Raw genomic sequence first — 105,688 nt, forward strand, 5'->3', positions numbered from 1 at the left:
TCCGCTCCTGGCGCAAGGTCTTCTTTGAAACAGTTGTGCCGGACCAGCCGGGTGAACTGGTCAAATTGCTCACGCTCATCTCTGACTCCAATGCCAATGTTCTTTCCATTACGCATGAACGGAGCCAGCACGGTATCAGTATGGGCTGCACAGCGGTATCCTTTGAACTGGAAACAGCCAATGAAAAACATGTGGAACGCTTGATGGATGTATTTAAAGATAATCACTATCATGTTACCTTAAAATAGTAATAGGAGGAAATAATTGTGGATAACGACAAGATGAAACGCGGTCTGAAACCCAGACACGTCGAAATGATTGCCTTAGGCGGAACAATCGGTGTAGGATTGTTCATGGGCTCCGCCAGTACTATTCAAATGGCAGGCCCTTCCGTACTGCTTTGTTATGCCTTAGCCGGTTTAGTAATGTTCTTTATTATGCGCATTATGGGTGAAATGCTCTATCTCGAACCGGTAACGGGTTCCTTCGCCACCTACGGGCATAAATATATCTGTCCTTTTGCCGGATACCTGACAGCTTGGTGCTACTGGTTCCTTTGGGTATCGGTCGGTTTGTCAGAAGTAACGGCCGTCGGTATTTATATTAAATACTGGTTTCCCCTGATACCGCAATGGATATCCGCTATGGGCGGCATGATTATCGTCGCGGTAGCCAACATGGCCGCCGTCAAATATTACGGTGAATTTGAATTCTGGTTTGCGATTATCAAAGTTACGACTATCGTAGCAATGCTGTTCGTCGGTGCCATGGTCATCGTATTTGGTTTCGGTAACGGCGGCGTCCCCCTCGGGTTTTCCAACCTGTGGTCACACGGCGGCTTCTTCCCCCATGGGCTGAGCGGTATGCTGGGTGCTATGTGCGTAGTCGCTGCCGCCTTCCAAGGTGTTGAACTCGTAGGGATTACAGCCGGTGAGGCACAGAATCCCAAGGAGACGTTACGCAAAGCAACGAAAAATATTGTTTGGCGTATCCTGATTTTCTACATCGGCGCTATCTTTATCGTCATTACATTATATCCCTGGGATGAATTGGGCATGCTAGGAAGCCCCTTTGTTACGACCTTCGCCAAGGTAGGTATCACGTCTGCAGCAGGCATTATCAACTTCGTCGTACTGACGGCCGCATTATCCGGCTGCAACAGCGGCATCTACAGCTCCGGGCGTATGCTGTACACTTTAGCTGAAAACGGCCAGGCTCCTAAATTCTTTGGCAAGCTCTCAAAACACGGCGTACCGCAAAACGGTATTATGACCACGATCGCCTGCCTGCTCATCGGCGTTATTCTCAACTACCTGATCCCCGACTCCAAGCTGTTTCTGTATATTTACAGTGCCAGCGTATTCCCTGGTATGGTCGCCTGGTTTGTCCTTGCCTATTCGCAAAAGAATTTCCGCAAACACTGGGGTGAAAAGGCGATGGCAGAACATCCTTTCAAATCTCCCTTGTTCCCATATGCCAATTGGTTCTGTATCGTATTCCTTGTGCTAGTCACAGTCGGCATGTGGGTAAATCCAGACACAAAGATGTCGCTGTTTGCCGGCTGGCTCTTCATTGCCATTATTAGCATCGCTTACTTTATTGCAGGATTCCATAAAAAGACATATAATGAAGATGGTCATTTGATTGAAGAAATCGAAAAATAAACGTATAAAAAAGGAGATATGTCCCATGTCAGTAACAGTCATTGCAACAGAAAAAGCTCCCGGGGCCGTAGGCCCATATTCACAGGCAATTAAAGCCGGTGATTTCCTCTTCGCTTCCGGCCAGATTCCTATCAATCCAGAAAAAGGCAAGATCACCAGCGGTGATGTATCCGGTCAGGCAGAACAATGCATGAAAAATGTCGGAGCTATTTTAGAAGCTGCCGGCGTTTCCTATGATGATGTCGTAAAAACAACTGTCTATCTTACCAATATCAACTTTTTCGGCGCAGTCAACGAAGTATACGCTAAGTATTTTCAGAAAAACCTTCCGGCTCGTTCCTGCGTGGAAATCAGCCAGCTTCCTAAGGGCGCATTTGTAGAAGTAGAAGTCGTCGCATACTGCGGCAAATAAGTTTCTTCGGATAATCAATACCTAGAAAGACAAACAACCACTCCTGAAATTCAGGAGTGGTTGTTCTATATATTCTAAAAGCAAACATATTCTTTACCGGATCGCTGCCGCATGACTGTTAATTTTAATAAATACGTTGCGGTAGACATCCGCCGCATTGATAAATAATAATGCGCTGGTTACAAAAAACACATTGCGTATTCCCCAATGCGCGGCAATCTGACCACCCATGATCGAACCGATAAACACACCCAAAAACTGAGCGGATTGATTGAGACTGAAAATACGCCCGGCAGCTTCCGCCGGTGTATTTTGCTTGAGCATCGTATTGATAGATGGCAGCATCGCCCCTGTGGCAATCCCAACACCAAAGCGCAAGGCCATGAGCTGCCACACATTTTTAACAAAACTTTGTGGGATAAATAGCACGGCACCTATAAGCAGCGCCGCAAAAATAACCTTATGGGCCCCGATCCGATCAGACAGCTTCCCCAGCCAGGGCGCACAAAGCAGTGCAGAAATACCTGACGAAGCAAATACCAATCCAGAAAGCAGTGCCAGATGGCCGGTCTGAGGAGCCAGTAATTTTACATACAAGGTAATAATCGGTTCAATAGAGAACAAGGCCAGCTGCACAAAAAAAGTTGTAAGAAACATGGAATAAAACAAAGCGTGATCCGGCAGGGCATGCCAAATTTCAGAAAAAGCTTTGACGCAATGCTCCCTGGGTGAAAAATCTTCCCGGACAAACAGCAGGGACAGAAAAAACGCCGTCAAAAGAAGAGCTGCCATCACAATAAAGCTGCTGCGGATACTGATCATTTCCACCAGATAACCACCCAGCAGCGGCCCCAGCAGCGTACCGCTCACAGAGCCTGTCGAAAGAGTGCCCAAGGCCTAGCCGGCCTTTTCCCGTGGTGTCTGCGTCGCAATCAAAGTAATCGCTCCGGAGTTGAATCCTGATATAGCGCCCATAATCATGCGTACAGCAACTAACTGCGGCACAGAGGTAACAAATGCTGTCAGCAGTAAAATAACAGCCATCCCAAAGCTGGCTCGAAGCAGCATAGGCTTTCGACCGTACTGATCTGCCAATTTCCCCCAAACCGGAGACGCGACGACCTTCAATACTGTCGCCGCTCCATACGCATAACCGGACCACACGGCAATATCACCCATATTGACCATGCCCAGCTCCCGAACATACAGCGGCAGGATCGGGGCCACCTGACTTAATGCCGCCGACGTAGCAAAACTTCCAAGCCAGCAGATCCATAAATTTCGTTTCCATATATCCATATTATTCTTCATATTTTTTCTGTATCTCCCATGCTTCTACCCCGCTGATATAGGTTTTAATCAATTGCTGATAGCTTTCTGAAGTATCCGTCGGATTCTGAAACCAGCCGGAGGCCTCCAGTGAAACAAATCCGTGCATCATGCTGCGCAGTCCCCGGACCGCATGGGTAAGCTCTATATCATGCAAGTCATATTGTGATAAAACTTTCCGAATAACCTGCATAAATAAATGAATCGCAAATTTTAATTTTTCATCTTTTTTATATTTCCAGGACTCCGTCATAATAACCTGATATTGACCGGAATGCTCGTGGGCAAACTTCCGATATGCATATGCTACCGAAAAAACAGCGTTCTCTCTGGACTGCCCGACAGCCGCCTCCGTCAAGACGGTTCGCAGCTGTCCACAGGCATAAATAACCATACTGCATTTTACATCCTCCAATCCCTCTATATGATTGTACAGTGATTGTTTTTTAATGCCCAGCCGCTCGGCAATACGGCTCAAATTGACTTGATCCAGTCCCTGTTCATCAGCCAGCCGAACTGCCGTTTCTGTAATTTCTGCCACTGTAATTTGTCTGCGCATAATATATCTTTTTTCCCTTCTATCGAAACAATATGTCGTATAAAACTGATCAGATTCGTTTTACACGACATATTATATATGATCTATGAATATATGTATAGATATAATTTGTTGACTGCCATAGTTTCTTCTGCGGGAAACAGCATTCCAAAACTATTTATGATATGATTATGTTTATATAATTAATTATTTTAATTATTATATAAATTTATTTTTCTTGCAATTGTCAAATACATAGAAAAAGTCTATACTTACTATATCAATTATTTCCTGCAGGATGTATTTGAAACAATAACATACTTTCAGATAATGGTGTCTATGGTAATGTGTTCCATGGGCACTTTTTATGTTGCAGAAAGGGATGATCCAATGGAACGATTGAAAACAGCAGTTCCTAAAATGTCTCTCCTCTCACTGATACTGCTGACCCCTTGCATATCCTTTGCAGCGGATGCCACCGAAGGACGCTATTCCTCAGTAGATACGATTTGGGTTTTGATCGGTGCTTTTTTGGTATTTTTCATGCAGCCTGGTTTTGCCATGGTGGAAACAGGACTTACTCGTGCCAAAAATGCCGGCAACATCGTCATGAAAAATTTTATGGATTTTGCTCTGGGCACTATCTTTTTTTGGATTGTCGGCTTTGGCCTGATGTTCGGGGAAGATATACACGGCATCATCGGACTTCCTGATCTGTTCGTCCAAAATTTCCAGGTTGCTGACGAAGCCGGCTACACTCCCATGTCCTACCTTATTTTTCAAACTGTATTCTGTGCAACATCGGCAACTATTGTATCCGGCGCTATGGCTGAACGAACTAAATTTTCTGCCTATTGCATTTATAGTATCGCAATCAGCCTGTTTATTTATCCTATTTCCGGACATTGGGCCTGGGGCGGCGGCTGGCTTTCCACGTTGGGATTCCATGATTTTGCCGGCTCTACTGTCGTTCACATGGTAGGCGGTATCTGCGCCTTTGCCGGTGCCAAAATGCTGGGACCCCGTATCGGAAAATACAACGCCGACGGTTCTGTCAACGCCATTCCCGGTCACAGTCTGACCCTTGCCGCTCTCGGTATGTTTATTCTTTGGTTTGGCTGGTTTGGCTTCAACGGCGCGTCTACGGTATCCGCTAACGGTGACGAATCACTGCTCTCGGCCTCCATGATTTATGTGACCACCAACATGGCTGCCGCCGTCGGCGCCACTACCGTCATGTGCCTTACGTGGGTTCGTTACGGTAAGCCTGACGTCTCCATGACCCTGAACGGCGCCCTTGCCGGTCTCGTCGCCATTACTGCCGGCTGCGACGCCGTAAGTGTTCCCGGAGCCTTTGCCATTGGACTGATTGCCGGTATCACTATCGTCTTTGCCGTTGAGTTTATCGACCAAACGCTCAAGGTTGATGATCCCGTAGGCGCCATTGCTGCTCACGGAGTCTGCGGCGCCCTCGGCACCATACTTACTGGCTTCTTCTCCGTCAAGGACGGCCTTTTATATACAGGCAATCCTGCATTTCTTCTCACACAGATTATGGGTGTCGCTGCTGTTGCCATATACGTAGCGATCGTCATTACAATTGTATTCAAAATCATCAAGGCAACTGTAGGTCTTCGTGTTGCGCAGGAGGAAGAAGAACACGGCCTTGATTTTGAAGAACATGGCCTGACCTCTGCCTATGCGGACTTCATGATGATGCCGGAAACGATGCCGGGTACGGACGCACAGCAGACGGAAATCTCTCCGAAACCATCAGCACCGATTCCCGCAACCGCTCCCGATGGCAGACCCATTACCTGCATCACTATTGTCACCGGCAGCAAACGCTTTGATGCGCTCAAAATCGCCCTCGACGCCATCGGTATCACCGGCATGACCGTGACTCGCGTGCTGGGTTACGGGCTCCAGAAAGGGGCTCCTGAAATGTACCGCGGCTCCGTCGTCACATCCAAGCTGCTGCCTCAGATCCGCATTGATATCGTTGTCTCCAAAATCGCACCGAGAACGATTATCGAAGTTGCCAAGAAAGTTCTCTACTCCGGTCATTACGGTGACGGCAAGATATTTATCTCACCCATTTCTAACGTCGTAAAAATCCGTACAGGAGAAGAAGGATACGAAGCGCTGCAGGATATTCCCATTTAACTGCACACCCTGTATAGAAAAACCCATCTTACAGTCCGGGCTTCCCGGACCGTGAGGTGTTTTTTTTGCAATGTAAAATATTAGTAAAATCGCAGCAATTTATTTGACATATTCTCTCCACATACTGTATAGTTGTTATATTGATATCTTATTTGAGAAAGGATGTATTATATACACATGGATAACGCCGACAGTGATCATGCCGACGCTACATACCCCAATCAAGCAGCACCTAACTTCAGACCGGACCGATTGATATGCAGGCATAAGCTGTCCCCTTTGTAAAGGGGGTATTAGGTTATGTCTTTTTGTATTGTTTCGCACCCGTATCATTACGGAAAGAAAGGATAGGCACTCATGAATACACAACAACGTTGGCATGCCCAACCAATTGAAACCATTTATAACGAACTACGCACCCATGCTGGCGGGCTGGATACTGCCGATGCGGCAGAACGTCTTCAAAAAAACGGGCCCAATGCCCTTCGCGCCAAGCCGCCAAAATCATTTTTTCACATGCTGAAGGAACAAATTATGGACCCCATGGTATTGATTCTCATCGGCGCCTCTGTGTTTTCTGCGGTACTGCAGGAATGGACAGAAGCCACCGTTATCTTTTCCATTGTCATCCTCAATGCCATTATCGGTATTGGTCAGGAAAAAAAAGCACAGTCCTCTCTGGAAGCCTTGCGTAATATGAGCGCCCCTACAGCCCGTGTACTGCGCAACGGTACGGAAAGCATTATAGCGGCTGTCGATTTAGTTCCCGGCGACATCGTACTGCTCAGTGACGGCGATATGGTCCCTGCCGATATACGGCTCATCGATTCGGCCAATCTGAAGGTCCAGGAAGCCTCCCTGACAGGTGAATCCGTACCGTCGGAAAAAGAAGCCGGTGCACAGCTTCCCAAAGACTGTGTGCTAGGCGATCGCCGCAACATGACGTATACGACAGCCATCGTCACCTATGGCAGGGGCAAGGGTATTGTCGTCGCCACGGGCATGGACACAGAAGTCGGAAAAATAGCGGGCATGCTTGACGAACAGGACGATTTGGACACGCCCATGAAAAAGAAACTGAATGCCGTAGGCAAAGGCCTGACTATCACGGGCCTCACGGTCTGTGTTCTCATCATCCTGATCGGCGTACTGTACGGACGGCCGCTGGTCCCGCAGCTGCTCACCGCCATTGCCTTGGCTATCTCCGTCATTCCGGAAGGCCTGCCGGCCACAGCTACCATCGTCATGGCGCTGGGCGTACAGCGCATGGTCAAAAAGAATGCGCTCATCCGCAAGCTTCCGGCTGTAGAAACGCTGGGCAGCGCCACCGTCATCTGCAGTGACAAAACAGGAACGCTGACGCTGAATAAAATGACCGTCACACAGCTTGCCGTCTATGAAGACATCGCTTCCGGAATACCGGCGCCGGTCGCAAAAGCAGCTGCCGCCCCGTCATCTTGCTATCAAGAACTGGCCTACGCCGCAGCCCTTTGCAACGATGCCAGCTTTGACCCGGACCGCAAGGGGGACATCATCGGCGACCCCACGGAAGGAGCTCTGCTTTACATGGCGCAGGCCTTCGGTATGGATCATGAGGCATTGGAAACGGCCCATCCCCGCGTATTTGAACAGCCTTTTGATTCGGACCGGAAACGCATGACCACGGTACATCAAATGGCAGACGGGAGGCTGACAGCCTATACTAAAGGCGCTGCCGACGAACTGCTGCCGCTCTGTACCCACATCCTGACCGCCGAAGGGATTCGCCCTATGACGGCCGCCGACAAGGAAAAAATCACTGCCGTCTGCACGCTCATGCTGGAAAAAGCTCTCCGTGTACTTGGCTTTGCCGAACGCACTATTACGGCAGTACCACAGCGAGACGATGAAAATCTGGAATATGACCTGACCTTTATCGGCGTCACCGGCATGATTGATCCGCCCCGCAGAGAAGTCGCCGAATCCGTGCGCACCTGCCGCGAGGCCGGCATTCGCACGATCATGATTACGGGCGATCACAAGGCGACCGCGCTGGCCATTGCCCGCGAACTCGGCATCTATCAAGCTGGCTGTACGGTACTGTCCGGCGATGAACTGAATGCCATGGATGATGCGGCACTGGACAACGCCGTAAAAACAGCGGCAGTCTTCGCCCGCGTATCCCCGTATGACAAGCTGCGGATTATCCAATCTCTAAAACGTACCGGCGAAGTGGCTGCTATGACCGGTGACGGCGTCAATGACGCTCCAGCCCTGAAAGCTGCCGATATCGGCGTCGCTATGGGAATTACCGGTACGGACGTAGCCAAGGACGCCGCCGATATGATTTTGATGGACGACAGCTTTACGACCATCGCCTATGCAATCAAAGAAGGGCGGCGGGTATATCGCAATATTCAAAAAGTTATCCAATTTCTGCTGACCGGCAACATTGCAGAAATGCTGACCCTCTTTGTGGCAACGATCCTCAACTGGAACGCTCCCCTTATTGCCGTACACATCCTGTGGATCAATCTGGCAACAGCGACCCTGCCAGCGTTGGCCCTCGGCGTCGATCCGGCAAGCAAAAATATTATGAAACACAAACCCGTTACTTCCGGCACGCTATTTGAAAAGGATTTGATCCGCCGTGTCGTGACGCAAGGTCTCTTCACCGCACTTCTGACGCTGGCCGCCTACTGGATCGGCGCCAGCCAATCCAGTCATGAAACGGGACAGACCATGGCTTTCTGCGTATTGGCCTTTTCTCAAATGCTGCGAGCCTTCAATCAGCGCTCAAATACCGAACCGATCTGGGTGCGGGCTGAGGGTGCCAATCCCTGGCTGATCGTCTCCTTTATCGTCTCCGCCCTCCTCATGGCCGGTATCTTCTCTATCCCCGTCCTGCGGCAGGCTTTCCAGATTGCACCCGTATCCGGCATGCAATGGGCTATCGTCGTAGGCCTGGCGATTCTCTCCATTGTACAGATGGAAATTGTAAAATGGATCAAAAATACACATAGCAATGGGGATACCATATGAAAACACATCGCATCCAAACAACGGTAAAAGGCTTTATTGTCGGCGGCACTATGCTGGTGCCCGGCGTGAGCGGCGGCTCTATGGCCATGATTCTCGGTATATACGACAGATTGATTGCCGCTGTCAGCGCCGCTGCCTCCGGCAAAAAGGACTCCCTGCTGTTTTTGCTGCTTTTCTCAGCAGGCGGCGGCCTGGGGATACTGCTCTTTTCCAAGCCGCTCCTGCACCTCATAGAAACCTATCCCGTCCCCACACTGTATTTTTTTCTGGGCGCCGTTGGCGGCAGCATTCCCATGACGCTGAAACAAGCGGAAGTAAAAAAATTCTCCTGGAAAGTCCTGCTCTATATCTTTCTAGGCATAGCTGCCGTATCGCTGTTTTCCCTGTTGCCGTCAGATCTCTTTCAGCCCATCCCGGCAAGTGGCGCAGGATACCTTTTCCTATTGCTGCTGACCGGCTTTGTTGCGGCCATTGCGCTGGTATTGCCAGGGATCAGCGTATCCTATCTGCTCCTTCTGATGGGGCTGTACGACAAAACACTGCTGGCTGTCAGTCAATTTCATCTGTCCTTTCTTCTGCCCCTTGCCGCCGGAGTACTCCTGGGCGTCATATCAACAACCAAAACACTGGAAAAGGCAATGAAATCGTACCCCCATGCGACCTACCTTGTGATACTGGGCTTTGTCCTGGGCTCTATGGCAGAACTCTTCCCAGGACTTCCCACCCATCCGGCCGACCTGCTTTGGGCCCTGGGTATGTCGGCTGCCGGTTTTACCAGTATCCACTTTCTGGCCCGCCGGGAAGGAATCTAACCGCGATCTGCTTTTTTGCTTTTGACTGAGAGAAACCGTACATTCCAGCCATTTTTCCGCTCATAACTACCCCCTGCCGGGTAATATGTAAAATGTATATAGTCCGTTTCAACATAATAAAACGACATGACACAGCGAAAGAAATCTCACTGTGTCATGTCGTTTTGACTTTCTGTGCCTAATATGTCTTTTGAGAAAATGATTCGGCCCTTGCAGAAATGAAGGAAATGCAGGACCTGTATGATACGGCAGACATGCTGCATATAAACAGCAGGCTGCCCGGTATCAGCACTGGTCGGGCTGTGCAGAATACCCATGCATGCGGACTGCGTTGTACCAGTTCCTGTTTGCGGGCGCCATGAATGGACGCCCCTACGAAGGACCGGGACAGGGTATGGGCCGGTTGTCGTGCTTGCCCAGCCGCATACTGCCGTGTCCATTGCCGATTCGCAGAGAAATCCCGTTTATGGAACCCCCGCAGGGACTCGATTCAGCGAGCCCGGCACTGCCACATAGGGGCAATCCCGCGATTTGTTAGGCTAAAATTTATACGTCATCTGGACTCTCGTATAATCTCCCAGGGTGAAGTTTTCCGGCGTATAGAGTGTATCCCGCATCTGCGTACTCTTGGCACCGAAGGTATAGCTGGCTTCCAGGAGCAGGTTTCGTGCCGGGACGTAACCGATGCCGGTCGTGAAGGAGCGGCTACCATCTAAATATCTATCAGGCAGGTCGGCTCCGGTGCCACCTACGAAGGAATCGTGGTCAAAGGCCTTGTAATCCAGGTAGGCGTGCCAGCTGCCGGGCGTCCATATCAACGATGCCGATGTCGAGGCGGGCCACCCAGAAATCCGGCGTGTGGCCGCCCGCTAGTGTAATCACCATAGATATCCCGGCCGCCGTGGAAGAATTTCCCCATGTCAGAGCGGTTCTGGCCGTAGTCGAAGGCCAGCATGGATCGCTTGCCCAGACGGATCTGCGTACCGATGCCGAGGACGTCGGCAATCTGCATATCGTGAAGGCCGTGGGCGTCTTGGGCCCCTTCGCCAAAGGAATTGAGCTTCCACGCTTCGACACCGACGGTGTCTCTAAGCTGGCGGCGCACCTTGATGTAGGCGGCCCGGTCCATGGCAAGGATGACGTCTTGCTTGAGGAGCTAGCCTTGCTGGGCAAGCGGCAGGGGAATGGGCGCATTGCCTACAGGATGAAAACTTCCCAGACCATTCGCCATCCAAACATAGAGAAACTTACTTGTTCCATTATAGAGTTCTCCATCACCACCTCGAAGTTCGTTACCATTATAATACGATTCTATGCCCACAAAAGAACAAAATATTTGATTGACAGCCTGTTCTCGAGTAATCTCTCTGCCCTCATGATCCAGGTAGATGCATTCGGTTCCTCCATTATATTTCAGCGCCGACGCATCCAGAATATCTCCCATCATGACTTTAATATTCTGAGAGTTCAACAACCCTTCTACAGCACCATATTTGGCATTATCAATTCCTTGCCAAGGACTATTTGGTATACTCGTGTCATTTTTATTCTTTCCCAAATCCGATAAAAAATGATTATTGCCTCCCCATGGATTCGGATTGCCCTCGGCGGTCCGTAAATCAAGATCACCTCCATCAGTACGAATGATTATATCTGCATTTGAGAAATTACTATAAAATATCTTTGGCTTCTGTAACAACGTATCTAGCTTGGTACCCATAGCGTCGACGGTTCCGGTCACGCCTACTTCGTTGAAAATCACGTCCTCCACGGATTTTCCCTGTTTGCGCGCAATATCTTCTTTGGTAATGACGGTGACACTTTGCGAATTGTACTTCGCTTCCTCCTTATCCGCCTCCACGACGACATCCCGTGTCGTTACCGAATTATTGCCCCCCCCCCACTGGACTTTCTGCCGCCATGACGGGAGCCGTCAGCCACAGTGCGACAGCCCAGGACAGGCCAGCATACCAGGCACGGCGAGGCATTCTTGCTGCTGTATAGTTCATAAGGCTTCTCCATTTCCACATAGTATCTATTTTCGATACCAGTAATCATTTTCTGTTTGCCATTATATCAAATACAGCCCAATCCTTCTACTCCATTCGGACATAAAAATGATCCGTTTGGACATTTTTTCAAAATAGCACAGGAAACATATACTATTCATACTGCATATTGCATATTTTGAGAAAATAATTTTTTTTGATTTCTTATTATTTTCTGTATTTTGAACTATAGCAGCTAACGGAAACGTGGACCCTTATTCCACCCCCATACAGACTACACGTCAAAAAAAAGATGCCCTCTTCCCTCTGCGTATGCCGGCACAGGAAGCAAACATCTTTTTTCATTAGTACTATATCTATTTGATAAAAACAACAGCCCCTCAGCTACTTCCTGTCGAAAAGGCTTTACGCCCCCTACTATTCAGGTACCTATCGTGTCTGCTATCGCCTGCATATCATTGATGAGTTTGCACGTATGATATCCGTCTGCCACAGCATGACTGACAGATATGGCGACAGGAATGATCGTTTTTATAGATTCTGGCACGTATTTTCCAAATTTGATGAGAGGGAACAAAAAATTATTTTCCGTATAAGTATCCTGCGCAAAGGAGGTAAAATTCAACCATGGCAGCGCCGATACCGGGCAGAAATTGGGTGGCTGATCCGGTCTTGCCTTGATCACGCCGGACACATCCTTATACCGCTGCATATCGGCCGTCACCGTATGATAAAACGTATACACATCAGCATCGTAGTCACTCCATATGTCCGTAAAGGTCTTGCTCCTGTCATGAAACAGGGTATAGCAGGGAACAACTTCCTCCCAGTACCCCAAATTGCCCTGCCCATCAAAACTAAACCGGAATTCCTTATTTTGATTGACCGCGGCCATGATCACATACAGCATAAGCGGGAAAAATTTCATTCCCCGATCCTGCTGATATTCCCGCAGCGCCGTAATATCCACATTGGCCGTAATCGTATAACGGCACTTAATTTGCTTGTAATAATATTCAAAATAGGGATTTCTTTCCCATGTGTCTTTATCAATCACGTGAAATACTGAATTCATCCGCATCACCGCTCCTGAAACAGGTCTGCCATGCTCTCTTTTTTACGCTGTCGCTTACTGCGATATAGAAATTATAGCATTTTTTGATAAGCAGGTAAAATAGAGAAAACAAAAAAAAAGCAGCCTGGCGGCATTTGTCCTGTTTTTTCAGGAAAACGATCCTGTGGCTGCTTGTACACACTGCATATATTTATTTGATTCCCAAAAGCGTCATCATCAACCATGGCGACGCATAATATACCATATACTGGACACCGGTATGAACACCAAAGTAGCGATTCAAAATTCCTCCGAAGATGGCAATAGTAACAGCAATAGCAATACCGACTACACCCGCTTCAAAAAAGGAAATAACTACAATCAATCCTGAAAACATACTGATAATAGCTTCCTGACTAACATTGCGCAATACCCACGCACTGGCGGTACGCGCATAGTTCATAGAAAACGGATAGGCTACAAAGAAGGCCACAATCAGGCCAATGTATCCGTATAATAAAAATTCCGGAGCCGACATAAAGGTGTGCAGATTATGAACTGGCTGAGCAGTAAATACAGGTGGCGCATTAAATAGCGGTGCCGCAGGTCCCAGACCTACCGGACTTAATGGAATTCCAAAAGCCAGCAAAGGAATAATAGTTTCTGCAATATAGGTAGCCTCAGTCGTGCCGTTCATAACCGCTAGTGTTGATGTCATCCGCTGATATAAGCTTTTTATACGTGACCCGACAAATTCACCCATCATGACCGTCATACCGACAGGACTGAAGGTAAAGGTCAGTGCGGACACACAAGCAGTCAAAGCGTTGTATATAATCTGATGCTTTGAAAGAATCTTAAAGGGATTGGGGAAATATCCTTTCCACATTTTTAATTCTGGAGCCAGCCAGAATTCCCTTGCACTTTCTCGTTTTAAAATATGCCGGGAACCAGGGGATAAAACAGTCATCAAATCGGCAAACATGGGACCTATAGCAATCCCCAGAAACATACTAATAAATACGCCGTGGCCAATACCAGCAATCGCCATTTTATTCAGGCCCTGCACAAAAAAAGCAAAAGGAAGAAGGGCAAACAGACTTGCCCATTTCCCACCAGAAGTATAAGCAATAATCACTGCCGCTACGGTAAAAACGACGGGCGCCCAGGCCTTGACTATATCCGCAAAGGGAGCTAGCAGGGATGCAAAACCCACACTGATTGGCAGTGCCAGAAAAGCCGCTATAATACCGCCGGAGATCATTTTGCGAAGCGCCATATGAGGTACGCCCAGCTGCCGGAGTACTGCTGCATCTTCTAACATGGGCACCGCCATCGTATCTCCCGGAACACCCATCAGTGCCGTTGGAATCGCGTGAATCATATGTTTAGAAATAGCCGCTGCCATAAACCAGGAAAAAACAGCAACCGGCGGAACTCCCAGCAAAATGATCAATAATGTAAGCGGCGCAATCGTTGAGGTCTCATCGGTACCTGAAATAAGTCCAACTCCGGAAAAAACAATACCGCCGGCCAGTGCCATGCATACAGCCCAAATCAAATCGTGAATCAGCATGCCATCCATTATGTTTCACCTCTTTTTTCAGCATTTTCTCCCTTCCCTTCCGGCACAGCCGGTCCGGCAAAGAGTTCGTACAGTTTCAGTTCCTTCATTTCCTGCAATACTTTGGCATCTACATATTGCAGTTCTTCTCTTTCTTTTACCAAATCAATTTTCAATTCCTGCAGCACACGATCTCGGTCTTCTTCAGAAAATTCGGCCTCATTTAAGGTTCTTTTTGGCTTAAACAGATTTGCGGAAATAACTGCCGAAAGGACGCAGCCGCCAATGCCAAAGAGTAATGAATATGCTGATACCAGCTTTTCTTCCAAATTAGGCGCCTGCATAGCGATGACTGTGCTGGCTCCTAAATAGCAACTTATGCTGATAACGATACCAATGATGACTCCGATACCTAAGTGATGAAGATCTACGGTATCGCCCCAAATATCTGCCAATGGTGCTTGTCTCATAAGGAATTCCTCCTATTTTATGTTGGCAATCAATTCTTTAGCATAATCGACGGAAATATTTTTTTCCGCTACCATTTGCGCAACAATTTTTTCTAACACTTCCCCGGTTGCACCGGCAACGGTAGCAATGTTACGAGCATGCAGCTTCATATGTCCCTTCTGAATTCCGTCAGTAGCCAAGGCACGCATCGCTGCAAAGTTTTGTGCCAGCCCTACCGCGGCAATGACTTGTGCCAATTCAGCCGCAGTCTGAACACCCAGAATTTTTACGCCGACTTTAGCGGCTGGAAGAATTTTAGTACCGCCGCCTACTAAACCGCATAAAGCCGGTATTTCAATCGATCCGGTTAAATCACCATTAGCATTTTTTTCCCAACGCGTCATAGAAGTATATTTTCCTTTATAGGAACAATACGCATGGCACGCTGCTTCAATTCCTCTCCAATCATTTCCTGTCGCAACAATAAGCGGATCGATACCATTCATGATTCCCTTATTGCTCGTCGCCGCCCGGAACGGATCTGCTTCTGCAAAAGCGTACGCAGCAATTACGCCATCTACAACATCTTCTCCGCCAATCGCTTCTTTGGTAAATACAGCGGTTGCCCGTGCCAGCCGATATGCTGCCAAATTGGATAAAATCCGAAGCTTTACAGTCCCGCCAGTAATTTTTTCAATGAAAGGGGCGACAGCTTCTGCCATAGTATTTACCGCGTTGGCTCCCATAGCATCTCCCGTATCGACCATCAAATGAGTAACAACCATAGGCCCGATTAGTGAATCTATAATGCGGACTTCAATATCCTTGGCTCCTCCTGTTATGTTTACCAGGATAGGATCTTTTTCATTAGCAATACCAAGAATTTCATTTTTATGGTGAAGAATGGTCTGCTGCGCAAAATACGGATTCGGAATATGAATCGCCTGAATCTGAGCAATCATAATATTGCCGGTATAACTGGTCGTAAAGCCACCGCCGGAACGCGCCATTTTAGCGGCATTAGAAGCAGCTGCCACAATAGAGGCTTCTTCCACTACCATGGGAATCAGCATTTCTTTTCCGTTGATCACAAAGTTCATAGCAATTCCCATCGGTAACTGATAGGTCCCGATAACATTTTCAATCACCTTATCGGCAACTGCATTGTTAAGCGCACCCGGCTTAGTCACAAGTGCTAATTCTTCCGATGTCAAATTGGCAAACTCGGCGACTTCAGCAGCCCGTTGTTCTAAAGAAAGTTTATGAAATCCTGAATAACTATTTGTTTTCATAATAGGCAGACTCCTTTACTCATTACATACGCTAATATAATTTATTCATCTTCCACTTCAATATACATGCGAAGCAAGGCTGCTTCCATACATTTTCCTAACGTATCCAAGCGCAGCGACCGGGTAGCACCGCCATCCAGGGCGTGATGCATAACAAAATTGAAGCCATCTAGCTGCGGCAAATCATATCGTACTACATCACCAAATACCAGGCCTTCAAAGTGGCGGCGTACGGCATCTGCCGTCAGTTGTTTTTCCATCGCTTTATAGTATTGGGGCTTACGAGCATATATGCATATATTAGATGTATCACTTTTGTCACCGCAACGCCCGTGCGCAATATCTTTCAACTGAATTTTCATTATCTTAGACCTCCTCAACAGTTGCTTCAAGTGTAATCGCATCCCGCGGAATCAATGTCGGCCATAGCGCAAACACTTCACTCGGCCGTGTTCTGCCGCCGAAGAAGCAGCCCTGAGCCGGCCCGTTCAGATTGCTGACTGCAGCAATTTCCGGGGTCAGTTTGAGTCCTTCTTCTTTTGTTTCTGTCATTATAGCATATCGCAGAACGACTTCATTCAAATCCGCTTGCAGTTCCGGAGCCAGTGGGCCGTGCAGAGCGTTGACGCCTAAATAACTGACGTGTGTACGGATTGCCTGCAAGCCCTTCATTGCCATTCTTTTATCCAAGATATCAGCAGCCATTTTGGCTTTATCGAGAGCCCGGGGCCAGCTGTAGGGCAAATAGGCCACATTACGGTATCCTTCCAGATATCCTACGCACAGTTTCAGCGTATCCGGAGCCGGATGCCCCGTGACACCGCGGACAGCTACATGATCTCGTTCGACTTGTTCTACCGTGATCTTGCTGAAATCAGCAACAACATCAGGAGTTATGTACTGGGCTGGATCATGTATTTCATAGATCAGCTGTTCCTTAACCGACTGCGGCGTGACTAAGCCGCCTGTATTTTTTGTTTTTGTCAGGATGAGACTTCCCTTTTCGCTGATTTCGGCAATGGGATATCCCAACAGCTCCGGACGGGGAACATGTTCCCAATCATAATCGTAGTTGCCGCCAGTCGCCTGCGCACCGCATTCGCAAAGATGACCGGCCAGAATCCCTGTAGCTTTGGCATCCCAATCATCCAATTTCCAGCCGAATTCATGAATCAGAGGCGCTTCAAACATGGCCGTATCGGTAGACCGCCCAAGTATAATAATGTCAGCACCTTCCTGAAGGCACTGCACAATAGGCTCTACGCCGTAATATACGTTGGCATTTACCATGCTGGGAAGAATCCGGTCAATATCTTCTCCCGTATCCATATGTTTCATCGTAATTCCCTGAGCGCGAAGCTGCGGAATGATTTCGCGCACATCATCACCGATAACATAGCCGACTTTCAAATGATAGCCGCTTTCCCGTATTACTTCTTTGACCTTTTCAACGCAAGATTTTACATTCATACCTCCGGCATTGGTAATGACTTTTGTCTTTTTTTCTACGATGTACGGAAGCATTCCCTTGAGAGCCGTAATGAAATCCCGCGCATAGCCAGCTTCCGGTTTCCGTTCCTGCTGACGTCTCATAATAGACAAGGTCAGTTCTGCCAGGTAATCACAACAAATGTAATCGACCCGGTCCTGCTTAGCCATGGCAATCGGAGCGTCGCTTAAATCACCCCAAAATCCCTGGCCGCCGCCGATTCTGATTGTTTTCATATCCACATAACCTCTTTCCTGAAATAATAATACGAATACATCATTTTCTTAATGTCCAACACTCATATATATGAAATATGCGTGCCAAAATTATAATCTAATTTATTTTTTACATTGTCATCTTCGGTAAAAGGCATCCGCTAAGGTATTGTGCCTTATTACATTTTTTTTCAAATAAAAAACGCCCTCTTGGATGTATACACTACAACATGTATACTCCTAAAAGGGTGTTTACTCTTTATATATGTATCGTTTACTTTTTAGACATCATTTTGTCGAGATCATATTTCTTCCATTTTTTATAAAATGTCCTGCGGCTGATTCCCAAGAGTTTCATCGCTTTGGTTTTATTGCCGCCAGTTTCCTCCAGCACAGCCTCTATCCGATTTTTTTCCATTTCCGCTATGTCTGTCTTCAGGTCATGCTTTCTTTCAGCGGGCGGCGGCAGCTCTGCTGCTGCAGGCAGAGATTCTGTCCGTGGAGCAGGACTTGTAAGCTGCAGTTCTTCCGGCAAGTGTTCGGCATAAATCGTTCCGGCATTGCACACAATCACCGCATATTCGATACAGCTTTCCAGCTGACGCACATTTCCCTTCCATGGATATGATAAAAAACAGTCCATGACTGATTGAGAAAACACCAGCTGCTTATGATATTTATCAGTAAATTTTTTCAAAAAGTGACGGGCAAGCAGAATGATATCATGACCTCTATCCCGCAGCGGCGGAATAACAATGGTAAAGGTATTGAGCCGAAAATACAAATCCTCCCGGAACGTACCGGCCCGGACCATTTGCTTTAGGTCACGGTTCGTTGCCGCAACCACGCGAACATCGACTTTTTGAATCGTATCGGAACCAATTTTTTGTATCTCTCCGGATTGGAGCGCCCGCAGCAGTTTAGCCTGCATAAACAGCGGCATTTCACCAATTTCATCAAGAAATACGGTTCCTCCGTCAGCCAGCTCAAATTTACCGGCCCGGCCTTTTTTTGCCGCACCCGTAAAAGATCCGGACGTATAGCCGAATAATTCACTTTCCATCAGCGTTTCAGGAATTGCCGAGCAATTAATATTGACAAAAGGCCTGCATCGTTTGCCGCTGATACGCAGGATGGCCTCCACCAGTACTTCCTTGCCGGCACCACTTTCTCCTTCAATAAGTACGGTCGCGTCGGTAGGCGCTACCAGTTCCGCCAGCCGCAGACAGCGAATAAATTTGGGGTCTTGTCCGATAATATGGGAAAACTTCGAAGGACGCCCCGTATTACCGTAAGCCGCCGCTTTGAAAATGGAATGACTCAGGCGCTGGGCCCGCTCAAATTCCTGATGACTGCGCGACAGTTCCGTTATATCTTCAAATACAGAAACTGCCCCGATCAGTTTTTGATGTTTAATAATGGGCGTAATATTGACCATTATTTTCTTACCCCGCGTTTTTACTTCGACAGGGCGATGAAGCCGCGGAAGCCTGTCCCGCAAGGCGTCTAAAATCATGGCACCTGGTTCAATCACACTGATTTGTTTATGCATGACCTGTTCCCGCGATACTTTCAAAATATGCAGATAGGCCTCATTTACATAGGTAATCCGCGAATCACAATCAACAATGACGATGCCGTTGCTTACCGCATCCATTGCCTCCAGCATCATCATTGCTGGTACCGTATTTAGTACCGTATCTTCTGCCATGACTGTTTCACCTGTTCTTTCCCGAGTATCATCAGGCTTCTTGAATCGTGCCCTGCTCGATTTCAAAAAGATGGATCGTATCTGTTTCACCCGACAGCAAGCCGCGCACTTCTGCTGCAATGGCCCGCGTTTCCTGAGAACAGGTAAAGAGAAATATTTGTTCCTTTTTCCCTAAATCTGCCAGAAAGTGCAGTGCCTCTTTTTGCCGCTGTTCATCAAAACGTACAAGAATATCATCCAATATCAGCGGCAGTGGTTCGATCTGACGGGAAAACGCCATAGCCAGACTAATGCGGATTGCCAGATAAATCTGATCCCCCAAACCACTGCTCCACTGTTTTTCCGGTATGCGGCGCTGCGCTCCGTCTACAGCATACAGCTGCCGGCCGTCAAAGCTCGCCTGCAGTGTATAGCGTCCTTGCGTCATGAGATGCAGGTACTCGCCGGCCTGCCGGATAACCAGCGGCTGCCGGACCTGTTCATAGTATTTCTGTGCTTCTCCCAGCATATGCTGTGCATACAGGTAGGTAAGCCAATCATTGACACGGGAATCCAATTCGGCCTTGCGATTTTGTTTTTCCTGAAGCAGCTTGCCATAGACATCACTTTTGGCCATTTGACTGAGCCGTTCGACAATACTGCCCCGTTTTTCTGCTACTTCCGCCAGTTTTTTTTCTGCTTCAGCAATTTTCTTTTCGTAATGCGCTTGTTCATCCTGCCAGTTTTTAAGGGTATGTACTTTTAATTCATGCCGCAGTTCAGTCAAATTTTTAGGAGTTTTAGCAATCAGACGTACATGTGCCTCTGATTGATCGTATACTTCTTTATATTGTTGAAATTGACGGAATTTGAGTACTTTACTACGAAATTCCCCTGCTGTCTGCGCACCGGTCAGAGTCAGCAGCGCGTCCTGCTGACGGCGGCGGATATCTTGATCCTTTTTGAGCTGTACGATTTGCTCGCCGCGCTCCTGCTGCTGCCTATCCTGCTCCTTGGCGACTTCCGCCTGAACACGGATTTCCTGCCATTTCCGGTACATCGCATCTACGGATTGCGGCGTAACTGCTTGTTTGATGCCGACTTCACGAAAGATTTGTTCGGCCGTGTCATGCCACTGACTGATCCGGGTCTGCAATTCTACCTTCCGGGTATTCCATTCCGCGGCCGCCGCGGCAACGGTTTTCCATTTGTCCCATACCTCTTTGGCCTGCTGCAGTGCATCGATAGAAAGCCGGGTAAACCCCGTCTCGGTACGCCAGTTTTCCCACGCAGCCTGGCACGCAGTCAATTTACGTTCCCAGGTCTGACCGTCACGCTGCCATTTTTCATAAATCGCATCATACATAACTTTTTGTTCTTTTTCCCAGGCATTTTTTGTTTCTTCCGTCTGCCAGTCTAAATAGTGCTGACGGACTTCATCAAGTTTTTTCGACCAGACTCCGTTACTGTCTTCTTCAGAAAGAGGAATGCCGGCATCCTTCGCCATCCCGGCTATATCCTCTTGAATATCCGTCATTTCACTTTCCAGTTCTTCAATCTTACGGGGAATTCTGTCAGAACCGGCACTCTGCCGGATAAAGGCAGCAATAGCTAATACCGCACAAGCAAAGGCTCCGCCACCGCCCGGAACTGCATCGAAGTTATACATAACTACCAGACCCAGAAGCACTGCCGCCGCAATCAAAAAGAGTACTCCAAGAATTGTGAAGCCATGAGATGTACCAGCCGGCTCATTTTTCAGCCAATCCAACTGTTCCTGCACTTTTTTTCGTTCCATCAGCGCTTCCTGAATATCAGAAACGGCTCTGCCGACAATCTGCCATTCTTCTTTAGTCCGTTCCGGCTCTGTTGCCGCCTCATCGGACGCCGCTGCCACGTTTTTCGGCTGAGCCGCCTGCCATTTTTCTTTTTCCTGCCGATACCGGTTTAAATCGGCTGCTGCTGTCAGGCCGCGGCTCCAGTCTGCCCTTTCCGGCATCGTACCATCCGTCCACGCGGAAAGAGTATGGGCATATTGATTTTGTTCAAGCTGCCAGTCAATTTCCATATCCTTATGTGCCGCAATTTCCTGCTGCCCCTGCTGCCATTCTGCAGCATGCCGGCAGAGGTCATCGATTTGACTGCCACAGATCAGCCAGCGATTCCATTCCACCTGAAAAGCCGGCCCCTTGCGAGAGGTTTCCTCCAATGTTTTTATTTGCCCGTCAATATCCTTCATTTTATTTTCAAGATCGGTCCATTTCTGTACGCCATCTTCAGGAAACTGCGATACGTCAGCCAGCTCCTGCATATGCCGCAATGCGTCTTGTCCTCGTTTGTATACATCCCATGCTGCAATAGGCATAGATATTTTTTCGAGCTCCTGCTTCGTTTCTTCAATATTCAGGCGAATGCGGTTTTCCGTTTCATGAGTGGCCCGTTCCTGTGCCTGCAGGTCTGCGAATTCATCTTCATCATAGGCCAGACTGCGGATCCGCTGATCAAACTCACGCTGCTCGTTCAGCAAGGCGTTGATCGTTTTTTTACCCTGGGAAGACGCTACTAGAAGATCACTCATAAGCCGCGTCAGATCTCTCCGGGTAACACCCATGCGCACACCGCCTTCAATACTGAAAAAATGGCTGCGTACTTCTTCATTGGAGAGAATTTTAAAGCCTTGCAGATCCTCCAGACCCATGGCAAAAATTTTGTCATAGGTCTGCCGGTCCAAGCCATGCCACCAAAGATCTGCCGGTTCTTCATGCAGCGTAATGTCACCGTCCGTCATGTATGATTCTTTTTCATTACGGTAAATCCGGTATTCATGGCCGTTGTCACGGCGTATATCCATATGCCCGAAAAAGCCTTTCCAGTCACCTCGGAGATAGCCGAAAAACATAGACCGGACGTACTTCATCAATGTCGTTTTGCCGCTTTCATTTTGGCCATGCATAATAATGAGCCCTTTTTCCGGCGGATTCCAAGCAACGTTGTGATATATTCCGAAATCATCTAAATTCATTTGTATAATCTTCATCGATTTATCCTCTTTTATCGTCCAGCAGCTTTTGCATGCCCAGCCATTTCGCCTTTTCGAAGGCTTCAAGAAGGCGGGCATCGGAAACAGCCTGTCCATAAGCTCCGAGACGTTCAAATTCCGGACGCTGCATCAGAATATCTCGCAAGGCCTTTATTTTTTCTTCAGGTGCCAGCGTATCTAATTGATCGGACATATTCAAGTAATCACCAACCGTATCAGGAAGCTTGCTCCGTTCTGTCAGATTGATCTTCGGCCTGGCCATATTACGCAGACGCTCTACCATAACAAAGGCATATTTTCCCTGCTCTTCTTCACGCCAGCTATCTATCCAATATTGTGTTGCTTCGGGATTATTGATAACATGATACATGCTGCCGGCGCCGGTAAAGTTTATAGTCAAAAAGGTAGGCTTGCCGATTTCCCGGCGCAGCTTTTCTTTCGCAAGCCGCACGGCCTCCCGCAGCTCCGATACAGATTCGATATCATCAATAGGAATATCTGCCGCTGCCCATCGAACAATACTGGTGTCCATAAATTCGATATCCGTAGTCCCGTACGGGCCGACCTCTACATAGCAGCATCCCCGGGCACCGGTTTCTGTACAGTCCAGTCCTTGTGGATTACCGGCATATACGATATACGGCTTTTCACAAAGCACTTGATACGTATGGACATGGCCCAGGGCCCAGTAGTCCATACCGCATTCCTTTAAATCTGTGAGCGTACAGGGCGCATACGACGACTGATGGCTCCCCACCTGCGTATGCAGCATACCGATAGCATAACGGTCCGCCGTACTGCGGCTGAATTTCCAGGCTATGTTTTCCCGCTGTTCGCTTTTGGCATAGCTTTGTCCGTACACGACCGCTACTTCTTCCCCTTCCACGATAAGAGGCACCCTCTCCACTTGTTCCGTACTGAAAATATGAACGTTGGGTGGAAAAGGGATTTTAGCCTTCCAAGCTTCCAACGGATCGTGATTTCCCATAACGGCAAACACTTGTATATCATTCTGCGCTAATTTGTGCAGAAGACGCACATAGTCCAGCTGGGCAGTCAGGTTGTGATCTGCACTGGTATACACATCTCCTGTAATCAGCACGGCATGTACTTTTTTATCAATGGCAATTTGTACGATTTTCTGAAACGCACGGACCGGCGCCTTTCCAACAATCCGCTGCCATCTGTCATCGATCATGGCAATATCATGGAACGGGCTTCCCAAATGTAAATCACCACAATGAATAAAACGTAAACTTTTTGCCATTTAGTATCCTTCTTTCTCCGTCCACGCCGCCTGCAGTGCCGCAACGGCCTGCTTCAGCTGATGACCGGGTATCTTGGAAAAGGACAGAAGAAACTCCCTGCTATCCTCCTGTTTTGGTATTTCATAAAAAGACTGCATGGACAGTACCCGGCAGCCATGTTGTTCGGCACGACTGCGCAATTCCTGCTCGGACCAGGGACTGCGCAGCGTAACATGGCAATACACGCCAGATACCATTGGACTGATTGTGATATCGCTTCCAAAAGCCGCCTGGAGAAGCTGTCGCATCTGCGCGCCTTTTTCCTGATATTCTTTACGGAGACGCCGTATCTGCCGGGCCAGCTCGCCGCTTTGTATATATGAAGCCAGCACACATTGTTCCGGCACAGACGCGCTCTGCCGGAACAATGCGCGTCTTCGATTGTATAGCGTCATAATCCGATCTGGCAGAACCATATAGCTTAACCGCACAAAAAAAGGCAGTACCTTGGACAACGCCCCCATATAAATGACCCGGCCATGCGTGTCCAATCCCTGCAGTGCCGGTACTGGCCGCCCATAATACCGCAGTTCACTGTCATAGTCATCTTCAATGATCAGGCCATCCCGTTCTCCCGCCCACTGCAGAAGTCTGTAGCGCATCCCGGCCGGCATGACCGTTCCCGTAGGGAATTGATGAGACGGGCTGACATATACAAGACGAACGCCGCTCTTTTCAAGCGCGGTCATATTGAGCATGCCCTGCGCAATGGAGATCGGGACGATTTCATAGCCGGCACTGCGGAAAATTTCTCTGCCCAGACGAAAGCCCGGGTTTTCCACGCCAATACGCCCGCACTCTTCATGAAGGAGGTTTGTCAATGTACTCAGCAGCGATACGGTACCGGCTCCGATGATGATATTGTCCGGCCTTGCATGAACGCCCCGCGTCTGATACACATACTGACTCAGAATCTGCCGCAGATCCGGTACCCCTTGCTCGTCATGACAAGCCAGCAGATAGTCCGGTTCGGAAAGAACCCGGTTCATATATTTTCTCCATATGTCGAGGGGAAAGTGTTCCATATCCATATCCCCGCTGCCAAAATCATATAACCACGCGGGGTGCCGCAGTCCATGATTTTCCCGCACTGCAGCAGCTCCGGGCGCATCATCAGGACTGCCCAGAGAAGCCACTTCATACCGTGCCTTATTCCGGCGAAGGATATACCCCTCACTGGCCAGTTGATAATACGCCTTCTCCACCGTCATTTTACTGACATTGACTGATTGTGCCAATTCACGAACCGACGAAAGACGCATTCCTGCCACCATACGCCGCTCTTCAATTTCATGGCGGTAATATTCATAAATTTGTACGTAATATGGTTTTCTTATGGTCTTATCAATTTGCAGCATGTATTTACCCTACCTATTTTGTATCATACGTATCGTAGCTATATTGTAGCGAAAAACCGGCACGGTGAAAAGAGGAAAACAGCAAAATATCCGTACATTTTCGTTTCTCCGCAGATTTGTTTCTTTTATCTTAATTGTAAACTTTATAAAATTATTTTTATGTTGACTTTGCGTTTCGATTACAGTATACTATCCTAAAATACCAAACAGGAGATGAATCCATATGGATATTGCAACATTGACAGCCTATACAGAAAAAGTACTTCATGGCGGCGGCATTACATCGGCAGAGGCCGAAAAACTACTGGCCCTGCCCGATCAGGAAACACCGCTGCTTCTAGCTATGGCCGACACTATCCGCCGGCATTTTAACAGCGATGAAGTGGACTGCTGTGCCATTATCAATGGCCGGTCCGGAAAATGTTCCGAAAATTGCCGCTTTTGCGCTCAGTCCGCTCATTATCATACGGGCGTAAACGAATACGCCCTTCTCGGCAAAGAAGAAATAGTATCCGCCGCCAAAAAAGCCAAACAGGCCGGTGCCGCCCGTTTTTCCATCGTCACCAGCGGCCGGTCAGTCCAGGAAGGAAGCGAATTTGATGCAATCCTGCGCGCACTGGAAGATATAAAAAAAGAAGTCCGTATGGAAACCTGCTGTTCTCTCGGATTGATCAACCTCCGGCAGGCGCGGGCCCTCAAGAACACAGGCATTTCCCGTTACCATGCTAATATAGAAACGGCACCGTCTTATTTCCCTTCTATCTGTTCAACCCATACCTTTGCAGATAAAGCCGCCGTCATTCATATCGCTCATGAGGCAGGTCTACGCATTTGTTCCGGCGGCATTTTCGGTTTGGGCGAAACGCGGGCCCAACGTGCAGAAATGGCCTTTACTCTACAGCATCTTGGCGTCGATTCTGTCCCGCTCAATATTCTGAACCCGATTCCGGGCACTCCCTTTGCAGGCAACACGCCGCTGAGTCCCTGGGAAATTCTTCGCACCTTTGCGGTTTTCCGATTTATTCTGCCTCATGCCCTGATCCGCACTGCCGGTGGACGCGAGGTCAATCTTCGGTCTTTGCAGGCCTATGCTTTGACAGGTGGCCTGAACGGTCTGATGATCGGCGGCTACCTGACTACCGGCGGCAACGAAGTGCACGTGGATAGGCAGATGCTGCGTGATCTGAACCGTCCGCCTGTACAGCCCCGGCTCTGACAGCCTACGTAGCACTACTCATTGCTGCGGCAATTGCCGCGCCGACAGAGGGACCGTCTTTGATCACAGACGGCTCCGCCGGTATGGACTGACTGCGGCTTTTTCCATATCCGGACTGGCAGGCCCGCAGTGCATCCTCCATCATGAGCAGTCCGCCTCGTACATGCTCCAGCACACTGCCCTCTACCGCCAACGTCTGACGCGGGATATCGCCGTCCGGATACAAATGGCGTAAAACACCAAAGCAAGCGGCCCCCGATAATTGAGCGGCACGAACAAATACGGCGGCGCCCAGATTTCGCAAGGGACGCACATCCTCAGGCGGCACCAGCCGCTTCCACATACGCCCCATGCGAAGACGGACGTCCTTCATATTTTCAGTCATGATAATGCCATTCATATCCTGCGTCGTAAAAAAGGGGATTTCCGTCGTATTAAAATAGGTCATGGCAATATTTCGAAATACATTATTGAGATACGCACCACCCACCATTTTCTCTAATTGGTGACAACCGGGCCGCCGGGATTCTGCATCGACCCGCACATCCCATATCGTCTGTTCCGCCCCGGTATAATTTCCAGCCTCCAAACTGAGTATCATTTGCTGAGACGGCTCATAATAGCAAATATTAAAACCAGTCCCGCAAATAACGGCCAGCTGCGACTTCCCGTGCTGATAGGATGAAGCCAGCAGAACCGCCGTCGTATCATTGAGCAGCGCCACCGGCTCGATTTTATCCAGGCCGCCGCGCCGCAGGGCCAGACGCAGCAATTCATTAACCTCCTCGCCTTCTACTCCTGCCACGGCGATTTCCTTGGACCACTGCAGCAGCCGGGCATCGCGGACCTGCTGCTGACTGACGGCAAATGAAAAGGTATGTCCCAGTTTGTATGGCTTATTGCCGCCGGCCGCTTCACCGACGAGAGCCGCAATGAAATCAAACAGCTGTACTGCTGTCGTATCATGTGACAGATAATCATAGCTTCCCTCCCTTTTCAAAGGTCGAGATACTTTTTTCTCGACGATGTAGCAATGATTACCCAGCAGTCGGATACGGGAAGCCCGCACATTGGTGCCGCCAAAATCTAACGCTATATATGCCCCCGCCTCCTCGCCTGTAGGAAGAGGCAAATATGATTTTAATGCCCGCAAAGATGAATCTCTGCCAGCCAGCGCGGACTCCACAGCCATTGTAAAGCCGTTAGAAAACCGCTGCAGCCGTTCGTCTGTCAAATAAAAATACTGCGCTATATCCATCCAATCCTTTTCCGTTATAGGACTCATGCGAAACACCTCCGCTGGCATGTCGTGATATGACTTGCTTACTCTGTATATTTTACCATAAAAGCAAGCTCTGTGATGCAATTTCTCTCACATCTCTTCAAATAAACGCGTTGCCGGTCAGGACCAAATCAATGACCGGCATATATTGACATTTTTCCGGAGTGCGCTATAATCATAACCAGAGTGAGACCGCAAAGGCCGCACGAAGGGGTACACCACCATCGGTGTAATCCTTTGTGCGGTCTATTTTTTTTCAGAAAGGAGCCAACCGCTATGGTAACTATCAACGGTACGAATATTGATGCTGCCGGCATGCAGCTACGGCAATATTTGGAACAGCAGGGCCTGCACGCAGGCTGTATTGCCATCGAACTGAATGGGCATATCGTGCCACGCAGCACGTATGACACTGTCACACTGACAGATGGTGACAGTGTGGAAATCGTACACTTTGTCGGTGGAGGTTAATCCTTTGCCCGTTCCGTTTTTTAAATTTAAAATGTAGTATACAAGGAGTGTTTCGTATGGAAAAGAAAGATACATTGGTACTTGGCGGTCATAAATTTACCTCCCGCTTTATTCTGGGCTCTGGAAAATATTCGGTTGATCTGATCAAAGCAGCCGTGGAACAGGCAGGCGCGCAAATTGTAACTATGGCATTGCGCCGCGTAGAAGCCGGGCAGAAAGATAATATACTCGATTTTATCCCCAAAGAAGTCACGCTGCTTCCCAATACGTCCGGCGCTCGCAATGCCGGCGAAGCTGTTCGCATTGCCCGCTTATCCCGTGAATTAGGCTGCGGCGATTTCATTAAAATCGAAATTATGCGTGATTCAAAATATCTGCTTCCGGACAACACGGAAACGGTTAGGGCAACAGAAATTCTTGCCAAAGAAGGATTTATCGTTCTTCCTTACATGTATCCCGATCTGTACGCCGCACGTGCCTTGGCAGAGGCCGGTGCGGCTGCCGTTATGCCGCTGGCGGCTCCTATCGGCACCAATAAAGGTCTGTGTACTCGCGATTTTATCCAGATTCTTATTGACGAGATTGATCTGCCGGTCATAGTTGATGCCGGCATCGGACGGCCATCTCAAGCCTGTGAAGCCATGGAAATGGGAGCTGCCGCCATTATGGCCAATACGGGGCTGTCCACCGCTGGAAATCTGCCCGCCATGGCCAGAGCCTACCGCCAAGCTGTCGAAGCCGGTCGCGCCGCATATTTGTCAGGTCTGGGCCGTGTTCGAGAAATGGCATCTGCTTCCGATCCGCTGACCGGTTTTCTGGGAGATTAGGAGGGGAAAAAAATGGAAGAAAAACGTATAGATCATATGAAATATCTGCCGGGCATGGAAGTTCTTGATTCGACAATGCTTGATGACGTTACCCGGTATCATGATGCATTCTGTAATGAGGCATATACAGCAGACAACGTAAAAACAGCATTGAGCAAGCAGCGTTTGACGCCTGAAGATTTCATGGCGCTGCTATCCACAGCAGCGATACCCTATTTGGAAGAAATGGCGCAAAAAGCACACACGGTCACACGTCGCCATTTCGGCAATACAATTTCCATTTTCACCCCCGTTTACTTTGCCAATTATTGTGATAATTACTGTATATACTGCGGGTTCAATTCACATAATAAAATCAAGCGGGCACGGCTGAATGATGCCGAGCTGCATCAGGAATGCCAAAACATTGCCAATACCGGCATAGAAGAGGTACTCATGCTTACCGGCGAAAGCCCTAAAATGTCAGATATCCGCTACATCGGCAATGCCGTAAAGATTGCCCGCCAATATTTCCGCGCCGTCGGTATGGAAATATATCCGGTCAATTCAGATGACTACAAGTATCTGCATGAATGCGGTGCCGATTATGTCACAGTATTTCAGGAAACGTATAACCCCGTGAAGTATGAAACACTCCATTTAGCCGGAAATAAACGTATTTTCCCGTATCGCTTTTATTCACAGGAACGAGCGATTCTCGGTGGCATGCGCGGCGTCGGCTTTGCCGCCCTCTTGGGGCTGGACGACTATCAAAAAGATGCTGTCGCAACAGGCATGCACGCCTGGCTCATGCAGCGTAAATATCCGCATGCGGAAATTTCCCTGTCCTGCCCGCGCCTGTGTCCTATTATTAACAATGACAAAATCAATCCGAAGGATGTAGATGAACGCAGGCTTGTTCAGATTATCTGCGCTTACCGGCTGTTTATGCCATACGCCTGCATTGTCGTATCAAGTCGTGAAAGCGCGGCATTCCGCAACGCTATTATAAAAATCGCTGCCACAAAGGTATCGGCCAGCGTCTGCGTCGGCATCGGCGGCCATCTGAAGAAAGACGGTTCCGAAAAAGGTGACGAACAATTTGAAATCACTGATAGCCGTCCTTTTGATGAAATGTACACCGCCATCAAAACCATGGGGCTTCAGCCGATAACCAGCGAATATATTTATTTATAATAATTATCAGCTACCTATCTTATTTATCCTAAACATAAAAATGACAACATCGGTGCCGGGACTAATCAACCTGGCACCGATGTTGTCATTTTTTTACTCTGTTTCAGCTGATGACAGGCATATTTTTTTATTCTAAATGATATAATTTATATGCATCTTTGTTCCGCCTATCCGCTGTAAACGGCCTGCATTGTTCCATTGTTCCGGACCTCCGGTTTCCTGTTTGGACGGTTTAACCGCATATATTTATGGTGTATAGTCATTGACTCACTTATGAGATTATTGTATAGTAATACATATAAAATACTTCTATAATATATAATACAAGTAAAAGGTGATAATCGTGCTAAAAATAATTGCTATAACTAATCACGAACTGGCCTCGGCAAACTATTGGGATCAGTTGGAACAAATCGCCGTCTCTGATGTCGACGCTATTGTCCTGCGTGAAAAAACGTTGTCGGAAGATGATTATGCCGAATATGCCAGAAAGGCGCTGCGTATCTGTAGCACGCACCAAAAGCCGTGTATTCTTCATCAGTTTGGCAAAGCGGCTATCCGTCTCCATATTCCTCGCTTTCAATGTTCTTTGGATTATCTGGAATCTCATTCCTCTCTGCTGTATTACATGACAACCTTAGGCGTATCCGTCCACACGCCGGAGGAAGCAGCCAGAGCAGAACAACTGGGGGCAACTTATGTCATGGCCAGCCACGTATTTTCCACCAGCTGCAAAAAGGATTTGCCGCCTATCGGTATTGATATGGTTAACGCGATCTGTGATGCTGTGTCTATCCCTGTCTATGCCCTCGGCGGCGTAACGAGGGACACTGCCAAAGAGCTTCACAACACACCGATTACAGGTGTCGCCCTTATGTCCGGTCTGATGACCTGCAATGACGTTCCTTCGTATGTCTGCGAAATCAAGCAGCTGTAACACCGCTGTAAGGAAGGTATCTTTATGAATCAGGCTTACATCATCATCGACATGCAAAACGATTTTATCGACGGTGCTCTGGGAACATCGGATGCCCCGGTCATCGTCCCCCGCATAGAAAAAAAGATTGTTACCAGCAAAAAAGATAAAAAAAATCATACCGATATTATTTTCACACAGGATACGCATGGTGACGATTATCTGGAAACGCAGGAAGGACAAAAGCTGCCTGTTCCCCATTGTATCAAGGATACACACGGCTGGCAAATTTGTCGTCAGCTGCTGCCATACACTTTATTTGCAACGGTTTTAGAAAAACCAACCTTTGGCTGCACAGCGCTGATCAATGAAACAGCTGAATATGATACGCTCGTTTTGATGGGGCTATGCACGGATATCTGCGTCATTTCCAATGCCATTCTTCTCAAGACCTTTTATCCGGAAAAGGATATCATCGTAGACAGCTTTTGCTGTGCCGGTGCCACACCAGAAGGCCATCAAACAGCATTGCAAGCCATGAAAGCCTGTCAAATTACAATTATCTGAAAATTTAAGTATCTGAATACGCAAAAGGATGATGAACCCCTGATTACAGGAAGTGTTCACCATCCTTTTTAATATTTGCAGCAATTATTCAGGCTGAAAACCTGATTTCGGCGTAACGGAAATACCCTGTGCGCCTTCCATTTCCAGCCATTTGCTGATAATAAATGATTTGACAGAAATACGAATAGACTCATATCCTTGTTTAACAATCAGTCGAGAGGGATACCAAATCGTAATTTCTTTCTGTATTTCCTGCCTGAAGCAGCTATCCTGAACCGGCTTTCCTATGGTAATTTCGGGAATATAACAGCCCCAGATACGATCTCCTTTACAACATCCGCCAAGTGACGGCTCAAAGATCATGGAAATAAATACATGCCCGCCTTTTTCTTTAATGTACGCAGCGGCATCGTCAGTCAAAGAGAACATGACAATTCCCCCTTTTCACATCCTAGTGATGTGCACCGGCAGTATCCGCCGCTAAAATAGCAGCATATACTTCATCTGCCGTAATGTCGGCACGGACATTTTTTGTAAATTGAGTCGGCACGGTGGACGCTGACGCGACGGCACGAATATCTTCATCCCGTATATCGACAATGCCCAGATCGGCCAGGCACGATGGCAGTCCGATCTGACGGATATAGCGCAGCACCGTATCCCATTCTTCCTGCGAAGCCTTTTCCAGCTGCAGCTGTACCAGCAGCCCGAAGGCGACTTTTTCACCATGGGATGCACCATGAGCCTGCGGCACATGGGCCAGGCCATCATTGACGGCATGAGCCGCTGCCAGACCGCCGCATTCAAAACCAACGCCGCTTAAATATACGCAAGCCTCTACAACGGCCTCCAATTCCGGTGTGACCGTATGCTGTTCTACCGCTTCCAAGGCTTGTACCGAATGCTGCAGCAGTATATCATAACATAATTTGGCCAATGTCAGGGCCGTAGCAGAACACATGCCGCGCGCCATTGTCTTAGCGCCGCTGCGACGGCAGGCTCGAGCTTCAAAATATGTAGAAAGAGCATCACCCATGCCGGAAATAAGGTATTTTTTAGGCGCTCCGGCAATAATGCCCGTATCGACCAGCACGAGATCGGGATTACGCCGCATCATCAGAGCCTTCACAACAACGCCCTGTTCATTATAGATAACGGCCACACCTGCACAGGGAGAATCATTGGAAGCAATCGTCGGTATAATAATGACGGGAAGACCTCCCATATTCGTCCCTACAGCCTTAGCCGTATCGATTGCCTTACCGCCGCCGGCACCGATAATCCCATCGCAGCCAGCCGCCTGGGCCGCTTCTACGGCAGTTTGAATAGCAGCTTTAGAGCACTCGCCGCCGAACTGGTAATAGACCATCGTCTTTTCAGCCTGCTGCAGCGATGCCGCTATTCGTCCGCCGATACGCTTTTGGTTATTAGGAGAGCAAATCAATAAAAATGTATGTCCCATTTTCCGGACATACTTCCCCAGCTTATCTAACTCGCCTTCTCCTTGAATATATAATCCCGGTCCCTTTAATCCAATCGTCATCGTAAAACCACCTTTCTTCTATGAAAAATTTCCGCCATGAAAAGCCTTATAAATATAATTTCATGGCGGAAGTCCTTTATCTGTGAATATATTAATTTACATTGGGCATTTCCTGAAGCCGGCAGACCAACGTATACACATCTTCTCCGACACGGTAAATCAGCCGATCCCGATTTTCATCATTGCAGGGCAGATTTCCCGATTCCCCGCCATTCAGCCGATCATGACATATAGTGTTTAATTCAGCAAATATCATATGCAAACCCGTTTCACCCATATTCATTTTAGCAAGCAGGTTATTGAAATATTGTTTATCCTCATCGTCGTATTTAAATATCTGACACCACCTGACAAGTAAATCATTTTCCTGCATTCCTGTTTTTTCAGAAATAAGCTTCTTTTGAGAGGCAAGCATCAACAACATGCACGATAAATAGGATTTGACGACAAACGGAACCTGATCCTTTACTCTTGTAAAATACCGGCGGTGAGACCAGTATCCGTTGAAAGCCAGTTCATTCTTATCCAAAAACTCTTTAATTCCATCATTGGCCGACACAGCACATATCATAAAAAAGCGCTTCATTGTTTCATTCGTAGAACGATTTCTGGCATTCATCATACATTTTTTAACAAAAAACTCACAAATATCGGTCGTATTGGATTTTGTCAACTTACGCAATAAATCACCATAGTACTGCATATCATACCTCCGGAACAACGATTATTTATCCTGACCAGCTTCCTTTTCTGCTTCAATCTCTTTCAGCGCAGCTAAATTAAAGAGTGGATCAGATTTCAAATTGTATTTCATCAAATTACGCTGGAAAAAGTTCTTACCGTAAATAAGCAGGCAGAGAACAATACCGACACCTAACGCCATCGCTGCACCGCGGGATACCAGAACTCCGCCTATGACACCGGCAGCTCCCAAATCATTAAAGGTTTTCGCTCTCAATACACCAACACGAACAGCGACATATCCCTGAATCAGCATGGTCAGCGCCAAGGCAATCGGCAATACAGGCTTTACAAAGCTTACGATCGGAGACAGCCAATATCCCGTAAAGGTACCGAGCCGGAACGATGCGACACCGCCCACAAGACTATCCATGGCATCCCGGCCGTGTTTATACCGTTCGCAGATGACGACTTGCATAGCTGCCCACAAGGGGCCGCACATCGAAAGATCCGGTCCCAACATGGACATGACCATATTGCGGACGCCGACAATAACGTTATTGCGGTTGGCATCGAAATGGACGTTTTCATCACCGTCACGGTATTCACGCGCTTCATCAATCAGTGCGTCAGCCTGAATCAATTCACCAAACAGCACAACGTACACGGCGATTACCAGCGGAAACGCAGAAATATAATAGGACATGCTGGGAAAACCAATACGATCAGCAAAGGGACTCCATTGAGTAAATACTTCGACAAAATGCGGATGCGTAAATCCCCACTCTATTGTCGGCCAAGGAAGCTCGCCAACAATAGGTGCAATCACAACAGCCAGCACCATCGCAGGCAGAAGGCCTAAATCAGAAACAATCTGCAAAGGCTTGCTTTTATTCATAACACTTTTAAAATGATTGCTGAACGAAAGGTAAAAGGCAAAACCGACAGCGATCGCAATCGTAATCGGGTATTTATCAAAACTGCCGCCAGCATTAAATACCAGCCGTACGGCCGCGATGCCAGCGCCAATCAAAATACCCGCCTTCAATGCATCCGGCACAAGGTCGACTACCTTCTTGGCAAGTCCCGTCGCTCCCAAGAAAAAGGTCAGTACCCCCAGTTCAAATTCAAAGGCAATCAGAGCATGCATACGTTCTGCCGTATCATTGGGAAATGACGAAAGCCACAGCAGCAGCAGCGGAATCGCCGGCGTAATCCAGCCAGGAACAACCGGATCGCCCAAATGAGCATGCCAAGTATATAAAAAACCATTCATAATAACAATAGTAATCGCTATTTCAAAAGGCATGCCGAGATATTCCTGCAAAACCGGAATAATTCCCAGGCAGACCGCGCACAGCAGCAGACCTTGTACATAGTCCGGCCACTCAAACCGATAGTGTATAAACGGCAGACGGAATACCAAATGAAATATGTGTAAATTAATTCCAGGCTGAATTTCGCCTTCTTTTCTTTTATAGATAGGACCAAACATTACCGTTACCCCCTTATATAAATCATACGTTATCTCATAAATATACCATTTTAAGCAAAAGAAACACCATAACAGCTCTCAAACGATTGTATATAGTTAGTAAGGGAGACAGTTGTTATGGTGTTTATCAATTACCAGGGTTACGCAGGCTGATTATTCTTCAAATTTGCAGTGGAACCGTTTTTCAAACTCTGCAATAAGGCTTTCCCGAAAATCGGGATGAGCAATCGCAATCAATGCGGCAGCCCGCTGTCTTAAAGTCTTGCCTTTCAAGGCGGCAATCCCATACTCCGTAATAATATAATCCACATCATTCCGGGATGTCGTGACAGCTGAGCCTTTGTCAAGATAAGCTACAATTTTGGAGATCTTTCCCTTACCGGTAGTAGAGGGCATGGCTATAATCGCTTTACCGCCCCTGGCCCGGGAAGCGCCGCGGACAAAGTCTACTTGACCGCCTACACCGCTGAATTGGCGCGGCCCAATCATTTCAGCATTGACCTGTCCCATCAAATCTACCTGCATTGCAGAATTAATAGAAATAATATTATCGATCTGCGCAACAACAAACGGATCGTTGGTGTAATCGACAGGCTTCATTTCCACGTTGGGATTGTGATCGACAAAATCATAAAGTTTTTTTGTACCCATGAGGAAACATGAGAGAAATTTTCCTTGATCGATCGTTTTTTTCTTATTTGTAATAATGCCTTTTTCCGCAAGATCTACGACTCCATCAGAGAACATTTCCGAATGAATGCCCAAATCCTTTTTGTCTCCCAGAAAGGTCAGCACGGCATCGGGAATAGCACCGATTCCCAATTGAAGCGTATCGCCATCATGGATAAGAGATGCAACATAACCGCCGATTTTCTTTTCTGTCTCACCAATTTTAGGCGGCTGCAACTCGATCAACGGTTCGTCTTTGAGGACGATGTAATCAATATCTTTCAAATGAATGCCGTTGCCATACGTATAGGGCATATTTTTATTGATCTGCGCAATTCGCATTTTGGCTGTTTCTGCCGCAGGCTGTGTATAGTCGACAGAAACGCCAAAGGAACAATTGCCATTTTCATCAGGTTCACTGACCTGCAGAAAGGCTACGTCGACAGGCAGCACACCTTCCCGGAACAGCTTGGGCGCCTCATGGAAAAAGCAGGGTGTATAATCCGCTCGCCCTTCTTCTACGGCCTTGCGGGTTGAGCCGCCTACAAATAATGCATTATGACGGAAATGTTTTTCCATGCCAGGCTGGCAATAGGGTGCCGTACTCATGGCTACCATGTGCATGATTTCGACATCTTCCAACCGTTCCGCCTGGTGTACCAACTCCTGCGTCAGGCACTGAGCCTCGCCGCAGGCATGGGTAAACACGATCTTGTCACCTGATTTAACATGCCCCACCGCTTCTTCTGCGGAAACAATTTTATCGGCATATTTTTTCTTCCAGTCTTTCAACAAACACACCTACTTTCTGCGCGTACTGCCGGAGTTTCAGACGGGAAGGAGGTCCCGTCTGAAACGGCGGACACGATATAAATAGAGTAAGCAAAGCAGCTTGCCGGTCTGTTATTCTTCAATATGAGCGATTGCCTTAGCTAATTCCTTCTTCATGCGGAGGTTGCCCTGACGGGAAATCATGATACGCTGTGCCTGCGGTGAACCGGCGCCATGCATGGATTCCGTGCGATATCCGACAGCCGCGGTACCGAGACTGAGATTTTCAATCAGACGCAGAATTTTAAGGCGGTTTTCCGTAGAAACAGTATTTACGCCGCGGAGGTATTTATCGACATACGGCCCGATTTGAGGATCTTTCAGATCTTTTTCGGATGGTGCCGTTACCATAAGACCGCCGGCAATATCTTCGGCAAGGCGGACAATTTCATAGGGGAAGCGAGTTACGTTTTGCTTGCAGACGTTGGCCAGCAGCAGGTCAATAAGGTAATTTCCGGCTTCTGTTTGGGTTCCCAAAGCGGAGCAGGCGATCCCGCAGGCAAACAGTGTTTCATTCAGGTGCTGCATTTCAATGATCTTATCTTTAATATGCGATGCCTTCGGGCAACCGTTGTAATCAGCGGCAACTGCGGCAGCACCAATAAGAACATCGCCAACACCGACCTTGCAGCCGCCGTAGGACTGACGGTGATAGCCGGCAAAGCGTTCCACCAGGACACCAGCATATTCATATTCGCCATTAAGGAAAATATGATCATTCGGAATAAATACATTATCAAAAATAACCAGTGCTTCCGTACCGCCAAAGGTCGGATTGCCCGTATCCATCGGCGCGCCTTCTGTTTTACGGGTATCGCAGGATTGCCGGCCCACGATCATGAAAATGCCTTCGGCATCTGTCGGGCAGGAAAAAGCCACAGCGTAATCCTTGTCATCTTCACCCATGGAAATAGTCGGCATAACGATGACTTCATGTGAATTGATAAAACCAGTCTGATGCGCTTTCGCACCGCGTACGACAATACCATCAGGACGGCGTTCCACTACATGGAGGAACATGTCCGGATCCGTCTGCGCATGCGGTGCCAGACCGCGGTCTCCCTTGGGATCTGTCATAGCCCCGTCTACAGTCAAGTCATTTTCCTGTACATATTTCAAAAAGTTCATAAAATTTTTATGATAAGACGTGCCGTATTTTTTATCAATATCAAAGGTAGTCGAAAAAGTAGCATTGAACGCATCCATCCCTACGCACCGCTGAAAACAAGCTGCTGTTTTCTGACCAAGAAGCCGCTGCATTTTCACTTTGTTCATCAAATCCTGGGTACTCTGATGAATATGGGTAAAGCGATTGACCCGCTTGCCCGTATACGGGGAAACAGCTGTCATTAATTCCTGATATTCAGGAAGCTCAGCTAAATCATATGTCATTTTCACGGAGTTCAAGGACGGGCGGAGAATGGGATCATCTACAGGACATTCTACCTTTTTACCAAACATATATACCTGTAAATTCAATTTTCTCATGCTTTCAACATACTGTTCACCTGTCATTAATGCCATAATAAATCATCCTCTCTGTAAAAAAAAATTACTTGAAAACTAATCTGTCACTCTACTATTTCATATTCACACCTTCTGTGTGGCTCACCTAGATAAAGAGCAAATATTGTGCCAAGTAAATCAATTTTTCGCACAAATATTTTTTTGTTTCGTTTAAAGTATAGGAAATATCCCATTTTTTCATATATAAAAATTTTTTTCTTCTTTTTAAGTGAACATATTCACTTATCATTTTTTTTATTTTTCCATTTCATTTTGTGCCAAAAATGAATCAAAATTCAGCGTTTATTGTTTCAAATATAGAACAACCATGCTTTATGTTCTATATTTGAAACATAAACAGCATTCCTTTTTACACTTTTTCTTTTTTATTTTCATACGTATATACAGGTTTTTATGTATCATTTTTTATTTCTTATACGTTTTCATCTTTACTTTATTATTATATTTCACGTATGATAGATCAAATTTCCTCATATGGACTAAATGTGTATCTTTTTGTATTCCTTGTGAATTACGCTCATATATTTGGCACGTTTATTGCTTATATATCAGTAATACTCATGATAAGGATGTGAAAATTATGTTGATTATACCATTAGATGAAATTGAATCCGTATTGGATACGGAAGTCCGGCCGGCACTGGCAGCCCATCAGGGCAATGTAACGATCGTCGATTATACCGGCAATGTCCTCCGTATCCGCCTGACAGGAAAATGCAGCGGCTGTCCGTCAGCACTGCTGACAACAGAGGACATCATCGCCGTCAAAATTAAAGAACAACTGCCGCAGATCAAGGATGTTATCCTCGTCAGCGGGGTCAGCGATGATCTCATTGCGCAAGCCAGGGCTCTTATGCATCACCGTCAACCAGCCGGGTAAGCCAATGAAAATACTTATCAAATACTGCGGTGGCTGCAACAGCCGGTATGACCGCACGCGGGAAGTAAAAAAGCTGCTAGAACAGTTTCCGCAGCATACTTTTGTGTATGCTGCGGGCCCGGAAATATACGATATCTGTCTTTTGGTCTGCGGCTGTATGACTTCCTGCGCGTCCGCAGAAGGAATTGCGGCCAAACGCATCTGCAAGCTGTGCACACCTCGGGAATTTACCGATTTTGCGGCAGAATTGCAAGCTCATACCACGCCAATTGTCCGGAAGAAAAAACGTCTGTCCATCGGTGATCATGCGTCCCTGACAAAAACCTTTACGGCTGCCGATATCGCTGCCTTTGCCGCTCTGACCGGCGACTATGGCAAGCTGCACACCGATCCGGCTTTTGCCTCTCAATATGGTTTCGGACGCCCTGTCGTGCACGGTGTACTAACCGGCAGTCTCATTTCCTCCGTAATGGGCATGCAGCTTCCCGGCGACGGCACCATACTGATGGATGAACAGCTCCGTTTTACCGCGCCGGTCTATGCCGGCGATACCATTACCGCAACAGTAACGCTGCAGCACGCAGCAGAGAAAAAACGCTGGTTTACCGGTGAACTCCGCGGCACCTGCCGCAACCAGGACGGCATTCTCGTCGCTGATGGGATATGCCACCAATTGATGCCTAAAACATTATTTGAAATTGAAACCCGAATACCCGGAAAGGATTGAATACTACCTATGACAAACGCAGAAAAATACGACACGCTTTTTATGACAAACTTTAAGCTGACCAAAGACCAGCTCCCCGGACTGAAATACCGCGCCATTCCATTATGGGATTCCATGGGACATATGACACTAATGGAGGAAGTGGAAGATACCTTTGATATCTCAATTGATACGCCGGATGTACTCTCTTTCAGTTCTTATGAAAAAGGAATGGAAATTCTCAGAAAATACGGTGTCAGTATCTGATATGTGTCCTTTTTCCTATACCCCAGCCTGCCTGACAGACCCCCTTACCCAAAGCAACTGCTACATTATTGCCCATGACAAGCAGGCCTTGCTGATTGATCCGAATAATGCCCCTCTCATCCGGTCTTACCTGGAAGCACAGCACCTCCTTCTCGAATACGTGCTGCTTACCCATGAGCACTGCGATCATATGGCCGGGCTTAATGAATTGCGTCAGGCCTACAAGGTGCAGGTTATTGCCAGCAAAGCATGCAGTGACGGCATTCAAAGCACGACGCTTAACATGTCCCGCATCATGGAATCGTATCTATATTTCAAAAGCAAAGGCAGTCTCCGCGTGTCTTATCCCAAATTTACCTGCCTTGCTGCCGACATTACCTTTGACAACAGCTACCTGTTTACGTGGTACGGCCACCTCTTCCGCTGTCTGCCTGCTGCGGGCCACACGCCCGGCAGTACATGCATCATTATGGACAGTGCCCTCTTATTTTCCGGCGATTACTTTATCCCCGGCGAGGAAGTCATTACCCGTCTGCCCGGCGGCAGTGACGAACTCTATGAACAGGTCGGAAAAAAAGCACTTCGCGCTCTTCCTGCACCTATACGGACCTATCCCGGCCACGGTGAGTCCTTTCTTCTGACCCAGGAGGTGAAACAAACCTATGGATTATACTGAATGGCTGGCTTGTCCGCCCTATGGATGGACTCAAACGGAAAAAGAAGGCCGCTATCTGCCCTATTTCAAGGAACTGACCGCATACCACCGTCAGCACTGCCCCGCTTATGGACGTGCCCTGCGCGCTTTCAGCTATAACGAAGCTGCCGCAGTCACCCTTTCGCAGCTCCCCATGCTGCCGATTACGTTGTTCAAGCTTTTGCCTCTCAAGAGTATTCCTGATAAAGCTGTTTTTAAAACTCTCGTGTCGTCCGGAACAACAGGGCAGTCTGTATCCCGTATTTTTCTGGATGCTGCTACCGCCCAATATCAGCAATTGACCTTGTACGCTATCCTAAAAGATTATTTTGGCTCCCAACGGCTTCCCATGCTGATCATTGATTCTCCCTCCATATTGACGGACAGGCGCAGATTCAATGCCCGCGGCGCTGCCATTCTGGGATTTTCCATGTTTGCCAAAAAGAAATACTATGCATTGACCGATACACTGGAACTGAATATCGAAACAGTCCGCACCTTTGCCGAGACATACAAGAATCAGCCGGTCCTCATTTTTGGTTTTACTTTTATGATTTGGAAATATCTTTGCCAGGCTGCCGAAGGAAAAAAAGAAAACTTTGACTTTTCCAATGCTTTCGTCCTGCATGGAGGCGGCTGGAAAAAAATGCAGGATCAGGCCGTCTCTGCAGCAGCCTATAAGGATCGCCTAAAAAATCAATTCAATATTTCCCGCGTCCATAATTATTACGGTATGACTGAGCAGACAGGCTGCATCTACATGGAATGTGAATACGGCCATCTTCATGCCAGTATTTTTTCCGATATTCTCGTCCGCCAGCCTTCCGATTTCTCCGTCTGCCCGCCTGGACAATCTGGGATTCTCCAGGTCCTGTCCCCTATGGCTGTATCGTATCCAGGCCATTCCATTCTTACGGAAGATATGGGAACACTTCTGGGCACGGACGACTGTCCCTGCGGAAGAAAAGGAAATTATTTCCGCGTCGACGGCCGAATACCGCAGGCCGAAATAAGGGGGTGCAGTGATACTCATGTCTGAAAAATATACGATTGCCGCTGGCAGGATGCCTACACAGGTCTTTCCCCTGCCGCCATTTTCCCCATTGGTCTTGTCGTTTCTGCAAACACTATCCCATATGCTGCTCCACAGTCCGCTGGCTCCCGAGGATCCAACCTGGGCCGCACTTGGTTTCTGGCTGCGCTCCAAGCATCTGGAACAGATCAAAAAAGACATCTTCCGACCGGAAGCACGCCTCGGACGAGGCCTTGTATTTCACATTACACCAGCTAATATGCCAGCTATGTTTGCTTACAGTCTGGTAATTTCCCTGCTTGCCGGCAACGGCAATATTATCCGCATTTCACCGCGTATTGCTCAAAAAGTACAGCCGGTATGCACCCTCATTGATAATCTGCTGAGTCAAAAAACGTTTCGCCGTCTGCAGGAATCCAATGTTTTGCTAATATACGGAAAAGACAAGGAGTTGACAGATACTTTTTCGAACAACTGCGACAGTCGTATTATTTGGGGCGGAGATGCATCCATCCGGGAAATCCGTACCTCACCGCTGCCGCCGCAGGCCACGGAGATGGTCTTTGCGGATCGGTATTCCATAGCGCTTATAGACAGTCAAACCATTGATCGATGTACTGACAGCGATCTGCAGCTTTGGGCCCACCGCTTTTATAATGACACCTACGAGATGGATCAAAATGCCTGCTCCAGTCCCAAGCTTATTTTCTGGCTCACCCAAGATTCAACCGTATATGACCGGGCTCAGCGCCGCTGGTGGCATGCCGTTTCCCAGGCTGCGCAATACTACAATTTACCTCCCATCAAGGTAAGTCAAAAATATACCGCTGCATGGCAATTTGCTATGACACATCCTGAAATCCAATCTATCTATCAATTGGGAAATACTGCCTATATTTATACCTTAGCCTTTCTGCCCGCTGATATTACAACCTTATCGGGCCTGTTCGGACAATTTTTCCAATATCCTATCTCATCTGCCGCAGAGCTGCTGCCTTGCCTGAATAAAAAAATACAGACCTTATCGGTTATTGGCGTGGCCCCAGACAAAATCAGGAAAAAGCTTATTGCCGCCGGAGCTGCCGGCATCGACCGCATCGTTCCGACGGGCCAGGCCATGGATATGAACGTGATCTGGGACGGCGTAAATATGATACACAGCCTGTCCCGCATCATCGGTTAGGAGGTCTTATTGCAATGTATTTCTTCGATAAAAATTCAGCTTTTGATCGCAATCCCTTATTTACAGATTCACACCATACCGTCTTGTACCACGATTGGTACTGCCACGCCGACGCGCTGCACAGTTTGCTGCGCCCCCGGTCCCTGGCCGCTGTCATATGCCACAATACAATGGGATCGGCGTTATCCTATCTGGCTTGTCTGCAGAACCGCATCGTTCCCCTTCTCATCGACAGCAAAATGGATGCGAAACTCATGGAGCGTCTCCTCGGCATATACGAACCCGAATATATCTTTAAACCGGCCTCTGCCGTTCATCCTTTATACACGATGGAGGACTATGGCGTATACCGGCACAGCCGGCAAAAACATGAGCTGTATCCGGAACTGGCCTTACTGCTGACCACCTCCGGCAGTACAGGCAGCCCCAAGCTGGTACGGCAAAGCTATGCCAATATCCAGTCCAATGCAGCTGCCATCGCTTCATACCTATCGCTGACATCCCAACAGCGGCCTGTCTCCTCGCTGCCTATGCATTATACCTTCGGCTTATCCGTAATCAACAGTCATATTTTTTGCGGCGCTGCCGAATATCTGACAGAGGACACGGTATTTGACGAAGCCTTTTGGAAATTTTGCCGGCAGTATCGCATTACTTCCCTGGCCGGCGTCCCCTTTACCTACGAATGCCTGAAACGAATTGGTTTTACCGGCATGGATCTGCCAGATCTGACGCTGCTGCTGCAAGCCGGCGGCAAGCTGTCCAAACGGCTGCAACAGGAATACGGCACCTTTGCCGCCGCAGCCGGCAAAAAATTTATCATCATGTACGGCCAGACAGAGGCAACGGCCCGCATGTCATACCTTCCTGCTGACGCATGTCTCAAAAAAATTGGCAGTATCGGCATTGCCATTCCCGGCGGCACCTTCCACATCATGGAAAACGAGCACACAGAAATCACCGCGCCTGATACAATCGGTGAACTGTGCTATGACGGCACCAATGTCACGTTAGGCTACGCATCCGGCCCCAGTGATCTGCGTCTTGGCGATATGCGTCATGGGCGCCTCTGGACCGGTGACATGGCCTATCAAGACGCCGACGGTTTTTATTACATTACAGGACGCAAAAAGCGATTCGTAAAAATCACGGGCAGTCGTGTCAATCTGGATGAAATTGAACAACTTTTTAAAAACGCCTTTGCCGGCAGCGACTTTGCCTGCGCCGGCGAGGATGATGACATATGGCTGTTTACAACCATGCCGGCCGCCGCAGGCCCTGAACTGGAAGATTTTTTCTTTAAGAAAACAAAGCTCCATCCTTCTTGTCTGACCCTTCGTGCCGTTGCCGCGATTCCCAAAAACTCATCCGGCAAAACACAATATAAAAAATTACAAAATTTTATACAACAAGGAGGCTCCGCATGAATCTCCATACAACGTTGATTCAGGAACAACTCCAAAAATTATCGCTGAATCAAATACAATCATTAGAAATTTTAGCTATGCCTACTGATGCCCTGCACGACCTGCTGCAAAAGGAGTCAGAAGAAAATCCGTTTATGGAATATCAACCATCATCCGTTCACGAAGGTGCTTCTGAATTTTTGAAATTCATAGCTGCTCCGGAACAGGATATGGTCAAAAACTTCATTATAGAACAACTCAACCCGCAGGAATTCAGCCGGCCGGCCTGGGGGCTCCTGAACTACCTGGCTCAATGCGTTGACGACAAAGGCTTTCTCACCATTACAGAAGCAGAACTATCCTCCCGTGTGCCGCTGCCGCCAGGTCTTTTTTCATCCTGTCTGAAAAAACTCCAGGCACTCCAGCCCGCCGGTATTGGCGCCGCAACCGTCCCGGAATGTCTGAAGCTTCAGCTTAGCCGGTCTCACCGGCTTACACCGCTGCTGGCCACCATCATTGATCATCATTTATCCGACATTGCCAGCAATAATCTCCATGCCATTTGTCACGCTCTGGGTATCTGTAAAAAAGAAATTGCCGCTGCCGTAATGTGTATTAAATCCTTGAATCCCTCTCCACTGAAAGGCTTATTCGAAGAAGCTTCATCCTATGTCGTCCCTGACGTCATCATCCGTCAGACAGCAACAGACCATGAAATCATCCTTAACGATTCATGGATAGCCTCCTACTCCATGAGTGACTACTATGTCAATATGATGCATGCCTCGACAGACCCGAATATAAAAGCCTATTTTCAGGCCAAATATGACCGCTGCTACATGCTGCTGCATAACATCGAACGCCGCCGCAGAACCCTGATCGCGCTGACCGACGCCATTTGGGAATGGCAGCGCGATTATATCCGGCAAACACACGTTGTTCGTCCCATGACCTTAAAAGATATTTCCCAGAAGACTGGCTTTCATATTTCGACTATCAGCCGTTCTACTAAAGATAAATACCTTCAGACTCCCTGGCGGACGCTCCCATTTAAAGCATTATTCCAACAGCCTTTGCAAAAAAAGAACAGTGATATTTCAAAGGATAGTATCAAACATACCTTGAAAAATCTGATTACGACAGAAAATCCCGAATGTCCGTACAGCGATCTGCAGCTTGTACAGCTCCTGTCACAGCAGTATTGCCTTCCCATTTCACGGCGGGTCGTTCAAAAATACCGTAATTCACTCCATATTCCCAATTCATATGAAAGAAAATTATAAATATCATTGTGTTACACAACGGTGCTGAGAAACTGTGGAAACAAATATGGCAATTATGCCCGGGTACCCTCCACAAAAGCTTGACACCGTCTTTTTTTCATAGGATACTTGTATAAAGCGCAATACACTATGATTTCGGCAATATGCATCCTGTATATCAAACATACTGAAAGGAGTTGAGGCCCACCATGGGAACCAAGGAAATCTTCTCAACCGTCGATGAGGCGGCCGAACGGCTAAACGCGATTATTGAGCATTCCTTTGATGGCATTTACATTACGGACAAGGACGCCAATACCATCCGAATCAATCATGCCTATGAAGAAATTACCGGTTTGAAAAAAGAAGAAGTACTGGGAAAAAATATGGTCGATTTAGTCAATCAAAAACTGATATCCCAATCCGGCACGTTAAGCGTTATCAGAACAAAAGCCCCCATCACATTGCAGCAGCGCTTCAAATCGGGAAAAGAAGCACTGATCACCAGCTCGCCTATTTTTGACAAAAACGGCGAGTTGGTCATGGTCGTAACCAACGTACGTGATCTTACGGAGATTTATAACCTGAAAGAGGCTGTGCAGGAAAAAACAGAAACGCTTGAACGGCTCCGGCTGGAACTGGAGCATATCCAATCGCCGGTAACAGAGCAGGAACTTATCATCAAAGATGAATCCTCCTTATCATCATTACTGCTGGCTAACCGCGTCGCACCTATGGATACAACGGTCATGCTGCTGGGAGAAACGGGGGTAGGTAAGGAAGTCATGGCCCGCTATATTTACCAGCACAGTCAGCGTGCCAAAAACAGCTTTATCAAGGTCAACTGCGGGGCTATTCCCGAAAGCCTCATTGAAAGCGAACTATTTGGCTACGAAAGCGGCGCCTTTACGGGAGCCAGCCGGGGCGGAAAAATCGGGCTATTTGAACTGGCCGACAAAGGGACCCTGTTCCTCGACGAAATCGGCGAACTGCCAAAGGACATGCAGGTCAAGCTGCTGCGGGCCTTGCAGGAGCAGGAAATCATGCGCATCGGCAGCACAAAACCCGTAAAAATCGATACCCGCATTATCGCTGCTACCAACCGTAACCTGGAGGACATGGTAAAAAATGGCCAATTCCGCGAAGACTTATACTACCGCCTCACCGTATTTCCTATTTCCATTCCGCCGCTGCGGTTCCGAAAAAAAGATATTACTCCATTGGCCCTGTCCTTTCTGGACAAGCTGAATCAAAAATATAATTTTAAAAAGTTTTTCACCCAGATTTCGATTCAGCTTTTAAATGAATATACGTGGCCAGGCAATATCCGCGAATTGAAAAACATCGTAGAACGAGCCATTATCATCAGCGCCGGCGACGAAATCAAGCCAGAAGATCTGCATTTATTGCATCAACCCAAGCCTATCGTTATTGTAGAAGAAAAAGCAATCTGTCCGTCGGACAGCCCTGCCGTCACACCGGCAGAATTGCCTCAGGACCTCAGTGAGGCGCTGTCCAAAATCGAATATACCTACCTTACTATGGCTTACAAAAAATACGGCAATGTCCGGGATGCCGCCCGCGCCTTGAAAATCACGCCGTCTACGTTTGTACGAAAGCGCAAACGATATGAAGAAACGCTCCAATAATATTTTGAATTGTCAAAAAACGCTGTTATTTTTTAACTTACTCTCAAATATATCTAATTGACATATGTCATTTATACTTCTATAATAATACTGACCGCTGGAAAGGAGAGGATTCCATGCCAAGACCACAACGGTGCCGCCGAGTCTGTTCCCTGCCCAAGACAGGAGAGTTTGCTCCTTCAGGCTGTACAGACAACACAGCTATTATCATGGGAATCGATGAATACGAAGTAATCCGCCTCATCGACTGGATCGGGCTGACACAGGAGCAATGTGCCGCTCAGATCAACGTATCCCGCACCACCGTGACCGGGATTTACGATTCGGCACGGCGCAAGCTGGCTGATGCTCTGGTGCATGGAAAACGACTGCTTATCGAAGGCGGACACATCGAACTTTGCAAACATGCCGGCTCATGCTGCCATACGTGCTGCCATGCCGGAAAAAGCATCCATAAAGGAGAATGATATTCATGAGTGAAAATTGTAGTCATGACTGTTCCGACTGCGGCAGCAGCTGCAGCAGCCGTACACAGCCGCAGAGTCTGCTGGCTGCCCCGCATGCGGGAACACATGTAAAGCATGTCATTGCTGTTGTCAGCGGCAAAGGCGGCGTCGGCAAATCTCTCGTCACTTCGCTGATGGCCGTACAAATGCAGCGCCGGGGCTTTAAAACAGCGATTTTAGACGCTGATATTACAGGGCCTTCTATCCCCAAAGCGTTTGGCATCACCAGCCACGCTACAGGTGACGAAAAGGGTATTTTTCCGGTAGCCACCAAAACGGGTATTGAAATCATGTCTATGAACCTGCTGCTGGAAGATGCTGCCGCCCCTGTCGTATGGCGCGGCCCTGTCATTTCTGGGGCTGTCAAACAATTTTGGACGGATGTAATCTGGGGCGATATTGATTATATGTTTGTCGATATGCCGCCGGGCACCGGTGACGTTCCCCTCACGGTATTCCAATCTCTGCCGGTAGACGGTATTCTCGTCATCACCTCCCCGCAGGAACTGGTATCTATGATCGTCGAAAAAGCCCTCAAAATGTCTGAAATCATGCACGTTCCGGTACTGGGCCTCGTTGAAAACATGAGCTATTTTGAATGTCCGGACTGTCATTCCAAGCACGAAATCTTCGGTCCCAGCCACGTGGAAGAATCTGCTGTAAAATATGAAATTCCCCATACAGCAAAGCTTCCTATGGATCCGAAGTTTGCCTACCATTGTGATAAAGGCGATATCGAAAGCTTTCCGGCAGACTACCTGAATGATACGGCGGCGTATCTGGAAGGGATCTTTGGAAAAGGAAAATAAAGAATAAAACAAAAAGCAGCTTGCTTGCAGGATATACCTTACAAACAAGCTGCTTTTTTCTTTATCTTAATTTCGTCCGCACAATACGCATTACTTTTTCGTCTGCCAGCCTTTGAAATTCCGGGTCTGTTTTATATGCCTGCAGCATCCCCTCAAAGGTTTCTTTTTCATGCCCGTAATCATGGCATACGAGGACTATATCCGCTCCGGCCTTAATAGCCATGACCCCCATATCGGAGAAAGCGTAATGTTTGGCCATCGCCCCCATTTCCATATCATCAGACAAGATCAGCCCTTGATAACCGCAAGTACCGCGCAGGATATCTGTCATGATACGCCGCGATACACAAGCTGGCCACTCCGGATCCAGCGCAGGAAAAGTCACGTTGGATACCATCACGAACGCATTCGCTGCTTCTTTACGCCGTATCAGATCGGCAAACGGCTTGATATCTTGCTGACGCAGTTCTTCCGCATCAGCTTGTACACGATCGCCATCAATATGGGGATCCGTTTTAACCTTGCCGATACCAGGGAAATGCTTGAGCGCGCACCACACCTGACTGTCCCTATATCCCTGACAAGCCTGAGCGGCAAATTCCGTAACTACACCCGGGTCCGTACTGTATGATCGTTCTGCCGGTGAATCCAAATCAACAACCGGTGCCAGATTGACGTTGATCCCCAAATCATGCAGTGTTTTCCCCGTAAGGATCGCCCATTTTCGAGCCGCCGCCGGATCGCCGGTCCTGCCGATGTCTTCTTCGCTGGGAATTGCGGGAAATGATCCTCGCATTCGCAACACTCGTCCGCCCTCCTGATCCAGCGCTATAAAAGGCAGGACTCCGCTATGCATTTCAATGCGCTGACGCAGTTCCTTCGTCAGCTTCCTGACTTGCACCGGAGAGACCATATTCCGGTCAAAAAATATAATGTTCCCGGCAGGACATCGGGCTAACTGCTGTGCGGCGGCAATATCCAGTTCCGGTCCCATAATACCAATCATCATCAGCTGCCCAACCCGCTCCTCCGGTGTCATGGCTGCAACAGCAGCCGCCGCCTTATCAGCACCGGCAGCCGCTGACGACACAGACGTTCTGCTTGGCGCCTCCGTCTGTCCCAATAGGAAAAAAGCATAGGCCAGCACTCCTGCCAGAAGAAGGCCGCTAATAAAAAGAACCGGCAGGACACGCTTAGTGAGTCGCTTCATGATAAACCAATTCACCGGCAATGACTGTCTGCTTTATGCGGAAATCATTGCTGTCCAATACAACAAAGTCCGCCTGTTTTCCCTCCTCCAAAGAACCGATACGGTCGTCCACACCCAAATCACGGGCAGGATTGATCGTTGCCATAGCAATGACATCCGGCAGAGACGCGCCGGTATTAATCAGAAAATTAAGAATAACCTGATTCATTGCCGCAACACTGCCTGCCAGCGTTCCATCTGCCAGACGGGCCTGTCCATCCTTGACATAGACCGTCTGTCCGCCTAATTCTGATTCTCCGTCAGGCTGGAGACACGCCCGCATAGAATCGGTTACAAGAAGGATGCCGTCGCGTCCTTTCAATGTATATGCCAGCTTTTGCGCAGCCGGATGCACATGAAGATTATCACAGATTAATTCACAATGAGCCTTGGGGCACAATAAGGCCGCTCCTGCCAGCCCGGGCTGCCGATGATGAAAAGGAGCCATGGCGTTGAATAAATGAGTGATATGACACAAGGGACCATTCTCCATGACATCCATCGCGTCTTCAAAGGATACCGCACTATGCCCAAAAGAAACAAGAATTCCCTTTTTCTCACATTGCTTTAAAAAAGTTTTATTCTTCAGCGTCTCCGGCGCCAAGGTGATGATTTTGACGATATCTGCATACGGTTCTATCCATGAAAAATCTGCAGGCAAGCTATTTTTGGCTTTTTGAGCTCCCTTATAGGCATTACAGATGAAGGGACCTTCCATATGCGCACCGAGAATCTGCGCTCCGGGATTCTTTTTTGCTTCCCGTATGCGGTCCAGCGTTCGTTCGATCCGCTTCCGGTCATAGGTCATAGTGGTCGGCAAAAAAGAAGTGACCCCTGTAGACGGAAGTATTTTCTGCATAGCCGCCAATGCCTCGCCATGATCGTCATCCATCGTGTCCACACCATCACAGCCATGAATATGTTCATTAATAAAACCAGGAACAACAAATCCGCCGTTTGCATCGATTAATTCCGTGCACATACCGGCCCGAAAGGCACGGCGCGGAACAATTTTCCAAATATCCTTTTCGTACATCAATACCTGCCCCGTCACGATTTCATTTGCTAAAACAACCAATCCATCTATAACTGCTTTCATGTATATTCGTCACTCCTTCATTATCTTGGCCGGAATCCGAACCGGTATAAAAAATGAGATTCCAGGCATCCTTCAATCCAACCGCCGCAACTATTTTTTATTTTCAATATGTGTGGATAACTTCCATAAAAAGAGATCGGGGAAATGCTGCCAAACAGCATAAAATCAACATGCATCTCGATGTATCTACGAATATTACAAACCTCCGGCAATCAATTATCCACATTTCAAATCAGGTTATACACAATATTTTTTTTGTGTGCACAAAAATATAAATAGCGTATCTATGCCATTTACCGTTACTTTTTTCTATTATATATCTGTGTTTTACACGTGTTGTCCACCTATTTTCTTCCTGATTTCAAAAATATTCACAAGAAAAAGCGGCATAAAATAGCTATCTGCATAAAAGTATCCACATTCTCGTCACAGAACCATACACAGAATGTGGATACTTTGTGGATATGTCAAAAACATCCCGTCAGAAAGCGGATCTTCGCCAGTCAGTCCTACAGTAATTCGACAGGACGGCTCCAATCAATATGAACCCCTAATGCCAGCCAAATATAACACAATGCCAGCTTCAAATGATCCAGACTGGAAGCCGGAACCGCACTGACAGTTTCATAATACGACAAATCAGTAAACCGGTGCATGGGCCGTTCCGTCGTCAGATATTTATATACACGGGCATTCACTGCGGCATCATTCAGACAGACCTCGACCGTTTTGTGTTCCGTATCATACATAATGTACCCATTATTGTTATCTCCGGTATGGGCGGCTACTTTAAAAATTGCCATGGCATATACTCCTTATCATAATATGATATAAAAAAAATGATTTTTTATTTATTTTTAGTTTCATGAGACATTTCCCATAAAAAGCCCTTCATGATTGCCCGGCGGCCAAACCGCTGCTGCAATTTATCAATAGAAGCAGCTACTTTTTCCTGTGTCTCCTCATCTTCCGAAAACAAATCACTTTGTACCTGAAGCGGCTGCAGCTGACTCACCGTAAGTCCCAGCAGCCGTACTGGCTCAGCTGTTTCTTTTTTATTATACAATTTTTTAGCAGAAAAATACAATTGTTCTTCTGAGCAGGTCCCCATGCTGTCAATGGTAAGAGACCTTGTAATCGTACGGAAAGAGGAAAACCGCACCTTGATCGTAATGGTCCGCCCCATCAAATGATTTTGCCGCAGACGCCAGGATACTTCATTAGCCAGCAAACGAAACTGTTCATCCACTTCGGACAACGTTGTCAGATCCCGTTCATACGTATGTTCATTGCCGACAGACTGCGGACGGCGGCTTACCTCCAGCGGACGGTTATCCCGTCCATGAGCCAGCTCATACAGACGCCGCGCTTGATTCCCCACGGCAGGGCGCAAGGCCTCCGGACTGGCCGCGGCGACATCACCGATCGTATGAAATCCGGCCTGCTGCAAAGCCTGTTCTGTCACCTTGCCTACTCCCCAAAGCCTGCTAACTGGCAGAGGCTCCAGTATCTGACCCTCCGTTCCATACGGAATCCAGACCAGCCCGTCGGGCTTGCGCAGATCCGATGCTAATTTAGCCAGAAATTTATTCGGCGCGATGCCCGCTGACGCGATCAAACCCGTAGTGCGGCGTATATCCTCTCTGACGGCCTTGGCAATATCGACAACAGATCTGTATTTCAGTTCCATCCCCGATACATCCAAAAAAGCTTCATCCAATGCCAGTGGTTCAATAAAAGGCGAATAATGAGAAAGAATAAGACGTATCTGATGAGAAATACGCCGGTAATGAGGCATACGCACAGGCAGAAACACACCATTGGGACAACGCCTTCGTGCCTGTTTCATACTCATGGCTGAATGGATGCCAAACGTCCGTGCTTCATATGATGCAGTCGCAACGACCCCTCTATCCATCAATCCGCCGACAATTACAGGTAATCCCCGCAATGCCGGGTTATCCCGCTGCTCCACCGATGCATAAAAGGCATCCATGTCGACATGCATAATCCAACGCACAGTCATGTTTTTTTCTCGCTCCTTTTCTCTGATATTTTTATTATACAACTTTTTTACCCTACAAATATAGATATAGATTTAGTTTACCTTATTTTCATCAATACTGTCATAAAATTTCCACGTACTCCCTGCTGTTGTCATTTTTTTAAGTTTCCACGCTTTTATTATTATATCATTATCTCCAATTCAAAACGAATTGAAATGTTCGCAATATTCACCTCTATCCCTATAGCTGTTTTAATCCAAATCAGCTTACGCTGGCAAAAAAATAATAATCTTCTTTTCTCTTTTGAAATATGTTAAGATTAATACCAGTAAAGAGAGGTGAGCTAACGGTATGGATTTATTTCAGTTAACATACTTTATTGAGGTCGCACATAAAAAAAGTTTTACCAAGGCATCAAAGGCGCTTCACATCAGCCAGCCGTCTATCAGTAAAGGAATCAAGGCTCTTGAAGAGCATTGGAATGTCCGGCTGTTTGACCGCAAGGGGAAAAATGTCGAGCTGACGGAAAGAGGTTCTTATTTACTTCCCCGCATCGAAGAACTCATAAAAAATTTTACCCGGTTGAATGAAGAAATGGAATCACCCCATTTTCTGAATGCGGGAAAATTGGCCATCGGTATCCCACCGATGATAGCGTCTTCTTTTATTTCTCCTTTTATCAGCCACTTTATTACCTCTTATCCCAATATTGAACTGGAACTCACGGAAGTCGGCTCCCAGGATGTCATTTCGGCTATCGATGAAGGGCTTATACAAACAGGCTTTGTTGCTCTGCCTATTGCTACAGAAATGCCTTATGATTTCTTTATTTTCACCAAGGAATCTCTGGAGGTTGTGCTTTGGCCGAATCATCCTCTGGCTGGCAAAACAAGCCTTACCTTGGAAGATATCAAGGAAGAGCCACTGGTATACTATCCAAAATCCTTTTCTCTCAACTCGTACATCCGATCCTTTTACCAGCAGATCATGGCCCATCCCAAAATCGTATGCCAAAGCAGTAATTGGGATCTTCTCGTTGAAATGGTCGGTTCCCATCTGGGCATTGCCCTGCTGCCGCAGAGTATCTGCAAACGTATTCCCGACGGCAAAGCTGTCCACATTCCGCTCACCGATCCGGAGATATACTGGACGCTGGCCATGATCTGGAAGAGCAAGGGCTTTTTGTCTCATCCGGCCCGCACATGGGTCCAATCCTTTAAGGATTATTTTAAAGACACTCATTTATGAACAATAAATTACTATCAAGGAGTCCTGTATCATGTCATCCCATGAAGTATCCGCTGCCGATAAAACAGAACTATTCAGTCATCAGCAGGATGATTGCCTGTTCAGCGCCCTGGCCGTCGAAACGGCAGGACTGAATTATCTGGACCAGTTGAACCGTAAGCGGCGTGATCCTTTATCACCATCTGAAGAACGAACAGCCGCTCTGCACAAATTAATCGATTTGGAACATAAGCTATTTCACTATATTATCAAACAAACACCGATTAGTTATTTCAACGCTGATTTCCGTGAACAGACTGCAATGTACATCACTATGCGTAATATTTTTCTCAAAGCAGACGCTTTCACGTTCAAACGGCACCGCCTGCGCTTTCTGCTGGATCTGCTGCGTCTTTACGGAGATGACCCTTGCCGCATCCTGCCTGAACGAGACATGATGAAGGAAAAGCTGGAATGCAAGCTGCTGCATGAATACCTGCTGCTTGATATGGGACAGAAAAACACAGAAGATATTGGCCGTGAAGCGGTTTCCAACGGCTATCACGAATGCGACTATACGCTGGAAATCGAAGAGGTCTGGAAGCATCCCATGAAGGCTGTTCCACGAACAAATTTCAACTATGTAATCCAAAGCTTATCCTGCAGCAGGGCCGCTGTCTGCACTGCCGCTTACATAAAGGCCCACAAAAAGGAAATGATCCAATCTCAGTGGGTTGTCGATGCCGACGCCATTCAAGCATCCTGCAGCAGCGCCCTTCCTGCTGTCACGCCTGCTGACATTGCCACTATCCGGGCCATGTATATTTTCTCATAAACGATTTCATCCAGAGAGCGATTGCACATGCAATCGCTCTTTTTATGTCAGAAAAATTCCTACAAAAAAATCAGAGTTTTTCCGCTACAGATGTTATAAATAATTTATTATACTAACAGTATCAACCAGTATCAACCATGGAACGGATGCAACGAAACAACAGACAGCCTTTCAGAATGCAGCGTAGCAGGCTGACAACTATCCGTTAAAAAGAAAGGAGTTTTTTTATGCTTAATTTATTGTATCAATTTTTTAAAACTAGTCCGGATATCGAACAAATCAAAGGTGCCGATGCTGTCAAGAAAAAATTCAACAGCATGCGCTGGCGCGTATTTGCTTCCATCACGATCGGATACGCTTTCTACTATATTATCCGGCAGAGCTACTCAGTCATCAAAAAACCTCTGTTAGCTTCCGGGATCGTTACCCCGACAGAAGTAGGTATTATCGGTTCTATTTTCTTCATCACCTATGGCCTAGGTAAATTTACCAACAGCTTCCTTGCCGACCGTATGAACAACAAGCGCTTCTTTTCATTCGGCCTCTTTATTTCTTCCCTGACAATGGTCGGCATGGGCCTTGTGAATTCATTTGTTCCGCTGGCAATCCTGTGGGGCCTGAACGGCTGGTTCCAATCCTATGGCGCCGGACCATCCATCGTAGCCTTGAATCAGTGGTTCAGCAATAAGCAGCGCGGCACACTGTACGGTGTCTGGTTTACCAGTCACAATCTGGGCTCCTCGTTTGCATATTTTGCTATTGCAGCCATCGTATCTGCCTATAACTGGTCTATGGGCTTTGTAGCTGCCGGCATTATCTCGCTGATCGGCACAGCTTTCATTTACTTCGGCATGAGCGACCGTCCGGAAACACAAGGTCTTCCCAACGGCTCCGTCTATTACGGAGAAAAAACGCAGGAACAGGTCGATGCGGAAAAGGAAAAATCTGTCGGCACCATGCAGTGGAATGCCGTCGTCAAAAATCCGGCAGTCTGGATTCTCGGCTTATCCTCTCTATGCGTATACATTGCCCGCTATGCCGTAGAAAGCTGGGGCGTCGTATATCTAACCTCCCAAAAAGGCTACGATATCATGGGTGCCGCCGGTGTTATGGCTTACATGCAGGTAGCCGGTATCTTCGGTGCCCTGCTGTGCGGCGTGATTTCTGACAGATTCTTCAATCATAAGCGCAATGCGCCGGCACTTATCTACGGTGTATTATATTCCATGTCCATTGCCGGCTTTGTATGGGCTCCGCAATCCTTTACGATGGATCTGCTCTGTATGACCTTCTACGGCTTTACTATGGGCGCTTTGGTCTGCTACATGGGCGGTCTCATGGCAGTCGATATCGTACCGAAACGCGTTACCGGCGCGGCTATGGGCATGATCGGCCTGCTCAGCTATGCCGGTGCCGCCATTCAGGAATTTGTCACCGGCAAGCTGATGACAGTTATGGTTGTCAATGGTACTAAAGTATATGATTTCGGCATGGCAACCGAATTCTGGGTCGGTGCCGCCGTTGTGTCTACCTTACTTGCCCTTCTTGTTTGGAATGCCAAACCGCAGGAAGACTAATACGCTATCTCATTTCAACTATATAGTCTCTTTTCTCCCGGGCCCCCGCCTTAGGGGCCGAAAAAACAGCTGCCTGCATCTTAGACAGCTGTTTTTTATATGTCTCCTAAAACAAGGTACCACACAGGCTTTTCTGGAAAAATTCACGCCCTTGGTATACATGCCTTCAGTATGCCTTGGAGAAATACCTAGTCTAAAAAGACATACTGATTTCTATCTGTTATTTTCATGCTATAATAAAATAATATATGATAACAAATCAGGGAGATTATAGAATGGAACAGCGCAACCGATGGATATATATACTCAGCATAGCAGCGATCTGCCTGCTGCTGCTTTGCGCAGGCTGTGACACGCCGCAGGGAAACATAGATTTCACAAAAACGCAGGAGCACACGGCAGTGGCAGAAGAACCGGCAGAAAAACCTCTCCGCATCGCCTTTGCCTCGGTTATTTCACCAAAAGAAACCCGCCAGGCCTACCAGCTCCTCGTCGACCATATCTCTCAAAAGCAGCACCGTCCGGCCGTACTGCTGCAGCGCCGCACTTATGAAGAGCTGAACACGCTCATGTCTAACGGCGATGCCGACGTGGCCTTTTTCTCTACAGGAGCCTATTCAGCCTATCACGGCAAAACGCCTATTGAAATGCTGGCAATGGGACAAACCAACGGGACGATTTACTATCAAACCTATCTCATTACCGCTGCGGACAGCGGCATTACCAGCTTTGATCAGCTTCGGGGGCGGGTCTTTGCCTTTACGGATCCCCTGAGCTACTCCGGTCATTTAGCCATTGATTTTCTGCTTCTGGACAGGGGAACCTCGCCGGAGGCCTATTTCAAACGCTTCTTCTATACGTACAATCATGACAAATCCATTTGGGCCGTTGCCAACCACCTGGCCGATGCCGCCAGCATCGACAGTCAGATCTATGATTTTGTCATGCAGACCAATCCGCAGCTTCTCGAAAAGATCCGCATTATCGATATTCTGCCGGAAGCGCCGACAGGCCCTATCGTCATGCGCAGTGATCTGCCGGAGCAGGAAAAGGACGCCCTGCGCCGTATTTTCTATGATATGGATCAGACCCCGGCCCTGCATGGGGCCTTGCAGCATGTCGTCATAGACAAATTTATCGCGCCGGACCCGTCGCTGTATGAAGAACTGCGCCGTAAATACAACGTCCGCAGCCATAGGCAGGGAGAGTGACATGAAAAATTACACCTTATATGTAAAATTCAATGTCCTGATCGTCGGTACGATCTTCATCTGCGGCCTTCTCATCGCCAGCCTTCTCTTGTACACGACAAGCACGGAAATGGAGCATGAGCTGGATAAATCAGGCGCTGAAATCGCTGAATCCATCAGTACCATTATCAGTAACGACATTCTCGTGGACAACCGCTTTGCCATTACGGAACAGCTCATGCACACCCAGAGCAGCAACAAACAGATCCGCTATATTATCGTGTCCCATCCCAATGGACAGATATTAGCCAGTACCTTTACCAACGGCATTCCTGCCGGTCTGCCTGCTGTCCGCATGCCTCAGGCCAATATTGCTCTAGACACAAAGACCTTTGACAGCAATGAAGGATATATTCGGGAGATTCTCTGCCCTATCGAAGACGGCCTGGTCGGCTATTTCCGCATCGGTCTGACGGAAAAGCCCATGATGCGGCTTATGCGGCAGCGGTTCGTTGAAATGATCACCCTCATTTTCCTTATTTGCATACTAGCTTCCTGGCTGGCCACGCGATATGCTCGGAATTTTCTAAAACCGATTCAGAACATGGCGGTCGCCGTCCGCCAGCTGGGACGCGGTAATTATCATGTCCGTGTTCCGGTGGAAACAACGGACGACGTAGGACGCCTGGCGCATGCCTTCAACAGCATGACAGATCGACTGTATGCCAAAGATCAGGAGAATTTTCGGCTCGTCAAAGCCCTGCAGGAAAAGGAAAAGCTGCGAATGTGGCTTATTAGTCAGCTATTCTCTGCCCGCGAGGATGAACGGTGCCGCATTTCCCGGGAGCTCCACGATGAAACCAGTCAATCCATGGTATCTATGCTGGCCTATTTGCGCTTAATACTGGATAAGACACCCGATGAAGAAGGCAAAGAACTTGTAAGGGATGTTCAGAACCTGACCCGGGAAACACTGGAAGGACTGCGGCATCTGGCCATAACACTGCACCCGCCGCTGCTGGACGACCTGGGGCTGACTGTGGCCATCGAGAAATACCTGGATACCTTCCGGCGCATGCAGCCTCATATCCATACGTCTTTTTCCTTCAGCGGCAATATCGCACAATTATCCCATCCTATTTCGCTGCTTTGCTACCGCATGCTCCAGGAATCACTGACCAATATTGTCCGTCATTCCCGTGCTGATAGCGTATCTATCGCGGTTGCCGTAACGGACACGGAGCTGACCATGTCCATCGAAGATAACGGTATCGGCTTCAGTGAAGATACCGCCGAAAAGGCCCGTTTGGACAACCATTTGGGAATTGTCAGCATGCGGGAACGGACCTCGCTCCTGAACGGCACTTTTCATATTGACAGCACGCCCAATGACGGAACACGTATTACCATCATTTTACCTATCACTCCCAAAAACGGCGAAGGAGGTCTTGTCGATGCCGAATCCAATCAAAATACTGCTGGCCGATGATCACCGTATTTTGCGGACAGGACTGAAATTACTCCTGTCCTCTCAGCCGGATTTCAAGGTCGTTGCGGAAGCCTCGGACGGCTATGAAGCCTTGAAAAAGCTGGAATCCATCCCCATTGATGTGGTTCTTCTTGATTTATCTATGCCCCTTATGGGCGGTCTGGCATGTCTGCGGGAAATCAAAAAGCGTAAATATCCGGTAAAGATACTGGTTCTCACGATGTACAGCGAGCAGCAATACGTCAAAGAAGTCATGCAGCAGGGTGCCGACGGCTACCTGTGCAAGGATACCCTTGATGAAGAATTATTCCGTGCCCTCCATACGGTTCGGGCCGGACGCCGCTATCTGGGCGAAAGAGAAACGCATGCCCTGTTGAATGATCTCATTGACGGCCCCCGGGAAAATGCGGCGCTATCCGTCCGGGAACAGGAAGTACTGCAATACCTTGTACATGGCTACTCTCTGGCAGTCATAGCCGAAAAGCTTCATATTTCCATCAAAACAGTTTCCACCTATAAGGTTCGGCTTATGCAAAAACTGAACTGTACTACAAAATCCGAGCTGGTGGACTATGCTCTCCGGCAGCATCTGCTGGGATAAAGGAATACCTGGTAAAAAAGATCCTCATGGAACATGTATTCCATGAGGATCTTTTGTGTTGCAAAGGACACCTTATCTTTTTATTATACAGTTACATGACCCGCTTAGCCCCTACGTACCGTGACGCCCAATATCCATTATTTAGGCTGTCCACACTGACACCAGCATTGGCAGCATCAATAAACTGGCTATTGCCAATATAAATACCCACATGAGATACGCCTGGCGTATACGTTGTAAAAAACACGAGATCTCCTGGCTGCAGGCTGGATTGCGCTACATCATATCCCACATTATATTGCTCATCCGCAGCCCGCGGCAGACTGATACCCACAGCAGAATACACATACCGCGTAAAACCGGAACAGTCAAACCCAGACGGTGTCGTACCGCCAAATACATACGGCACGCCAAGATACTGATTGGCTACGCCCAGCAGACGCTGTGCCACGGAAGAGCTGATACCGCTGCCGTAGCCACCGTTGCCGAAACGACGCACAGGCCCGGTCGGCAGTACCTGACCGGTCAGCGCATAAAACGTAGCCGGTCCGACCACGCCGTCTGCATCCAGACCACGGCTGGCCTGAAACCGCCGCACGGCCTGCTCCGTACCTACGCCGAAAACACCATCTGTATCTACGGCATAGCCAGCATTGGCCAGTGACTGCTGTATCACCCGAATTTCATTATCTGCCGTAACAATAGGAAAAGACATCACCTTGGGCGCATTCTGAAGCGGCGCCCCGTTCCCTTGCCCATACTGACTGCTTATATTCTCCGGCATCACGGTTCCCATCAGTGCCTCATACGTCTGCGCGCCGACGATCCCGTCTGCCTCCAGACCATGGGCAGACTGAAACTGACGTACCGCCGCCTGAGTCCCGGGACCATAATCTCCGTCAGCCATAATACTGCTGCCGTTATTTACCAATGCCTGCTGAATCGCTGCTATCTGAGTTCCTCTGTCACCGGGATGAAATGTCGCTCCGGCAACAAGCGGTATGGATGCCGTCATAACAAAAAACGCCATACACGCTGCCTTTTTCAAACTGATCATCAAATACCCCTTTCCCGCGGTTAGGCAGGTACTTCGCTTCCTGACTCGTATTAAGACCTGCTCCTATACATCTTCTGAACGAAACAAGCTATCCAAAAAGATTCGGTACCGAACTTTTAGGATAGCCTTTGCATTTGTGCATACTTGTTTAAACTCTACAATTATTATACCACCTGACATTAAAATAGTCAAAAAAAAGCACAGTTCGTTTTACAGAACTGTGCTCGCCCTAAAAAAAATAAGTTTTAGAATGTTCCTTCCTTGGCAGCCCCTTCTACCGCAACAGCCACGGCAACAGAAGCGCCTACCATAGGATTGTTGCCCATCCCGAGAAAACCCATCATTTCAACATGAGCCGGTACGGAAGAAGAGCCGGCAAATTGAGCATCAGAGTGCATGCGGCCCATCGTATCCGTCATGCCATATGAGGCCGGGCCGGCTCCCATATTATCCGGATGCAGCGTACGACCCGTGCCGCCGCCGGAAGCAACGGAAAAATATTTTTTACCCATTTCCACACATTCCTTCTTGTAAGTGCCGGCAACAGGATGCTGGAACCGGGTCGGATTGGTTGAATTACCAGTAATCGAAACATCAACGCCGGCATAATGCATGATAGCCACGCCTTCACGAACATCATCGGCTCCAAAACAGCGTACAGCGGCACGTTCCGTCTTGGAATAGGAGATTTCACGGACGATACCGAGCTCGCCCGTCTTATAATCAAACTGCGTCTGTACATACGTAAACCCGTTGATACGGGAAATGATCTGCGCCGCATCCTTGCCAAGACCGTTCAAAATGACCTTGAGAGGCACCTTACGAGCCTTGTTGGCATTACGGACAATACCGATAGCCCCTTCCGCTGCCGCAAAGGATTCATGACCGGCAAGAAAACAGAAGCATTTTGTTTCATTTTGAAGAAGCATGGCCGCCAGATTGCCATGGCCGCGGCCTACTTTACGGTCATCGGCAACCGAACCGGGAATACAGAATGCCTGCAGGCCGATGCCGATTGCCTTGGCAGCTTCCACCGCCGTACGGGCATTTTTCCTGATAGCAATGGCCGCGCCTACCGTATACGCCCAGCCGGCATTTTCAAATGCAATGGGCTGCACATCTTTGGCGATTTGGTACGGATCGATGCCGGCAGCCTGACAGATATCACGGCATTCTTCTACGCTGCTGATACCGTACTCCTTGAGTACGTTCAGGATTTTATCAATTCTTCTGTCATAACTTTCAAATAATTCCATTATTCAGCCCTCCTATTGTTGTCTCGGATCAATATATGAATCGGCTTCTTCAAAACGGCCATAATGGCCCTTGGCAGCTTCCAGCGCTTTCGCCGGTTCCACACCCTTTTTGATAGACTCCATCATCTTGCCAAGATGGACAAATTCATAGCCGATAACCTGTTTTTCTTCATCCAGCGCCATACGTGTCACATAGCCTTCCGTCATTTCCAAATACCGGGTACCCTTAGCCTTTGTACCAAACATGGTACCGATCTGACTGCGCATTCCCTTACCCAGATCGTCCAGGCTGGCGCCGATGGGAAGACCGCCTTCGGAAAAAGCCGTCTGAGTCCGGCCATATACGATTTGCAGGAACAGTTCGCGCATAGCCACATTGATGGCATCACAAACCAAATCCGTGTTCAATGCTTCCAACAGTGTTTTACCCGGCAGAATTTCCGACGCCATAGCCGCCGAATGCGTCATTCCGGAACAGCCCACCGTTTCCACCAGGGCTTCCTCAATAATACCGTCCTTGACGTTCAAGGTCAGCTTACAGGCTCCCTGCTGCGGTGCACACCAGCCGATTCCATGCGTCAGGCCGCTGATATCCTTGATTTCCCTGGCCTGCACCCACTGTCCTTCTTCCGGAATCGGTGCCGGACCATGATATGCTCCTTTTTTCACAGGACACATATTCTTCACTTCTGTTGAATATAACATATTCTTCACCCTTTCAGAAAATTCATAAAAATGACTGCACAATCTCCAGATCAATCCTTCAGCTGTTCATACATGTTTTTAAACAACACGCCGTACATACTGCCGCGGCGCCATAAAAAGGTAAACGCATGGGTAACAGAAAAATCCCTGACGTGAATTTCCCGCAGAACACCACGGGCCACTTCTTCCCGCACGGATTTTTCATACAAAAAGGCAATGCCACAATCCCGGCAGGCCAGACCCTTTACGGCCTGCGGACTTCCCACCTCATAGCGAAATAAAAAATCCATCATGGTCAGACTATGTTCCGCTAAATTGCGCTCCAAAAGCTCCCTGGCGCCGGCACTTTTTTCCCGGATAATGATCCGGTGCTTTAGCAGGTCAGACAGATTCAGTTCAGACGGCGCATCATACCCCGGTCCGCAGACAGCAATGAGGGGTTCATTGGAAAAAAGCAGCGTTTCGTACTGACTATGATCGAAAAATCCCTCCACAATCGCAAAATCAATCGTGCCTTCATCAATAGCCGGGAGCAGCGTATCCGTATCAGCAATTTCCATACGGATACTGATATCCTTGTTCGCATGGAGAAAAACTGCCAGTTTGTCAATGATCTCAAACTCACCAATCGTATGTGTCACGCCGAAAACAATAGATTGGTTGTTACACTGTAAATCACACATGCGCTGTTTCAGCATAGCATCATCATGACAAATCGTCGTCGCCGCATGGAGCAGCATACGCCCGGCCTGAGTCAAATCCAAATGTTTGCCTGTATAATCAAATAGTTTGGTTTGATATTCCTTTTCCAGATGCCGGATATGTTGAGATACGGCCGGCTGTGTAATCCCCAGTTCAACCGCAGCCCGTGTATAGTTCATGTGATGACAAACGCACAAAAAGGTACGAATACGAAAATCTAACACCAGAAACCATTCCTTTCTTCATTATATGGCCCTTCATTGTCTGATCCAGCATTCTGAGAGCTCACGTCTTTCCCTAAAATATTTTATGATATTTTTCTCTGTTTCGCAAGCATAAAAGCGCGATAAACGCCTGTTTTATAGGGACTAATGCGCTCCCACAAAAAATGTTTACAATGTAGTTATCCATAACTATTTATAATCGATCCCTTTCATCTATCTTTTTTTGTACAGCAGAAAAGGCTCGTATAATTGAAAATAAAAATCTTTAAGCGTTTGTATGTAACATTCAACAAAGTAAAAAATAGCCCGCAGAAGTTTGCATAAATATTTCTATATCCGCCGCTTCTATGGTATAATAATAGAATAATAAATGTAATTTATAAAGCTATATATCAGAAAGGATGATGTTATGATGAAAAAACTATTCACCCTATTCTCTTTACTCAGCCTTCTTCTCATAGGCTGTCTCTCTGTCAGTGCGATGGATTCGGATACCCTGCTCAACAATTCTTTCCGCTATCGCGTGATCGGCACACAGCCGGACGATATCGTGTATGTGGATATGGAAACCCTGCAGGGCATGCAGACAATGGATTACCCCAACAGTATTGAAAATGTGTCCTGCAAGTTGTACGTGGAAAAATACAACAGTACTATAGATGCCATGACCTTCCAAAACGGGCAGCTTATCCGTCAAATCAATGAATATGATGCCAAATTCCATGCAAATAAACGGGAAAACAAATATGAGCTGGATGCTAAGCTGAATGGTGTCTTCACACCACAGGGCACGGCTTACGAAGTAAAGCTGGATACTTTTTCCTTTAAAAACATAAAGGAAATGTTTATCGGCGTTCACCGTCTGGAAAAACTGCCGAAGGGCTGATATATGCTAGGGAAACAAAGCAGATCTGTAATTAGCGGATCTGCTTTTCTTCACAAGTCCGCGGATAAAAGGAATTAAAATTATGGATCAATCAAAATATATAGAAATGATACGAAATAATCCTTATGTATTGGAGCATATTGCAGAGCCAACGGAGGAAATGAAGCTGCTGGCAGTTCGGCGAAACGGGCTGGCATTGCAATATATCCCCCATCCGACCCGGGAAATGCAGGAAGCGGCATTGGCAAATACATCCCGGGCTATTCAATTTATCAAAAATCCCACAACGGACTTTCTGGTACAGGCCATACGCGGCGGCTGGAATAATTTAGAATACATCCAAAACCCATCGGATGAATTGATCCGGCTGGCCCTTAGTCAATCCGGATGGGCTATCAAATATGTACAGAATCCCAACAGGCAGCTTCAATTATTGGCCGTGAAAAAGAATTACGATGCCATAAAGTATATAAATAATCCTTGCCCAATCGTGCAGGAAGCCGCCGTAAAGACAAATTACGAGGCCTTGCGGTATATCCATACCCCAACTCACGAAGCCGAATGTATTGCTGTCAAAAGCAATGAACAGGCGGTCCGTTTGGTACGCCCTATCGATAAAAGCAAATTGTTAGAATTTTTGAAAATAAACATTTTAGTCATCAAATATATCCCCAGGGAAATGACCGTATCGCCTCATGAACTGGAACAGGTACTGCAAGAGGTACTGCGCCATGAGGATGTTGACGAAAAGTATGTACGGGATTTTATCAATTGCAGTGCCATTGATAAAAATAATGAAACAATGCCTATCGATAAGCTAATGCTGGTCTATCAATACGGCAGTGATGCGGCAAAAAGAATAACAGTGGATGAAAAATTAAGGATCAAATAGGTGAATATATAATGAATTTTACGGATACATTAAAAAGTGTGGATTTGATATTAGCAACTGGCGAGGTTCCTCTGCTGGTCGGCGAAACTGGCATTGGCAAGACATCGCTGGCCAAAGAAATCGCACGAAAAAATAATTGGAGATTATTGGTAATCGACGGAAACCTTCTGAAAGAAGGAGAAATAGGCGGTCTGCCTACAATAGACATCTATACCAAAGTCGATGCTAAGGGGCATAAAACAGAGGAGAAAACAACGGTATACGCCGTTCATCATACATTACGGGAGATAGATGAGGAAACAGGCCGCGGCAATACAGTTCTCTTATTCATTGATGAAATCAACCGCTGCGAGCATGCTGTCCAGCAGGAATTGATGAATTTGATACTTGACCGGGAAATCAACGGCTACACGCTGCCGGGAGACGTCAAAATCATTGCGGCCATGAATCCTTCCAATACAGACGATTATCAGGCAGTTGAGATGGATAGTGCCCAAGAAAACCGGTTTGTCTGGCTGTACCTGGAACCGGATTACATGCAATGGCTGGACTGGGCTGCTGATTTTGGCATTGAGCCTAAGGTTATGGAATTTATTTCCACTTTTCCAGAATACCTGCACCAGCACAACAGCGATGATATCAGCGCTACTCCCAGGAGCTATGAACGAATTTCCAGGTTGTATGCCATTTATAAAGAAAAGACAGATACAATCCCCCGCTCCGTATTTTTCAACGTCATTCGCGGCAATGTGGGCAAACTTATTGCCGAAGAATTCGTAAACTTCGTAACATCAGATTACCAGCCTCTTATTTCCTATGCGGAGGTCTTTGCAGGCGAACATATCAATCCGTCGATTTCCCAGAAAATAGCCAGAGAGAGCCATACCCGGCTGTATTTATCAGCCAAAAATATAGTAAAACAGCTGGATGCCGTAATAGATACGGAGAGTGCTGCGCCGGATACTGCCATTGACAGACTGATGGCGTTTTTAAAGCTCTATCCCGTCGATCTGATGATCGGCATCATGAAGGATATCAAAAGCAGTACGTCCCACGTGTATACGCACGCATTGAAAAATAAACAGTTTGTCAATGCATATTTTGAAGCATATCGTTCAATCAGGTGATGTATTATGGAAACACATATTGCCAGTGAAGCAACACTCCTATACCAGAAAGCCTGCATCATCATTGATGCGTATTTAAAAGAAAGTCAGGATGACGCGCCGCTGCAAATCCCAGAGGAATTTAAAAAAGAATTTTTCAGCTTGGTCGACAAGGTCAATCTAAGTCTTATGGAGGATACGGATAATTTTTATGGATATTTTTTCTTCCAAATGGGGAAAGAAATCCGTTTCGATATCAGTAGCCCCACGGCGGTACATTTCAAAGGTGCCAAGTATGTTATATATTTCAATCCCGTCATTTTTTTGATTCTGACGGGGCCGCAGATGGAAAGTTCTATTAAGCATGAAATACTCCACATCGTATCACTGCATCTGCTGCGAGCCAGAGAGCTTCGGGACCGTTACAGCAAGCTGGCGCTGAACATGGCCATGGACGTCGTCGTGAACACCTATTTGGATCATCTGCCGCCCTATGCCACTACGCTGTCATGGGTCAATATGAATTATTCTCTGACTCTTCCTCCCTTTGAATCTTTTGAGTATTACGTGGAAAAAATTCAGACCGCTCTGGATTTGCGCAGTGAAAAAAAAGACCTGCCCGAGGACGATAGTATTCCTGATGAAAAAATCAAAACCTCTTATGACCCCCAAAAAACGCATGACATATGGGAAAGCTCTGATGAGGTAGACGCCCAGACTCTGCAGAAGTTTACAGAAAAATATGTCGATGCTTCTCAGAAGGGACAGCTTTCCAATTATTTGGAAAGTATGATCGACGCCATGAAGGATAGAGAAAGTGAATTACCCTGGAATCTGTATTTAAAAAAGATACTAGGTACTGTCGCCATCGGTCTGAAAAAGACAACTGCCCGGAGAAACCGCAGGCAACCGGAACGGCTGGATCTTCCCGGCCGTCTCCGAGCGCATAAGGCCAAAATTTTTATTGCCCTTGACATCAGCGGCAGTATCAGTAACGCCGAGTTCAAGCAGGCGATGCAGGAGGTATTCCGCATTGTAAAAAATTACAATCATGAAATTACGATTATAGAGTGTGACGATGAAATCAGGCGGACCTATCGTATCCATTCTATCAAAGACATAAAAAACAGGCTGGATATACGCGGTGGGACAAAATTCTCTCCCGTTTTCGACTATGCCAACGGCCAACACATCGACCTTCTCGTGTACTTCACAGATGGCAAGGGGGAAGATCGCCTGCTGCCCCATCCCAAGGGCTATAAAATCTTATGGGTTCTTTCTGGCAAGAGTGATTTCCTTTCCGTAAAAGAGGCCTGCGGCACCATAAAAAAGCTAAAACCGGTAAAAGCCGAAGAAGATCCTCTCGATATGACAGACATCGAAAAGGGTGGTTATTCCATGAATAATCAGGAAAAAATAAGTATGGATATTGATTAAAACAGTGCAAAATAAAGAAACGAGCTAAGAAGTCTCTTGGCTCGTTTCTTTATTTGGTACTGCATTTCTTAATCAATACCTATTTACAAAACGCATTGATTAAGGAAAAATAAGATACATATTTATCTCAGAATCAGTAATCAAAATGGAAAATACAGATTTTTATATCTAATCTTACCATTAATAATCGTGACTTGAGGGAGAATCATTTTTTCTCCGTCAAACTCTTCTCCCATTCTGTTTTTCAAATGAAAGTTTCTGTCTTCCACACTAAAAATCGTAACATTAGCGGCCGCATTCTGTGAAAGTGTACCTATCCCGTTCGGTAAATGATGAATCCTGGCAGGCTGATAGGTGCAATCTGCGATTACTTCTTCCAACGGCAATCCCAAATTCAACCACTTGGAAAGGACTACCGGCAATCCCCAACACATATTGCTGAATATACCATTTTGTGTTAAATCCGTAGAAATGATATCTGGCACAAATCCCTGGGCAATCGCCGGTCTGATAACCTTATAACAATGGTTTATCCGTGCATCTGCGGAATCAAAATACACACCGCGGCTTCTCGCTTCCCACACCGCTTTTTTTACTTCCCCCTTTTCATCAAGGATGGTGCTTCTTTTGCCTTGATAAATATGACAAATAACATCACCCGGTCTCATTTTTGAGACAATTTCCTCCATCGGGCAGGGCGGATTGGTGACATGCAGCGTAATCGAGCAGCCTATGGTATCGGCTAATTCTATCGTTTTATCTAATACGTCGTTTCCAAAGGGTTCGACAACTTCAGCCCCATAACGCAATTTCAATCCTCTTGCATGTTCTGCATCTTTCTCCATAATATTTTTTAATGTATCAACGTCATAATACCGCGGATCGACATTTTCAGGATATCGTTCCGTAATTTGTCCCGCCGGAGAAACATTGATGGAATAAAAAATATTCAAGTAATTGGCATCTACAATATGACTTTTAAAAATTGGCCATGTCGCAATTCCTGAGCTGCCACCATCAATGGTTGATGTAATGCCCATAGGGATTAATCCCAGATCTGCGGCAAACCCCGGTTCTGTGGCATCTTTAAAAATATGCGTATGCGAGTCAATCCAGCCGGGGCTCACATAATATCCATCTGCCTGTATCCTTTCACCGATTTCATATGATACGGTCGGATCATATGCTACAAAATGCCCATTGCAAATTGCTATCGTGCCTTTTTGAATCGTCTTCGTTTCCGCATGTATTATATTGCCATTTTCTATCAAAATATCAATATGTTCACTCATCATACCGCCTTCTTTCACGCATACGTATTTTTATCATACCTTTGAATAGGTCTTTTGAGATTCGAAACCGCAGACGGACGGACTCAGGCTTGGCCCCTGGGTTCACCCCGTCTGCCTGAATACGGCTAAGCCGTCTTATACAAGATATATTAATTAGATGTTACACCAATTTTTTTATTGAAATTAATAAATAAAGAAAATAATCCAATACCAATACCAAAGCAGGCAAACAATACGATTGCCAGAAAGTAAGATCCCGTAGAACCTACGATCGCCCCGATAACTAGCGGAATAATAGCTCCGCCAATATTACCAACGCAATTCATGCAGCCACCGACGGTACCAATGTTTTCACGCTGTGCCAATGCTGCCGGTACTGTCCAGTATAAGCACCCTGACCATTTCTGGAAAAACAAAGCCACAGTAATGCAGGCAATAGCCATATACAGGGACCTGGATTGACTTAATAAGAGCATAGCACCACCTGTCATTACACCAATCAGCAACAGATTGCCATGCATGATTGTATTATAGTATTTTTTTCCAAATTTACGTTTCAACATATCCGTAATCGTGCCGCCCAGCAAACCGCCTAATACACTGACACCGTAAATAATAAACAAAGCGCCGCCTAAGCCTTTGATATCCAAATGATGAACTGTAGCCAAGTACATGGGACCCCAGGTCATGAGTCCGTATGCAATAGCGTTGCCGCAGGTAAAGCCAAAGCACATTCCCCAAAAATCTTTATGCGTAAAATACGTTTTCAGACTCACTTTGACTTTTCCAAGGGCACTATCTGCTTGATTAGCTTGCCATTCTTCTTCCAGCGCACTTTTAATATAATCTCGTTCCGCCTGATTTACATTTTTATTGGTATCAGGTGTCGTCATCAATTTTCTGCCGCAAATAAGAACGATAAGAGCCGTTAAAATACCGATCGCAATCAATGCTTCGCGCCAGCCATCCAACCATAATACAAAAAAGGCAACAAGGGGAGCTCCAAAAGCATTTCCCAAGGATGAACCTACATCGACGAGCGCACTGCCTCGGGACCGTTCAGTTACCGGAAGCCAGATAGACTGCAATTTAGCGCCTGCCGGATAAATTGGCGCTTCTGATACACCCAGCAACGTTCTGATAAACATGAAAATTTTGCTGCTGCTGACAAGTCCCGTGAAAATCTGAAATATTCCCCAGCACAAGCCGCCTATCAACAAGATTTTTCCCGGCTTAAATCGATCGCAAAGCCAGCCGCAGGGAATCTGCATTAATGCATACCCCCAGAAAAAAGCACTGAGTATGGCACCTACTATTTCCGGCGAAAATTGCAATTCCTCCTGAATTTGCGGCATGCAAACAGATATAACCGCCCTGTCAATATAGTTAATGGTGCAAATAATTGCCAGCATAATAAATACGGTCCATCGTGCATTGGTTTTTTTTGTTTTTTCCATTTAATACACCTTCCTTATACCTAAATAACGTATTAAACATGATTTTTTCTGTTTGGTACGGCCATATTATTATGCTATACTATTTGCAAGCATGAATCATTGCTGACAGAGGGAATTGAATTCTCAAACAGCGGCAATCATTCCATGCTTTTTATATGAGCATGAATGACTTTGATTCTCAAAACAGGCTTTACCAATCAAATTTTAAAATTTGCGGAAAGTCATTTCCCTCCACAGCCTTACGTCAAAACAATTTATTATAAAGATAGCGTATATTTTCCAGCGATAAGTCCTTGCAGTTATTCACAAGCAGTCTTTTTTGCTGGCTGCCGGCCCGAACCAGGAAATCCATATCTTCCTTTTTGACGCCCAGTTCCTCCAGATTAGTCGGAATATGAACTTTTTTTACAATATCTTTGATTTCTTCAATGATGTAGTCCGCCTTTATATTTGCCACTTCCTCATGTTTTTCCGGATATACGGCATCACACAATAAGGCCAGTCGATCTGTGCAGGCATCTTTGTTGAACTCCATTACGTGAGCAAACAAGATTGCGTTGGATACGCCATGAGGAATATGATATTTACCACCCAACGGATAGGACAACGCATGCACAGCCGTCGTACCGGAACCCGTAATGGCAATACCGCCGTAATAGGCGCCAATCAGCATTTCCGTTTTAGCTTCCATATTATCCGCATCGGCATAAGCTTGACGGATATTCCGGAAAATCTTAACCGCCCCTTCCTTCGCATACGTGTCACTCAGAATCGTTGCTTTTTTAGAAGTAAAACATTCCACTACATGAGCCAGCGCATCTACCCCAGTCGATGCAATAATCTTCGGCGGCAAATGTTTAATCATGTCTGCATCTAGAATAACGTAATCAGGAATCATGCAGGTGTTGACAATACCTTGCTTGGACTGCTGTTCCGGAATCGCGACAATGGAGTTGCACGTGGCTTCGGAACCTGTACCACATGTCGTCGGAATCATCAGCGATTTAATATATTTTTTGGCAATCATCGGATCTTTTAGTAAATCGCGAACACCATAATCGGCTCCCAGGACAATGCTGGCCAATTTGGCCGCATCCATGACGCTGCCGCCGCCGACTCCAATAATGAGGTCAACATGGGCCACACACACTTCGGCAATAACACGTTCCACATCTTGATACGACGGTTCCGAAGAAAGATCATCAATAACTGTCGTTTTGACGGCCGCGCAGATTTCTTCAATTCCCTTTGTAAGACCGGCACTGCGAACCCCTTTATCTGTAAAAATCAAGATAGATGATGTTTGTTCCCGTTTTATTATTTCTGTGATTTTTTCAATACTTCCCGGTCCGGCATAGGTAACTGCCGGAATGGTCAACTGACATTGCTTCATAGAATCACGACTCCTTCGTTATTTTTATTAATCTCAATAGCTTTTGTTTTTCTGACAGATCAATTCCAATCCCAGTTGCTGACGTTGCCTTTATCATCAAAGGTAATATTTTCAGGATCAGACATAATGGTCAAATTACTACATATAGCCGCTTCCGGAATGAGCGCTTCGGAAATCCAAAAACGATGCATCAGCAGCGTATTATGCAGCCATACTACCTTGGATCCTGCCTGGGAATCCACATTAAGGCAAATCTTAAGCCCAAACTTCATGGCTAGACGGTCATTCGGCATAACCGGCGGTATATTGGCTGCTTTAGGAACCAAGCTTGTGATATTGTTCGGATAGGTTGCCTCCATATCAATTTTTTTGAAAACACGCATGGTTGTGATATCGGCATTACCGATTCCCGTAATATTACCATGCGATTCCTCCGTCAAATCCAGCATAACAATGGCATCAGCATTCGGTTCCCAGCGCCCCATAACGGGTGATCTCCCAATGATATTGGGATCTGCACCGGTACCGCTGATATTTTTCCCCAGCTCATCAACAAAAATCGCATCCACCTTTTTAAACGGAATTTTAGGCATCAGAGATTTTGCTTCCTTCAAATATGCCGGTTCTTCCCGTTCTATTGCATCATGCGGAAAAGCAATGATTTTATACGTTTCATGAAACGCATTTTCAATAATGCCAATGGCTCTGATATTTGGATATCGCGCTAATATGGTATGTGCAAACTCCCGGATATTTTTTGACATTTGACTAAATCCGCGAGAGTGACAAATATTTGCGCCATATTGCTTTCCCATGCCGATAACAATCATTTTTTGAACACCGCTTTCAATCGGCCCATGAAAGGCAGTGTGTGGTTTAATACGTCCTACAGGAATAATCCAATCCGCCTCTGACGCATATTTATCCAATCTTACTTCTAACCCTGAAGCGGACATTCCTACATATACGGTATCCATCGTCGCTTTAATGGGGGCGCCCACATTTTTTTCTGACAAGCCAAAATTCAGCAAGATATCTCTTTGTCCTGAAGCAACAGCACCACCGTGGCTTCCCATGGCAGGTATAATGAACGGTTCTCCGCCGCGCAGCTTAATTTGCCGGACCAATACCTTTACAATATCCGCTAAATGGGAAATTTCACGGCTGCCGCAGGCAATACATACGGAATCTCCCGGTTTGATCTCTTGAAGAATATCTCGCTGTTGCAGGGCTCTGCACAATTCTTTGCCTGGATCACCCACATGAGACTGTGGAATTTCATAATTTACCTTGACAAATTTAGGAATCAAAACGCTTTTTAACAAATTTTCAAACAAATGCATTTCTATCATCTCCGATGTGTTTCAACTCTGAATACAAGAACTCGGACATTCTGGTGAAAATAGTTCGGCAGTACTAGTCTACCTGTATCTGTTCAATTTTTCCTAAATAGAAAATGTAATTCAGTAAGCCAATGAATAATAAAAATGCAGTGAATAACATAGCAAATTCAAAATGTCCTGTCGCACCCACAATAAAACCGGTAACAATCGGGCCAACAACACCTCCAAAGTTAGAAACGCAGTTTTGAATGCCGGCAACAATTCCCGTCATATTCCGCGGTGCAATTTCACTGGGGATAGCCCATACCTGAGAAGCCGCGATAACCGTTCCAGACTTGGCGCAGCAAAGTAACAGCAGCGTAACCCACAACGATTCTGTAATGGCAGCAAAGCCAATAGACGAAGCCAAAATCAAGCCGCCGCACATAAATCCCTTTCTCGTCGCAGTGAGTGAAAAACGACCGGAGGAGTGAACTTTATCAGAAGCCCATCCTGCAATGACCTCTGCAAAGGCGCCGCACAAAAGAGGCAATGATGCCGCAAACCCCATTTCAGCAAAGCTGAGTCCACGATCCTTCATCAAGTACATGGGCAGCCACGTAATAAAGAAATAAGAGCTATAGTTAGTAGTAAAAAAGCCAATACACATAGCCTGTACATTGCGATATTTCAGCAGCTGATACCATTTACACGGCATCGTTTTATCTTCATTTCCTACATCAACTCCATCTCGGATATAGGATAACTCAGCCGCATTGACGCTTTTATGATCAGCCGGATTATCCTTAAAAAACAGAAACCATACAACAGCCCAAATAATACCTAATGCCCCTAAAACGACAAAGGTTCCCTGCCAACCGATCTGAATCATCAGCCATGTCAAAATTGGAATACCAAAAGCACCGCCAAATTTCTGCCCACTGTCAAATAACCCGCCAACGGTTGCTCGTTCACTTTTGGGAAACCAGTTTCTCGTAATAGCCGCATTGCTGGGATATGCACCGGCTTCGCCAATTCCCAAAACCATTCGCAAGCCTAACAACGATTTAAAACCAGTCGCCACACCTGTCAGACCGGTTGCGATGGACCACCAAAGAACGGATAGCCCCAGCGCTTTTCGCTGTCCTATTTTTTCAGAAACAAAGCCGGCCGGAATTTGCAATAATGCATAACATAAGAAAAACGCCGACATCAGCATCCCCATTTCTTCTGTAGTAATGCTCAAATCCCGCATAATATGAGGTGTCGCAATCGCCAAGGTCGTCCTGTCGATAAAATTGATTGCAATAGCTGCCCACATCATGGCGGCAACAGCCCACCGCACATGGGTTCGTTTTTGATCCTGCATTTCCTTGTCTATTGCATGTGTTGCTTCCATTATTATCCTCCTCTATACCTATCATTCAAAATCAATATGATATACTGACACGTTATCCACATTTTTTCACGCCGTATATTCATGCAATTGTGGTATAATAAGAGCAGATGGGGAATGCCTTTCCCTATCCATTCTTCTCTCTTGATGGCTGTATTCCAATGCTCCCATCAAGAGAGTTTTATTATGTATTGGATCATTAAAATTTATTTCTGCCACCGCACATGGTCATATGCTTTAGGATTGCAAACCTTATCCCATTTTTGACCATTGATAACAGCAATAGTTCCTGCCGCGGCCAAGGTCGCTACCCCGGATGCCGCTTCTCTTGTCTGGCCGGCCATATGTGGAGTCACTACAATATTGTCATGCGCAAAAATCGGGTCAGACGGATCAATCGGTTCATGAACTACAACGTCCGTACCGGCACTGTGAATCCAGTTTTCATCCAGCGCTCTATTCAAAGCTGTTTCATCGATAATCCCACCACGAGCACAATTGATGAGAATGCTGTCTTTTTTCATCATTTTTAATTCTGCCTTGCCAATCATGTTGCGCGTTTGCGGTGTAAGCGGCGTGTGAACGGATACAACATCGGCTTCTTTCAAAATATCCTGCATATCTGCCCGATAGCTATACCCCTGAGCTTCAACCGTTTCTTTTTGAATAAATGGATCATAGACGAGAACCTGCATACCAATTCCTGCCGCCATATTGGCAAGAACACTGCCAATATGACCGTAGCCTAAGAGCCCTAATACTTTTCCATTCAGTTCGTACGCTTTATAGGAACTGCGGATGCTAAAGTTTCCTTTACGCATTTGCGCATCGCTGCGAATCATGTCTTTTGCGCAGGCAAACATCATCGCCATGGCATGCTCCGCAACGGAACGGGTATTCGCTCCTGGTGCGATAACGACCGGAATCCCCATATCTGTAGCAGCCTCCACATCAACATCATCCACCCCGACGCCCGGCCGTCCGATGACTTTCAACCTTGGGCACTGTTCCATGGTTGCTCTGTCGATGGAACCAATGCGGATAATCACGCCATCCGCATCTTTTAATTCCGGAAGCATGACCGCCGGGTCACCGCTATTGGTAATCACGACTTGCACACCGGCTTTTTCCAAAACAGCCATGCCATCATCATGTAATCTATGTGAAATTACAACTTTTGCCATTATACTGCATCTCCTCATTTCGATTGATTATTCATATAATTTAAATACATCTTCCAATGCTTTTCTAATAGCCGGGTCTGTGCAGTTTGAAGGCTGACGAGCTGGTCCCACATGATAGCCACGCATATTGACGGCCAATTTTACAACGGAGTTCGGGTTGCCCATCTGCATGACATTACGGAACGGGCGAATAGCTTTCTGCGCTTCATTGGCCTTTTCTATATTGCCGGCTTTCCAATGCGTATAGATAGCCACCATTAGTTCAGGAAATACATTGGAGCAGCCAGAAATAGCACCGCTGCCGCCTGCCATAAGCGCCCAGAGAATAAGTGAATCACTGCCGGCCAATACGCAAAGACGGGGATCGGTATTTTCTATATATTTCAGCATATTATCAAAATTACCGCTGGAATCTTTGATACCAATAATATTTTCATACTGCGCCAGTGTTTTGACAGTTTTATATTCAATCGAGTTTCCCGTACGAGCAGGAATATTATACAGCAGGATTGGCATATCAACTTGCTGCGCAATGGCACTATAGTGTTCAATGAGATCGGCCTGTGATGCTTTTACAAAATACGGAGTAATAATGGATAGGCAATCGACTCCCATAGAAGCTGCCGTCCGGGAAAGTTCGATGGTTTCCCGTGTTGTCACGCAGCCCGTGCCGGCATATACAGGCACCCGCCCATTGACGGCTTCAACAGCCGCTTCGATAATTTTCAATTTTTCCGCAGTGGAAAAAGCATAAAACTCCCCATTGGTGCCAAGAGGGAAAATACCACTGACGCCGGCTTTGATCAAATGATCGATAAAATTCTGATATTCTTCCTTATTAAATTTTTCGTTTTCCGTCAATGCCGTAACCACGGGTGTAATAAGACCTTCTGCTTTAAACATGTATATCTCTCCCTTATATAATAAATTGATATGTAAAAACGTGATTATTTCTTCAGCTTTCCGCAAACCTCTTGCCTAAATCAACGGCATAGAGCATGCTCTCTTCATTGGCAATTCCTTTGCCGGCAATATCAAAAGCTGTCCCATGGTCTACAGACGTCCGGATAATAGGCAAGCCCAACGTTACATTGACGCCCGAATCAAAGGCAATCATTTTCATGGGAATATGCCCCTGATCATGATACATGGCCACGACGATGTCATATACCCCCTTATAGGCCTTGAGAAATACTGTATCCGGCGGCACGGGGCCTGTTACCTGCAGGCCTTCTGCTATGGCCTGTTCAACGGCCGGGGCAATTTCTTCAATCTCCTCTTGTCCAAAGAGTCCAGCCTCGCCGCTGTGCGGATTCAGACCGGCAACAGCAATTTTCGGTATCTTTTTTTCCAGCCGCCGCATGACATCATCAGCCAGATGTATACATTCCAGTACCCGCTTCTTAGTAGCCCTGTTGCAAGCTTCACGCAGCGCACAATGCGTGGAAACGTGGACGACGGACATCCTGTCGCTCCAGAGCATCATCGTATACGTCTGCGTATGCGTAAGAGTAGCAAATATTTCGGTATGCCCATCAAAATGATGCCCGCCCTCATGAAGTGCTTCTTTATTCAGCGGGGCCGTCGTCACCACGCTGATATCACCCTTCATCGCATCAGCAATGGCCCGGGCGATATATTGATAGGCCGCATCCCCGGCAACGGAAGATACCTGCCCCAGTATGATATCCTTGCCGATTTCCAAATCCACAACGGAAATCACATTAATTTTTCCCTTTTGAAATTCCTGAACCCTGTCAATACGAACCAACGGCGTCTGCAAGCTTAGCAAATCATGATAATACTTGAGCACCCCGTAACTTCCGTAAATCAGTACGGACTGCTTATATTCATTTTTTTTATCTATGGCTTTAAGGGAAATCTCCGGCCCAATACCTGCCGGATCACCCATGGTAATACCAACAAATCGTTCTTCCAACATATTTCCTCCCTTTCATTAACATATAATCACATTTTATTTGTGTTTGTATGTTTTTATTTGTTCTATTTTGTTAATAAAATTATAATTCTTTTTTATCTGATAAGTCAATAGAATTCTCTCATATGGTTATTGCTTATTTGTAATATTAAATTTTATTCTTTAATTATAAATCATATATGACCATTTTTTGATTGCGAGACGCAAAAAAAAACAGTATGCAGATTCCAGGCACTTACGCCGTGATTCCACATACTGTTCAATATATTATACGTTACTACATGTTTATTTACTATCTGGCAGGGCTTTTATCTTCTGCATGCACGCATATATATCTGCGGCGCTTCCAAAGGCTCCTGCTTTAGTAACAATAGGTAAGCCATCATATGGCCCCCCGTTCAGTCGTCCCTGCACGAATCCCGGCAGCAGTTCCTGTTCGATATGAGAACCCCGGGACCGCAGGCATTCAATAACGGCAATAGCCGTGTCTCCGCCGGTGAGAAAAATACCTGCGGTTTTTGCTTGTCCCAAAACGGGCAAAACCATACGACTCAAGGTCTGTTTGGTAAATTCGGCCAGCCTATCCGTAGAAATGCCGCGCTGCCCTCCATAGGCAGCAAAACGTTCATAATCTTGTCTGGATTCTGCAGCCGTCAAAAGTATATCCCTGCCATTTTCAAGATATGCTGCCGCTTTTTTTACCGATTCTTGAACCTGCCGCTGTTCATATGCCTGTATCATATCCGTATGCACGATGGCCACGCCTTTTCCTCTGCAATACGCAATTTGTTCCATTGTTTTCAGACTAATGCTGCCTACTACCGCCATACCTGGTTTAACCGGGCATACGGCATTCAGCAGCCCTTCCGCTAATCCAGCTGAACCAATCCAGAGAATTCTTTCCGGCAGCGCCGCGGCATGACGGGCAATGCCTTCCAAATGCTGATCGGTAACAGCATCAAAGGTATATGCTCCTTCTCCAAAAATCAGATTTTCAGTTTCTATATCGGCAATACTGTAATGACGGCTGACACGAATCCCACAGGATTGGAGCAGTGCAGGCAGACAATCTTCCCGCAGGGGATTGCGAGGATCTTTGGCAATTTCCGTTGTCAGCAGCGGTTGTCCGTCCACGCATAACCGCCCTTGTTCTACTGTCCGTCCCTGTACAGGATAGGCGGGTGCAAAAATAACGGTTTGCGGTTTATATACATCAACAAGAGCTTGCAATTCAGCCTGTATATTTCCCCGCAGTGTTGAATCTATTTTTTTATACAAATGCTGACAGCCACCGGTCTCCAGTACTCTGCGCATAACGGCTGCCACACGGTCATAGGCCTCGCCGGCACACAAGACTCGGCTTTCCGTATCCACGGACAAGCTGGCAGAATTGTTTTCAATATGATGTGCGTCAAGAATGACATCAATCGGTATCCCACGCTTACAGACTTGAACGCCCGTATCATTCGCTCCGGTAAAATCATCTGCAATAACGGTAAAGGTATGCATATTGTGCCTCCCTTATACATGAATAAATGTAATTTGATGTTCCTCAAACAGCTGCTGCTCTGCCGCTTCTGCGCAATAATCACTAATCACCATATCCAGAAGCCACATATCAAAAATATAATATAATTTATGCTTTTTAAATTTTGAATGGTCCGCCAGAAGGATATTTTTATCCGACGCGGCCACGCAGGCTCTCTTCACATCAATTTTTTCCGAGTTAGCCGTCATAATGCGCCAGTCCGGTGTGATCGCCTGTGTCCCCAGAAATGATATGTCAAAATGCATCTGCTTTACCATATGCGTGGCAAACACGCCACAAGAAGAATCCGATTCGGCATCTATATGACCGCCCAGCATGATGACCTCAATGCCAGAAACAGAAGTGAGTACCTGTGCAATTGCCAAATCATTTGTAACAACCGTCAAATCATCCCAAGGGCGCTTTGCCATGACGACAGCCAGCTCGTAATTAGTCGTGCCGGCGTCAATATAGAGGCTCATGGAGGATTCAATCAAAGGCAGTGCCGCCTCCGCCATGCGCTGCTTTTCTTCAATATGCACCAGCTTACGGTTATGATATGTAGCTTCCTTGACCAGTGACTCTGTCAATATAGCCCCGCCATGACTTTTTTCGACCAGACCGTTTTCCTCCAGCAACTGAAGATCACGCCGAATCGTCATAGGTGTCACATCGAGCTGCTGCGCCAATTCATTCACGGCAACGGCTTTATTCCTGTACAGCTCATCTAATATAAACTGACGTCGTTCTGCCGGCAGCATACACATTCCTCCTATCGGTGTTCATACATACTTCGTCTTGTCATATACGATGTTCTATTTTGTTTTTTTATGTTATTTCATTATATCAGCCTTTTTGTTAGCTGGTCAATACAAATATATCGTTTTTATTGCATAAATTATAAAAAAATAGTGACATAAATATTTGATATAAAATCATTCATACTGTACACACTTGCAATGCCCTCCCTCCGTAGGAGCCCCATTCATGGCGCCCCCATATATAGACACACCACGGGATTGGGCGGGTTCGATGAATCGAACCCCTACAATCCTGAACAGGTATGTCGTCTGCATTGCCGCATGGAGATCATGCATAACACGGGATTACGTCCGCATTACCATCCTTTCCGTAAGGGCCCCATTCATGGCTATATCTCTGCCCGGAATCCATCATCATGATTATGTAATGATTACCTGCAGGTATATATTGCGGAGCTGATGAATCATCCTCTTACAAATTTGCTTTGCCATTTATAATTTCTCTCGCTTTCAAAACCGTATATTGTTTATGGATGCTGCTGCACAAAGAAAAAGGGGAACATCCCATTGAATGTTCCTCTCTTACATAAGCTCTTATAGTGTCACCCCAACAGTTGACATAGAACCTTTTTTACTAAAATGGCTATTTCTATTATCTTATTCTCTCATCTCTGTAATTCTGAAAATTTTTCTGCCGTTTTCCAGGGTGATGCGCTGCACGTCAGCCAGGTCCATGTCCCGCAGGCGGGCAATTTCCCCGGCGACGTACTGGACGTAGGACGGCTCATTTCGGCGGCCGCGGTATGGCGGCGGCGTCAGGTAGGGGCAGTCCGTTTCGATGAGGATGCGGTCCATGGGCAGTTCCTGGACGATACGTTTGAGCTTCGTCGATTTGGGAAACACCATGGTGCCCGTAAAGCCGATGTAAAATCCCATCTTGATGAGTTCCTGCGCCATTTCCAGGCTGCCGGAATAGCAGTGAAAGACGCCGCGGATCCCCTTGCCGTATTGGCGCAGGATATCCATGGTGTCGCCGTGGGCTTCCCTATCGTGGATGTCGATGGGCATGTCCAGCTCCACGGCCATTTTGACTTGCTCGATGAAGACGTCCTGCTGGATCTCATGGGACGGCTCGGGCCAGTGGTAATCCAGGCCGACTTCACCGATGGCGACGACTTTATCTTCCGTCTGGAGCCATTGGCGCAGCTGGGCCAGGCCCGCTGTCGTAGCCAAAGCGGCGTCTTCGGGATGGATGCCGACGGCGGCGTAGATCTGGGGATATTGGTGGCTCAGGGCGATCGCTTCTGCCGAGGTCTGCACATCGGTGCCGGGGCACATCATGTACTGTACGCCTGCGTCGATGGCTCGCTGCAGCATGGCGTCGCGATCTTCCGTATAGGCTTCATCATTGACGTGGCAGTGCGTATCAAAGAGCATTTATCTCACCCGGCTTCCCGGCGCCATGCCGTCTACGAACACGACCTGAAGATGATCATTGCCGTCGGAGGCGGCCAGGAGCATGCCTTTCGATTCGACGCCGCAGAGCTTCGCCGGTTTCAGATTGGACACGACAACGACGTTGTGTCCCACGAGGTCTTCGGCCTTGTAGAATTTGGCGATGCCGCTGACGATCTGGCGCTGTTCTGTCCCCAGATCAAGTTGGAGCTTCATCAGCTTTGATGTTTTCGGCACTTTTTCGCAGGCCAGGATAGTTCCGACACGCAGATCCATCGCCCCGAATTGATCTGCCGTAATTTCCGGTTTTGTCGGTTCGTTGGCTGCCGGGCAGGCTTCTACCGTCTTGGCTTCCTTACTTTCTTCGGCAATTTCCTCTTTCAGATCGTACCGCGGGAAAAGAGCATTGCCCTTGCATACTGTTGTATCTGCCGGATAGCAACCCCAGGTTTGCGCCTCGGACAAGCAAGCTGACGAAAAATCACCCAAACCAAGCTGCTTCCACATATCAGCTGCGCTGGCCGGCATAAAGGGGCTGACGAGAGCCGCAATGATACGCAGCGATTCGAGAAGATTGTACAACACGGTTTGCAGCCGCGCAGCTTTATCCGGGTCCTTGGCCAATACCCACGGCGCCGTTTCGTCGATGTATTTGTTGCTGCGGCGGATGAGGGTCCAGACGTCGTTGATGGCGTCGTTGATCTTCATGTCGTCCATGAGGATTTCAAATTGTTTCGCCGTTTCCACGGCGCAGCGGGCCAGATCGTCGTCGACGGGTTCGGTCTCTGACGGGCCGGCAGCGATACCTTGTTCATATTTTTCAACCATGGCCAGCGTCCGCTGCAGAAGATTTCCCAGGTCGTTGGCCAGGTCGGAGTTGATGCGATTGATAAAGGAAGGCAGGGAAAAGTTTCCATCCTGACCAAGGCGCACTTCTTTCAGCAGGTAGTACCGCAGTGCATCTGCTCCATACCGTTCAATCAGTGGAATGGGATCGACGACATTCCCCAGTGATTTACTCATTTTAGTCCCATCTACAATGAGCCATCCATGACCAAAAACTTTCTTCGGCAAGGGCAGCCCGCAGCTCATGAGCATAATCGGCCAGATAATCGTATGAAAACGTACAATTTCCTTACCGACAAGATGCAGATCAGCCGGCCAGAATTTTTTAAACTTTTCCGGATCATCCATATATCCGGCAGCGGTCAGGTAATTTGCCAGCGCATCAAACCATACGTAAACAACATGCTTTGTATCCCAGGGAACCTTGATCCCCCAATCAAAGGATGTCCGGGACACACAGAGATCTTCCAGGCCGCTTTTTACAAAGGATATCATTTCATTGCGGCGCGATTCCGGCTGGATAAAATCAGGATTTTCTTCGATAAATTTCAGCCACCGGTCAGCATATTTATTCATTTTCAAAAAATAGGCTTCTTCTTTGACCAATTCCAAGGGACGGCCGCAGTCCGGGCAAATATGCTTGCCTTCGGGGAGCTTGTTTTCTGGCCAGAAGGTTTCACAAGGCGTACAGTACCATCCCTTGTATTCTCCCTTATAAATATCACCGTTGTCATAGGATATCTGCATCAGTTTCTGAACCACTTTTTCATGACGTTTTTCGGTCGTACGGATAAAATCATCGTTGGAAATATTCAGTTTTTTCCAGAGCTGCTGAAAAAGAGCTACAATGCCATCAACATATTCGATTGGTTTCATTCCTTTATCTTCGGCGGCACGCTGAATCTTCTGCCCGTGTTCATCGGAACCGGTCAGAAAAAACACATCGTCACCGCGAAGGCGGTGAAATCGTGCCAGCGAGTCGGCAATCGTCGTGCAATAGGTGTGCCCAATATGAAGTTTGGCACTCGGATAATAAATTGGGGTAGTGATGTAATACTTTTTAGACATGGATTTTCCCTCCTGTACCGGCAAATGAGCCGGCTTATTATAAAGTAAGTGCAGCTTGATACACACTACGTTTCGGCACTCCACAACGCCGCGCGACGGTACGGACCGCCTCTTTTTTATCAACGCCCTGTTCCATCAAATCCCGAACCAGAGACGCATAATCAACGCAGCCGGGCACAGCTTCCCCTGATACAGGAACAGCCCCGGCAACGAGAATCACAAATTCACCGCGGACCCCTTGCCCGGCCAGATCCGTGCAAAGTTGGCTGAGCGGACCGCGCAGATATTGTTCATAACGTTTTGTTAGTTCCCGGCAGACTACTGCCGGCCTATCGCCAAGCACGTCTGTCATTTCACGCAAGACCGCCTGTATCCGGTGCGGCGCTTCATAAAATATCAAGGTTCCTTCATATTCTTTGATAGCCTCCAGCACAGGAAGACGATGCTTTTGCGTTTTTGGCAGAAATCCGATAAATGTAAACCGCGTCGTATCCATTCCCGATGCGATAAGCCCCGTGAGTCCGGCGTTGGCTCCCGGCACAGGAACTGCGGGAATACCGGCAGCAATGGCCAGACGCACCAGATCACTGCCGGGATCGCAGATAGCCGGCATACCGGCATCACTGACCAGAGCAATCATCGCTCCGGCTTTAAGCCGCTCGATGATCAGCGGTCCTTTTTCCGCCTTATTATGCTCATGGTAGCTGGTCAGCGGCGTATTAATATCGTACGCATGCAGCAGCAGCTTGGTATGACGTGTATCCTCTGCGGCAATCATGTCTGACTCCCGCAGGCAGCGGACTGCACGATAGGTAATATCCTCCATATTGCCGATAGGCGTTGCACATAAATACAAGGTCCCCTTTTGAAATACTTCTGCCATCACATACCCTCTTTTCCGGTCCCCAGACATACCGCTTTACCGTACATGGCTAATACAGCGTGACTGTAGAAGCCGTCTTCATCATGAACAATAACAGGTGGTTCTATACTCATACCCGGATTGCCGCCACGTATACCTTCTACGAGAAAAAGCTTAGCCTTTTTATGGGCCCGTCCATGGATCATCTGCACAGCTTTAGGCTCCAAGCCATAGCAGCGCATCGCTGCCAGTACATCTGTCAGCCGGTCTGCAATGTGAATCATGCGAAACCGGCCATGATATTTCAACGCATACCGGGCCGCCTCCATAACATCCGTCAGGGTTGCCGTTTCCTCATGACGCGCCCTGCGGATGCCCTCTGCTTCACTAACGGCACCGCGCGCTTTTTCACGATAAGGTGGATTGACGTATACTGCCGCGTAGGCACCGCTGGCAGACCAGGAACGGATACGTCGGTAATCCTCTTCTATAATATGAATACATTCTTCTCGACCATTGATACCTGCATTGCGCCGGGCAATATCTGCCATGACAGGGTTGAGCTCCACACCGGTAATATCTGCTGCGCCCCGAGACGTCAAAATAAGCGGAATCGCCGCCGTCCCTGTCCCCAGATCCAATGCCGGCCCATGCGGAACTGGTCCGAAATGGGCCAGCAGGACGGTATCCAGTGAAAAGCAGAACTGGTCGTCCCGCTGAATAATTTTCATTCCGTCCAGAACGAGATCATCCAGCCGTTCATGAGGCTTTAACTCAATCTTCATGCTCTGCTTCTGCCACATCGGACCAAGAGACATTGACAGTATGTCCATTTTCCAATTGTACCTTGACCGTATGATCCTTCATGTGAACGCGCAGGACGGTTCCCACTCCCTCGTCGGTAATAACGCGCCGTCCCACAACCGGCGGTTTCTGCTGCTCGCAGTTTTTCTGCTGGCAGTTCGTACATTTCAGTTCCCCCGACGTATACAGCGAATTTTCATACCGCAGGCAGCACATAAGCCGTCCGCAGATACCGGAAATTTTCGTCGGGTTGAGCGACATGCCCTGCCCCTTAGCCATACGAATAGATACGGGCTTAAAATCTCCTAAAAAAGAGGCGCAGCACAACGGCCGTCCGCAGCAGCCGATGCCGCCGATCATTTTAGCCTCGTCACGCAGTCCTATTTGACGCAGTTCGATCCGAGTTCGAAATACAGAGGCCAAGTCTCTCACCAGCTCACGAAAATCAATACGTCCGTCCGCAGTGAAAAAGAAAATGATTTTACCCATATCAAAAGTGTAATCCACATCAATAAGTTTCATCGACAAATTATGCTTCGCTATTTTTTCCAAACAAATACCGAATGCTTTTTTTTCCCGTTCTTTATTTCGTTCGACCTGACGCAAATCCTTTGGCGAAGCCTTACGGATAATAGGCTTCAGCGGCTGTACCACCTCCGAGGCATCAACACTGCGCGGGGCAATGACGACGGAGCCATACTCCATCCCCCGCGCGGTTTCGACGATGACACCATCGTTTACAGCAAGGGAAATTTCCATCGGGTCAAAATAATATACTTTTCCGGCCGCCTTAAAGCGTACACCTACAACTATCAACTAAATACCTCCTTTGGCTTTAATACATTGAATGCTCACATAATCCCAAACCAGATGCACGTTGACATGACGCACCAGCGCCTCCATGCCCTCGTCTAGGACGGAAAGAATCTTAAAAATACCTGTATCTGTCCAACAGGTCAATAACTTCATCATATCATCTGTATATCTTTTAAGCCGCAGTCCGGACTGCCCCGCACCGCTTCGCAGTACTGCCATATCCCGCAGGAACATCGCACTCCAGCGAAGAATTTCTGCTGTCTCCCCCTCCGTCAGATTCACAGAGACGGCCAGCCAGGCAGCGTAAGGACAAGCATGCTCTCCCATAATACGGAGAAAATCAAGAGCATAGCGAACTTCATCAGAGCCAGTCCCCTGAAGATAGTCAAAAACGGCACGGACAATACCATTACCCCAAGCAACAGCATCTTCATAGTCCTGCGCCCTGCCGCCGTGCAGCCGCAATAACCCCGCCAGCATTTCTGCATCGCCAACAGGCGAAAAAAAGATTTCCGTACAGCGCGAAACAATCGTAGGGAGCAGCAGTGCCGGCTGATCTGTAATCAAAATGAAACAGACGCCGGACGGTGGTTCCTCTAATATTTTCAGCATACGATTGGCGAATTCCGTGTTCATCGTTTCTACATGGTCAATAATGCAGACACGGCTGCTGCCTGCCTGTCCTTGAAGCATAAGCCGGCTTTGAAGCTTCCGGAACTGATCAACTTTCAGCATAGCGCCTGCCGGAGCCAGATAGTACGCATCATCCCGATCCGATTCGAGAGGCTGCCCGGCTTTAGCTTCTTCATGTAAAAAAAGCGGGCGTCCTACCATAGCCGAGGCTATGGCCCGGGCCATCATCGTTTTTCCGATACCAGCAGGACCGGCAAAAATCATGGCATGGGGCATGCGGTCCCTTGCCTGCCAATGGATCAACCGGGCCTTAATCGCTTCATGTCCGATGATAGAGTCAAACCACGTATTATTATCCATCGCCAGCCCTCCTTTGCAGGAAATACTATCTAACTAATTCATTATAAAAAAAAACAGCGGCAAAGTCTAGTTTTACCGCCAAATTTCGCTGATTTTGCTTATTTTTTCAAGAGTTTTAAAACGATACTATATACGTCCTCATGGATGGCCTCAACAGACCGCATACATTCTCCTAAAGCACATGAAATGCACTGCCAACTATACTGTTTTGCCAACTGGTCATATGCCTCATGACATTTTTTCAAAAAAGATTCATTCTGTTCATGAATATCCCCGGTTTGTCCACCCGTTTTTCCCATCCTGGCAGCCATAAGCTGTTCCGTTACCGCCAAAGGAACATCCAGAAGAATCACCATATCCGGTACGGGAAGACCCATTTTATGAAATTCAAAATCCCATAGCCAGTCCAAATACCTTCTGCGGGCCGCCGGATCTTCTATTTTTATCATTTGATAGAGCATATTACTCGTCGTATACCGATCGGCAATCACAGTTCCACCCTGCAACAGAAAATTCTTCCATTTCGTCTGATACGAAGCAAAGCGGTCTACAGCATAAAATGCCGATGCCGCATAGGGATTGACAGAATTGGCATCCCTGCCGAAATCACCGTTCAGGTACATTTTGACAAGGGCACTCGATTCACTGTCATAATCCGGAAAGCTAACGCAGCGGACCTGCCGCCCTTCATGCTGCAGCCGTTCTGTAAGCAGCCGTGTCTGTGTCGCTTTGCCGCTGCCGTCGCCGCCTTCAATAATGATCAAATGTCCCGTCATAGTATAAACCCATCCTTTTTGATTAATAAAATGATTGGACCGCTTGCCGCAGCCGATCCGCATACGCTACAAACATAACACGCGGACAGTCGGCAGCAGTCCGCCGGCAGCGCCGTTAGGTCTGTATCCTGCCGTCATTTTTCGTGCTATATACTCCAGGCAGGCAGCTGTTATTTTTTCTCCCAGTCCGACAACGGGAATGCCCGGAGGATAAAACGATATAGCTTCTGCGGAAACGCGGCCCAAAGCCTGCGTCAAAGGCACAGTTTCTACTTCAGCATTCCATGCTTCCTGCGGCGATACACAAACTTGCGGTATCGGAAGCGGCGGTTCTGTCGATCGTTCCACCGCACAGACAGAATGACTGGAAGCAATACGGCGACAGGCTTTTAACAGCGCCGCTGTACTGGCTTCACTGTCCCCTATCGTAATCAAGGCCAGGACATGGCTGCCTGCGGTCATTTCCACCTCAACTCGTTCTCTGCGCAGAAGCCGCTCAGCTTCTCTTCCATCCAGACCCAGGCCGGAAAAATCAATAGTGATTTTTGTTTCATCAAAACCTCCGACAGTACTATAATCCATGATTTCCCGTCCAAAGGAACATATCCCGGAAATCAGATTCAGCTCATGACGCAGCTGACGCGCGAGAGCCAGCGCCCGTCCGGTCAGCCGTTCCCCATCCAGCGCCAGCTGACGCCGGGCACTGTCAAGGGAAGCTAGAAACCAATACTGCGGACTGGTCGACTGGACCAGCGCCATAGCCGCAGCAATTTTATCAGTCAGCGGAAATGCCCTGGCACAGTGGAGCATAGAGGTCTGCGTCAGCGAACCTGCCAATTTATGCGTACTTTGGGCAACACAATCAGCACCGCAGACCAGCGCTTCTTTGGGAAACGCCGCTTGAAAAGGTAAATGAGCACCGTGCGCCTCGTCTACCAGCACATAGAGTCCTTGTGCATGGGCATATCGTACCATTTCCTCTAGCTGTATGGCAACGCCATCATAGGTCGGATACGTAACTAGAACCGCTCTGGCTCCGGGATGAGCCTTCACAGCCCGCTTCAATCCGTCCAGATCCGGCCCGAGAGAAATCTGCTGCACCGCAGCAAATCTGCTTTCCATGTATACCGGCACAGCACCGCTCAGTACGAGACCATTCATAACGCTGCGGTGTGCCTCCCGGGGAAGAATAATCTCATCGCCACGGCGGCACACCGCCAATATCATCGCTTCAACGCAAGCCGTCGTCCCATTGACGGAAAAGAAGGTTCGTCCGGCCCCATACAAGTCCGCAGCCAACTGCATTGCCTCCCGCAGCGGTCCCTCTGGTCGAAATAAATCATCCAGCGCATACATAAGTCCCAGATCCCGATCCAGCGCGCTGCCGAAAAGCTCCTTTTGATATACGGAGGCGCCACAGCCCAACTTGTGACCCGGCGTATGAAACGGTACCATATGACACCGGCAGTAATCTTCCAGGGCATCTACAAAAGGCACCTTATGCTGATTTTCCCTATCCATGACGTATACACTCCATCTGTTTTAAAAAATCCTGAATCAGCGTCTTGCCCGTATCATAGGAAAAGGCTTTCATCTGCATCAAAGAATGCCAAAGGGAGTCATGAATACAATAACCTGAAAATTCATCTGCCTCTACCCAGTGATATGCCAAATGCTCATTTGAAATCCGAACGGTTTCCGTATCGGCAAGAGCCGTAAAAATAACTCCGTTTAAAAATTGTCCGTCTTTCTTTTGGTAGCTCCAAATGCCTGCCGGTGCCGCCAGTTGAATGGACAACCCCGTTTCTTCCCGAACCTCCCGCCGCAGGCCGCTGATAAAGTCTTCCTTAAAACGCAGGCCGCCCCCGGGAAATTCCCAATGATGAAGTCCCTCTGCATCATTTTTCTGCAGCAGCAGCAGTTTTCCTTCATGAAAGATCATCGCTTTTACACTTAATCCCATCATTACATTTGTTTCTTGTCCCATGCCGGGCCTCCATTCCTCTGCCAGCTCCCGTTTTCAAAATAGTTTGTGATTATTGTACCACAGAGACACAGCAGGGTACAGAGAGAAGCACAAAGATATCTTTCCCGGACAGAATCATTTTCATCTGTCCTATTTACTTACGCCAATTTCTGCTGTAAAATAGGGGCACAGTTACATAGAGGAGGAATTAGTATATGGCTACAAAACGCGTGCTTGCAATTCATGATATATGTTCATTTGGCCGTTGTTCCCTGACTGCCGCAATTCCGGTCATTTCTGCCATGGGTATTCAGGTATGTCCGTTTCCCACGGCACTGTTCAGTAACAATTTAACCTATGGCACATTTACTTTTTCAGATTTCACACCGCACATGAACGAGTTCATGGACATGTGGCAATCGCTGGGCTATTCCTACGATGCCGTGTACAGCGGATTTTTAGCGGATGCCGCTCAGATTGCAGTAGTACAGGATGCTATCCGCCGTTTTGCCAAACCGGATACCCTCGTCATCGTCGACCCGGCGATGGCAGACGACGGTAAGCTGTATCCCGTATTTAAGCCTGATATCATCACAGAAATGGGGAAATTAATCGGTAATGCCACCGTTATTACACCGAATTATACGGAAGCCTGCCTTCTCCTAAACCATCCGTATGCAGACAGGATCCCTTCCACCAAAGACATGACAGAGCTATGCCGGCGGCTGATTGATCAAGGGCCGGAAAAAGTCGTCATTACCAGTGTTCCAGCGCCAAACGAAGAGATCAAAATTGTCAGCTATGACAAGCAAACTGCATCGTTTGATGAATATGCAGTACAGCGTCTCCCCTTCAATACTTGCGGCACAGGAGACCTGTTTTCCAGCGTTCTGACAGGTGCACTGCTGAACGGCAGTAATCTGCACGCAGCCGTTCGAAAGGCAGCAGATTTTCTGAGCTATGCTATTACCTACACCTATCATTCTGGTTCAGATTGCCGCGAGGGCGTACAGGTTGAGCCATGCTTGAAGAAGCTGATGGAAATACAGTAAGCCGCAATAGTAATTTTATAGTTTTTCAAGATACCAGGCTAAAAATGCATACTCATTTTTGCCTGGTGTTTTTATTATATCATACCTGCCTTCTTTGAAGGGACATCATTTGCGTATACCCTTCTTTCAAGTAATCATTCAGCCGGCCCACTTTAAATTTTTCAGGGTCCGTATCCGGACGTTGTTCATTTTCCGTCAGCACAAGATCTAATGCCTGAGGAGTAAACTTAGCGGTATCGCTCATATGCATAATAATAATAGATCCCTTTCGTACATGTCGTTTATCATCATAAATTCCAGCCTTAATCGCTCCTACTAAATAGGATACAGATTGTGCACGATAATCCTCCGTGCTTTCGTAGCCAGAAACAATATAAGTATACCCCGCATTCAAAATAATTCTGCTTCCCACTTTATTGATCGCTAATGTTGGCGGGCGAAAATAACGAGTCAGCATATGCCGTCCATCTACAGTAACATCCCCGACCACATTTGCCAGCCGTTCATAGGCAGTAGTAACATCTGTTGTATAGTCTTCCGGAGATTGTAAATCACGAATTTTACCATTTTTTTCACGAATTGCCATGGGACGATGCAAATTGGTGTGGCTGCCGATCTCATTACCAGCTGCCGCTATGGAACGTAATAAATTGGGATTATTGGGCATAGATCGCGTGATAATAAAAAAGGTTCCCGACACATGATGCTTCCGCAATACGTATAATAATTTATTAATGGACGTATCATTTCCCCAATCATCAAAGGTAAGAAAAATAGTATTGTCTGCTGCATTTTTCACGACTCCAGTTTTATCTGCTTTACGCATAATATCTCTATCAAAACCATACATACGATCATCTGTACCCACTTCAGGTGAGCCAATGTATCGTGCAAGAAATTCTTTAGCAAAATTTTTATCATTGATAGGAGTAGCAACATACCCAGGCTGTAAATCCTTCGGAATAGTCGAAACATCGCAGGGATACGTATAGAGATACTTAGTTTGATGTAAAGCATCTTCAACACTGCATATCTGATATGCGGAATCATTTGCGGGATTCGTTTCCGGCGTATCTGTAAAGGTACGATATGCAATATTATCTATTTTTTGTTCCTTCACTGCCATCATCATATCACCAACCAATGTCGGATTTGTATAAAAGTCCATGCGAAAATACGCAATTTGTCCACGTCCCATAGACGTTGCCCATTTATTAAAAACAACCGGCATAACCTCTGCAACTGTTTGGGCCTCTTTATTCTTAGATAATACGACATTCACAGTTTGCCCTATCAGCAGACATCCTGTTGATGCAACCGCTTCCCGTACAGCCGCCGTATCAGGGCCATACATTTGCCGCACCAATCGAGTATCTATACCATATTTTCCGTGCAATGCCCCGCGAATTCGTTCAATTTGAGCCGCAATCACGGCAGCACCATCCGTTTCATTAGGCCGTACACCTATACCGATTTCTTGTCCATAAGCTATAATATTTCGAATAGTATCCGCATTGTTCCGCAGTTCTTTTTCCGTTACAAAAAAAGTCCCCCGCATGTTTTGTTGTCTCATCCGAATCAGCACATCATTGACTGAATCGGAACGGCCAAGTCCGCCGAATGTAAATATAACCCCCTGATATGTCGTTGGCAGACTATTCATTTTTTTTACTGAAGATATATCTGATTCCAAATCAGCACTTTTTCCTATTGTGCTAAAAGAAAAAATCAGAAAAATCAAAAAAATAAGAAAGGGAATCGTATGTCGTTTCTTCATGTACCACCACCTCTTTCATTGAGCCGTTCTATCTGCAGATTTCCGCCCAGGCGCCAAATAGAAACATCCGTATGACCATAAACAGCCATCAAATGTATCCAGGCATTCAATGTTTGTCGATCTGCATACCATACGACATATTGATGCCCTTCTTTCATATATTCAAAATGCAAACATTGGCTGGCAGTATCTCGTTCCGGTTTCGCCCGTTGTTCTTCAGCTAAAGAAACCGCATCTTGCTCACTAATAAGCCGCCCGTTATTCCCATCCTCCCAGACACATCCTCCCGTCGCAAAGGCTGCTGATGTATGTCCCGGCAATAACGCCATCCCTTGAGAAACCCGAACAATAAAAGGCTCATTTGCTTTAGGCCCCGGGCCACTGTGTGTACCATATAAATTATACATCATGACTACATATTGAGGCCCTAGTGGATATGGATCGGCAAACGGCGTTGCCGGCTCCAGATCCACCCGCAGTTTCAGTCCTTTTTGACTGGACTGCGTATAGAGTATTTCTAAAAAATGCAAGAATTTTTTTTGCAGTTCTGGATCCTTCCATACTTGCTCATAATCAATTTCAATACCGTTATAATTATTTTTTTCAGCCAATTCAATAATATCATGAACATGATGTTCCAATGAATATTCGTCCTTAAAAACGCCACGAAGGACATCCAAGTCCTTTAAAGAATTCTTTCCATGTCCTGTCTTTTTATCATTGACAATTGTCAAATAAGACGTTCCCGTTTTTTCTTTTTTTATATTTTTTTGAGCAGTCATTAATTCTTGCGGAATAAATAATTGATTGCGTTCATCAAAATATGCCGCAAAATAGGATATACTTTGTATTTTTCCGCCTATTTTATGGTATTCCTGCTGTCCTCTATCCATGTCCCAATATACCATCCATGAGGATATACGCATATTAGAGGCATTGCCACTTGGTACCCCACTGCAGCTAATAATTACAGCCACGGAGACACAAAACACAAATGATTTAGCTATCTTAAATTTCACATATATTCACCTCTCCTAGATTGCATTACAAATGCTCGAGGAACAGCCCTAATATTCGTTCCCACCACATTACCAGTTGATACCGCATATACTCCCACCCAGTTAATTCCAATGAAAAGAGTACCTTTTCTTTATCTTCATCCATTCCTGTATTCATACAAATTTTAAGATTATCGAACACCGCGTCATATACATCATCGCCCTCGTCATTTTTACTCCATACGGCTCCCAGTAATACGTCTCCTGCCTCCGTAATAGACACAGGCAGATTAGAGACGGCCTCCTTTCCATCGACAATCACGCTTATATTATCGTCCCTTAACGAAATATGCAGCAAATGATTTGATAACTTGCCCGCATTCAAATGCCCTTCATAAGGTAGCGCTCCCTCATCAATACCAGCTGCCGGCTCATTTTTTCTTTTTTCTGCCTGTGCTTTAAATGCGGCACTTTGTTTAGCCGTCGGAGCATATTTTGCATATGTCTGATATTCCTGCACTTCTGCGTTTCGCTGATCTTCTTCGATGGAAAGAGTCTTTTTTCCTAAAATATCATCCATTTTTTTGCGAAAGATATCCGTTTTTTGATTGTGCCGGCGCTCGGTAAGAACTAAATATCCATCAGATAATGCGACACTGATATAGGTATTCATTCCCTTATCCGCTCGCAGAAGGAGTTGCTGGGTTCCCAATTCATTGCCCTTTAAGCGAACAGAGACATGCAAATTTTGATATGTTCCACTATTTTTCAATTTAATAATCGCATTTTTTTCAGGAAGGGTCGTTAAAATCAGTATAGGACCTTGTATTTCAGAAGCGCCTTTTAATAAATCCCACTTTTCCTGCCTTACTTCATCGCCCTGAACAAATGAAATATCTTGACCAACATCATATTTAATTCGCATGAGCAGATGGTTTACCGGCCAGTATGGCTTAGGCTGCATCCGTGTTAGATCGTACATACTACTATTACGTTGATTAAGGGAATAGCCTTCCCTATTAAAGTTTATCGTAAATAATTTACGTATCCATTTTTCATTCACAGCACTTACTTCATTATTATTCCCAAATTGTGTGGTATTCGCATGCATCAAAACATATACGGAAGGGACAAAGCCAAGTTGTTTGATATATGTATCACGCAGATGTTCGTAATCATAATTGATACGATTCACCATTTGCCGGTGACTCTCTGTCGGAAAACCCTCCTTATCCCGAATATAGTCCATAAGATAATGATTATAATTTCGTCCCAAATACGGACGCATCATAGAATATTCCAATGAGCTAATATCTCCAATATAATTATGATACCGGTCAAATACATTGATATATTCTAATCGATACCCGTTTGTCCCCATTTCCCAAAACGAGGAGTTCTGCAAATTTGTCAGATCCTGCGGGGTTAAAAATTTAGTATCTTTTTTATCGAATTTATCCGGGTACGTAAACATCGTAGCTTTATAATTTAACTTCTCTAAAATATTCTGTGCAAAAATAGCCGTATCACGACGACCATCCTCAAACATTAAAAACAAGGCTTTAGAGGGCAACGGGGTATTATTTTTATAATAATTTTCTATATCTTTTTGAGTAATAGTGACATATCCTTGTTTTTGCAATGCCTGAAGATGTTCTTGCAATCTATCCTTTCCAATCAAATCGGACGTATTTCCCAGACGATCTACCCCAAAATAAGATAAGGCAATAAATCCTGTGTTTTTCTTGTTACTCATTGCTATATTGGAATCATATGGATGATACGTACGAAAATTAATAAACAGATGCGCCAGCAAAACAATAGCTATACCAAGAATGATAACCTGAAAAACCGTACGCTTCATTTTTTTACTGTTTTTTTGTTTTGTAAATTCAATATCTCCCAGATTCATGATCATCTATCCTTCCTTCGCCGCTTTTTAGCTAATGCAGCCAGATCAGCAGGAGTCATGCGTGTCCCCCATGTGGATTTCCAGAAGGTAAACCATGCGGCAGGCATTTGCCATAATAAAACAGCCTCATAGTACAAGCAAAACCAAATGCCATAAATCCACGTTGTACTGCGTCGTAAAAGCAATTGCACTAAACTCATAAGCATAGCCATCATTGCCATACCTACAAGAAACGTAGTGGGAAAAACACGATGAACAATTGGGACATATAACAAATTATATAAAACAATCACAGGTGCCGCGATCGGAACCAGCAGGCCCATATAAAAAAACAGGGCCATAAACGGCTCTTTTTTCCACATGAAGCGGGCCGCAATTAATGACTCGCGAAGCCAGGATCGTTTCCACCTCATTTGCTGCCGTAAAAAAACAGAATAGGTTTTGGGGACAATAGTAGAACATATAGCAGTATCCTGATATGTAGTGCGATGATGCCTGAGAATAAAATTAGTCATACTGCGATCATCGCCAAAGGTTGCTCGTTGTCCAAGAAACGTTTGATGAAGCCAGTCATCACAATACGTTAGCACCAGATCCTTACGATAGCACGACAACGGTCCCGAGAGACATGTAGCGGCATCGAAATACCCTTCGGCAGCTTTCATAATCCGGAATGCAATATAATAACGCACAGACTGCATTTTAGTCAGTGCGTTGGTATAGGTATTCGCCACATCAGTGCGACCCGATACACCGCCCATTTTACTATCTTTAAATGGCTGAACCACATTTCGGATAGCAAACGGATCCAAAAAGCTATCGGAATCAACAAATACCAATAACTGATGCTGCGCCTTTTTAGCCCCTAATGCCATTGCCTCACGTTTCCCCTTATTGACAGGCTGAGAATAATACCGAATGCGCTCTGCTATATTAAACAATTTATCTGTACTCTTTAATTGGTCTATCGTTTCATGAATTTTTTTCAGGGATTGATCATTTGAACAGTCATCTACAACAATTACTTCTAAATTCTCCGGCGGATAATCTTGATTTATACAACTAAGAATCGTCCGTTGAATCCATCGTTCTTCATTAAAACAAGGAATAACAATTGATACTCCCGGCGTGTACTTCATATCTACGGGAACAGGTCTGTATAACGCTCCAAAAAAATACCTTGATAGCAGCAGCGTTGCCGCTATTATACTATACAAATACAAGTATTTGTTAAACTGAAAATAAATAACAGACTCTGACCGCATCATAATAACGATGAAGGAAACGATAAAAATGAAAAAGGATGCCGTTCCCAGCATATACCATCCACGCTTTTTAGCTACATATTCTGATAACGTTTTCCGAAAGCGAACTCCTGCGCAAAAGGTTCCTTCCTCGTTTATAAAAGTGCGCACACACTCAACAGGCAGTTTATTAATACGTATTTCATATCCCTCCGGCATAGAGCCCGGCACAATATCAAAACTAAGACGTATTTTAGGGGCTGTCACAATCTCCTGTCCCTGTACCTTGTCCTGAAACTGTAGCAGCATTCCGGTAGTAGAAATATCCCTGGCATATGCCACGCATTGCTGCTCACCTGCATCGCTCTCATAATAGATGGTCACAATATAATCGACGTGATAACGCTGTCCTTCTTTGGCACTCTTAGTTAAAATCCGGAACGAATCATTCTTCTTTTCGTTATTTTGCCAACGTCTATCCCGATTAGTGCGGATACCGGATGCATCGGGAACATAAGAAAGAAGCCTTCGATCCTGTTTTTCCTGCATCAAAACCTCTTGCTCTTCTACATCTTTTTTCATCAGTATACCCCCCTTATGATTCAGGAAAAATCAGAATGCTGAAAGAGATGTGGTTTCCAAGTGCTTCCGCTGCATCGCTTCTAACAGATATGCTACCTCATCTGCAATACGCTCCTCGCCTCCGCTCCCACTCGCTTGCTGTACATCACGAATCGTCGGTTTTCTGTCTTTTGCCCGTCGGGAATCCATTGTGTGATCTTTCGGTTTTAATTTTTCCACTGGTACTCCTACCGCTACAGAAATAATGCTCCCCGGCACAATAGAAGAAACAAGCACGTCTGCCTCTTCTATCGTATGTAAGGAATGACGCGGTATCACTACATTTTCCTGTACTACAAAACCTATGCCACAGGCGTTGACAGCTTCTAACAGCGGTATGGTAAAGCGCGTCTCAGGGGCCCTGAAATACTGAGGAGCTGTCCCGGTAAGATCGCTGATAACTTGTTGGGTACGACAAATTTGTGAAATCAATACTTCTGGTGAAAGGGTTTCAACGTGTGCCATTCCTACAAATGTATAGTTTTCAATTTCATAGCCCGCATTCCGGATAAGCTCTATCGAATCCGCTTGGCGAATCGCATTTTGTCCTTCCACAAAAAATACAGCCTGGACATGATAGTTTCTCAGCACCTGAACCAGACGCGACGTATCCGCTCTATCGGGCAATCCATCAAATACCAATACAACTTTTTGCGTACCTGATTTAGGTGAAATAATTGCTGCCGGTGTCGTTCCCATTTGCAGAACATGCAGTGCCCTCGCAATCTCATCTTTTGCCTGATATTGATCACTGCGATCTGACATATCTGTTGTTATACGAGAAGTTTGCATGGATTGATAAAAATCATAAGCACCTTTACTGGCACCAATAACTGCCAATAAAAGAAGCGCGCATCCCCCTGCTTTTAATTTTGACATTGTATCCATTGCAGTATCCTTATAAATTCCAATACACATATCCAGATTGTCGCATACTACTTGAGGAAAATATACTTTTTACATCAAGTAATACTCTTTTCTGATCTGATGAAGTGGTATCTTTATATAATAAATTAATATCTTCAATATTCATGCGGCGAAACTCCCGATGTGCTACCAAAAAGACTAAGCAATCTGCATCTTGTACCTCCGACATAGGAGTAAGACATACGTGAAATTCTTTTTCAACCTCCGCAGGATCCGCTTGCGGGTCCACCAATTTAGGAGAAAGGCCATATTTTTCTAACCAGCGGTACACTTCCATCGGTTTGGAATTACGCGTATCAGGACAGTCTTCCTTAAAAGTTATGCCCATAAGATAAATGGACGCATGACAAACATTGATTTTTGAACGTATCAATGTTTTGATTATTTCCTGTGCAATAAATTCACTCATCGTATCATTTACGCGTCTGCCGGAAGCAATAATCTGAGAATGGTAACCCAATAATCCTGCTTGATAAATAAAATAATATGGATCTACGCCAATACAATGTCCCCCAACTAACCCGGGTGTAAATCCAAGGGCATTCCATTTTGTATTCATTGCCTTAATTACTTCTGCTGTTTCAATATTCATGCGATGAAATACCATTGCCAATTCATTCATAAAAGCAATGTTGATATCACGCTGCGCATTTTCCACTAATTTAGCCGCTTCTGCCACCTGAATTGTCGGCGCACGATATACGCCGGCGTCAATTATTTTTTCATATACGGCAGCAACTACATCCAGTGTCTCAGCATCCATTCCAGATACAATTTTGACTATATTTGTTAAGCGATGACGCGTATCACCAGGATTAATCCGTTCCGGTGAATAGGCAATTTTAAAATCAGGGCCGCATTGCATTCCCGATACCTCTTCCAAAATAGGCCTGCAAATATCCTCTGTCACACCTGGATATACCGTCGATTCATAAACAACCACACTTCCTTGTGTGAGGTACTGTCCCACAAGCTGACTCGCCTTCTTAACGGATGTCAAATCCGGCGTTTTATCACCATGAATGGGAGTCGGCACTGCAATGACAAAAAACGCAGCAGTACTCATCTGCGCAGGCTGACAGGTAAAGTGAATTGACGTATGCTGAATAGCCATATCCCCCACCTCACAGGTAGGATCTTTTCCCTGCTGGTATATGTTTATTTTATGCTCGCTCAAATCAAAACCAATTGTGTTAAAATGGGTTGAAAAAGCAACTGCCAGCGGCAATCCCACATATCCTAACCCAACCACAGCGATAGCAGCTTGCCGCTGTTCCAATTGCTTAAGAATATTCATAAACACGCTCACTCCTTACAAGCCAATATTTTGCCAATGTTTTAATCATTTTCATAATTATTGAAGTAATATGAAAACCCTCCCCATATCGTATTGGCATGATCGCTAGTCTTTAGATCCCTTAGTCTGTCATATTCCATACTGAATACCATATTTTTATGCAAGGTATATGAAAAACCTATCCCCGGACCTTTAAACCCAGACATCCAATCAGCCGTACCATTCATAGTATGTTCCACATAGGTTGAAGCGGGTTGATGATAATATTTTAAATACGCATATATATTCCCCTTTTGCCAACTATTTTCTTTTCCCCGGGCCAACGTAACAACAACCCCATCACCATTTCCCACGCTCTCATCCTGTCCGTGCAAATACATCCCACCTAGTGTAAGCCACCCGCCAATAGGCCTACGAATATTTGCCATAAAAACATTTCGATTCCGTCCCCCATCGATATCAAAATGATATACCCCTACATCCAATCCGTAGTTGTCAGTATCATAAGACATGGATGCTGTGGCAACCTTTTTAGCCAAGTCAATTCTTCCATACTGCAGGCGATACGACCAGGGCTTACCATCCCCGTACGCTGCCATGATACCTTTGAATTTACTGTCATAGATATTTCCTTCGGCCATTGTCGTCCCGAAAGCTCCCGCAGATACCAATATATTTCCAGCATATCCCTGCAAATAATACCGATCTAAATTAATATTGCCATCCATGTCATCATATGACCCCCTCAAGGCCTTTTCACTTTCCAGCATTCCCAGCAAGTGCCAGTTATCATTAATGTTATAATCCATATACAATCGTTCCCGAAGACGTAATAAATTGTCAGGATATTTATTCTTCTTGGTTTGCTGATCGATAGTATGCTGATTATCATTACTGCGAGAATCCAAACGTACTTCTCCGTCTATTTTTAAACGTTTATCCATTGAAACAGGATGTTTGGGACTGCTAAGAACTGCAATATCACTTCCTTTCTGGATATCGAAATATCCTATATTGTTTAATTCAGGAGAAAATTCAGCCCGAAGTTTAGCTGCTTCCTGCCGCATATCCAAGGGAACAGTCATTCCATTATTACCAGATTCAAGTATTTTCTCTTGCAGTTCCTTCTTCTTCACGATGATTGCGTCCAGCTCTATTTTACGCTGTTCTGTCCGTCGTTTTAAAAAAGTCCATTGCGTAACAACATGTTCTAAGCTTTCTTCGTTTTTACGTTCTTCTGCCTGCAATCTATCCAATACATCAATCGGACTTCCTTGTAAATCTCCATACACTTGTTTACGAGAGTTTTCTTTGATTTTGGCTAATATGCGTGTATACGCAGACTCCATATCGATACTTTGCTTTTTCAGTATTTGATACTCTGCCTCATCTTGAACTGCTAAGCGTGATACCACACCATATGACCGAACCAAATTGTTCAGTGCTTCTGACTGATCTACTGCTTCCATATTTTCCAGCACAGATGCCGTCAATACTGCCATTTGCTGTCTGGACAATGTCCGAACCGTACCTGCTGGCGGTACCACATACCGTTTGGCAACCATCTCTTCCATTACAGCATAGGTCCACTCCGGAACATCAGCTGTTGCGGCCATGACAGCTACTGGCATTATTCCAACAGTAACCAATATGGCACAAAAACAATTTTTCCTTATTCTCATTGTCCTAATACGGCATCAATTTCAAATCCCCTCCCATTGATACCCTGCCTCCTTTTCAAAATGAAAATGCATCCTGCCGGCACACTTACCATACTGGTATGTTTTGGATAATTATTTTCTTTTAATTATATTTATTATATCATTATTACCAAATAAAACCAATATATTCTAGTATCTAATAAAGCAACACGTTGTATAAAATAGTAACATATATAGTAAAAGTGTCTAAAACCATACACCGGTTTTAGACACTTTTACTATAGCTATACCATATACTATAAAAATAACGGCTCCTGAAGTTTCCATCCCATAGCGGCAATCGTCCCTACGGGTACCTCAATCGTATGGACAGCTTTCAAACAGCCGCTGATTTGCCATGGCCGCAAATTTTGCACCAGCTTGACGATGCGGAAGTGTTTATCCACGTAGACCACATCGATTCCGTAGTGCATAAAAAACATGTGAATAGAATTGCAGTGCTTTAACAGCAATCCCGTACGGGCTGGCAATTGGCGGGTTCCCAGCAGGCCTCGCAGCCGTTCCCAAAACGAATCAGCCACATATAGCCTTACCTCCGGTTTACCTGCAGCATGTACTGCGCAGATCTGTTTCATATTACAAAAATCCCTTTCCCTGCGTCATCATGGATAAAATAACGGGTCCTAATATGACAATAAAAATAGTCAGAAAAATGAATATTGCTAATGGAAATATCAACTTAACCGGCAGCTTCATGGCCTTTTCACGAACGTTCTGCCGATGTCGTTCCCGTATGTTGTCAGCCTGTATCTGCAGTGTATGGGACATGCTGGAGCCCAGACTTTCAGATTGAATGACCGCTGCCACAAACATATATACCGAGCTGACATCGCAGCGCTGGGCCATATGGGTCAAGGCTTCGCGGCGGGGCATACCCATGCGTATATCATGAAGCATACGGTTTGACTCCTCCACCATGGGTCCCTTCATGCGCCGGCCTACACGGGCCAACGCTGCATCAAAGGAAAGACCGGCCTGCACGCTGATGCAGACAAGATCCATAATATCCGACAGTTGGGCGATAATCCCCTGCCGCCGCCGGGTAACCATGACACTCAAGCAAAACCAAGGAATAAATGCGCCGCTGAAAAACATCAGCAGCAAAACCACTATACGCTGGCCCAGTTGAAATTGTCCCTTAACAACAACCCCCAAAGATAAAATACAAAGCAAGAGACCGCAGCAGACCATGACAAAAAAGAAGGTGCCGGCATCCCAGATATATTGTTTGCCGGCCCACATAATACGACGTTCCAGTGCTTGATACAACGCCAGAGGGGTCATAGTTTTGACGCGATTCCCGATAAACGTCATAATCCAGTGCCCAATCTGCCGGAAGGAATCCCGCAGCGACTGCCGGCGCTGACGTCTGCCAGCACTCATTATATCGATAACCTGCAGACCTTGTACACGATTATGCACGACATAACGGGCCGAGTACATTCTAATTCCATAACTAATAAAAATGATAAAAACAAATATACCTGCCATAACAGAAAAAAATACCGCCATGCCGTTCACCATTCCCTCCGCTCATCTGCAGACGCATCAGATACTGTTATATCCGGCATTTCCACGCCGTTTACGATAAACTTCTCCATAAAACTCGGACGCAGGCCTGTCGCCTCAAAATGCCCAACCACCTTGCCGTCAGCATCGACACCCTTTGCCACAAACCGAAAGAGATCCTGCAGCGTGATCACGTCTCCTTCCAAATGCTGTACCTCCGTAATATAGGTCACTTTACGGCTGCCGTCACGCATTCTGGACTGATGAACGATCAAATCAATAGCTGACGCGATTTGTTCGCGAATCGCCCGGACAGGCAGTTCCATACCGGACATGAGCACCATTGTTTCCAAGCGGCTCAGCACATCCCGGGGGCTATTCGCATGGGCCGTCGTCAGCGATCCATCATGACCTGTATTCATAGCCTGCAGCATATCCAACGCTTCACCAGACCGAACTTCGCCGACTAGAATGCGGTCTGGGCGCATTCGCAAGGCGTTGCGCACCAAATCACGAATCGTAACTGCACCGCGGCCTTCGATATTGGCAGGCCGGGCTTCCAGTGTTACAACATGTTCTTGTTCCAGCCGGAGTTCTGCGGAATCTTCAATCGTTACAATGCGTTCGTTATGCGGGATAAACCCGGAAAGAACATTAAGCGTCGTCGTCTTTCCCGAGCCTGTGCCACCGGAAACGACGATATTCAGACGAGCCTGAATACAGGCCTGCAAAAAACGTACCATATCAACCGAGAGCGTCTCCATCTCCAGCAGCTTGTCCGTACCAATAATATCCCGGCTGAATTTACGGATCGTCAAACACGGGCCTACCAGCGACAGTGGCGGAATGATAATATTAACACGGGAGCCGTCGGACAAACGTGCGTCAACCAATGGCGATGCTTCGTCGACACGCCGTCCTAAGGGGGTAATAATGCGGTCAATAATATTCATCAAATGGGCCGCATTATAAAATTGTACATGAGTATGATGGATCTTTCCTTTTTGTTCGACAAAAATATGTTTGGGTCCGTTGACCATAATTTCCGTGACCGTGTCATCCTTAAGCAGTGGTTCTATCGGTCCCAGCCCGAGAATTTCATCAATAACATCACTGATGATCGTTTGCCGGTCACCACGCGGTACCATAAACGGGTTTTCATCAATGACACGATTGCAGTAGCCTGAAATCAACCGTTCCACAGCAGCGCGGTCCTGCTTGCCCCGCGTCAGGAATTGCTGCTGCTCAATATTCATTTCCGTTACGATGCGATGATGGATTTCCAGCTTTAGTGCCAGATACCGGTCGCCGGCACTAATATCGTCCAACTTTTCCCGCATGGAAAAGATTTTTTGAGGCACATCCCGTTCCGGGGTTGTACCCAACTGTTCTAATAGCGTTCCCATGACTTATTCTCCTTACGTATTCCCAGTATCGTCGTTTGCGGAATACCCTTCCCAGTACATCGTCGACTGTGCCGTAATCGTAGGCGGCAGGATGTTCAGATAAGAAGCCAGGCCATCGGAAGCTCTCGCCGCCGTCAGCGTAACCGTTACATGCGGATCTGTTTCCGAAGAAACTAACTCCACAGTAAAAGCCGCATCACTGCTGCTTGATGGCGACCAGATATACAAGCTTCCCAGCAGCGCATTCTGACTACTTCCCGTCTTGCGCGTAATAATGGCATTGCGCTCCGTCGTCATATTCGCCTCTGTTTGGACAGCTAATGCCCGGGCGCTTTCCCGTGCCAATGAGGCTAAGGTTATATAATCATAGCAAAGCATAAATATCAAATATACGCCAACGAGCAGCGGCAGCAGCATAAGAAATACCACAGCGACCTCAATCATCCCCTGCCCTTTTTTACGAATCGGCATAGGTATGCCTCCCCATATCTTGTATTGCATCACATATGTCCTTCTCTATTTATACCCATAGTAATGCGACCGCAGAATTACTCATATCACAGTAGTATAAAAAAGGGGATGTGACAAAATGAGAAATCATTTTGTCCACATCCTCTTTTTATTTGCATCTTGAGGTAATAAGCAGGAAATTACTGCAAAATAGGCATAAAACCCCTTTCCCCATAAAAACTGCTTTTCTAGAGTTTATGCGGCTTTCTTCAAACGTAGTCTTTTATTGTGGTATTTATAAAGATTATGCCCGATAGAAACCAGGAAAATCTCTAAACGTACTTGTTCCATGCCTTTTCGAACGATTCTTTT

Annotated in this window: 94 protein-coding genes and 1 pseudogene; 34 read left to right on the plus strand and 61 right to left on the minus strand. The window is 46.7% G+C overall.

Annotation, left to right across the window (positions count from 1 at the left end):
* The 3 genes from AB840_RS01910 to AB840_RS01920 form a co-directional block, all read left to right on the plus strand.
* Window positions 1-248, plus strand: a 248-nt coding sequence (locus AB840_RS01910; protein ID WP_048513144.1) for an ACT domain-containing protein, incomplete at its 5' end; no start/stop codon positions are given.
* Window positions 249-266: 18 nt separating this feature from the next.
* Window positions 267-1,664: an amino acid permease gene (locus AB840_RS01915; RefSeq protein WP_048513145.1), complete on the plus strand. Its 1,398-nt coding sequence runs from the start codon at window positions 267-269 to the stop codon at window positions 1,662-1,664.
* Between the two features lie 25 nt (window positions 1,665-1,689).
* The gene (locus AB840_RS01920; protein WP_048513146.1) at window positions 1,690-2,076 is read left to right on the plus strand and encodes a RidA family protein; all 387 of its coding nucleotides are present in this window, start codon (window positions 1,690-1,692) and stop codon (window positions 2,074-2,076) included.
* A gap of 93 nt (window positions 2,077-2,169) precedes the next feature.
* Here the strand turns inward: AB840_RS01920 and AB840_RS01925 are convergent.
* Both AB840_RS01925 and AB840_RS01930 read right to left on the minus strand, forming a co-directional pair.
* Window positions 2,170-3,387, minus strand: a pseudogene (locus tag AB840_RS01925) (multidrug efflux MFS transporter).
* Window positions 3,377-3,964: a TetR/AcrR family transcriptional regulator gene (locus tag AB840_RS01930; protein ID WP_048513147.1), complete on the minus strand. Its 588-nt coding sequence runs from the start codon at window positions 3,962-3,964 to the stop codon at window positions 3,377-3,379. Before AB840_RS01930 ends, AB840_RS01925 begins: the two are co-directional and overlap by 11 nt.
* 369 nt (window positions 3,965-4,333) lie before the next feature.
* On the opposite strand from AB840_RS01930, the gene AB840_RS01935 reads away from it, so the two are divergent.
* From AB840_RS01935 to AB840_RS01945, 3 genes are all read left to right on the plus strand, one after another.
* Window positions 4,334-6,109 carry an ammonium transporter gene (locus tag AB840_RS01935; protein WP_072061724.1) on the plus strand — a complete coding sequence of 592 codons (1,776 nt, stop codon included), beginning with the start codon at window positions 4,334-4,336 and terminating at the stop codon, window positions 6,107-6,109.
* A gap of 357 nt (window positions 6,110-6,466) precedes the next feature.
* Complete coding sequence (locus AB840_RS01940) at window positions 6,467-9,130, plus strand: cation-translocating P-type ATPase (protein WP_048513148.1); 2,664 nt, start codon at window positions 6,467-6,469, stop codon at window positions 9,128-9,130.
* Complete coding sequence (locus AB840_RS01945) at window positions 9,127-9,942, plus strand: DUF368 domain-containing protein (RefSeq protein ID WP_048513149.1); 816 nt, start codon at window positions 9,127-9,129, stop codon at window positions 9,940-9,942. The genes AB840_RS01940 and AB840_RS01945 overlap by 4 nt, the downstream gene beginning before the upstream one ends.
* Before the next feature lie 539 nt (window positions 9,943-10,481).
* Here the strand turns inward: AB840_RS01945 and AB840_RS01950 are convergent.
* The 14 genes from AB840_RS01950 to pdxR form a co-directional block, all read right to left on the minus strand.
* A complete protein-coding gene (locus AB840_RS01950) occupies window positions 10,482-10,760 on the minus strand; it encodes a hypothetical protein (protein ID WP_048513150.1) in 279 nt (92 codons plus the stop codon).
* Window positions 10,757-11,071, minus strand: coding sequence for a hypothetical protein (locus AB840_RS01955; protein WP_048513151.1), 315 nt, complete (start codon window positions 11,069-11,071; stop codon window positions 10,757-10,759). The genes AB840_RS01950 and AB840_RS01955 overlap by 4 nt, the downstream gene beginning before the upstream one ends.
* Before the next feature lie 27 nt (window positions 11,072-11,098).
* A complete protein-coding gene (locus tag AB840_RS01960) occupies window positions 11,099-11,803 on the minus strand; it encodes a hypothetical protein (protein WP_048513152.1) in 705 nt (234 codons plus the stop codon).
* A 25-nt stretch (window positions 11,804-11,828) separates the two neighbouring features.
* Window positions 11,829-11,951: a hypothetical protein gene (locus AB840_RS18060; RefSeq protein WP_268776061.1), complete on the minus strand. Its 123-nt coding sequence runs from the start codon at window positions 11,949-11,951 to the stop codon at window positions 11,829-11,831.
* Between the two features lie 421 nt (window positions 11,952-12,372).
* Entirely contained in the window at window positions 12,373-13,026 is a 654-nt protein-coding gene (locus AB840_RS01965; protein ID WP_171969698.1) for a CatA-like O-acetyltransferase, read from the minus strand.
* Between the two features lie 190 nt (window positions 13,027-13,216).
* A complete protein-coding gene (locus AB840_RS01970; RefSeq protein WP_048513154.1) occupies window positions 13,217-14,590 on the minus strand; it encodes a tripartite tricarboxylate transporter permease in 1,374 nt (457 codons plus the stop codon).
* Entirely contained in the window at window positions 14,590-15,039 is a 450-nt protein-coding gene (locus AB840_RS01975; RefSeq protein WP_048513155.1) for a hypothetical protein, read from the minus strand. The genes AB840_RS01970 and AB840_RS01975 overlap by 1 nt, the downstream gene beginning before the upstream one ends.
* A 12-nt stretch (window positions 15,040-15,051) precedes the next feature.
* Entirely contained in the window at window positions 15,052-16,311 is a 1,260-nt protein-coding gene (locus AB840_RS01980; RefSeq protein ID WP_048513156.1) for a hydroxymethylglutaryl-CoA reductase, degradative, read from the minus strand.
* A 41-nt stretch (window positions 16,312-16,352) separates the two neighbouring features.
* Entirely contained in the window at window positions 16,353-16,673 is a 321-nt protein-coding gene (locus AB840_RS01985) for an AtuA-related protein (protein ID WP_200809893.1), read from the minus strand.
* A 4-nt stretch (window positions 16,674-16,677) separates the two neighbouring features.
* Entirely contained in the window at window positions 16,678-18,036 is a 1,359-nt protein-coding gene (locus AB840_RS01990) for an acyclic terpene utilization AtuA family protein (protein ID WP_048513157.1), read from the minus strand.
* Window positions 18,037-18,289: 253 nt separating this feature from the next.
* A complete protein-coding gene (locus tag AB840_RS01995) occupies window positions 18,290-19,726 on the minus strand; it encodes a sigma-54 interaction domain-containing protein (protein WP_048513158.1) in 1,437 nt (478 codons plus the stop codon).
* Window positions 19,727-19,757: 31 nt separating this feature from the next.
* Window positions 19,758-22,742 (minus strand): AAA family ATPase, encoded by a 2,985-nt coding sequence (locus AB840_RS02000; protein WP_048513159.1) that lies wholly within the window; start codon window positions 22,740-22,742, stop codon window positions 19,758-19,760.
* A gap of 4 nt (window positions 22,743-22,746) precedes the next feature.
* Window positions 22,747-24,012: a metallophosphoesterase family protein gene (locus tag AB840_RS02005; protein ID WP_048513160.1), complete on the minus strand. Its 1,266-nt coding sequence runs from the start codon at window positions 24,010-24,012 to the stop codon at window positions 22,747-22,749.
* Entirely contained in the window at window positions 24,013-25,410 is a 1,398-nt protein-coding gene (gene pdxR, locus AB840_RS02010) for a MocR-like pyridoxine biosynthesis transcription factor PdxR (RefSeq protein WP_048513161.1), read from the minus strand.
* 223 nt (window positions 25,411-25,633) lie between these two features.
* On the opposite strand from pdxR, the gene bioB reads away from it, so the two are divergent.
* Complete coding sequence (gene bioB / locus AB840_RS02015) at window positions 25,634-26,626, plus strand: biotin synthase BioB (protein WP_048513162.1); 993 nt, start codon at window positions 25,634-25,636, stop codon at window positions 26,624-26,626.
* Between the two features lie 4 nt (window positions 26,627-26,630).
* On the opposite strand, the gene AB840_RS02020 is transcribed toward bioB, so the two are convergent.
* Entirely contained in the window at window positions 26,631-27,911 is a 1,281-nt protein-coding gene (locus tag AB840_RS02020) for a hexokinase family protein (RefSeq protein WP_234984841.1), read from the minus strand.
* Between the two features lie 273 nt (window positions 27,912-28,184).
* Here AB840_RS02020 and thiS point away from each other — a divergent pair, with 273 nt between their 5' ends.
* The 5 genes from thiS (at window position 28,185) to AB840_RS02045 (ending at window position 31,865) form a co-directional block, all read left to right on the plus strand.
* On the plus strand, window positions 28,185-28,379 hold the full coding sequence (gene thiS / locus AB840_RS02025; protein WP_048513163.1) for a sulfur carrier protein ThiS: 195 nt from the start codon (window positions 28,185-28,187) through the stop codon (window positions 28,377-28,379).
* Between the two features lie 56 nt (window positions 28,380-28,435).
* A complete protein-coding gene (locus AB840_RS02030; protein ID WP_048513164.1) occupies window positions 28,436-29,206 on the plus strand; it encodes a thiazole synthase in 771 nt (256 codons plus the stop codon).
* 12 nt (window positions 29,207-29,218) lie between these two features.
* The gene (gene thiH / locus AB840_RS02035; RefSeq protein WP_048513165.1) at window positions 29,219-30,382 is read left to right on the plus strand and encodes a 2-iminoacetate synthase ThiH; all 1,164 of its coding nucleotides are present in this window, start codon (window positions 29,219-29,221) and stop codon (window positions 30,380-30,382) included.
* 343 nt (window positions 30,383-30,725) lie between these two features.
* Complete coding sequence (locus AB840_RS02040) at window positions 30,726-31,319, plus strand: thiamine phosphate synthase (protein WP_048513166.1); 594 nt, start codon at window positions 30,726-30,728, stop codon at window positions 31,317-31,319.
* Window positions 31,320-31,343: 24 nt separating this feature from the next.
* Window positions 31,344-31,865 carry a cysteine hydrolase family protein gene (locus AB840_RS02045; protein WP_048513167.1) on the plus strand — a complete coding sequence of 174 codons (522 nt, stop codon included), beginning with the start codon at window positions 31,344-31,346 and terminating at the stop codon, window positions 31,863-31,865.
* Window positions 31,866-31,949: 84 nt separating this feature from the next.
* Here AB840_RS02045 and AB840_RS02050 read toward each other — a convergent pair whose 3' ends face one another.
* The 6 genes from AB840_RS02050 to AB840_RS02075 all read right to left on the minus strand — a co-directional run bounded on the left by AB840_RS02050 (window position 31,950) and on the right by AB840_RS02075 (window position 38,608).
* Entirely contained in the window at window positions 31,950-32,294 is a 345-nt protein-coding gene (locus AB840_RS02050) for a CC/Se motif family (seleno)protein (RefSeq protein ID WP_048513168.1), read from the minus strand.
* A 22-nt stretch (window positions 32,295-32,316) separates the two neighbouring features.
* Window positions 32,317-33,408: a glycerol dehydrogenase gene (locus AB840_RS02055; protein ID WP_048513169.1), complete on the minus strand. Its 1,092-nt coding sequence runs from the start codon at window positions 33,406-33,408 to the stop codon at window positions 32,317-32,319.
* A 91-nt stretch (window positions 33,409-33,499) separates the two neighbouring features.
* A complete protein-coding gene (locus AB840_RS02060; protein WP_048513170.1) occupies window positions 33,500-34,111 on the minus strand; it encodes a hypothetical protein in 612 nt (203 codons plus the stop codon).
* A gap of 21 nt (window positions 34,112-34,132) precedes the next feature.
* Complete coding sequence (locus AB840_RS02065) at window positions 34,133-35,584, minus strand: hypothetical protein (protein WP_048513171.1); 1,452 nt, start codon at window positions 35,582-35,584, stop codon at window positions 34,133-34,135.
* A gap of 153 nt (window positions 35,585-35,737) precedes the next feature.
* Window positions 35,738-37,048 (minus strand): acetyl-CoA hydrolase/transferase family protein, encoded by a 1,311-nt coding sequence (locus tag AB840_RS02070; protein WP_234984842.1) that lies wholly within the window; start codon window positions 37,046-37,048, stop codon window positions 35,738-35,740.
* 108 nt (window positions 37,049-37,156) lie between these two features.
* On the minus strand, window positions 37,157-38,608 hold the full coding sequence (locus tag AB840_RS02075) for a 4-hydroxyphenylacetate 3-hydroxylase family protein (protein WP_048513173.1): 1,452 nt from the start codon (window positions 38,606-38,608) through the stop codon (window positions 37,157-37,159).
* A 583-nt stretch (window positions 38,609-39,191) separates the two neighbouring features.
* Between AB840_RS02075 and AB840_RS02080 the strand changes: the two genes are divergently transcribed.
* The 11 genes from AB840_RS02080 to AB840_RS02130 all read left to right on the plus strand — a co-directional run bounded on the left by AB840_RS02080 (window position 39,192) and on the right by AB840_RS02130 (window position 49,006).
* Window positions 39,192-39,491, plus strand: coding sequence for a NifU family protein (locus AB840_RS02080; protein ID WP_048513174.1), 300 nt, complete (start codon window positions 39,192-39,194; stop codon window positions 39,489-39,491).
* A gap of 4 nt (window positions 39,492-39,495) precedes the next feature.
* Window positions 39,496-40,218: a MaoC family dehydratase gene (locus AB840_RS02085; protein ID WP_048513175.1), complete on the plus strand. Its 723-nt coding sequence runs from the start codon at window positions 39,496-39,498 to the stop codon at window positions 40,216-40,218.
* A 9-nt stretch (window positions 40,219-40,227) separates the two neighbouring features.
* Window positions 40,228-40,464 (plus strand): hypothetical protein, encoded by a 237-nt coding sequence (locus tag AB840_RS02090; protein WP_048513176.1) that lies wholly within the window; start codon window positions 40,228-40,230, stop codon window positions 40,462-40,464.
* Window positions 40,451-41,140 carry an MBL fold metallo-hydrolase gene (locus AB840_RS02095; RefSeq protein WP_236684542.1) on the plus strand — a complete coding sequence of 230 codons (690 nt, stop codon included), beginning with the start codon at window positions 40,451-40,453 and terminating at the stop codon, window positions 41,138-41,140. The genes AB840_RS02090 and AB840_RS02095 overlap by 14 nt, the downstream gene beginning before the upstream one ends.
* The gene (locus AB840_RS02100; protein ID WP_048513178.1) at window positions 41,127-42,197 is read left to right on the plus strand and encodes a LuxE/PaaK family acyltransferase; all 1,071 of its coding nucleotides are present in this window, start codon (window positions 41,127-41,129) and stop codon (window positions 42,195-42,197) included. The genes AB840_RS02095 and AB840_RS02100 overlap by 14 nt, the downstream gene beginning before the upstream one ends.
* On the plus strand, window positions 42,190-43,374 hold the full coding sequence (locus AB840_RS02105; RefSeq protein WP_048513179.1) for an acyl-CoA reductase: 1,185 nt from the start codon (window positions 42,190-42,192) through the stop codon (window positions 43,372-43,374). The genes AB840_RS02100 and AB840_RS02105 overlap by 8 nt, the downstream gene beginning before the upstream one ends.
* A gap of 14 nt (window positions 43,375-43,388) precedes the next feature.
* On the plus strand, window positions 43,389-44,801 hold the full coding sequence (locus AB840_RS02110; protein WP_048513180.1) for an AMP-binding protein: 1,413 nt from the start codon (window positions 43,389-43,391) through the stop codon (window positions 44,799-44,801).
* Window positions 44,798-46,063, plus strand: a complete 1,266-nt coding sequence (gene rpoN / locus AB840_RS02115) for an RNA polymerase factor sigma-54 (RefSeq protein ID WP_048513181.1) — start codon at window positions 44,798-44,800, stop codon at window positions 46,061-46,063. The genes AB840_RS02110 and rpoN overlap by 4 nt, the downstream gene beginning before the upstream one ends.
* Before the next feature lie 188 nt (window positions 46,064-46,251).
* Window positions 46,252-47,691 (plus strand): sigma-54 interaction domain-containing protein, encoded by a 1,440-nt coding sequence (locus tag AB840_RS02120; protein ID WP_048513182.1) that lies wholly within the window; start codon window positions 46,252-46,254, stop codon window positions 47,689-47,691.
* 116 nt (window positions 47,692-47,807) lie between these two features.
* Window positions 47,808-48,158: a DUF134 domain-containing protein gene (locus AB840_RS02125; RefSeq protein WP_048513183.1), complete on the plus strand. Its 351-nt coding sequence runs from the start codon at window positions 47,808-47,810 to the stop codon at window positions 48,156-48,158.
* A gap of 5 nt (window positions 48,159-48,163) precedes the next feature.
* The gene (locus AB840_RS02130) at window positions 48,164-49,006 is read left to right on the plus strand and encodes an Mrp/NBP35 family ATP-binding protein (RefSeq protein ID WP_048513184.1); all 843 of its coding nucleotides are present in this window, start codon (window positions 48,164-48,166) and stop codon (window positions 49,004-49,006) included.
* Between the two features lie 61 nt (window positions 49,007-49,067).
* On the opposite strand, the gene AB840_RS02135 is transcribed toward AB840_RS02130, so the two are convergent.
* From AB840_RS02135 to AB840_RS02150, 4 genes are all read right to left on the minus strand, one after another.
* Window positions 49,068-50,216, minus strand: coding sequence for a glycoside hydrolase family 3 protein (locus AB840_RS02135; RefSeq protein WP_048513185.1), 1,149 nt, complete (start codon window positions 50,214-50,216; stop codon window positions 49,068-49,070).
* Window positions 50,200-51,354, minus strand: a complete 1,155-nt coding sequence (gene nagA, locus AB840_RS02140) for an N-acetylglucosamine-6-phosphate deacetylase (protein ID WP_048513186.1) — start codon at window positions 51,352-51,354, stop codon at window positions 50,200-50,202. The genes AB840_RS02135 and nagA overlap by 17 nt, the downstream gene beginning before the upstream one ends.
* Window positions 51,355-51,863: 509 nt before the next feature.
* Window positions 51,864-52,157 (minus strand): hypothetical protein, encoded by a 294-nt coding sequence (locus AB840_RS02145; protein WP_048513187.1) that lies wholly within the window; start codon window positions 52,155-52,157, stop codon window positions 51,864-51,866.
* A gap of 44 nt (window positions 52,158-52,201) precedes the next feature.
* Window positions 52,202-53,380: a DNA polymerase IV gene (locus tag AB840_RS02150; RefSeq protein WP_048513188.1), complete on the minus strand. Its 1,179-nt coding sequence runs from the start codon at window positions 53,378-53,380 to the stop codon at window positions 52,202-52,204.
* 331 nt (window positions 53,381-53,711) lie between these two features.
* Here AB840_RS02150 and AB840_RS02155 point away from each other — a divergent pair, with 331 nt between their 5' ends.
* The 6 genes from AB840_RS02155 to AB840_RS02180 all read left to right on the plus strand — a co-directional run bounded on the left by AB840_RS02155 (window position 53,712) and on the right by AB840_RS02180 (window position 60,279).
* Window positions 53,712-54,608, plus strand: coding sequence for a LysR family transcriptional regulator (locus AB840_RS02155; protein ID WP_048513189.1), 897 nt, complete (start codon window positions 53,712-53,714; stop codon window positions 54,606-54,608).
* 31 nt (window positions 54,609-54,639) lie between these two features.
* Complete coding sequence (locus AB840_RS02160; protein WP_053078123.1) at window positions 54,640-55,422, plus strand: hypothetical protein; 783 nt, start codon at window positions 54,640-54,642, stop codon at window positions 55,420-55,422.
* A gap of 227 nt (window positions 55,423-55,649) precedes the next feature.
* Window positions 55,650-56,999: an MFS transporter gene (locus AB840_RS02165; RefSeq protein ID WP_048513190.1), complete on the plus strand. Its 1,350-nt coding sequence runs from the start codon at window positions 55,650-55,652 to the stop codon at window positions 56,997-56,999.
* Between the two features lie 275 nt (window positions 57,000-57,274).
* Window positions 57,275-58,210: a substrate-binding domain-containing protein gene (locus tag AB840_RS02170; RefSeq protein ID WP_048513191.1), complete on the plus strand. Its 936-nt coding sequence runs from the start codon at window positions 57,275-57,277 to the stop codon at window positions 58,208-58,210.
* A gap of 1 nt (window position 58,211) precedes the next feature.
* Entirely contained in the window at window positions 58,212-59,678 is a 1,467-nt protein-coding gene (locus AB840_RS02175) for a HAMP domain-containing sensor histidine kinase (RefSeq protein ID WP_048513192.1), read from the plus strand.
* On the plus strand, window positions 59,644-60,279 hold the full coding sequence (locus AB840_RS02180; protein WP_048513193.1) for a response regulator transcription factor: 636 nt from the start codon (window positions 59,644-59,646) through the stop codon (window positions 60,277-60,279). Before AB840_RS02175 ends, AB840_RS02180 begins: the two co-directional genes overlap by 35 nt.
* 91 nt (window positions 60,280-60,370) lie before the next feature.
* On the opposite strand, the gene AB840_RS02185 is transcribed toward AB840_RS02180, so the two are convergent.
* The 4 genes from AB840_RS02185 to AB840_RS02200 all read right to left on the minus strand — a co-directional run bounded on the left by AB840_RS02185 (window position 60,371) and on the right by AB840_RS02200 (window position 64,223).
* The gene (locus AB840_RS02185; protein ID WP_078791670.1) at window positions 60,371-61,336 is read right to left on the minus strand and encodes a C40 family peptidase; all 966 of its coding nucleotides are present in this window, start codon (window positions 61,334-61,336) and stop codon (window positions 60,371-60,373) included.
* A gap of 245 nt (window positions 61,337-61,581) precedes the next feature.
* Complete coding sequence (locus AB840_RS02190; RefSeq protein WP_048513194.1) at window positions 61,582-62,592, minus strand: GGGtGRT protein; 1,011 nt, start codon at window positions 62,590-62,592, stop codon at window positions 61,582-61,584.
* Between the two features lie 12 nt (window positions 62,593-62,604).
* Window positions 62,605-63,297 carry an iron-sulfur cluster assembly scaffold protein gene (locus AB840_RS02195; RefSeq protein WP_048513195.1) on the minus strand — a complete coding sequence of 231 codons (693 nt, stop codon included), beginning with the start codon at window positions 63,295-63,297 and terminating at the stop codon, window positions 62,605-62,607.
* Window positions 63,298-63,347: 50 nt separating this feature from the next.
* Window positions 63,348-64,223 carry a LysR family transcriptional regulator gene (locus tag AB840_RS02200; RefSeq protein WP_048513196.1) on the minus strand — a complete coding sequence of 292 codons (876 nt, stop codon included), beginning with the start codon at window positions 64,221-64,223 and terminating at the stop codon, window positions 63,348-63,350.
* A 409-nt stretch (window positions 64,224-64,632) separates the two neighbouring features.
* Here AB840_RS02200 and AB840_RS02205 point away from each other — a divergent pair, with 409 nt between their 5' ends.
* The 4 genes from AB840_RS02205 to AB840_RS02220 all read left to right on the plus strand — a co-directional run bounded on the left by AB840_RS02205 (window position 64,633) and on the right by AB840_RS02220 (window position 68,544).
* On the plus strand, window positions 64,633-65,109 hold the full coding sequence (locus tag AB840_RS02205) for a hypothetical protein (protein WP_048513197.1): 477 nt from the start codon (window positions 64,633-64,635) through the stop codon (window positions 65,107-65,109).
* An 82-nt stretch (window positions 65,110-65,191) separates the two neighbouring features.
* Window positions 65,192-66,001 (plus strand): hypothetical protein, encoded by an 810-nt coding sequence (locus tag AB840_RS02210; RefSeq protein ID WP_048513198.1) that lies wholly within the window; start codon window positions 65,192-65,194, stop codon window positions 65,999-66,001.
* Window positions 66,002-66,012: 11 nt separating this feature from the next.
* Window positions 66,013-67,128 carry an ATP-binding protein gene (locus AB840_RS02215; RefSeq protein ID WP_048513199.1) on the plus strand — a complete coding sequence of 372 codons (1,116 nt, stop codon included), beginning with the start codon at window positions 66,013-66,015 and terminating at the stop codon, window positions 67,126-67,128.
* A 6-nt stretch (window positions 67,129-67,134) separates the two neighbouring features.
* Entirely contained in the window at window positions 67,135-68,544 is a 1,410-nt protein-coding gene (locus AB840_RS02220; protein ID WP_048513200.1) for a vWA domain-containing protein, read from the plus strand.
* A 140-nt stretch (window positions 68,545-68,684) separates the two neighbouring features.
* On the opposite strand, the gene AB840_RS02225 is transcribed toward AB840_RS02220, so the two are convergent.
* The 19 genes from AB840_RS02225 to AB840_RS02315 form a co-directional block, all read right to left on the minus strand.
* The gene (locus AB840_RS02225; protein WP_143742682.1) at window positions 68,685-69,839 is read right to left on the minus strand and encodes an amidohydrolase family protein; all 1,155 of its coding nucleotides are present in this window, start codon (window positions 69,837-69,839) and stop codon (window positions 68,685-68,687) included.
* 146 nt (window positions 69,840-69,985) lie between these two features.
* Window positions 69,986-71,293, minus strand: a complete 1,308-nt coding sequence (locus AB840_RS02230; protein ID WP_048513202.1) for an MFS transporter — start codon at window positions 71,291-71,293, stop codon at window positions 69,986-69,988.
* 244 nt (window positions 71,294-71,537) lie between these two features.
* A complete protein-coding gene (locus AB840_RS02235) occupies window positions 71,538-72,686 on the minus strand; it encodes an iron-containing alcohol dehydrogenase (protein WP_048513203.1) in 1,149 nt (382 codons plus the stop codon).
* 59 nt (window positions 72,687-72,745) lie between these two features.
* Window positions 72,746-74,029 (minus strand): nickel pincer cofactor-dependent isomerase, group 22, encoded by a 1,284-nt coding sequence (locus tag AB840_RS02240; protein WP_048513204.1) that lies wholly within the window; start codon window positions 74,027-74,029, stop codon window positions 72,746-72,748.
* A 73-nt stretch (window positions 74,030-74,102) separates the two neighbouring features.
* Window positions 74,103-75,407: an MFS transporter gene (locus AB840_RS02245; protein WP_200809894.1), complete on the minus strand. Its 1,305-nt coding sequence runs from the start codon at window positions 75,405-75,407 to the stop codon at window positions 74,103-74,105.
* A 203-nt stretch (window positions 75,408-75,610) separates the two neighbouring features.
* Complete coding sequence (locus AB840_RS02250) at window positions 75,611-76,588, minus strand: hydroxyacid dehydrogenase (protein WP_048513205.1); 978 nt, start codon at window positions 76,586-76,588, stop codon at window positions 75,611-75,613.
* Window positions 76,589-76,615: 27 nt separating this feature from the next.
* Window positions 76,616-77,491 (minus strand): 4-hydroxy-tetrahydrodipicolinate synthase, encoded by an 876-nt coding sequence (dapA, locus tag AB840_RS02255; RefSeq protein WP_048513206.1) that lies wholly within the window; start codon window positions 77,489-77,491, stop codon window positions 76,616-76,618.
* Window positions 77,492-77,543: 52 nt separating this feature from the next.
* Window positions 77,544-78,530 carry a 4-hydroxythreonine-4-phosphate dehydrogenase PdxA gene (gene pdxA / locus AB840_RS02260; protein WP_171969699.1) on the minus strand — a complete coding sequence of 329 codons (987 nt, stop codon included), beginning with the start codon at window positions 78,528-78,530 and terminating at the stop codon, window positions 77,544-77,546.
* Between the two features lie 282 nt (window positions 78,531-78,812).
* Window positions 78,813-80,036, minus strand: coding sequence for a four-carbon acid sugar kinase family protein (locus tag AB840_RS02265; protein WP_048513207.1), 1,224 nt, complete (start codon window positions 80,034-80,036; stop codon window positions 78,813-78,815).
* Between the two features lie 12 nt (window positions 80,037-80,048).
* Window positions 80,049-80,816 carry a DeoR/GlpR family DNA-binding transcription regulator gene (locus AB840_RS02270; RefSeq protein ID WP_048513208.1) on the minus strand — a complete coding sequence of 256 codons (768 nt, stop codon included), beginning with the start codon at window positions 80,814-80,816 and terminating at the stop codon, window positions 80,049-80,051.
* Window positions 80,817-81,473: 657 nt separating this feature from the next.
* Window positions 81,474-82,253 carry a TatD family hydrolase gene (locus AB840_RS02275; protein WP_048513209.1) on the minus strand — a complete coding sequence of 260 codons (780 nt, stop codon included), beginning with the start codon at window positions 82,251-82,253 and terminating at the stop codon, window positions 81,474-81,476.
* A complete protein-coding gene (gene metG, locus AB840_RS02280) occupies window positions 82,254-84,185 on the minus strand; it encodes a methionine--tRNA ligase (RefSeq protein ID WP_048513210.1) in 1,932 nt (643 codons plus the stop codon).
* A gap of 37 nt (window positions 84,186-84,222) precedes the next feature.
* Window positions 84,223-85,068, minus strand: coding sequence for a 16S rRNA (cytidine(1402)-2'-O)-methyltransferase (rsmI, locus tag AB840_RS02285; protein WP_048513211.1), 846 nt, complete (start codon window positions 85,066-85,068; stop codon window positions 84,223-84,225).
* A complete protein-coding gene (locus tag AB840_RS02290) occupies window positions 85,068-85,832 on the minus strand; it encodes a tRNA1(Val) (adenine(37)-N6)-methyltransferase (protein ID WP_171969700.1) in 765 nt (254 codons plus the stop codon). Before AB840_RS02290 ends, rsmI begins: the two co-directional genes overlap by 1 nt.
* A complete protein-coding gene (locus tag AB840_RS02295; RefSeq protein WP_048513212.1) occupies window positions 85,822-86,667 on the minus strand; it encodes a PSP1 domain-containing protein in 846 nt (281 codons plus the stop codon). Before AB840_RS02295 ends, AB840_RS02290 begins: the two co-directional genes overlap by 11 nt.
* A complete protein-coding gene (locus AB840_RS02300) occupies window positions 86,668-87,660 on the minus strand; it encodes a DNA polymerase III subunit (protein ID WP_048513213.1) in 993 nt (330 codons plus the stop codon).
* A gap of 98 nt (window positions 87,661-87,758) precedes the next feature.
* A complete protein-coding gene (locus AB840_RS02305) occupies window positions 87,759-88,436 on the minus strand; it encodes a dTMP kinase (protein WP_048513214.1) in 678 nt (225 codons plus the stop codon).
* Window positions 88,437-88,502: 66 nt separating this feature from the next.
* Entirely contained in the window at window positions 88,503-89,957 is a 1,455-nt protein-coding gene (locus AB840_RS02310; RefSeq protein WP_048513215.1) for an aminotransferase class I/II-fold pyridoxal phosphate-dependent enzyme, read from the minus strand.
* On the minus strand, window positions 89,950-90,423 hold the full coding sequence (locus AB840_RS02315; RefSeq protein WP_048513216.1) for an NUDIX domain-containing protein: 474 nt from the start codon (window positions 90,421-90,423) through the stop codon (window positions 89,950-89,952). Before AB840_RS02315 ends, AB840_RS02310 begins: the two co-directional genes overlap by 8 nt.
* 194 nt (window positions 90,424-90,617) lie before the next feature.
* Between AB840_RS02315 and AB840_RS02320 the strand changes: the two genes are divergently transcribed.
* Complete coding sequence (locus AB840_RS02320; RefSeq protein ID WP_048513217.1) at window positions 90,618-91,454, plus strand: pyridoxamine kinase; 837 nt, start codon at window positions 90,618-90,620, stop codon at window positions 91,452-91,454.
* 79 nt (window positions 91,455-91,533) lie between these two features.
* Here AB840_RS02320 and AB840_RS02325 read toward each other — a convergent pair whose 3' ends face one another.
* The 11 genes from AB840_RS02325 to AB840_RS02375 all read right to left on the minus strand — a co-directional run bounded on the left by AB840_RS02325 (window position 91,534) and on the right by AB840_RS02375 (window position 105,337).
* A complete protein-coding gene (locus AB840_RS02325; protein WP_048513218.1) occupies window positions 91,534-93,231 on the minus strand; it encodes a polysaccharide deacetylase family protein in 1,698 nt (565 codons plus the stop codon).
* A complete protein-coding gene (locus AB840_RS02330) occupies window positions 93,228-94,250 on the minus strand; it encodes a glycoside hydrolase family 18 protein (RefSeq protein ID WP_048513219.1) in 1,023 nt (340 codons plus the stop codon). Before AB840_RS02330 ends, AB840_RS02325 begins: the two co-directional genes overlap by 4 nt.
* A gap of 25 nt (window positions 94,251-94,275) precedes the next feature.
* The gene (locus AB840_RS02335; protein WP_200809895.1) at window positions 94,276-96,147 is read right to left on the minus strand and encodes a polysaccharide deacetylase family protein; all 1,872 of its coding nucleotides are present in this window, start codon (window positions 96,145-96,147) and stop codon (window positions 94,276-94,278) included.
* Window positions 96,144-97,967, minus strand: a complete 1,824-nt coding sequence (locus AB840_RS02340; RefSeq protein ID WP_048513220.1) for a glycosyltransferase — start codon at window positions 97,965-97,967, stop codon at window positions 96,144-96,146. The genes AB840_RS02335 and AB840_RS02340 overlap by 4 nt, the downstream gene beginning before the upstream one ends.
* Window positions 97,968-97,997: 30 nt before the next feature.
* Entirely contained in the window at window positions 97,998-98,894 is an 897-nt protein-coding gene (locus AB840_RS02345) for a polysaccharide deacetylase family protein (RefSeq protein ID WP_159445779.1), read from the minus strand.
* A 10-nt stretch (window positions 98,895-98,904) separates the two neighbouring features.
* A complete protein-coding gene (locus tag AB840_RS02350; protein WP_048513222.1) occupies window positions 98,905-100,230 on the minus strand; it encodes a nucleotide sugar dehydrogenase in 1,326 nt (441 codons plus the stop codon).
* A gap of 41 nt (window positions 100,231-100,271) precedes the next feature.
* The gene (locus AB840_RS02355; RefSeq protein WP_143745044.1) at window positions 100,272-101,861 is read right to left on the minus strand and encodes an autotransporter outer membrane beta-barrel domain-containing protein; all 1,590 of its coding nucleotides are present in this window, start codon (window positions 101,859-101,861) and stop codon (window positions 100,272-100,274) included.
* Between the two features lie 326 nt (window positions 101,862-102,187).
* The gene (locus AB840_RS02360; protein ID WP_048513224.1) at window positions 102,188-102,526 is read right to left on the minus strand and encodes a DUF192 domain-containing protein; all 339 of its coding nucleotides are present in this window, start codon (window positions 102,524-102,526) and stop codon (window positions 102,188-102,190) included.
* 1 nt (window position 102,527) lies between these two features.
* Window positions 102,528-103,475 carry a type II secretion system F family protein gene (locus tag AB840_RS02365; protein ID WP_048513225.1) on the minus strand — a complete coding sequence of 316 codons (948 nt, stop codon included), beginning with the start codon at window positions 103,473-103,475 and terminating at the stop codon, window positions 102,528-102,530.
* The gene (locus tag AB840_RS02370) at window positions 103,469-104,866 is read right to left on the minus strand and encodes a CpaF family protein (protein ID WP_048513226.1); all 1,398 of its coding nucleotides are present in this window, start codon (window positions 104,864-104,866) and stop codon (window positions 103,469-103,471) included. Before AB840_RS02370 ends, AB840_RS02365 begins: the two co-directional genes overlap by 7 nt.
* 12 nt (window positions 104,867-104,878) lie before the next feature.
* Window positions 104,879-105,337: a TadE/TadG family type IV pilus assembly protein gene (locus AB840_RS02375; protein WP_048513227.1), complete on the minus strand. Its 459-nt coding sequence runs from the start codon at window positions 105,335-105,337 to the stop codon at window positions 104,879-104,881.
* Between the last annotated feature and the right edge of the window lie 351 nt (window positions 105,338-105,688).

This window comes from Megasphaera cerevisiae DSM 20462, from assembly GCF_001045675.1.
Classification (GTDB): Bacteria; Bacillota; Negativicutes; order Veillonellales; family Megasphaeraceae; genus Megasphaera; species Megasphaera cerevisiae.

What these genes read in the sequence shown, in the direction of transcription:
- AB840_RS01920 (WP_048513146.1), top strand. Translation starts at nt 1,690, where the DNA reads ATGTCAGTAACAGTCATTGCAACAGAAAAAGCTCCCGGGGCCGTAGGC.
- AB840_RS01930 (WP_048513147.1), bottom strand. Translation starts at nt 3,964, where the DNA reads ATGCGCAGACAAATTACAGTGGCAGAAATTACAGAAACGGCAGTTCGG.
- AB840_RS01935 (WP_072061724.1), top strand. Translation starts at nt 4,334, where the DNA reads ATGGAACGATTGAAAACAGCAGTTCCTAAAATGTCTCTCCTCTCACTG.
- AB840_RS01940 (WP_048513148.1), top strand. Translation starts at nt 6,467, where the DNA reads ATGAATACACAACAACGTTGGCATGCCCAACCAATTGAAACCATTTAT.
- AB840_RS01945 (WP_048513149.1), top strand. Translation starts at nt 9,127, where the DNA reads ATGAAAACACATCGCATCCAAACAACGGTAAAAGGCTTTATTGTCGGC.
- AB840_RS01955 (WP_048513151.1), bottom strand. Translation starts at nt 11,071, where the DNA reads ATGGACCGGGCCGCCTACATCAAGGTGCGCCGCCAGCTTAGAGACACC.
- AB840_RS18060 (WP_268776061.1), bottom strand. Translation starts at nt 11,951, where the DNA reads ATGAACTATACAGCAGCAAGAATGCCTCGCCGTGCCTGGTATGCTGGC.
- AB840_RS01965 (WP_171969698.1), bottom strand. Translation starts at nt 13,026, where the DNA reads ATGAATTCAGTATTTCACGTGATTGATAAAGACACATGGGAAAGAAAT.
- AB840_RS01970 (WP_048513154.1), bottom strand. Translation starts at nt 14,590, where the DNA reads ATGGATGGCATGCTGATTCACGATTTGATTTGGGCTGTATGCATGGCA.
- AB840_RS01975 (WP_048513155.1), bottom strand. Translation starts at nt 15,039, where the DNA reads ATGAGACAAGCACCATTGGCAGATATTTGGGGCGATACCGTAGATCTT.
- AB840_RS01980 (WP_048513156.1), bottom strand. Translation starts at nt 16,311, where the DNA reads ATGAAAACAAATAGTTATTCAGGATTTCATAAACTTTCTTTAGAACAA.
- AB840_RS01985 (WP_200809893.1), bottom strand. Translation starts at nt 16,673, where the DNA reads ATGAAAATTCAGTTGAAAGATATTGCGCACGGGCGTTGCGGTGACAAA.
- AB840_RS01990 (WP_048513157.1), bottom strand. Translation starts at nt 18,036, where the DNA reads ATGAAAACAATCAGAATCGGCGGCGGCCAGGGATTTTGGGGTGATTTA.
- AB840_RS01995 (WP_048513158.1), bottom strand. Translation starts at nt 19,726, where the DNA reads ATGGCAGAAGATACGGTACTAAATACGGTACCAGCAATGATGATGCTG.
- AB840_RS02000 (WP_048513159.1), bottom strand. Translation starts at nt 22,742, where the DNA reads ATGAAGATTATACAAATGAATTTAGATGATTTCGGAATATATCACAAC.
- AB840_RS02005 (WP_048513160.1), bottom strand. Translation starts at nt 24,012, where the DNA reads ATGGCAAAAAGTTTACGTTTTATTCATTGTGGTGATTTACATTTGGGA.
- pdxR (WP_048513161.1), bottom strand. Translation starts at nt 25,410, where the DNA reads ATGCTGCAAATTGATAAGACCATAAGAAAACCATATTACGTACAAATT.
- bioB (WP_048513162.1), top strand. Translation starts at nt 25,634, where the DNA reads ATGGATATTGCAACATTGACAGCCTATACAGAAAAAGTACTTCATGGC.
- AB840_RS02020 (WP_234984841.1), bottom strand. Translation starts at nt 27,911, where the DNA reads ATGAGTCCTATAACGGAAAAGGATTGGATGGATATAGCGCAGTATTTT.
- thiS (WP_048513163.1), top strand. Translation starts at nt 28,185, where the DNA reads ATGGTAACTATCAACGGTACGAATATTGATGCTGCCGGCATGCAGCTA.
- AB840_RS02030 (WP_048513164.1), top strand. Translation starts at nt 28,436, where the DNA reads ATGGAAAAGAAAGATACATTGGTACTTGGCGGTCATAAATTTACCTCC.
- thiH (WP_048513165.1), top strand. Translation starts at nt 29,219, where the DNA reads ATGGAAGAAAAACGTATAGATCATATGAAATATCTGCCGGGCATGGAA.
- AB840_RS02045 (WP_048513167.1), top strand. Translation starts at nt 31,344, where the DNA reads ATGAATCAGGCTTACATCATCATCGACATGCAAAACGATTTTATCGAC.
- AB840_RS02050 (WP_048513168.1), bottom strand. Translation starts at nt 32,294, where the DNA reads ATGTTCTCTTTGACTGACGATGCCGCTGCGTACATTAAAGAAAAAGGC.
- AB840_RS02055 (WP_048513169.1), bottom strand. Translation starts at nt 33,408, where the DNA reads ATGACGATTGGATTAAAGGGACCGGGATTATATATTCAAGGAGAAGGC.
- AB840_RS02060 (WP_048513170.1), bottom strand. Translation starts at nt 34,111, where the DNA reads ATGCAGTACTATGGTGATTTATTGCGTAAGTTGACAAAATCCAATACG.
- AB840_RS02065 (WP_048513171.1), bottom strand. Translation starts at nt 35,584, where the DNA reads ATGTTTGGTCCTATCTATAAAAGAAAAGAAGGCGAAATTCAGCCTGGA.
- AB840_RS02075 (WP_048513173.1), bottom strand. Translation starts at nt 38,608, where the DNA reads ATGGCATTAATGACAGGTGAACAGTATGTTGAAAGCATGAGAAAATTG.
- AB840_RS02080 (WP_048513174.1), top strand. Translation starts at nt 39,192, where the DNA reads ATGTTGATTATACCATTAGATGAAATTGAATCCGTATTGGATACGGAA.
- AB840_RS02085 (WP_048513175.1), top strand. Translation starts at nt 39,496, where the DNA reads ATGAAAATACTTATCAAATACTGCGGTGGCTGCAACAGCCGGTATGAC.
- AB840_RS02090 (WP_048513176.1), top strand. Translation starts at nt 40,228, where the DNA reads ATGACAAACGCAGAAAAATACGACACGCTTTTTATGACAAACTTTAAG.
- AB840_RS02100 (WP_048513178.1), top strand. Translation starts at nt 41,127, where the DNA reads ATGGATTATACTGAATGGCTGGCTTGTCCGCCCTATGGATGGACTCAA.
- AB840_RS02105 (WP_048513179.1), top strand. Translation starts at nt 42,190, where the DNA reads ATGTCTGAAAAATATACGATTGCCGCTGGCAGGATGCCTACACAGGTC.
- AB840_RS02110 (WP_048513180.1), top strand. Translation starts at nt 43,389, where the DNA reads ATGTATTTCTTCGATAAAAATTCAGCTTTTGATCGCAATCCCTTATTT.
- rpoN (WP_048513181.1), top strand. Translation starts at nt 44,798, where the DNA reads ATGAATCTCCATACAACGTTGATTCAGGAACAACTCCAAAAATTATCG.
- AB840_RS02120 (WP_048513182.1), top strand. Translation starts at nt 46,252, where the DNA reads ATGGGAACCAAGGAAATCTTCTCAACCGTCGATGAGGCGGCCGAACGG.
- AB840_RS02125 (WP_048513183.1), top strand. Translation starts at nt 47,808, where the DNA reads ATGCCAAGACCACAACGGTGCCGCCGAGTCTGTTCCCTGCCCAAGACA.
- AB840_RS02130 (WP_048513184.1), top strand. Translation starts at nt 48,164, where the DNA reads ATGAGTGAAAATTGTAGTCATGACTGTTCCGACTGCGGCAGCAGCTGC.
- AB840_RS02135 (WP_048513185.1), bottom strand. Translation starts at nt 50,216, where the DNA reads ATGAAGCGACTCACTAAGCGTGTCCTGCCGGTTCTTTTTATTAGCGGC.
- nagA (WP_048513186.1), bottom strand. Translation starts at nt 51,354, where the DNA reads ATGAAAGCAGTTATAGATGGATTGGTTGTTTTAGCAAATGAAATCGTG.
- AB840_RS02145 (WP_048513187.1), bottom strand. Translation starts at nt 52,157, where the DNA reads ATGGCAATTTTTAAAGTAGCCGCCCATACCGGAGATAACAATAATGGG.
- AB840_RS02150 (WP_048513188.1), bottom strand. Translation starts at nt 53,380, where the DNA reads ATGACTGTGCGTTGGATTATGCATGTCGACATGGATGCCTTTTATGCA.
- AB840_RS02155 (WP_048513189.1), top strand. Translation starts at nt 53,712, where the DNA reads ATGGATTTATTTCAGTTAACATACTTTATTGAGGTCGCACATAAAAAA.
- AB840_RS02160 (WP_053078123.1), top strand. Translation starts at nt 54,640, where the DNA reads ATGTCATCCCATGAAGTATCCGCTGCCGATAAAACAGAACTATTCAGT.
- AB840_RS02165 (WP_048513190.1), top strand. Translation starts at nt 55,650, where the DNA reads ATGCTTAATTTATTGTATCAATTTTTTAAAACTAGTCCGGATATCGAA.
- AB840_RS02170 (WP_048513191.1), top strand. Translation starts at nt 57,275, where the DNA reads ATGGAACAGCGCAACCGATGGATATATATACTCAGCATAGCAGCGATC.
- AB840_RS02175 (WP_048513192.1), top strand. Translation starts at nt 58,212, where the DNA reads ATGAAAAATTACACCTTATATGTAAAATTCAATGTCCTGATCGTCGGT.
- AB840_RS02180 (WP_048513193.1), top strand. Translation starts at nt 59,644, where the DNA reads ATGCCGAATCCAATCAAAATACTGCTGGCCGATGATCACCGTATTTTG.
- AB840_RS02185 (WP_078791670.1), bottom strand. Translation starts at nt 61,336, where the DNA reads ATGATCAGTTTGAAAAAGGCAGCGTGTATGGCGTTTTTTGTTATGACG.
- AB840_RS02190 (WP_048513194.1), bottom strand. Translation starts at nt 62,592, where the DNA reads ATGGAATTATTTGAAAGTTATGACAGAAGAATTGATAAAATCCTGAAC.
- AB840_RS02195 (WP_048513195.1), bottom strand. Translation starts at nt 63,297, where the DNA reads ATGTTATATTCAACAGAAGTGAAGAATATGTGTCCTGTGAAAAAAGGA.
- AB840_RS02205 (WP_048513197.1), top strand. Translation starts at nt 64,633, where the DNA reads ATGATGAAAAAACTATTCACCCTATTCTCTTTACTCAGCCTTCTTCTC.
- AB840_RS02210 (WP_048513198.1), top strand. Translation starts at nt 65,192, where the DNA reads ATGGATCAATCAAAATATATAGAAATGATACGAAATAATCCTTATGTA.
- AB840_RS02215 (WP_048513199.1), top strand. Translation starts at nt 66,013, where the DNA reads ATGAATTTTACGGATACATTAAAAAGTGTGGATTTGATATTAGCAACT.
- AB840_RS02220 (WP_048513200.1), top strand. Translation starts at nt 67,135, where the DNA reads ATGGAAACACATATTGCCAGTGAAGCAACACTCCTATACCAGAAAGCC.
- AB840_RS02225 (WP_143742682.1), bottom strand. Translation starts at nt 69,839, where the DNA reads ATGATGAGTGAACATATTGATATTTTGATAGAAAATGGCAATATAATA.
- AB840_RS02230 (WP_048513202.1), bottom strand. Translation starts at nt 71,293, where the DNA reads ATGGAAAAAACAAAAAAAACCAATGCACGATGGACCGTATTTATTATG.
- AB840_RS02235 (WP_048513203.1), bottom strand. Translation starts at nt 72,686, where the DNA reads ATGAAGCAATGTCAGTTGACCATTCCGGCAGTTACCTATGCCGGACCG.
- AB840_RS02240 (WP_048513204.1), bottom strand. Translation starts at nt 74,029, where the DNA reads ATGCATTTGTTTGAAAATTTGTTAAAAAGCGTTTTGATTCCTAAATTT.
- AB840_RS02245 (WP_200809894.1), bottom strand. Translation starts at nt 75,407, where the DNA reads ATGGAAGCAACACATGCAATAGACAAGGAAATGCAGGATCAAAAACGA.
- AB840_RS02250 (WP_048513205.1), bottom strand. Translation starts at nt 76,588, where the DNA reads ATGGCAAAAGTTGTAATTTCACATAGATTACATGATGATGGCATGGCT.
- dapA (WP_048513206.1), bottom strand. Translation starts at nt 77,491, where the DNA reads ATGTTTAAAGCAGAAGGTCTTATTACACCCGTGGTTACGGCATTGACG.
- pdxA (WP_171969699.1), bottom strand. Translation starts at nt 78,530, where the DNA reads ATGTTGGAAGAACGATTTGTTGGTATTACCATGGGTGATCCGGCAGGT.
- AB840_RS02265 (WP_048513207.1), bottom strand. Translation starts at nt 80,036, where the DNA reads ATGCATACCTTTACCGTTATTGCAGATGATTTTACCGGAGCGAATGAT.
- AB840_RS02270 (WP_048513208.1), bottom strand. Translation starts at nt 80,816, where the DNA reads ATGCTGCCGGCAGAACGACGTCAGTTTATATTAGATGAGCTGTACAGG.
- AB840_RS02275 (WP_048513209.1), bottom strand. Translation starts at nt 82,253, where the DNA reads ATGCTCTTTGATACGCACTGCCACGTCAATGATGAAGCCTATACGGAA.
- metG (WP_048513210.1), bottom strand. Translation starts at nt 84,185, where the DNA reads ATGTCTAAAAAGTATTACATCACTACCCCAATTTATTATCCGAGTGCC.
- rsmI (WP_048513211.1), bottom strand. Translation starts at nt 85,068, where the DNA reads ATGGCAGAAGTATTTCAAAAGGGGACCTTGTATTTATGTGCAACGCCT.
- AB840_RS02290 (WP_171969700.1), bottom strand. Translation starts at nt 85,832, where the DNA reads ATGAAGATTGAGTTAAAGCCTCATGAACGGCTGGATGATCTCGTTCTG.
- AB840_RS02300 (WP_048513213.1), bottom strand. Translation starts at nt 87,660, where the DNA reads ATGGATAATAATACGTGGTTTGACTCTATCATCGGACATGAAGCGATT.
- AB840_RS02305 (WP_048513214.1), bottom strand. Translation starts at nt 88,436, where the DNA reads ATGACGGGACATTTGATCATTATTGAAGGCGGCGACGGCAGCGGCAAA.
- AB840_RS02310 (WP_048513215.1), bottom strand. Translation starts at nt 89,957, where the DNA reads ATGGATAGGGAAAATCAGCATAAGGTGCCTTTTGTAGATGCCCTGGAA.
- AB840_RS02315 (WP_048513216.1), bottom strand. Translation starts at nt 90,423, where the DNA reads ATGGGACAAGAAACAAATGTAATGATGGGATTAAGTGTAAAAGCGATG.
- AB840_RS02320 (WP_048513217.1), top strand. Translation starts at nt 90,618, where the DNA reads ATGGCTACAAAACGCGTGCTTGCAATTCATGATATATGTTCATTTGGC.
- AB840_RS02325 (WP_048513218.1), bottom strand. Translation starts at nt 93,231, where the DNA reads ATGAAGAAACGACATACGATTCCCTTTCTTATTTTTTTGATTTTTCTG.
- AB840_RS02335 (WP_200809895.1), bottom strand. Translation starts at nt 96,147, where the DNA reads ATGATCATGAATCTGGGAGATATTGAATTTACAAAACAAAAAAACAGT.
- AB840_RS02340 (WP_048513220.1), bottom strand. Translation starts at nt 97,967, where the DNA reads ATGAAAAAAGATGTAGAAGAGCAAGAGGTTTTGATGCAGGAAAAACAG.
- AB840_RS02345 (WP_159445779.1), bottom strand. Translation starts at nt 98,894, where the DNA reads ATGGATACAATGTCAAAATTAAAAGCAGGGGGATGCGCGCTTCTTTTA.
- AB840_RS02350 (WP_048513222.1), bottom strand. Translation starts at nt 100,230, where the DNA reads ATGAATATTCTTAAGCAATTGGAACAGCGGCAAGCTGCTATCGCTGTG.
- AB840_RS02355 (WP_143745044.1), bottom strand. Translation starts at nt 101,861, where the DNA reads ATGCCAGTAGCTGTCATGGCCGCAACAGCTGATGTTCCGGAGTGGACC.
- AB840_RS02360 (WP_048513224.1), bottom strand. Translation starts at nt 102,526, where the DNA reads ATGAAACAGATCTGCGCAGTACATGCTGCAGGTAAACCGGAGGTAAGG.
- AB840_RS02365 (WP_048513225.1), bottom strand. Translation starts at nt 103,475, where the DNA reads ATGGTGAACGGCATGGCGGTATTTTTTTCTGTTATGGCAGGTATATTT.
- AB840_RS02370 (WP_048513226.1), bottom strand. Translation starts at nt 104,866, where the DNA reads ATGGGAACGCTATTAGAACAGTTGGGTACAACCCCGGAACGGGATGTG.
- AB840_RS02375 (WP_048513227.1), bottom strand. Translation starts at nt 105,337, where the DNA reads ATGCCGATTCGTAAAAAAGGGCAGGGGATGATTGAGGTCGCTGTGGTA.